Annotated in this window: 105 protein-coding genes, 3 tRNA genes and 3 pseudogenes (1 of these 111 running past the window's edge); 64 read left to right on the plus strand and 47 right to left on the minus strand. The window is 68.9% G+C overall.

All coding sequences use genetic code 11. The annotated features are described in order from the left end of the window. From dnaA to AB5G72_RS00085, 17 genes are all read left to right on the plus strand, one after another. On the plus strand, positions 1-1506 hold the full coding sequence (gene dnaA, locus AB5G72_RS00005) for a chromosomal replication initiator protein DnaA (RefSeq protein ID WP_067720197.1): 1506 nt from the start codon (positions 1-3) through the stop codon (positions 1504-1506). Between the two features lie 874 nt (positions 1507-2380). Continuing rightward, positions 2381-3556, plus strand: coding sequence for a DNA polymerase III subunit beta (dnaN, locus tag AB5G72_RS00010; RefSeq protein ID WP_256820631.1), 1176 nt, complete (start codon positions 2381-2383; stop codon positions 3554-3556). Between the two features lie 25 nt (positions 3557-3581). Then, positions 3582-4871 (plus strand): DNA replication/repair protein RecF, encoded by a 1290-nt coding sequence (gene recF / locus AB5G72_RS00015; RefSeq protein WP_440220627.1) that lies wholly within the window; start codon positions 3582-3584, stop codon positions 4869-4871. After that, a complete protein-coding gene (locus AB5G72_RS00020; protein WP_067720203.1) occupies positions 4868-5422 on the plus strand; it encodes a DciA family protein in 555 nt (184 codons plus the stop codon). The genes recF and AB5G72_RS00020 overlap by 4 nt, the downstream gene beginning before the upstream one ends. Before the next feature lie 86 nt (positions 5423-5508). Then, the gene (gyrB, locus tag AB5G72_RS00025; protein ID WP_206473895.1) at positions 5509-7638 is read left to right on the plus strand and encodes a DNA topoisomerase (ATP-hydrolyzing) subunit B; all 2130 of its coding nucleotides are present in this window, start codon (positions 5509-5511) and stop codon (positions 7636-7638) included. A 433-nt stretch (positions 7639-8071) separates the two neighbouring features. Beyond that, on the plus strand, positions 8072-10600 hold the full coding sequence (gyrA, locus tag AB5G72_RS00030) for a DNA gyrase subunit A (protein WP_182635550.1): 2529 nt from the start codon (positions 8072-8074) through the stop codon (positions 10598-10600). A 3-nt stretch (positions 10601-10603) separates the two neighbouring features. After that, complete coding sequence (locus AB5G72_RS00035) at positions 10604-11233, plus strand: DUF3566 domain-containing protein (protein WP_206473894.1); 630 nt, start codon at positions 10604-10606, stop codon at positions 11231-11233. Between the two features lie 78 nt (positions 11234-11311). Further along, positions 11312-11385: transfer RNA gene (locus AB5G72_RS00040), tRNA-Ile, on the plus strand. Between the two features lie 59 nt (positions 11386-11444). After that, positions 11445-11517 (plus strand) — tRNA-Ala (locus AB5G72_RS00045). Positions 11518-11670: 153 nt separating this feature from the next. After that, positions 11671-12846, plus strand: coding sequence for a tyrosine-type recombinase/integrase (locus AB5G72_RS00050; RefSeq protein WP_440220628.1), 1176 nt, complete (start codon positions 11671-11673; stop codon positions 12844-12846). A gap of 174 nt (positions 12847-13020) precedes the next feature. Beyond that, positions 13021-13206 (plus strand): helix-turn-helix domain-containing protein, encoded by a 186-nt coding sequence (locus tag AB5G72_RS00055; protein ID WP_440220629.1) that lies wholly within the window; start codon positions 13021-13023, stop codon positions 13204-13206. Between the two features lie 722 nt (positions 13207-13928). Next, a complete protein-coding gene (locus AB5G72_RS00060) occupies positions 13929-14093 on the plus strand; it encodes a helix-turn-helix domain-containing protein (RefSeq protein WP_440220630.1) in 165 nt (54 codons plus the stop codon). A gap of 1307 nt (positions 14094-15400) precedes the next feature. Next, positions 15401-15643: an FDXHR family putative zinc-binding protein gene (locus AB5G72_RS00065; RefSeq protein ID WP_440220631.1), complete on the plus strand. Its 243-nt coding sequence runs from the start codon at positions 15401-15403 to the stop codon at positions 15641-15643. 498 nt (positions 15644-16141) lie between these two features. Then, on the plus strand, positions 16142-16390 hold the full coding sequence (locus AB5G72_RS00070) for a hypothetical protein (RefSeq protein WP_440220632.1): 249 nt from the start codon (positions 16142-16144) through the stop codon (positions 16388-16390). After that, complete coding sequence (locus tag AB5G72_RS00075; RefSeq protein WP_440220633.1) at positions 16387-16737, plus strand: hypothetical protein; 351 nt, start codon at positions 16387-16389, stop codon at positions 16735-16737. The genes AB5G72_RS00070 and AB5G72_RS00075 overlap by 4 nt, the downstream gene beginning before the upstream one ends. A gap of 747 nt (positions 16738-17484) precedes the next feature. Next, positions 17485-18303, plus strand: coding sequence for a hypothetical protein (locus AB5G72_RS00080; RefSeq protein ID WP_440220634.1), 819 nt, complete (start codon positions 17485-17487; stop codon positions 18301-18303). A gap of 860 nt (positions 18304-19163) precedes the next feature. Further along, entirely contained in the window at positions 19164-19493 is a 330-nt protein-coding gene (locus AB5G72_RS00085; protein WP_440220635.1) for a histone-like nucleoid-structuring protein Lsr2, read from the plus strand. Between the two features lie 1526 nt (positions 19494-21019). Here AB5G72_RS00085 and AB5G72_RS00090 read toward each other — a convergent pair. Continuing rightward, on the minus strand, positions 21020-21202 hold the full coding sequence (locus tag AB5G72_RS00090) for a hypothetical protein (RefSeq protein ID WP_440220636.1): 183 nt from the start codon (positions 21200-21202) through the stop codon (positions 21020-21022). A 357-nt stretch (positions 21203-21559) separates the two neighbouring features. Here AB5G72_RS00090 and AB5G72_RS00095 point away from each other — a divergent pair, with 357 nt between their 5' ends. Further along, the gene (locus tag AB5G72_RS00095) at positions 21560-22792 is read left to right on the plus strand and encodes an MFS transporter (RefSeq protein WP_440220637.1); all 1233 of its coding nucleotides are present in this window, start codon (positions 21560-21562) and stop codon (positions 22790-22792) included. Here AB5G72_RS00095 and AB5G72_RS00100 read toward each other — a convergent pair. Together AB5G72_RS00100 and AB5G72_RS00105 are read right to left on the minus strand one after the other, a co-directional pair. Continuing rightward, positions 22789-23277, minus strand: a complete 489-nt coding sequence (locus tag AB5G72_RS00100) for a hypothetical protein (RefSeq protein WP_440220638.1) — start codon at positions 23275-23277, stop codon at positions 22789-22791. The two genes, AB5G72_RS00095 and AB5G72_RS00100, sit on opposite strands and share 4 nt — an antisense overlap. A gap of 10 nt (positions 23278-23287) precedes the next feature. Then, complete coding sequence (locus tag AB5G72_RS00105; RefSeq protein WP_120285670.1) at positions 23288-23842, minus strand: nuclear transport factor 2 family protein; 555 nt, start codon at positions 23840-23842, stop codon at positions 23288-23290. Positions 23843-23894: 52 nt separating this feature from the next. Here AB5G72_RS00105 and AB5G72_RS00110 point away from each other — a divergent pair, with 52 nt between their 5' ends. The 3 genes from AB5G72_RS00110 to AB5G72_RS00120 are packed head-to-tail and all read left to right on the plus strand — an operon-like array spanning position 23895 to position 26874. Beyond that, positions 23895-25385, plus strand: coding sequence for an FAD-dependent oxidoreductase (locus AB5G72_RS00110; protein WP_440220639.1), 1491 nt, complete (start codon positions 23895-23897; stop codon positions 25383-25385). Then, on the plus strand, positions 25382-26131 hold the full coding sequence (locus AB5G72_RS00115) for a PaaI family thioesterase (protein WP_440220640.1): 750 nt from the start codon (positions 25382-25384) through the stop codon (positions 26129-26131). Before AB5G72_RS00110 ends, AB5G72_RS00115 begins: the two co-directional genes overlap by 4 nt. A gap of 29 nt (positions 26132-26160) precedes the next feature. Next, entirely contained in the window at positions 26161-26874 is a 714-nt protein-coding gene (locus tag AB5G72_RS00120; RefSeq protein ID WP_154830877.1) for a PaaI family thioesterase, read from the plus strand. A 37-nt stretch (positions 26875-26911) separates the two neighbouring features. Here AB5G72_RS00120 and AB5G72_RS00125 read toward each other — a convergent pair whose 3' ends face one another. Then, positions 26912-27730 carry an SDR family NAD(P)-dependent oxidoreductase gene (locus AB5G72_RS00125; RefSeq protein ID WP_067719997.1) on the minus strand — a complete coding sequence of 273 codons (819 nt, stop codon included), beginning with the start codon at positions 27728-27730 and terminating at the stop codon, positions 26912-26914. Positions 27731-27741: 11 nt separating this feature from the next. Between AB5G72_RS00125 and AB5G72_RS00130 the strand changes: the two genes are divergently transcribed. Then, on the plus strand, positions 27742-28497 hold the full coding sequence (locus tag AB5G72_RS00130; RefSeq protein WP_440220641.1) for a PaaI family thioesterase: 756 nt from the start codon (positions 27742-27744) through the stop codon (positions 28495-28497). 28 nt (positions 28498-28525) lie between these two features. Here the strand turns inward: AB5G72_RS00130 and AB5G72_RS00135 are convergent, their stop codons facing one another. Next, complete coding sequence (locus AB5G72_RS00135) at positions 28526-29161, minus strand: TetR/AcrR family transcriptional regulator (RefSeq protein ID WP_244294399.1); 636 nt, start codon at positions 29159-29161, stop codon at positions 28526-28528. A 67-nt stretch (positions 29162-29228) separates the two neighbouring features. After that, the gene (locus tag AB5G72_RS00140) at positions 29229-30713 is read right to left on the minus strand and encodes a fatty acid desaturase (RefSeq protein WP_276534142.1); all 1485 of its coding nucleotides are present in this window, start codon (positions 30711-30713) and stop codon (positions 29229-29231) included. A 240-nt stretch (positions 30714-30953) separates the two neighbouring features. Here AB5G72_RS00140 and AB5G72_RS00145 point away from each other — a divergent pair, with 240 nt between their 5' ends. Then, the gene (locus tag AB5G72_RS00145; protein ID WP_067716547.1) at positions 30954-32819 is read left to right on the plus strand and encodes an ABC transporter ATP-binding protein; all 1866 of its coding nucleotides are present in this window, start codon (positions 30954-30956) and stop codon (positions 32817-32819) included. Positions 32820-32938: 119 nt separating this feature from the next. On the opposite strand, the gene AB5G72_RS00150 is transcribed toward AB5G72_RS00145, so the two are convergent. Genes AB5G72_RS00150 through AB5G72_RS00165 form a run of 4 tightly spaced genes read right to left on the minus strand, consistent with a single transcriptional unit; the run spans position 32939 to position 36554 of the window. After that, entirely contained in the window at positions 32939-33868 is a 930-nt protein-coding gene (locus tag AB5G72_RS00150) for an SDR family oxidoreductase (protein ID WP_154830880.1), read from the minus strand. A gap of 53 nt (positions 33869-33921) precedes the next feature. Next, positions 33922-35244 carry a TrpB-like pyridoxal phosphate-dependent enzyme gene (locus tag AB5G72_RS00155; RefSeq protein WP_440220642.1) on the minus strand — a complete coding sequence of 441 codons (1323 nt, stop codon included), beginning with the start codon at positions 35242-35244 and terminating at the stop codon, positions 33922-33924. Between the two features lie 39 nt (positions 35245-35283). Further along, positions 35284-35811: a GNAT family N-acetyltransferase gene (locus AB5G72_RS00160; protein WP_440220643.1), complete on the minus strand. Its 528-nt coding sequence runs from the start codon at positions 35809-35811 to the stop codon at positions 35284-35286. Further along, a complete protein-coding gene (locus AB5G72_RS00165; protein WP_440220644.1) occupies positions 35808-36554 on the minus strand; it encodes a hypothetical protein in 747 nt (248 codons plus the stop codon). The genes AB5G72_RS00160 and AB5G72_RS00165 overlap by 4 nt, the downstream gene beginning before the upstream one ends. 71 nt (positions 36555-36625) lie before the next feature. Between AB5G72_RS00165 and AB5G72_RS00170 the strand changes: the two genes are divergently transcribed. Beyond that, on the plus strand, positions 36626-37156 hold the full coding sequence (locus AB5G72_RS00170; RefSeq protein WP_167457879.1) for a peptidylprolyl isomerase: 531 nt from the start codon (positions 36626-36628) through the stop codon (positions 37154-37156). 152 nt (positions 37157-37308) lie between these two features. Next, entirely contained in the window at positions 37309-38043 is a 735-nt protein-coding gene (locus AB5G72_RS00175; protein WP_154830883.1) for a rhomboid family intramembrane serine protease, read from the plus strand. A gap of 81 nt (positions 38044-38124) precedes the next feature. Here the strand turns inward: AB5G72_RS00175 and AB5G72_RS00180 are convergent, their stop codons facing one another. Together AB5G72_RS00180 and crgA are read right to left on the minus strand one after the other, a co-directional pair. After that, entirely contained in the window at positions 38125-38592 is a 468-nt protein-coding gene (locus AB5G72_RS00180; protein WP_440220645.1) for a PH domain-containing protein, read from the minus strand. Between the two features lie 345 nt (positions 38593-38937). Continuing rightward, a complete protein-coding gene (gene crgA, locus AB5G72_RS00185) occupies positions 38938-39204 on the minus strand; it encodes a cell division protein CrgA (protein ID WP_067716511.1) in 267 nt (88 codons plus the stop codon). An 88-nt stretch (positions 39205-39292) separates the two neighbouring features. Between crgA and AB5G72_RS00190 the strand changes: the two genes are divergently transcribed. Further along, positions 39293-39973 (plus strand): aminodeoxychorismate/anthranilate synthase component II, encoded by a 681-nt coding sequence (locus AB5G72_RS00190; RefSeq protein WP_185952167.1) that lies wholly within the window; start codon positions 39293-39295, stop codon positions 39971-39973. Between the two features lie 21 nt (positions 39974-39994). Here the strand turns inward: AB5G72_RS00190 and pknB are convergent, their stop codons facing one another. From pknB to AB5G72_RS00225, 7 genes are all read right to left on the minus strand, one after another. After that, on the minus strand, positions 39995-42070 hold the full coding sequence (pknB, locus tag AB5G72_RS00195) for a Stk1 family PASTA domain-containing Ser/Thr kinase (protein WP_440220646.1): 2076 nt from the start codon (positions 42068-42070) through the stop codon (positions 39995-39997). Next, positions 42067-43710 (minus strand): protein kinase domain-containing protein, encoded by a 1644-nt coding sequence (locus AB5G72_RS00200; protein WP_440220647.1) that lies wholly within the window; start codon positions 43708-43710, stop codon positions 42067-42069. The genes pknB and AB5G72_RS00200 overlap by 4 nt, the downstream gene beginning before the upstream one ends. Next, the gene (locus tag AB5G72_RS00205; RefSeq protein WP_440220648.1) at positions 43707-45179 is read right to left on the minus strand and encodes a penicillin-binding transpeptidase domain-containing protein; all 1473 of its coding nucleotides are present in this window, start codon (positions 45177-45179) and stop codon (positions 43707-43709) included. The genes AB5G72_RS00200 and AB5G72_RS00205 overlap by 4 nt, the downstream gene beginning before the upstream one ends. A gap of 7 nt (positions 45180-45186) precedes the next feature. Continuing rightward, a complete protein-coding gene (locus AB5G72_RS00210; RefSeq protein WP_096906451.1) occupies positions 45187-46668 on the minus strand; it encodes an FtsW/RodA/SpoVE family cell cycle protein in 1482 nt (493 codons plus the stop codon). Between the two features lie 3 nt (positions 46669-46671). Further along, positions 46672-48216 (minus strand): PP2C family protein-serine/threonine phosphatase, encoded by a 1545-nt coding sequence (locus tag AB5G72_RS00215; RefSeq protein WP_440220649.1) that lies wholly within the window; start codon positions 48214-48216, stop codon positions 46672-46674. After that, positions 48213-48671 (minus strand): FHA domain-containing protein FhaB/FipA, encoded by a 459-nt coding sequence (locus AB5G72_RS00220; protein WP_067716492.1) that lies wholly within the window; start codon positions 48669-48671, stop codon positions 48213-48215. The genes AB5G72_RS00215 and AB5G72_RS00220 overlap by 4 nt, the downstream gene beginning before the upstream one ends. A gap of 85 nt (positions 48672-48756) precedes the next feature. Next, on the minus strand, positions 48757-49644 hold the full coding sequence (locus tag AB5G72_RS00225) for a DUF3662 and FHA domain-containing protein (protein WP_096906453.1): 888 nt from the start codon (positions 49642-49644) through the stop codon (positions 48757-48759). A gap of 189 nt (positions 49645-49833) precedes the next feature. Here AB5G72_RS00225 and AB5G72_RS00230 point away from each other — a divergent pair. The 4 genes from AB5G72_RS00230 to AB5G72_RS00245 all read left to right on the plus strand — a co-directional run bounded on the left by AB5G72_RS00230 (position 49834) and on the right by AB5G72_RS00245 (position 53794). Then, positions 49834-49916 (plus strand) — tRNA-Leu (locus tag AB5G72_RS00230). 432 nt (positions 49917-50348) lie between these two features. Then, entirely contained in the window at positions 50349-51935 is a 1587-nt protein-coding gene (locus AB5G72_RS00235; protein WP_440221528.1) for a Re/Si-specific NAD(P)(+) transhydrogenase subunit alpha, read from the plus strand. A 4-nt stretch (positions 51936-51939) separates the two neighbouring features. Next, complete coding sequence (gene pntB, locus AB5G72_RS00240; RefSeq protein ID WP_440220650.1) at positions 51940-53361, plus strand: Re/Si-specific NAD(P)(+) transhydrogenase subunit beta; 1422 nt, start codon at positions 51940-51942, stop codon at positions 53359-53361. Positions 53362-53533: 172 nt separating this feature from the next. Then, positions 53534-53794, plus strand: coding sequence for a hypothetical protein (locus AB5G72_RS00245; protein ID WP_440220651.1), 261 nt, complete (start codon positions 53534-53536; stop codon positions 53792-53794). An 8-nt stretch (positions 53795-53802) separates the two neighbouring features. Here the strand turns inward: AB5G72_RS00245 and AB5G72_RS00250 are convergent, their stop codons facing one another. The 6 genes from AB5G72_RS00250 to AB5G72_RS00275 form a co-directional block, all read right to left on the minus strand. Then, on the minus strand, positions 53803-54663 hold the full coding sequence (locus AB5G72_RS00250; RefSeq protein ID WP_440220652.1) for a PhzF family phenazine biosynthesis protein: 861 nt from the start codon (positions 54661-54663) through the stop codon (positions 53803-53805). Positions 54664-54759: 96 nt separating this feature from the next. Beyond that, positions 54760-55722, minus strand: a complete 963-nt coding sequence (locus AB5G72_RS00255; protein WP_440220653.1) for a TIGR03885 family FMN-dependent LLM class oxidoreductase — start codon at positions 55720-55722, stop codon at positions 54760-54762. A 3-nt stretch (positions 55723-55725) separates the two neighbouring features. Then, on the minus strand, positions 55726-57552 hold the full coding sequence (locus AB5G72_RS00260) for a glycoside hydrolase family 15 protein (RefSeq protein WP_440220654.1): 1827 nt from the start codon (positions 57550-57552) through the stop codon (positions 55726-55728). Position 57553: 1 nt separating this feature from the next. After that, positions 57554-58417, minus strand: a complete 864-nt coding sequence (locus AB5G72_RS00265) for an SDR family oxidoreductase (protein ID WP_440221529.1) — start codon at positions 58415-58417, stop codon at positions 57554-57556. A 103-nt stretch (positions 58418-58520) separates the two neighbouring features. Beyond that, a complete protein-coding gene (locus AB5G72_RS00270) occupies positions 58521-58997 on the minus strand; it encodes a hypothetical protein (protein WP_440220655.1) in 477 nt (158 codons plus the stop codon). 55 nt (positions 58998-59052) lie between these two features. Further along, positions 59053-60399 (minus strand): acyl-CoA dehydrogenase family protein, encoded by a 1347-nt coding sequence (locus AB5G72_RS00275; RefSeq protein ID WP_440220656.1) that lies wholly within the window; start codon positions 60397-60399, stop codon positions 59053-59055. A 147-nt stretch (positions 60400-60546) separates the two neighbouring features. On the opposite strand from AB5G72_RS00275, the gene AB5G72_RS00280 reads away from it, so the two are divergent. Further along, positions 60547-61506, plus strand: coding sequence for a TIGR03620 family F420-dependent LLM class oxidoreductase (locus AB5G72_RS00280; protein WP_440220657.1), 960 nt, complete (start codon positions 60547-60549; stop codon positions 61504-61506). Positions 61507-61692: 186 nt separating this feature from the next. Here AB5G72_RS00280 and AB5G72_RS00285 read toward each other — a convergent pair whose 3' ends face one another. Then, entirely contained in the window at positions 61693-62220 is a 528-nt protein-coding gene (locus tag AB5G72_RS00285) for a hypothetical protein (RefSeq protein WP_440220658.1), read from the minus strand. Positions 62221-62392: 172 nt separating this feature from the next. On the opposite strand from AB5G72_RS00285, the gene AB5G72_RS00290 reads away from it, so the two are divergent. After that, positions 62393-63847 carry an MFS transporter gene (locus tag AB5G72_RS00290; protein ID WP_440220659.1) on the plus strand — a complete coding sequence of 485 codons (1455 nt, stop codon included), beginning with the start codon at positions 62393-62395 and terminating at the stop codon, positions 63845-63847. Positions 63848-63856: 9 nt separating this feature from the next. Here the strand turns inward: AB5G72_RS00290 and AB5G72_RS00295 are convergent, their stop codons facing one another. The 5 genes from AB5G72_RS00295 to AB5G72_RS00315 form a co-directional block, all read right to left on the minus strand. Next, a complete protein-coding gene (locus tag AB5G72_RS00295; RefSeq protein ID WP_067715487.1) occupies positions 63857-64096 on the minus strand; it encodes a zinc-ribbon domain-containing protein in 240 nt (79 codons plus the stop codon). A 50-nt stretch (positions 64097-64146) separates the two neighbouring features. Beyond that, positions 64147-65034, minus strand: a complete 888-nt coding sequence (locus AB5G72_RS00300) for an alpha/beta fold hydrolase (protein WP_440220660.1) — start codon at positions 65032-65034, stop codon at positions 64147-64149. Then, a complete protein-coding gene (locus tag AB5G72_RS00305; RefSeq protein ID WP_440220661.1) occupies positions 65021-65581 on the minus strand; it encodes a polyketide cyclase in 561 nt (186 codons plus the stop codon). The genes AB5G72_RS00300 and AB5G72_RS00305 overlap by 14 nt, the downstream gene beginning before the upstream one ends. Before the next feature lie 88 nt (positions 65582-65669). Next, positions 65670-67934, minus strand: a complete 2265-nt coding sequence (locus AB5G72_RS00310) for a catalase (protein ID WP_440220662.1) — start codon at positions 67932-67934, stop codon at positions 65670-65672. A 168-nt stretch (positions 67935-68102) separates the two neighbouring features. Continuing rightward, positions 68103-68741 (minus strand): TetR/AcrR family transcriptional regulator, encoded by a 639-nt coding sequence (locus AB5G72_RS00315; RefSeq protein ID WP_154830905.1) that lies wholly within the window; start codon positions 68739-68741, stop codon positions 68103-68105. Between the two features lie 167 nt (positions 68742-68908). Here AB5G72_RS00315 and AB5G72_RS00320 point away from each other — a divergent pair, with 167 nt between their 5' ends. The 7 genes and pseudogenes from AB5G72_RS00320 (at position 68909) to AB5G72_RS00350 (ending at position 74091) form a co-directional block, all read left to right on the plus strand. Beyond that, complete coding sequence (locus AB5G72_RS00320) at positions 68909-69196, plus strand: hypothetical protein (RefSeq protein ID WP_440220663.1); 288 nt, start codon at positions 68909-68911, stop codon at positions 69194-69196. After that, a pseudogene (locus AB5G72_RS00325) lies at positions 69175-69627 on the plus strand (phosphotransferase); the annotation flags it as partial. The gene AB5G72_RS00320 and the pseudogene AB5G72_RS00325, both read left to right, overlap by 22 nt. 70 nt (positions 69628-69697) lie before the next feature. Beyond that, positions 69698-70036 (plus strand): hypothetical protein, encoded by a 339-nt coding sequence (locus AB5G72_RS00330; RefSeq protein WP_440221538.1) that lies wholly within the window; start codon positions 69698-69700, stop codon positions 70034-70036. A gap of 93 nt (positions 70037-70129) precedes the next feature. Beyond that, the gene (locus AB5G72_RS00335) at positions 70130-71236 is read left to right on the plus strand and encodes a hypothetical protein (protein ID WP_440220664.1); all 1107 of its coding nucleotides are present in this window, start codon (positions 70130-70132) and stop codon (positions 71234-71236) included. Positions 71237-71277: 41 nt separating this feature from the next. Beyond that, positions 71278-72573 (plus strand): AI-2E family transporter, encoded by a 1296-nt coding sequence (locus AB5G72_RS00340; RefSeq protein ID WP_440220665.1) that lies wholly within the window; start codon positions 71278-71280, stop codon positions 72571-72573. Next, on the plus strand, positions 72560-73063 hold the full coding sequence (locus tag AB5G72_RS00345; protein WP_440220666.1) for a hypothetical protein: 504 nt from the start codon (positions 72560-72562) through the stop codon (positions 73061-73063). The genes AB5G72_RS00340 and AB5G72_RS00345 overlap by 14 nt, the downstream gene beginning before the upstream one ends. Positions 73064-73164: 101 nt before the next feature. After that, a complete protein-coding gene (locus tag AB5G72_RS00350) occupies positions 73165-74091 on the plus strand; it encodes an alpha/beta fold hydrolase (RefSeq protein WP_440220667.1) in 927 nt (308 codons plus the stop codon). 110 nt (positions 74092-74201) lie between these two features. On the opposite strand, the gene AB5G72_RS00355 is transcribed toward AB5G72_RS00350, so the two are convergent. Next, positions 74202-74687, minus strand: coding sequence for a hypothetical protein (locus AB5G72_RS00355; protein ID WP_440220668.1), 486 nt, complete (start codon positions 74685-74687; stop codon positions 74202-74204). A 230-nt stretch (positions 74688-74917) separates the two neighbouring features. Here AB5G72_RS00355 and AB5G72_RS00360 point away from each other — a divergent pair, with 230 nt between their 5' ends. After that, positions 74918-75514: a maltokinase N-terminal cap-like domain-containing protein gene (locus AB5G72_RS00360; RefSeq protein WP_440220669.1), complete on the plus strand. Its 597-nt coding sequence runs from the start codon at positions 74918-74920 to the stop codon at positions 75512-75514. Between the two features lie 133 nt (positions 75515-75647). On the opposite strand, the gene AB5G72_RS00365 is transcribed toward AB5G72_RS00360, so the two are convergent. From AB5G72_RS00365 to AB5G72_RS00380, 4 genes are all read right to left on the minus strand, one after another. After that, positions 75648-76199 carry a YceI family protein gene (locus AB5G72_RS00365; RefSeq protein ID WP_440220670.1) on the minus strand — a complete coding sequence of 184 codons (552 nt, stop codon included), beginning with the start codon at positions 76197-76199 and terminating at the stop codon, positions 75648-75650. A 156-nt stretch (positions 76200-76355) separates the two neighbouring features. Then, positions 76356-77297 (minus strand): alpha/beta hydrolase, encoded by a 942-nt coding sequence (locus AB5G72_RS00370; RefSeq protein WP_440220671.1) that lies wholly within the window; start codon positions 77295-77297, stop codon positions 76356-76358. Further along, a complete protein-coding gene (locus AB5G72_RS00375) occupies positions 77294-77947 on the minus strand; it encodes a TetR/AcrR family transcriptional regulator (RefSeq protein ID WP_154830912.1) in 654 nt (217 codons plus the stop codon). Before AB5G72_RS00375 ends, AB5G72_RS00370 begins: the two co-directional genes overlap by 4 nt. After that, a complete protein-coding gene (locus tag AB5G72_RS00380; RefSeq protein WP_440220672.1) occupies positions 77944-79332 on the minus strand; it encodes a flavin-containing monooxygenase in 1389 nt (462 codons plus the stop codon). Before AB5G72_RS00380 ends, AB5G72_RS00375 begins: the two co-directional genes overlap by 4 nt. Positions 79333-79552: 220 nt before the next feature. Here AB5G72_RS00380 and AB5G72_RS00385 point away from each other — a divergent pair, with 220 nt between their 5' ends. The 5 genes from AB5G72_RS00385 to AB5G72_RS00405 all read left to right on the plus strand — a co-directional run bounded on the left by AB5G72_RS00385 (position 79553) and on the right by AB5G72_RS00405 (position 83284). After that, complete coding sequence (locus AB5G72_RS00385; protein WP_440221530.1) at positions 79553-80308, plus strand: SDR family NAD(P)-dependent oxidoreductase; 756 nt, start codon at positions 79553-79555, stop codon at positions 80306-80308. After that, the gene (locus AB5G72_RS00390) at positions 80305-81201 is read left to right on the plus strand and encodes an SDR family NAD(P)-dependent oxidoreductase (RefSeq protein ID WP_440220673.1); all 897 of its coding nucleotides are present in this window, start codon (positions 80305-80307) and stop codon (positions 81199-81201) included. The genes AB5G72_RS00385 and AB5G72_RS00390 overlap by 4 nt, the downstream gene beginning before the upstream one ends. A 25-nt stretch (positions 81202-81226) precedes the next feature. Further along, positions 81227-82432, plus strand: a complete 1206-nt coding sequence (locus tag AB5G72_RS00395) for an LLM class flavin-dependent oxidoreductase (protein ID WP_440220674.1) — start codon at positions 81227-81229, stop codon at positions 82430-82432. Between the two features lie 88 nt (positions 82433-82520). Further along, positions 82521-82859, plus strand: a complete 339-nt coding sequence (locus AB5G72_RS00400; RefSeq protein ID WP_440220675.1) for an MTH1187 family thiamine-binding protein — start codon at positions 82521-82523, stop codon at positions 82857-82859. After that, positions 82856-83284 (plus strand): hypothetical protein, encoded by a 429-nt coding sequence (locus tag AB5G72_RS00405; protein WP_440220676.1) that lies wholly within the window; start codon positions 82856-82858, stop codon positions 83282-83284. Before AB5G72_RS00400 ends, AB5G72_RS00405 begins: the two co-directional genes overlap by 4 nt. 58 nt (positions 83285-83342) lie before the next feature. Here the strand turns inward: AB5G72_RS00405 and AB5G72_RS00410 are convergent, their stop codons facing one another. Next, positions 83343-84389, minus strand: a complete 1047-nt coding sequence (locus AB5G72_RS00410; protein WP_440220677.1) for an esterase/lipase family protein — start codon at positions 84387-84389, stop codon at positions 83343-83345. 189 nt (positions 84390-84578) lie between these two features. On the opposite strand from AB5G72_RS00410, the gene AB5G72_RS00415 reads away from it, so the two are divergent. Genes AB5G72_RS00415 through AB5G72_RS00430 form a run of 4 tightly spaced genes read left to right on the plus strand, consistent with a single transcriptional unit; the run spans position 84579 to position 87800 of the window. After that, positions 84579-85190: an RNA polymerase sigma factor gene (locus AB5G72_RS00415; protein WP_440220678.1), complete on the plus strand. Its 612-nt coding sequence runs from the start codon at positions 84579-84581 to the stop codon at positions 85188-85190. After that, a complete protein-coding gene (locus AB5G72_RS00420; RefSeq protein WP_440220679.1) occupies positions 85187-85867 on the plus strand; it encodes a methylated-DNA--[protein]-cysteine S-methyltransferase in 681 nt (226 codons plus the stop codon). Before AB5G72_RS00415 ends, AB5G72_RS00420 begins: the two co-directional genes overlap by 4 nt. Beyond that, positions 85864-86592 carry a LysE family translocator gene (locus tag AB5G72_RS00425; protein WP_440220680.1) on the plus strand — a complete coding sequence of 243 codons (729 nt, stop codon included), beginning with the start codon at positions 85864-85866 and terminating at the stop codon, positions 86590-86592. Before AB5G72_RS00420 ends, AB5G72_RS00425 begins: the two co-directional genes overlap by 4 nt. Before the next feature lie 26 nt (positions 86593-86618). Continuing rightward, a complete protein-coding gene (locus AB5G72_RS00430; protein ID WP_096906315.1) occupies positions 86619-87800 on the plus strand; it encodes an MFS transporter in 1182 nt (393 codons plus the stop codon). Between the two features lie 15 nt (positions 87801-87815). On the opposite strand, the gene ppc is transcribed toward AB5G72_RS00430, so the two are convergent. Further along, positions 87816-90701 (minus strand): phosphoenolpyruvate carboxylase, encoded by a 2886-nt coding sequence (gene ppc / locus AB5G72_RS00435; protein WP_440220681.1) that lies wholly within the window; start codon positions 90699-90701, stop codon positions 87816-87818. Between the two features lie 132 nt (positions 90702-90833). On the opposite strand from ppc, the gene AB5G72_RS00440 reads away from it, so the two are divergent. Beyond that, positions 90834-91265: a DUF4870 domain-containing protein gene (locus AB5G72_RS00440; protein ID WP_154830923.1), complete on the plus strand. Its 432-nt coding sequence runs from the start codon at positions 90834-90836 to the stop codon at positions 91263-91265. Between the two features lie 51 nt (positions 91266-91316). Here the strand turns inward: AB5G72_RS00440 and AB5G72_RS00445 are convergent, their stop codons facing one another. The 3 genes from AB5G72_RS00445 to cmtR all read right to left on the minus strand — a co-directional run bounded on the left by AB5G72_RS00445 (position 91317) and on the right by cmtR (position 92984). Continuing rightward, on the minus strand, positions 91317-91688 hold the full coding sequence (locus tag AB5G72_RS00445; protein ID WP_440220682.1) for an iron chaperone: 372 nt from the start codon (positions 91686-91688) through the stop codon (positions 91317-91319). A 337-nt stretch (positions 91689-92025) separates the two neighbouring features. Beyond that, positions 92026-92628, minus strand: coding sequence for a cadmium resistance transporter (locus AB5G72_RS00450; protein WP_106385994.1), 603 nt, complete (start codon positions 92626-92628; stop codon positions 92026-92028). Next, entirely contained in the window at positions 92625-92984 is a 360-nt protein-coding gene (gene cmtR / locus AB5G72_RS00455) for a Cd(II)/Pb(II)-sensing metalloregulatory transcriptional regulator CmtR (RefSeq protein WP_440220683.1), read from the minus strand. Before cmtR ends, AB5G72_RS00450 begins: the two co-directional genes overlap by 4 nt. A gap of 209 nt (positions 92985-93193) precedes the next feature. Here cmtR and AB5G72_RS00460 point away from each other — a divergent pair, with 209 nt between their 5' ends. The 3 genes from AB5G72_RS00460 (at position 93194) to AB5G72_RS00470 (ending at position 95451) form a co-directional block, all read left to right on the plus strand. Beyond that, positions 93194-93790, plus strand: a complete 597-nt coding sequence (locus tag AB5G72_RS00460; protein WP_440220685.1) for a recombinase family protein — start codon at positions 93194-93196, stop codon at positions 93788-93790. Between the two features lie 193 nt (positions 93791-93983). Next, on the plus strand, positions 93984-94772 hold the full coding sequence (locus AB5G72_RS00465; protein WP_107749164.1) for a recombinase family protein: 789 nt from the start codon (positions 93984-93986) through the stop codon (positions 94770-94772). Between the two features lie 235 nt (positions 94773-95007). After that, a complete protein-coding gene (locus AB5G72_RS00470; protein WP_119192334.1) occupies positions 95008-95451 on the plus strand; it encodes a hypothetical protein in 444 nt (147 codons plus the stop codon). 254 nt (positions 95452-95705) lie between these two features. Here the strand turns inward: AB5G72_RS00470 and cydB are convergent, their stop codons facing one another. Beyond that, on the minus strand, positions 95706-96761 hold the full coding sequence (cydB, locus tag AB5G72_RS00475) for a cytochrome d ubiquinol oxidase subunit II (RefSeq protein WP_440220686.1): 1056 nt from the start codon (positions 96759-96761) through the stop codon (positions 95706-95708). 20 nt (positions 96762-96781) lie between these two features. Next, positions 96782-98362 carry a cytochrome ubiquinol oxidase subunit I gene (locus AB5G72_RS00480; protein WP_096907664.1) on the minus strand — a complete coding sequence of 527 codons (1581 nt, stop codon included), beginning with the start codon at positions 98360-98362 and terminating at the stop codon, positions 96782-96784. A gap of 143 nt (positions 98363-98505) precedes the next feature. On the opposite strand from AB5G72_RS00480, the gene AB5G72_RS00485 reads away from it, so the two are divergent. Further along, positions 98506-98865, plus strand: a complete 360-nt coding sequence (locus AB5G72_RS00485) for a BlaI/MecI/CopY family transcriptional regulator (protein ID WP_070719688.1) — start codon at positions 98506-98508, stop codon at positions 98863-98865. A gap of 14 nt (positions 98866-98879) precedes the next feature. Further along, positions 98880-99713: a M56 family metallopeptidase gene (locus tag AB5G72_RS00490; RefSeq protein WP_440220687.1), complete on the plus strand. Its 834-nt coding sequence runs from the start codon at positions 98880-98882 to the stop codon at positions 99711-99713. Positions 99714-99746: 33 nt separating this feature from the next. On the opposite strand, the gene cydC is transcribed toward AB5G72_RS00490, so the two are convergent. Next, positions 99747-103100 (minus strand): thiol reductant ABC exporter subunit CydC, encoded by a 3354-nt coding sequence (cydC, locus tag AB5G72_RS00495; RefSeq protein ID WP_440220688.1) that lies wholly within the window; start codon positions 103098-103100, stop codon positions 99747-99749. 351 nt (positions 103101-103451) lie between these two features. On the opposite strand from cydC, the gene AB5G72_RS00500 reads away from it, so the two are divergent. The 3 genes from AB5G72_RS00500 (at position 103452) to AB5G72_RS00510 (ending at position 105574) form a co-directional block, all read left to right on the plus strand. Continuing rightward, positions 103452-103688, plus strand: a complete 237-nt coding sequence (locus AB5G72_RS00500) for a hypothetical protein (RefSeq protein ID WP_243699787.1) — start codon at positions 103452-103454, stop codon at positions 103686-103688. Between the two features lie 120 nt (positions 103689-103808). Next, the gene (locus AB5G72_RS00505) at positions 103809-104075 is read left to right on the plus strand and encodes an SHOCT domain-containing protein (protein ID WP_440220689.1); all 267 of its coding nucleotides are present in this window, start codon (positions 103809-103811) and stop codon (positions 104073-104075) included. After that, positions 104072-105574: a multicopper oxidase family protein gene (locus AB5G72_RS00510; RefSeq protein ID WP_440220690.1), complete on the plus strand. Its 1503-nt coding sequence runs from the start codon at positions 104072-104074 to the stop codon at positions 105572-105574. Before AB5G72_RS00505 ends, AB5G72_RS00510 begins: the two co-directional genes overlap by 4 nt. 330 nt (positions 105575-105904) lie before the next feature. Here AB5G72_RS00510 and AB5G72_RS00515 read toward each other — a convergent pair. Together AB5G72_RS00515 and AB5G72_RS00520 are read right to left on the minus strand one after the other, a co-directional pair. Beyond that, a pseudogene (locus tag AB5G72_RS00515) lies at positions 105905-106345 on the minus strand (Mu transposase domain-containing protein); the annotation flags it as partial. Then, positions 106245-107480, minus strand: a complete 1236-nt coding sequence (locus AB5G72_RS00520) for an ISL3 family transposase (RefSeq protein WP_182611187.1) — start codon at positions 107478-107480, stop codon at positions 106245-106247. The pseudogene AB5G72_RS00515 and the gene AB5G72_RS00520, both read right to left, overlap by 101 nt. Positions 107481-107571: 91 nt before the next feature. Between AB5G72_RS00520 and AB5G72_RS00525 the strand changes: the two genes are divergently transcribed. After that, positions 107572-108558, plus strand: a complete 987-nt coding sequence (locus AB5G72_RS00525; RefSeq protein ID WP_440221531.1) for a F510_1955 family glycosylhydrolase — start codon at positions 107572-107574, stop codon at positions 108556-108558. Between the two features lie 545 nt (positions 108559-109103). Here AB5G72_RS00525 and AB5G72_RS00530 read toward each other — a convergent pair. Next, complete coding sequence (locus AB5G72_RS00530; RefSeq protein WP_271799983.1) at positions 109104-109454, minus strand: ArsR/SmtB family transcription factor; 351 nt, start codon at positions 109452-109454, stop codon at positions 109104-109106. Positions 109455-109554: 100 nt separating this feature from the next. Here AB5G72_RS00530 and arsB point away from each other — a divergent pair, with 100 nt between their 5' ends. The 5 genes and pseudogenes from arsB to AB5G72_RS00555 all read left to right on the plus strand — a co-directional run. Continuing rightward, entirely contained in the window at positions 109555-110682 is a 1128-nt protein-coding gene (gene arsB / locus AB5G72_RS00535; RefSeq protein ID WP_096907157.1) for an ACR3 family arsenite efflux transporter, read from the plus strand. After that, a pseudogene (locus AB5G72_RS00540) lies at positions 110679-111062 on the plus strand (arsenate-mycothiol transferase ArsC); the annotation flags it as partial. The gene arsB and the pseudogene AB5G72_RS00540, both read left to right, overlap by 4 nt. Positions 111063-111104: 42 nt before the next feature. Then, positions 111105-111503 (plus strand): arsenate reductase ArsC, encoded by a 399-nt coding sequence (locus AB5G72_RS00545; protein WP_371607113.1) that lies wholly within the window; start codon positions 111105-111107, stop codon positions 111501-111503. Continuing rightward, complete coding sequence (locus AB5G72_RS00550; RefSeq protein ID WP_440220691.1) at positions 111500-112834, plus strand: FAD-dependent oxidoreductase; 1335 nt, start codon at positions 111500-111502, stop codon at positions 112832-112834. The genes AB5G72_RS00545 and AB5G72_RS00550 overlap by 4 nt, the downstream gene beginning before the upstream one ends. Before the next feature lie 12 nt (positions 112835-112846). Continuing rightward, a protein-coding gene (locus AB5G72_RS00555) for an arsenate reductase ArsC (protein ID WP_096907160.1) crosses the window boundary here: on the plus strand, positions 112847-112973 show its 5' portion. 503 nt of this gene lie beyond the right edge of the window; the window shows 127 of its 630 coding nt (coding positions 1-127); it begins with the start codon at positions 112847-112849; its stop codon lies off the right edge, out of view.

Genomic DNA, 112973 nt, shown 5'->3' on the forward strand with positions numbered 1-112973 from the left:
GTGTCTCCTGAACTCGAACACGTGTGGAGTGCCGTCCTCGACAAGCTGACTGATCCGGAACTGGCCAGTGACGACAATCCGGCCCTGTCGCGCCAGCAGCAGGCGTGGCTCCGGCTCGTCCAGCCGATCGCCGTGGTCAACGGTTTCGCGATGCTCGCCGCCCCGTCGGCCTTCGCCCGCGACAACATCGAGTCCATCCTCCGCGGTCCCATCACGCGCGCACTGAGCTCGCAGCTCGGGGAGCCGATCGATCTGGCCGTCAAGGTGGACACGTCACTCGCCGGGGCTCAACTACCGACTGACGACGCCGACCACCCGGCCATCGACGCTGAGGACATCCACGGCCCCGGCGCGGAGGACGAGCATCCGCCCGCCACGACCCGCCCCCGGCGGATGACCGAGGAGCAGATCGCCGCCGAGCGCCTCCTCCACGGCAGCGACCGCGACGAGGCGTTGTCCGCCGCGTCCGCGCCCGGGTTGAACGAGCGCTACACGTTCAGCGCCTTCGTCCAGGGCAACTCGAACCGCTTCGCCCGGGCCGCCGCACTGGCTGTCGCCGAGGCACCGGCCCGTGCGTACAACCCGCTGTTCATCTGGGGCGAATCCGGTCTGGGCAAGACCCACCTGCTCCACGCGATCGGGCACTACTCCCTGCGGATGTACTCCGAACAGAAGGTCAAGTACGTCTCGACCGAGGAGTTCACCAACGACTTCATCAACTCCGTCCGCGACGGCCGCCAGAACATGTTCAAGAAGCGGTACCGCGAGGCGGACATCCTCCTGGTGGACGACATCCAGTTCCTCATCGGCAAGGAACAGGTCCAGGAGGAGTTCTTCCACACCTTCAACACGATCCACAACGCGCAGAAGCAGATCGTGATCTCGTCCGACCGGCCACCCAAGCAACTGCAGCCGCTGGAGGACCGACTGCGCACCCGCTTCGAGTGGGGTCTGATCACCGACATCCAGCCGCCCGAGCTGGAGACGCGTATCGCGATCATCGACAAGAAGGCCAAGTCCGAGAACTACGTGGTCCCGAGGGACGTCCTCGAGCTCATCGCGACGCGGGTCCAGCGCAACATCCGTGAGCTCGAGGGAGCTCTCATCCGGGTGGTGGCGTTCGCCTCCCTCAACGGCCACGAGATCGATGTGCCGCTCGCGGAGGTCGTGCTCCGTGATGTCGTCTCGGACGACGACTCCCTGCAGATCTCGGCCGCGACCATCATGGCGGTGACCGCGGAGTTCTTCTCCACGAGCATCGACGAACTGTGCGGCACCTCCAAGACCCGGTCGTTGTCGCGGGCCCGCCAGATCGCCATGTACCTGTGTCGCGAGCTGACCGATCTGTCGCTTCCCAAGATCGGCGTCACCTTCGGTGGCAAGGACCACACGACGGTCATGTACGCCCAGCGCAAGATCCTCAAGGAGATCAAGGACGACCGGCGCACGTATGACCAGATCCAGGAGCTGACGGCCCGGATCAAGGAGCGTTCGCGGTCCCTCTGAGCTCCACGCCGGAACTCACCTACGCTGCGCGCTCGCGCCGCCGCTTGTGCCCGGCCCCGCTTGTTCTCGCCCCCGCGGACGTCCACCGACGCCCCGCGTCTCCGGCCGGCCCTCTGCCGACCCCGCACGCGCCGAAGATGACGGTCCGCGACGGCGACAGCAACATATCGACACCCGATGGCGTCCGCACGCCCTGGTGCGCGGACCCAGGACCGCTGCGAGAGGTCGTAACGGGCCCTGTGCGGCCCCCTGCCGAGTGCGGCGTTCCGCCCCGAACGGATACCCGCCCCGATTCGGAGGAAAGACCCCGCACGGCGGTAGAAAAGCCGCACGACGCTGTCGAGTCGCGCACACTTTGCCCGATTCGAGGGCCTCATCACGGGACATTCCACACGCATCAGGACGCGCCGTGCGACACATCCGGGACTCCCACACACCCTTTGTCACACCCTTCACAGCTGTGGACAACCCTGTGGAGTCTTGTGGACCGACGGTGGACAGACGGTGGACGGACTCTTGTGACTCCACCGGGGTCGGGAGGCAAATCACAAGATCGCACGCCTGCGTCCACACGACGAAATCGGCACAGACCTGTGATTACAGGCCTCGGCTCACAATTTCACAGGACCTACTACTACTTCTTATCTCTCTAGATAGTTCTTGTTAGAAGTAGGGATGTGGAGCGGCGAGCCTGCTTGACCGGGTTACGCCGAGTCCGTGTGTCCGCTGTCGGTCCGAGCGGTTACTCTCATGGAGACGCTCCGCCCCCGGCGGCGGAAACGTGCAATACGAGCTTGAACCAATACGAGCTTGAACCGACCAATCGTCCAGATACCGGATCCCGGTATCCACACCCGCCTGAAAGAGGTCATCGATGGAGATCACGGATCCGACGTTCCGCGTCACCCGCGAGGACTTCGCGGATTCCGTGGCCTGGGTGGCACGCACGCTGCCCTCGCGTCCCTCGGTCCCGATCCTCGGCGGGGTGCTGCTCGAGGCCGATTCGGGACTGACGATCTCCGGGTTCGACTACGAGACCTCGGCGCAGGTATCCGTGCCGGCCGAGGTGTCCGAGCCCGGCAGCACGCTGGTGTCCGGCCGACTCCTGGCGGACATCGCCCGTGCCCTGCCGGACCGTCCGGTCGAGGTCGTCGTCACCGCCCAGAAGATGTACATCTCCTGCGGTACCGCGAAGTTCACGCTCCCGACCATGCCGGTCGAGGATTACCCGCAGCTGCCGGCGATGCCGGAGGTCACCGGTTCCGCCGAGGTCGACGCGTTCTCCGAGGCCGTGTCCCAGGTCGTCGTCGCAGCGGGCAAGGACGACACCCTGCCGATGCTCACCGGCATCCGGATGGAGATCGAGGGCACCCGCGTCACGCTCATCGCGACCGACCGGTTCCGTCTCGCCATCCGGGAGTTCGACTGGGAGCCGGCCCGCGAGGATGTCGCGGTCGAGGTGCTCATCCCGGCCAAGGCACTGTCCGAGGTCACCCGTTCCGCCGGCCACGGCGGTCGCGTGGATCTGAGCCTGGGAGCCGGCTCCGATGTGGGCGCCGAGGGCATTCTGGGTGTGCTGGTGTCCGGTCAGCGGACCACCACCCGCCTTCTCGACGCGGAATTCCCCAAGGTCCGCCAGCTGCTCCCGCCGCAGCACACCTCACTCGCGATCGTCGAGGTGGACTCGCTCGTCCAGGCGATCAAGCGGGTCGCGCTCGTCGCCGACCGCGGCGTGCAGGTGCGCATGGCGTTCTCGGATGGTGAGCTCGCACTGTCGGCCGGAGGCGATGACGCAGCCCAGGCCAATGAAACCCTCCCGGTGGACTTCGTCGGCGAGCCGCTGACCATCGCGTTCAACCCCGGTTACCTGCTCGACGGTCTCGGCAGTGTCCACGCAGGCCGCGTCGCCTTCGGTTTCACCCAGCCCAGCCGCCCGGCCGTGCTGCGTCCGGCACCCGAGACCCTCCCGGAGCCCGGCGCGGACGGCGCGATCCAGCCGGTGGATTCCGACCACACCTACCTGCTCATGCCCGTGCGCCTGCCGGGCTGAGGCCCCGCCCCGGAACCGATCCGGTATGCACCTGCGTCACCTCAGGCTCCTCGATTTCCGCTCCTGGCCCCTGCTCGAACTCGAGCTCGAGCCCGGGGTCACCACCCTGGTCGGACGCAACGGGCACGGCAAGACCAACGTTCTCGAGGCAGTCGGGGTCCTCGCCAGCCTGCGGTCCCACCGCGTGGCGACCGACGCGCCGATGATCAGGACCGGTGCCCGAACCGCACTGGTGGGCGCACTCGCACACAACGCGGGACGTGAATTGACCGTCGAACTCGCGCTCAACTCCGGCAAGGCCAACCGGGCGCGACTCAACACCTCCCCCTGCCGACGACTGTCCGACGTCCTCGGGGTGGTCCAGTCCGTACTGTTCGCGCCGGAGGACCTGGCGCTCGTCCGTGGCGAGCCGGCCGAACGTCGCCGGCTTCTCGATGAACTCATGATCCAGCGTCGCCCCGCACTGGGTGGTGACCTCAGCGAGTACCCCTCGGTGCTGCGCCAGCGGACCGCCCTGCTCAAGTCGGCCTCCGGTGCACTGCGGCGTGGGGGCCCCGAGGACTCCGCGACCGTGCTGGACACCCTCGACGTGTGGGACGGACGGTTGGCCGAACTCGGAGCACGATTGGTCGCCGGTCGGATCGACCTCCTCCGGCAGTTGCGGCCCCTCGTCGTCGACGCCTATCGGGGCCTGGCCCCCGAGTCCCGTCCCGCCGATCTCACCTATCGCTTCCGCGTGGCGGACGCGCCCGACGAGTCGGAGCTGACCGATCCGGAATTCGTCGAGGCGGTGTTGCTCGCCGAGCTCGGGCGGCGTCGTCGCGACGAGATCGACCGCGGGATGTCACTCGTCGGACCGCACCGCGACGACCTGATCCTGAGACTCGGCGACGAGCCGGCGAAGGGGTTCGCGAGTCACGGTGAGACGTGGTCGTTCGCCCTGGCGCTGCGACTGGGATCGCTCGAGCTGTTCCGTGCCGACGGGGCGGAACCGGTCCTTCTCCTGGACGACGTCTTCGCCGAACTCGACCGGCACCGCCGGGCCGCGCTGGCCGACGTCGCGGCCGGTGTCGAACAGGTCCTCATCACGGCCGCAGTGGGCGAGGACGTGCCGGGCTCGCTGCGCGGGGTCCGTCATGACGTCGTGATGACGGGCGAGGGAGCGGATCGTCACTCGGCGATGACGGTGTCACGACGCCAGCATGACGGTGCGGACGCTCGCGAGCACGCCGGCGGGGAGGATGGGGTCAGCGACGCGGACAGTGGCGGGGACGACGACGACAACACCGATACCGGAAGCAGGGCAACACCGTGACGGACCGAACCGGCAAGGACTCCGTAACACCGTCTGACCCGCCACAACGCGGTTATGACGTCGCCAAGCAGGCCCTCGAGGAGGCCCGCGCCCGGGCCCGGGCGGAGGGCAAGCAGGTCGGCCGGGGTCGGACCGGCCCGGTGGGGGCGGGCAAGCGGCTGCGCAAGCGCGGGTGGACCGGATCCGGTGCCGACCCGTGGGACCCACAGCCCCTCGGCAAACTCGTGGGCCAGGTCGCCAAGAAACGGGGTTGGGACGACAAGGTCACCACCGGGCGTCTGTTCGCGGAGTGGGACCGGATCGTCGGGGAGGACGTCTCGGCGCACGCCACCCCGGAGCGCCTCGAGGAGGGAATCCTGTACGTCCGTGCGGCGAGTACCGCATGGGCCACGCAGCTGCGGCTCATGTCCGCCGACATCCTCCGCAAGATCGCGGCCGCCATGGGGCCGGGTCATGTCCGTCGTCTCAAGGTGGAGGGGCCGGAGAAACCGAGCTGGCGCAAGGGGCCCCTGCACGTGTCCGGTCGCGGCCCCCGTGACACATACGGGTGAGGGCCGGGCGTGCCCGTGGCCCGCGTGACGGTTGTCGCAGGTAGACTGGGCCGGTCCCAGACCCCCGAAACGCGAGGAGTTCGCACGTGGCGGACGCCAAGAGCAAGGCCAACAACAGCGGGCCCAAGGAATACGGTGCATCATCGATCACCGTTCTCGAAGGGCTCGAGGCCGTCCGGATGCGGCCGGGTATGTACATCGGCTCCACCGGACCGCGGGGACTGCACCACCTGATCTGGGAGGTCGTCGACAACTCCATCGACGAGGCGATGGCGGGTCACGCGACCGGCGTCAAGGTCACGTTGCTGGAGGACGGCGGCGTCGAGGTCATCGACGACGGCCGGGGCATCCCCGTGGAGATGCACGAGCAGGGCATGCCCACCGTCCAGGTCGTCATGACCCAGCTGCACGCGGGCGGCAAGTTCGACTCGGACTCCTACGCGGTGTCCGGTGGTCTGCACGGGGTCGGCATCTCCGTGGTCAACGCGCTGTCCACCCGGGTCGAGGTCCAGATCAAGCGCGACGGGCGCCTGTGGAAGCAGGACTTCGACATGGCGGTCCCGGCAGAGCTGGTCGACGCCGGCCCCGCCGAAGGAACCGGGACCAGGGTCCGGTTCTGGGCGGATCCGACGATCTTCGAGAGCACCGAGTACGACTTCGACGTGGTGGCACGCCGCCTCCAGGAGATGGCATTCCTCAACAAGGGACTCACCATCACGCTCACGGACCGGCGACCGCGTGCCGAGAAGGCCGCCGAGCTGGACGCGATCGCGGACAGCGAGGGCAGCGGCGCGGAGGCGGCGCCCGGTTCCGACGAGGGGTCGGATCTCGCCCACGCGGTGGATGCGGAGCAGGCGTTCGCCGAGGGCGCGCAGGCAGCCGACGCCGTCGAGGTGACGCCCGCCGAGCCGGTCAAGGTCCGCGAGCGTAAGCGCACCTTCCACTACCCGGACGGTCTGAAGGACTACGTCACCGCGATCAACAAGTCCAAGACCTCGATCCACCCGACGATCCTCTACTTCGAGGGCAAGGGGCCCGGCCACGAGGTCGAGGTCGCGATGCAGTGGAACTCCGGTTACTCCGAGTCCGTCCACACCTTCGCCAACACCATCAACACCCATGAGGGCGGCACCCACGAGGAGGGCTTCCGCGCCGCGCTGACCTCCCTGGTCAACAAGTACGCGCGCGAGAAGAAGCTCATCAAGGAGAAGGACCCCAACCTCACGGGAGATGACATCCGCGAGGGCCTGGCGGCCGTGCTCTCCGCGAAGATCTCGGATCCGCAGTTCGAGGGTCAGACCAAGACCAAGCTCGGCAACACCGAGGTCAAGGGCTTCGTCCAGCGACAGGTGTCGGAGCACGTCGGACACTGGTTCGAGGCCAATCCCGCCGAGGCCAAGGTCATCATCAACAAGGCCATCGCGTCGAGCCAGGCTCGCGTCGCAGCCCGCAAGGCCCGCGAGATGGTGCGTCGCAAGTCGGCCACCGACATCGGCGGTCTGCCCGGCAAGCTCGCCGACTGCCGCTCCAAGGATCCGGCGAAGTCCGAGCTGTACATCGTGGAGGGCGACTCCGCCGGTGGCTCGGCCAAGTCGGGTCGGGACTCGATGTTCCAGGCGATCCTGCCGCTGCGCGGGAAGATCATCAACGTCGAGAAGTCACGGATCGACAAGGTCCTCAAGAACGCCGAGGTCCAGGCCATCATCACGGCGCTGGGAACCGGCATTCACGAAGAGTTCGACATCGACAAGCTGCGCTATCACAAGATCGTGCTGATGGCGGATGCCGACGTCGATGGTCAGCACATCTCGACGCTGCTGCTGACGCTCATCTTCCGGTTCATGAAGCCGCTGGTCGAGAACGGGTACGTCTACCTGGCGCAGCCGCCGCTCTACAAGCTCAAGTGGGGCAAGGGCGAGCCGGACTTCGCGTACACGGACCGCGAGCGGGACGAACTGCTGAAGATCGGCCTCGAGAACAAGCGCAAGATCAACGTCGACGACGGCATCCAGCGCTACAAGGGCCTCGGCGAGATGAACCCCAAGGAGCTGTGGGAGACCACGATGGACCCCGCGGTCCGTACGCTCCGCCAGGTCACCCTCGACGATGCCGCCGCGGCGGACGAATTGTTCTCCATCCTCATGGGTGAGGACGTGGACGCGCGCCGCAACTTCATCACCCGCAACGCACGAGATGTGCGGTTCCTCGACGTCTGACACCGTCGCCGGACAGACACGGGAAAGGGGGGCGTCCGCCGAACTCGGCGGACGCCCCCCTTCGTGTCCCGGGTGGCCCGAACGACGTGGTCTCGTAGCGGAGATGCATGTCCGCACGGAGAATATGGCTGATTTTCAGGCGGTGTCTACCCCCGGCGACGGAAGTCGACGTGGTGATTCGCGATTACTCAGCGCAGCTTGCGCGGGAGAGCGCTGGTCGCGTGACCATTGAGACCACGTCGCTAGCGGCATACGGGCCGGGGGCGAACGCGCCGGGCCCGGCGTCCCCCGATCGGGTCACTCGTCCCCCGGGAGGCCTCCGAGTCGCCGAACCCCCGCGCGCCCGTGCCGGTGTTTTCGCTGGACCTATAGACTGGCCGGGTCGGAGCGTGCCCTCGTGGTGCCGCTTCGAGCGCGAGACGAAGAGGAGCCCATGACGGACACGACGTTGCCGCCCGAAGCCGGGGGTCACGACCGGATCGAGCCGGTCGACATCCAGGCGGAGATGCAGAGAAGCTACATCGACTATTCGATGAGCGTCATCGTCGGTCGAGCGCTACCTGACGTCCGGGACGGGCTCAAGCCCGTCCACCGCCGGATCCTCTACGCGATGTGGGACAACGGCTACCGGCCCGAGCGCAGCTACGTGAAGTCGGCCAAGCCCGTCGCCGACACCATGGGCAATTACCACCCGCACGGTGACTCGGCGATCTACGACACCCTGGTGCGCCTCGCCCAGCCGTGGGCGATGCGCTACCCGATGGTCGACGGCCAGGGAAACTTCGGTTCGCGCGGCAACGACGGTGCCGCCGCCATGCGCTACACCGAGTGCAAGATGACCCCGCTGGCCATGGAGATGGTCCGGGACATCGACAAGAACACGGTCGATTTCCAGCCCAACTACGACGGCAAGACGTCCGAACCGGTCGTCCTCCCGTCGCGCATCCCCAATCTGTTGGTCAACGGTTCCAGCGGCATCGCGGTCGGTATGGCCACCAAGATGCCGCCGCACAACCTGCGCGAGGTCGCCGAGGCGATCTACTGGTGTCTGGACAACCCCGACGCCGACGAGGAGGAGACCCTCGCGGCGTGCATGGATCGGATCAAGGGCCCCGACTTCCCCACCCACGGCTTCATCGTGGGCGAGCAGGGGATCAGGGACGCCTACACGACCGGCCGCGGTTCGATCCGCATGCGGGGCAAGACCTCCATCGAGGAGGAGGGCAACCGGACGGTCATCGTCATCACGGAGCTGCCCTACGAGGTCAACCCGGACAACATGATCCTGTCGATCGCCGAGCAGTTGCGGGACGGCAAGATCGCCGGCATCTCGAAGATCGACGACGAGTCCTCGGACCGGGTCGGCCTGCGCATCGTCGTCACTCTCAAGCGTGACGCCGTGGCCAAGGTCGTGCTCAACAACCTCTACAAGCACTCGCAGCTGCAGACGTCCTTCGGCGCGAACATGCTGTCGATCGTGGACGGTGTGCCCCGGACCCTGGCCATCAACCACCTCGTGCGGCTGTACGTCACGCACCAGATCGAGGTCGTCGTCCGACGCACCCAGTACCTGCTGGACGAGGCGGAGAAGCGCGCCCACATTCTGCGCGGCCTGGTCAAGGCGCTCGACGCCCTCGACGAGGTCATCGCCCTCATCCGCCGTTCGGAGACCGTCGAGGTCGCGCGCGAGGGTCTCAAGGACCTGCTCGACATCGACGACGACCAGGCGCAGGCCATCCTGGACATGCAGCTGCGCCGCCTCGCGGCCCTCGAGCGGCAGAAGATCGTCGACCAGCTCGCTTCGATCGAACTCGAGATCGCCGACTACAAGGACATCCTCGCCAAGCCCGAGCGGCAGCGCGCGATCGTCGCCGACGAGCTCCGCGAGATCGTCGAGAAGTACGGGGACGACCGCCGGACCAGGATCATCCCGGCGGACGGGGACGTCACGGACGAGGACCTGATCGCCCGCGAGGACGTCGTCGTCACCATCACCGAGACCGGTTACGCCAAGCGGACCCGCACCGACCTGTACCGCGCCCAGAAGCGCGGGGGCAAGGGTGTGCGCGGCGCGGAGCTCAAGCAGGACGACATCGTCCGGCACTTCTTCGTCTCCTCCACCCACGACTGGCTGCTGTTCTTCACCACCAAGGGCCGCGTCTACCGGATCAAGGCCTATGAGCTGCCCGAGGCGAACCGCACCGCCCGCGGTCAGCACGTGGCCAACCTCCTGGCGTTCCAGCCGGAGGAGCGCATCGCCGGCGTCATCCGGATCAAGGGCTACCAGGACGCGCCGTACTTGGTGCTGGCCACCCGCAACGGGCTGGTCAAGAAGTCCCGGCTCGAGGACTACGACTCGCCGCGCTCCGGCGGTCTGATCGCCGTGAACCTGCGCGACGGCGACGAGCTGGTCGGGGCGGCGCTGGCCGGACCCGACGACGACCTGCTGCTGGTCTCGGAGAAGGGCCAGTCGATCCGGTTCCACGCCAACGACGACACGCTCCGCCCGATGGGCCGCGCGACCTCCGGCGTGATGGGCATGCGGTTCAACGACGGCGACGCCCTGCTGAGCATGTCGGTCGTGCGAGCCGAGTCGTCCGACCAGGAGAAGTACTTCCTCCTGGTGGCCACCGAACGCGGGTACTCCAAGCGCACCGCCCTGAGCGAATACACCGCCCAGGGCCGGGGCGGCAAGGGCGTGCTCACGCTCATGTTCGACCCCAAGCGCGGGAAGCTCGTCGGTGCGACGATCGTGGAGTTGCAGGACGAGCTCTACGCCATCACCTCCAGCGGCGGTGTCATCCGCACGTTCGCCAAGCAGGTCCGCAAGGCGGGCCGGCAGACCAAGGGCGTGCGGTTGATGAACCTCGCCGAGGGTGACTCGCTACTGGCCATCGCCCGCAACGCCGACGAGCCCGACGACGAGGACCGGTCCGCGGCCGAGTCCGCCAAGGAGGAGTAGGCGATGACCGAGCCGACCGATCCAGCCGACCGGACCGACCCGACCGAGACGTCCGACGCGGTGTCTGACGGCCCAGCGCACGGGGGGTCGTCCCCGGCGCCCGGTTACGGCGGGTCGGGGGCCGGCACCGGCGACGCCGGCACGTCGGCCACCACCGCCTTCCCGGCGGCCACCCAGCATCGCGCCGAGGGCGCGAACGGGGGCGTCTCCAAGGCGCACTCGGGGGGCGCGGCCGGGCGAGCCGCACCGATCGTCCCGCCCACCGAGCGCCGGGGCCCCATGGAGTCGGTCCTGGTGCTGCGCCGGATCGACCCGTGGTCGGCCTTCACCACCGTGCTGGGGCTGATGTTCGCCCTCTACCTGGTGTGGATGGTGGCCATCGGGGTCACGTACCTGCTGCTGTCCGGGATGGGCGTGTGGGACCGGCTCGGGGGCCTGTTGTCCGGCGTGGCGGGCGACGAGTCGGCAGCCGTGATCGGGCCGTCGACGATCTTCCTCTACAGCGGCGGAGTGGGACTGCTGAACGTGCTCCTGCTGTCGATCCTGGCCACGCTCGCGGTGTTCATCTACAACCTCGCGGCCGGCCTGACCAGCGGCGGCGTGCAGGTCACGCTCGCCGATCCCCGGTACTGACGGTGCCCCCGGCGCCCGGCCGAGGGTGCCGATTTGGGCGGTGGCGCGGACGTCGGGTAGATTGACCTCTCGGTACGAGGGCCTATAGCTCAGGTGGTTAGAGCGCCAAACTGATAATTTGGAGGTCGGAGGTTCAAGTCCTCCTAGGCCCACTCCGCCAGGCAGACGCCGGATCCGCTCGATGCGGTCCGGCCTTTATGCTTGGAGGTACGGGGCCTTAGCTCAGTTGGTAGAGCGCTGCCTTTGCAAGGCAGATGTCAGGGGTTCGAATCCCCTAGGCTCCACGGAAGCGAAATCCTCTGGTCATCCTGACTGGGGGATTTCCTCGTTTGTGCTGGTAGAGACGACGATAACCCGGCGACACTCTAGGACGCAAGGGGACACTCGGATACTCTCGTATCGGAACAGAGCCGGAAGGTTCCGAGAACGGGGGCGGCATGGCTGGCAGGAGACGGCGACCCTGGGGAAGCGTCACCCCGAAACACACCGCGAAAAAGAAGCGGTTCTACGCCGAGTACACCGGCCCAGACGGGGCACGCCACACCGCAGGCCGATCATTCGAGACCGCCCAAGACGCCGACTCATGGCTAGTTGCCGAGCGGCGACTCATCGAACGCGACGACTGGACCCCACCAGCGGAACGCAGACGCCGGGAACGCCACGCCGGGATGACCGTGGGGGAGTGGCTGGACACCTACCACGACCGGCTACAAGACACAGACCGTATCCGCGCGTCCACCGCCCAGGCGTACCGCAGAGTCGTCAAGAGCCGCATCACGGGGACCAAGCTTGCGGAGATGCCCCTCACGCGGGTCCAGATGGGCGACGTACAAGCGTGGTGGGCGCAGACGGCACGGGACTACCCCAAGACCCCCACAACGAACCGCAACGCCTACAAGCGGCTACGGGCAGCGTTTCAGGCACTCGTGGACGACGAGAGTTCCCCCCTCACCGACAACCCGGTAAGGGTCGTGGAAGCGTCCAAGCGCCCCCGCCCCAAGTACAAGGAACTACCGGAGCGAGAAGAGCTAGAAGCAATCATCGACAAGTTGCCCGAGCGGTACAAGCTCGCCGGGGTGCTCTGTCTCCTGCATGGGCTAAGGGTGGGGGAAGTGCTTGCACTACGCCGGAAGCACATCGTTGTCAGGGACCGTGATGGTTGGCCCGAGGTCGATATTCGGGTACGTGGGAATGTCCAGAGGATCGCAGACGCCGAGGGCCATATGCGGATGGTGTGGCAGGACGCTAAGACGGCGGCGGGCGTGCGTGACGTTCCCGTGTTCCCAGAGCTTGCGCCGGTCGTGGTCGATCACTTGGAGCGGTTCGCCGGTAAGGGTGCGGAAGGTCTGGTGACGCCGACAGAGAGCGGCGAAGTGGTGTTCGATACGTCGTTCCGGTCGATCTTTAATCGTGCGAGGTCTGCGGCTGGTGTGCGTGATGATTTGACTCCCCACTATGGGCGCAACTATCTGATTACGTTGCTTGCGGAGCGTGGCGCTACCCCGGCTGAGATTGGGTCGATCCTGGGGCAGGAGGATTTGAAGACGATTGTGGAGACCTATATGCGGGTGCGTCCTAGCCGGCCCAGGGATTTGATGGGGCGTTTGGGGTAGTTTCCGCTGGTCAGGGGCGGTGCCGTTCGAGCACGGACACCCTTCACGATATGGTGCGTCTGTAGTTGATCCTTTCAGGTGTGGGTGGTTGCCCTGCCTGGGGAGTTTGTGCCGGGGTTTCCGGTGTCTGCCCTGTTTTGGGGTGCCCATATTACGTGTTGTGAGGTTTCGTTTATGTCTGTGTCGTCGTCTCGTCTGGTGTCGCTTGCTGATGCCGCAGAGCACTACAGCGTTTCAGTCAAGACTATTCGGCGTTGGATCGCTGATGGTCGGATCGAGGGTTACCGGGTTGGTCCCCGGCTTCTGCGTGTGCGTATGGATTCGCTGGATTCGGCTACCCGCCGTCTCGCTACCGCCTGAGTCCTCTGCAAAGCCCCGTATTGGGGCCTCATTCGCTTTCTGAGCGACTTTCAGCCCTTTCCCATACCCGAGTATGGGTGAGGCTATTTCAACCCCTTAAATCGTGAAGGTGGAGACGTTAATGCAGACGTTCGGAACGGGAATGCGCTATCGGAGTGAAATCGGTACGCGGTGGCCGGAGCAGCGGGACCGGGACGAACGGGAGAAGGTTCCCGAAGTGCTCCCACCTATCCAAACGTGTGAGGTTCCCGAATCCATGTACGCCAAGCGGGAGAAGCTGGCATCGAAATGGGTTGGACTAACGCATGGGGCATACCTAGTACCAGTCGCTAAAGCCCCGGCGAAGAGGTCACGCAAGACCGCATGAGTTACGTGACAATCGCATAGTTTCCCGAGGTCGTCCCTGTTTCGGTATGCCGTAGAATCGAAAGCACGAGTGGTTTAGGGCATTCGAGCGGCAGAGTTCGTTAACCCCATGCCGTAGAGTTGTTTACGAGTAGACGACAAAGGTTTGTCCACCTATCCCGTAAGCTAGAGGCAGCGGCGATGTGAGAGGCAACTAGACGCCGTTTAGTAGACTCGAAGCATAGGCAGCACAAGAAGCCGACTAGATCGGCATGATAGAGTTTTTGTATCTGATAAGGGCAGCCAAGCCCACCCAATAACGAAACCCCCGCGAGCACACCGCCCGTGGGGGTTTCGCCGTTCCTGGAAGGTTCCATATGTACACGATTTCAGAGGTCGCTGACCTCCTCCGAGTTTCAACCGTAACTGTCCGCGAGTTGATCGCCAACGGAACTATCAAGGCGATTCGGCTTTCCCCGAAGGTCACCCGAATTTCCCAGGCCGAGATTGATCGGATCACAGGCACCGACACCACCAGCTAGACCGGCTACATTCCCCCGGCCATTCATAGGGGGAACCATTCATGAAGCCTCCGGCTGTCATGGTCCCCCCTCGCGCTCCGCGCTCACCCCCTCCCGACATTCGAGAAGAGAAATCTTTTCCATCGGCGCGCCAGCGACGATCCCTGCCCTTCCGAGCAGATCAAACCCGAGGGCAACCGGACCAGCAACAAACCCCTCCCTTCCCCGTCTATGCCGCGCCGCGAGGCGCTATGAAACACACCGCACCGGCACAGGCACCACCCCCAATGATGATCTTTTCAATCGCGCCTGGGGAGGGGGTGAGCGTTAGCGAGGGGGAACGCCCCGAAGGCCGCAGGCCGTGAGGGGGTGCCCCCTATTGGGGATCACAAGCCGGACAACATCAACACCTACCGCACAGAAAGGGAGATCAGTGGCAATCGAAATCAAGACCCATTGGAGTCGCAAACTCCAGAAGCGAGTTCACAGGATCGGCGTTGAAGGGACAGCGCATAGTTTCCTGGCGAATGACGACGACCTTGCAGACCTTATCCGACTCGCACAGGGAGTGCTAAATGATGACAGTGGACGACGGGAATCCTGACCCGAGCAGCAACAACCGTGGACGGCGCAAAAACAATGTGCCGGGAGATTGGTACAGGACCGGACGATTGTACGGATTGAGACAGTCCAAGAATCAACACCTCCCGTTGTGGCTACGCCTTTCGTACTACTGCTACGCCGGGATGGGAAGCGATAACCATATGCGGGTTGAGCGCGGAGAGTTGGAGCGCGTGTTCAACACTGACACTAGGCGAATCCGTGAGGCTAGGAAGACGGCGATTGAGAAGGAGCACCTTGACGTTGCTTCGAATCACTTGTGTCTTGTGGCCCCGTTCGACTTGGGTTTCATGAATGCACCTGTTGGTGGGAGCAAATGTAAGTGCCATTAGTTAGATCATTAGAGGGCGTTTTCGTTTTCGCTGGTCAGACTATGTTTCGGAGGCGAATATTTCGCCTCTAGGCGGCGATTTTTTCGCCTCCCCCTTAAACTTGCAGGTCAAAGCCTGTTTTCATACTCCGGTTTAGTGCCGGACTCATAGACCGGGGTGGTTCCGTTCCTCTTACCCCTTGGGACGGGGCCACCCCTTATCACATGGCCGGTGCGTTTCTAAGCCCCTAAAGGGCTGGACCCATACGAACCCCTACCGGAGTCCTGTAAAGCCGCCAGAACACGCACCCGACACCACTACGGCCCCCTAGAGGTCGATCACCCGAACCCCCGCCCCGAAAAGGTGGGGGTATCGCCATATCTGAGAGGTTCCATCATGGACGACTTCAACCCTGCCAATCCCCACAGTTGCCGGTGTGGCCGGAGATGGACCGGTTTCGATACGGCTCACTGCGTCTCGTGTCACGCGACGTTCACAGGCATCACCGGATTCGACAAGCACCGCAAAGACGGGGAATGCGTCAACCCTCCCGAGGTTGGCCTAGTGGATGCGGGCCGCACTTATTCGTGCTGGAAGCAGAAGGGGCCACAGGGCGGATTTAAGGCCCTTAACCTCTAGCCCCTACCCGACACCCCTGAAAGCTCTGAAAGTGGCTCAAATCCTGTACGCATTCGCAGTTTGACCCCTTCCCGCGAGAGGAACACCCCATGAGCCGAATCCGAACCCCCGAAATCGACCCGGCAACCGTCTACACAGACGCCGCCGAAATCACCGAAATCGCCTCCGAGTTCCGCGAGTTCATCCGACGAATGCACCGAGACGGCAGGACCACCCGAACCGAGCACCGAGAAGCGTTAACCATTCTCGCAGACTTAGAAACTGTTGTGGACGGTTTGACTGGTCATGCTGGGGCAATTCTGGACCATCAAGCATAACCGCCTCATTCGCTTTCTAAGCGTTTCGAGCGCCAAACCCTAACCCTCGCATACCCCACACCCTCAAAGGCCGTTAGAAACGATTCTAGCGGCCTTTATTCATGCCTTGGAGACTAATGCATCCCTCGTGGCTGAAAACAGACGATACCCAAGCCCATTCTTGGGGCAGGAAGGACACCTCATGTCAACCGACCCATTCCGATACCTCGCCCAAGACGGCAGGCGAAACGACCTGGACGAACCCGAACACGCCGAATCAAAGCGCCCCACCATCAAAGAATGCACACACTTCAAAGCGAGCGTGAGTAATGGGCGAATGCGCCTGATCGGTTTCGGCAAATATCAGTCGCTGGAAATGCGGCTCACTCACGAGCAAGCCACCGCGCTGAACATATTCCTAAATCGTCGCCTTTTGGAGGACTGGGAATGAACCGGATCACCGCAACCGGAGTAGCCACCACAAACGGCAACGTAGAAATCGCCACACGCGACCGCAACGGACAACACGCAGCAATCATCCTCACACCAGGAGAAGCCGCAACCCTCGCAAACGCCATAGCCATATCCGCAGTAGACGCGGGCATAGACGAACCCCTAATCGCGCTACGCAACATCTACCGCACCACCGAGGTTGAAGGGGCAATCACTAAGAGCGGAAATGCTCGCTTGGACTGGTCTAGATTCGGGCATAATCACCGGCTTGTCATCTGCAATGAGCGCGTGAGGGAAATGGCGGATTTGCTGCATGATCTGGCTGACCAATTGGAGGACAAATGAAGATCACCACGACTACCGCGCGATGGTTCGTAAGCCCATCACGGGGCGGCATCTGCCTAACCATCAACGGATGCGAATACCTAATGAGCCTTGACGAGACAGACAAACTCGCTGAGTGCCTAGACGAAGCCGCAATGTTCGCTAAAGCGCAGAAGCGCCAGCCGGTGTGAGCCTACTTAATGGCGCTTCTCATATAGCGCCTACCCGGCAATACAGGGACGGCCACACCGCACTATCGGTAAAGGATTCTGTGACACCATATCGCGCATACCCACATCGCATAGATGACGCTATCCGTCATGTGTATTCCGAACTCAACCTTTGGATTGAGAACATGCCCCGGCCCGGTGACCTACCGGAATGGAAAGCATTCCTGCCTAGGGCTAGGGCCGAATGGGAACCCCACCTACAGGCTCGCCTAGATCGGCTACAGACCGCCGACGACCACGAGATAGCACGAATCGCAGACCCGATAACCGGGGCGGCACACGTCCACGGACTCTTACGAGTTTCAGGACTAAGCGTGGCAGCGGCACAAGTCGCTTCATTCTGTGACCCAGGAGAAGCAGCCCCCGAAACCATCCGACAGTTAATCGCCAATAACCGACACTCCCCAACCGGGACAATCGTACGGTTAGCACGCGGCGAATATGAAGGGGCAAAATCAAGCCCCGCAAACCTTGACTTTGACAATAGACGAATGACGATTCTTTCCGCATTCGTTACAACCCCGGAAAGGGACACCCTATGAACACTCATACCACCAACATTGAGAAGTCTTACCACGCCGCAAGTATGGCGCTCGGAATCGAACCCACCTGGGACAAAACCATCACGGCCACAATGAAGCGCCGAGACGCCGCCGTGGCCCTGTTCGAGATGAAGCCCCGAGACGCCGCCGCAGAGCTTGCAGCCGCACCCAATCCCCGAACGTGGGACAGCATCATCACGGACATCGCCAACCACAACGCAAAGGTGGACGTGGCAACCACCGCCATTCGCGGACGACTTCTCACCACCACACAGGCACAGCTCGACGCCCAGCTAACACAGGCCCTCCCCACCTACACAGACCAGGCACACGAGACCGTAAGCGGCATCCTCGCAGCCCTCACAGACGCAGCCGGACACGTCGCCAGCCTCAACGCTGAGACCGCCGTGCGTGGCGGATACGGCGATGCCCTCACCCAACTGCACCAGCTGTCCATGAAGGTCCGCGCTCACACCGCCATTGGCGCAACCGTGGCGACAGGCGGCAAGGTAGCCCAGGCCGCACGAGCCTTGAGCCTCATTGTCGATCCCGGTCGCATTGACCCGATCAAAAAGACCCCCGCAAGCCGCTGGAACCAGGGCGGCGAAACCCGCTCAAACGCGGCAGACCTCGCACGCCGAGACGAAGCACGACGACTCATGACCGACTGGCATCGAGACGAGACCGACACTCTCCGGAAGCTCGCCCGAGGGGAGTACGCAGGGTTCGAGTTGTCCGCAGCCACGAGCGATGACTACGCCCACCGGGTCACTCAGATCGAGAACGCGGACCGCATCGAGGTCGTAGCCGACTGACAGTAAGGGCGACCTAACTTAGGGTGCCTATTCGCATGGGTGTTCGGGGTGGGGGGGTTGGCCCCTCCCCGCCCTGCCCCCGCCCTCGGGTGACATAGGGGCAGAGCAACGCTGCGGAACTCAGGACTGAGATGTCCATTAGGGGAGTATCGCCTGATTTGGCGGAAATGGTGCTTGACGTGCAACGATACGCTTCGATGCGGGTGTGTGCAAGGGCGTTCGGGAGCGTTATAGGTGGCGCGTATCGGTATGCGAGTGCTTATTAGTGTAGTGAATCAGTATGGTTTTAGAAGGGGTTCGTCATGGGACGGAAACGTAAGACGCCTGGTGATCGGGCTGTAGAAGAGTTGGAACAGGCCCTAGCGGAACGTCTAGGCGTCGGGAGTGTGGCTAATCTTTCGCTTGACCCGGATGAGCGTCGGCGCATCGAGCTTTACCGGGCCACGGTCGATGAGATTGACGTTCTAGAAAAGGCGTGGGAAGCCGAGAAGGCCGACGGGCGTTTGATGGTTCGTGGGTCACGGAATCAGGATGTGATGAATCCGCTTGTGGGTGAGATTCGTGCGCAGCGTGCGTTTCTTGATCGCCTTTTGGGTGGGTTCCGTTGGCAGGGTTCGTCGGGTATGTCGGCGTCGGAGCGTGGCCAGCACGCAGCTAATGCAAGGCATAATCCGAGTCCGGCTGAATCAATGGCTAAGGCTCAGCAGAGGTGGGCACAAAACTAGTCCCAGAGGGCTGTTTACCGCCTCAGGGGACGGGCTGTGAGACGTTTTCAGCCGCTCGGAGGGGTAGAGGTAGGGTCGGAGATTCCAAGCCCTTAGAATCGCTTCCCCAGAGGCGCTTTCTGTTACCGTGAGCGCATGGCAGAACAACGAATCGAAATCGTCCGATACACAGACGACCTGACTGGGGACGAACTCGCAGAAGACGACCACGAACGCATCCGGTTCACTGTTGACGGTAAAGCCCGTGTGATCGACCTTAGTGCCGAGAATGCGCAGGCTTTCCGTGATGACCTCGCCCGCTGGATGGATGCGAGCCGCCCCGATGGTCGGAAGCGTGCCACTACGTCTAGGCCCAAGAGGGACACCGCCACTATCCGCGCATGGGCACAGGCTAATGGTTACGACGTTTCGGATCGTGGCCGGATTCCTGCCCATGTGGAGGAAGCGTTCGACTCTGCCCAGTGATCTACAGATGCCGCCCCGGCTCTCCCATGTGGAGGACCGGGGCGGCTTTCGTCATTTGTGCGAGTTCAGTAGCGGAACGCAGCGACAATGATAGACGCAGCCAATCGCAGAGCATCCCACCTTTTATCGGTAGCTATCGCTTCCCGCGTGTGTATGACGATGGATCGCCCGCCGTGTTCGTAGCTTTCAACGCTGACACGAACCGGAGTAGTCCCGTGTTCTTCTCTGATGTGAAGTGTTCTCATGCCGGTTACTTTACGGGCCGGTAATCGGCTTGGGAAGTCTTTTCAGAATGCTTGCATAACATGCAACGGATTGGGTGCGAGTTAGGTTTCAAAGCCCCTATTTGTTGCGTGCCATGCAAAGGGGTTGGTGGGTTTATTCGTCATGGCTACTGGGGGAGCACTCAGAAGGCCGCAAACCAACCCACCCATACTTGACCCTAGGAACCGTCTCCCAGGCCCTCACAGGCCGCACCGCCAAGCGGGAAACACTATCCAGTGACCTCACCACCCCCGTTTCGTTGGTATCGGTTACCGCCTCTTGTCTGTCCGAATATTCCGAACCTCATCCCGCCAATCCAGCTTGCTAACCTTCCTGCCCTTTTTGTCCGTCGCAGCGCCCCGCAAATTCCTAGGGACAAACTCAGACCTAGGCTTCCGCTTCCAACCCCCCGGAGCAGGCTTATCGAACTCAGAAATGAAAGCGTTAGAAGCGTCGAGCAAACTACCGCCGACTTGCTTATGGAACCGGTGCAACGTCGAATGGCAGAACTCACACAGCGCAGCTAGATCGCCGTCACGTTCACTACCCATACGGGCGTACGTCTTGTGATGAAGGTGAATATCCTCTTTAGCCCCACAAGTGATGCACTTCCTTGGATGAGTGGAGAAGTAAAGCTCGCGGCGCTTCTCCCACGCAGTCGAGTTGATGTAAGTGGTATAGGAGCGACCGTTTCGGATCGTCATGGAAAGCCCTTCTCTGGCTGGTGGCTGATATAGGTGGGGCGGCTCCCCTTAGAGACAACCATAAGGAATCCCAGAGGGATATAGCCTTTGCTGACCCCTCCCCACGGTTTCCCACGAACCATGCCCCGTTATCGCGTCACGGCACGACAAGTAGCCCTTCCACATTTCGTGAAACGGCTGGTCGTGATCCCTCCCACGTCTGCGCAGAACCGAGGGAGGAACGCCCACGCCGGTTCGTGGGATTGAGAACACCGGGAGTGACTGAGTTAGTCGGGTCACCCTGAAACGACTGAGACGAAACGCGGATACCGGAACGGCCCGGATCGTCAGCAAAACCCCCGAAACAAGCCGGGGGAGATGCTCACAACCCGGTACTTGACTTAGAGGACTCGCCTACTGTATGGGCGGGGGCGACAGTGATCGAAACACCGAGGGCTTCCGCGAGGTCACGAGACGCCATAGCGAGGGCTAGACCTAGCGCAGGATCACGGGGCATGACTCCGAGGGCGGTACGGGCCAGGAACGCGGACACGACACGCGCACGACCCTCTAGGGCGCTCACAGTGCGTCCACGGTGACGGGGTGGCCTTCTGCCCTCAATGACGCCCGCAGGCGCTCAGCGGCACGCCGCAAGTTGTCAGCCATGACGGGATCGACCCCCGCGAGTGCGTCAGCGCAGCGGTTCAGGTCGCAGGCAGTGAGGTCGGCTTCATCCGCGAGCTTGAACACGTGGCCGTTCATGCTCCCACCACCCACAGGATGACTGGACTCCACACGGGGACGGCGATGACGAGCACGGCGAATAGTTCAACCGTGATGGGATGGACCCGCCGACGACGGGCGGATAGAGTAGGCGCAACGGCCATGACAGGTGCCTCTGTTCTGGTCTAGACCCTCGTAAGCGTTCCAGCGCCTACGGGGGTCGCTCTTTGGTTGTCAGTATCGGAAACCAATCGGAACCCCGCCCAAAGCGACGGTTCAGAAATGGTGTCCTACCAGACAAAACAAGTGCTTTGGGGGTGCATCCCCCTAGGCTCCACTCACCCGCCGCCCGGCGCGCCCGCCCGGCAGGCGCCCTCCCCGGCGGATAGGGAGACCGTGCACCCCACCCCTCGCGCGTCGTGGCCCCCGTTCGTGCTCATGGCCCTCGTAGTGACCGTGGCCCTCGCGTCCAGCGCCACCCCGTCACCGCTGTACGTCGACTACCAGCAGGACTGGGGCGTCGGTGGCACCGCCATCACCGTGGTCTACGCCGTGTACGCCCTCGCGGTCCTCGTCCCCCTGCTGTTCCTCGGGAGGGTCTCCGACGCGATCGGGCGTCGCCCGGTCATCCTGGCGGGCCTGACGCTGCTCGCGGTGAGCATGGGCATGCTCGCCGCCGCCGGATCCGTGGCCTGGCTGATCGCGGCCCGCGTCATCCAGGGTCTGGCGGTGGGTCTCATCACCGGGTCGGCGACCGCCGCACTGATCGAGCTCCATCCGACCCGGGATTCGCGGGTGGGCGCCCTGACCAGCAGCTCCACCACCAACTTCGGCATCGCGGCCGGAGTGCTCCTCGCCGGGGTGGTGGCCACCTCGTCGTCGTCACCCCTCGTCCACCCCTACCTCGTGATCGGGGCCGCCACGGTCGCGTTGCTCATCGGTGTCGCCACGATCGTTCCCGAGACCGCCGGTGGATCGGGGACCCTGCGCGACGCGCTGCGGGTGCGTCCGCCGTCGGTGCCGCCCCAGGTCCGGTCCGTCTTCGCGCTGGCCGCGGTGTGCGTGATCGTCTCGTGGTCCGTCGGCGGGGTGTTCCTCGGTCTCGGCGGCGCGATCGCCCGCGACCTCATGGGTGCGTCCGATTACCTCGTGACCGGCCTGGTGGTGGCGGCCCTGCAGGCGGCGGCCGGGGTCGCGCAGTTGGGGTGGAACCTGCGGTCCGGGCCGTCGCGGTGGCGGCGAGGGGTGGTCCTCGGCGTGCTCGCGCTCGTCGTGGGGCTCGTCGTCGCCTCGGTCTCCCTGGAGGCCCGCACGGTCGTCGGCTTCATCGCCGCCGCGGGGCTCACCGGCCTCGGGATGGGCCTGCTGTTCCTCATGGGCAACACCCTGGTCGCGCAGAGCGCGCCGCAGGCGGTGCGGGGACAGGTGTTCTCGGCCCTGTTCGTGGTGGCCTACATCTCGCTCGGCGTGCCGGCGGTGATCGCGGCGGTCATCGCCGAGGGCATCGGACTGATCCCGGCGTACCACGTGCTGGCGCTCGCGGTCGGCGTGATCGCGGTGGGTGCCCTGGTCGCGGTGGCGCGGCCGGGCGCGGGCGGACGGGCCCGGCGGTCGGGCCCCCGCGGCTAGTCGCGACTGCTCAGCGCCTGCGCGGCCGCCGCCAGCCCCAGTGCCGCCAGTCCCGTGCGGAGCCGGTCCGTGGCCATCAGCGCCCTGATGCGCGGCCCGGTGACCTGCTCCCGGGCGATCCCCACGTGTAGCGGGACCACTCCGGCGGTGATGGCCGGGACGGCGACGCCCGTGGCGCACGCGAGGAGGGTGGCCCCCAGACCGCTGCGCTCGGCCGAGCGGACCGACCCGTAGGCCGCCCAGGCCGCCGCCCCGAGGCCCGTCGCGTACAGCGTGATGGCGACGGGGGCGATGCGGCGGGCGTGATCGGCTTGGCGCTCGGCGATGCCGTGGGTGGAACCGTCGAACAGCTGGGGATAGACCACCGAGGTGACCATCGACTGGAACCCCAGGTGGACCGCGGACGTGGTCAGCAGCGCGAGGCGGCCCGCGCGCAGGATCGGGTCCGGTGTGGGGCTCGCGGCCGCGGGGCGTCGGCGGTACATGGCTGCCACGCTACCTCTCGCGGGACCGTCCCAGGAGGGCCCGACCCTCGCCGTCGTCGGTCACGGCGCGCGCGGTGCGCAGCACGACCCGCCACCCGCGGTCCGGCGCGTCCACCCGGCCGCGCCGCTCCAGCTCCCACCGACTCGCCGTCACCCGCATCACCGTGTAGCGCCCGGGGCGCGACGAGCGCACCACGAGCTGCGTGTAGCCGGTCGCCACCGCGCGGTCCCCGTCCAGCAGCACGACCGGCAGACCGGGGACGTGCCCGCACCCGTGCGCGATGAGTCCCTGGTGCGCGTCCCCGTGCACCATCTCCCGCAGCCCCTCGTGCCCCTCGAGTACGCCGGTGTCCACGTCGTAGACGCCGTCCTCGGTCCACAGTTCGGCCACGCCCTCGGCGTCGCCGGAGTCGACGCGGGGGGAGTACGAGGCGAGCAACCGCAGTACGGCCAGCTCATCGGCCGCGCGGGCCAGCTCGGCCCGCGCGGTGGCGAGACCGGTCTCGGTCGAGGTGAGCCTCGCCTCGAGGGCGTCCAGACGGGCGGTGTCGGAACCATCAATCATGAACCCGACATTAATGCACTAACTGAAACACGTTACAAGTAGTGTGCAGACCATGACGGACAAGAGTGCAGACAACCGTCCCGCCGTGATGACGGCGGACGTCATCGTGGTGGGGATGGGAATCGCCGGCGCCTGCGCGGCGATCGAGGCCGCCGAGGCCGGGTCGACGGTCATCGCGCTGGAGGGCGCCTCCGGACCGGGCGGCTCCTCGGCGCAGTCGGGCGGAGAGGTCTACCTGGGGGGCGGCACGGCCACCCAGCAGGCCCTGGGCATCGCCGACACCGAGGAGGACATGCGCGCGTTCCTCCTGGCCGCGCTCGGGCCCAACGCCGACGAGGCGAAGATCGCCGACTACTGCGCGGGGGCCGTCGAGCACCACGACTGGCTGGTCTCGCACGGAGCGGTGTTCAACCGGAAGTTGTGGGACACCCCCACCTGGATGCCGGGCGACGACTCGGGCCTGATGTGGATGGGGGAGCGGGCGGAGCCCTACGCGTCCCTGGCCACCCCGGCAGCGCGCGGTCACCGGCCGCCCGCCCCGAACTTCGCCGGGAACGTGCTCATGGACTCCCTCGTGGCCACGGCGCAGAAGGCCGGCGTCGACCTGCAGTGCGACGTCAAGGCGCGTTCGCTCATCGTCGAGGACGGACGCGTGGCGGGCGTCCGGGCCACGCAGTTCTCCGAGGAACGCGAGTACCGCGCCACCGGCGGCGTCGTGCTGGCGACGGGCGGGTTCGTGGACAACGACCGGATGCTCGAACAGTGGGCGCCGCAGCAGCTGGGCAAGGACAAGGTCTCCGACGGCCGCGACGACGGCTCCGGCATCGAGATGGGCATCGAGGCCGGCGCGGCCGTGCGCCGCATGCACCAGACCGAGACCGCGATGCTCGTCATCCCCCGCCTGGTGGTGGGCGCGATGCTCGTCGACGGCGACGGGCAGCGCTTCATCAACGAGGAGGTCTACCCGGGCCTGTACTGCCACGCGGCCGTGTATCACCGCCGCCCGCCGGTGTGGGTGATCATCGACGAGAAGGGCATCGAGGACGTCCCGGAGTCCGAGCTGTGGGGTATGCAGCCCATGCACGCCGCCGAGACCATCGAGGAGCTCGCGGCCGACTGTGGGTTGCCCGCCGATGCGCTGGCCGACCAGCTGCGCCGATACAACGCCGGCGCCGAGCGTGGCGAGGACCCGCAGTTCGGCAAGAACGCCCGGTGGGTGCGCCCGCTCGAGCCGCCGTTCGGTGCCTATCCGACGGGTGCCGGGGGGCCGGACACCTTCAACGGCCTGCCGCTCAAGGCGCAGGGGTTCACGCTCGGCGGACTCCACACGGACCTGCAGTCGCGGGTGCTCGACCGCGCGGGTGAGGCGATCCCGGGCCTGTTCGCCGCCGGGCGGTGCACGCACGGTCTGCACGGCGACGGGTACATCTCCGGCACGTCCCTGGGCGACGGCTCGTTCTTCGGCCGGCGCGCGGGCCGCGGTGCGGCCGGGGTCACCGACACGGTGGCGGCCGGCGATGTGACCGGGTCGGCGCCGGCATGAATGAGCCGGTGACCGTCGAGCCGGGGACTGTCGAGCCGGTGACCGTCGTGCGGCGCGACCGGCCGACGGTGGATCTGGGGCCGTTGGACCCGGCGCGCGGTGCTGGCCGTCCGGTCGACAGGGACGACGACGACGAGGCCGGCCTCTACGCCCTGGTGGAGCAGGTTCGCCGGATCCGCGCGCTCACCACCGGCGGCATGTTCGACACCGACCTGGGCCCGCTGGCCGATCGGATCCGCAGGGTGGCCGATGAGCTGGAGGCCGCGTCGGCGAGCCCCGAGCAGCGGCAGGAGGTCAACTGGCGGGAGCGTCGGTACGCCTCCAACTGCCCGATCATCGGCCGGTCCAACGTCCTCGCCCCGCCGGCCGAGTTCGAGTTGCTGGACGACGGGACGCTCAGGGCCGAGATGACGCTCGGGCTGGAGTACCAGGGCCCCCCGGGGTGTGTTCACGGCGGTGTCGTGGCCCTGCTGTTCGACGCGGCGCTGGGCCGGGTCAACCACCACGCGGGGACCACCGGGATGACGATGTACCTGGACCTGGACTACCGCAGCCCCACGCCCATCCTCGAGCCGATCGTGGTGACCGCCCGTCAGGTCCGGGTGGACGGCCGGAAGGTGTGGTCGCAGGGCGCGGTCCACGCGGGAGATCGCCTCTGCGCCACCGCCGAGGGGCTGTTCGTCATGCCCGCGGAGTGGGTGGCGGCGTACCGGCAGCACCGGGATGAGGGCGCGGGCGAGGCCTGACCCCGGGGCGCAGAGTAGATTCTGTTGCCGTGACGACCGACTCCGGCCCTTCCGACCCCACCGCCCCGGGCGACCGCCCCCTCGGCACCGCGGACCCCGCCGGTGCGAGCGATGAGGGCACTCCCTTCCTGCGCCAGGACCCCGATGCGTCCGGCGCGACCGAGCTGGCCCGCGAGCTGCGCCGACTCCGCGGCCTGGTCGCCGGGTCCGTCTACGAGGACGTCCACGACGCCGTGGCCACCGTGCGCGGGTTGGTCGAGCACCTCGAGACCGTGGGCACCGTGGTGCGGCCGTCGGAGTACGCCACCTGGGGTGTGCCGGAGCACCTGGCGGCCAACCCGGCGATCGGCAGCCGGAACCCGGTGTCCCCGCCGCTGGAGCCGGTGGTGTTCCCCGATGCGACCGTGCGGGCCGACCTCACCCTGGGTATCGAGTACCAGGGGCCTCCCGGCTGCGTCCACGGCGGGATCGTCGCGCTGATCTTCGACGAGATGCTGGGGCTGGCGAACGCCGCGTCGGAGAGTGTCGGCATGACCGCGGACCTGCGGATCTCGTACAAATCGCCGACGCCGCTGTTCGCCCCGCTGCGGTTCGAGGCGCGGCAGGAGCGGGTGGAGGGCCGCAAGATCTGGGCGACCGCGACCCTCCACACCGGCGAGACCCTCTGCGCGACTGCGGAGGCGTTGTTCATCGAGCCGAGGGGTATCCGGGACGCCGACCGCGGCCGGCCCATCGAGGGCTGACCGCGGCCGGGCACCGACGCGTGCGTCGCGTCGGACTTCAGTTCCCGCGCAGCGCCGTCATCCGCTTGTGGGATCCGGCCACGATCCGGCCCCGGTCGACGCCGGAGGAGAACTCGACGCCCTTGCGGTTGTTCTCGCCGCCGCAGACGTGGATCGGGCCGTTGCCGATGGACGCCAGGACCTCCTCGGCGACCTCGGTGGGCTCGCTGACGGTGAAGCCGGGCAGGTCCATGTCCAGGCCGGCGCGAATCATCGCGGGGGTGCGGACGACGCCGAGGATGACCTCGACGACGTCGACGCCGTGCTCGCGCATCTCGAGCCACAGGCCCTCGACGAAGACCCGGCTGAACGCCTTGGCCGCGGAGTACACGCTCATGTCGGCGTGGCCGAGGTAGCCGGCCATCGAGCCCATCACCACGATGCCGCCGCGGCCGCGGGCCTTGAGGGCGGGGCCGAACTGCCGGATGATCTGCATCGGCGAGGTGATGTTGAGGTCGATGACCTTCTGAACCTGGGTCATGTCGGACTCGACGAACTCGGAGCCGTACGTGTTGGCGCCGGCGTTGAGGACGAGCAGCCCCAGGTCGAGGCCCTCGCAGGCCGCGGCGATGCCCTCGGTGGCGCCGGGCTCGGTGAGGTCGACGGACACGACCCGGCACTCGACGCCCTTGGCGCGGACGGCCTCGGCGGTCTCCTCGAGGGGCCCGGCCTTGCGGGCGACGAGCACGGAGGACACGCCCTGATCGGCGAGGCGGAACGCGATCTCGGCGCCCACGCCCTCACTCCCGCCCACGACGAGGGCCCACGGGCCATAGGTAACGGGATCGAACGGCTTCGGATTGACAGGTGTCGACATACTCTAAGAGTATGACCAAACAGAGCGATCGTCCCGGATTCGGTGGAGTACCCCTCCCGGGGTTGGATCCGGACCAGTTCTCCCTCGACGCCGCGCGGAGCCGGTTCGGGGACTCCTTCGACCCGATCCCCGTCCCCGAGCTGCCGCCGGCGGACCCGGAGTTGGACCGCGCGGTGGCCGAACTGCGCAGGTTGCGGGAGGCGACGGCGGCGTTGGCGCACTCCGAGGTCGAGCTCGGGGACATCGCCGACCGCCTGGCCGAAGTCGCTGATCTGCTGGAGCCGCGAGTCCCATCGCCCTCACATCGGCTGGAGAACATGTGGACGGGTGCCGGGACTCGTCGCTCGAACCCGGTCGGCGGGCAGGAGAACCCGATCGCCCCGCCGGTGCAGTTCCACGGCTGTGACGACGGGTCGGTGATGGCGGAGGTGACCCTCGGTCCCGTCTACCAGGGCCCGCCGGCGTGTGTCCACGGGGGGATCAGCGCGCTCGTCATCGACCACATGATGGGCTTCGCCAACCACTGGGGTGGCCGCTTCGGGATGACGGCGCACTACGAGATCGACTATCGCTCGCCCACGCCGCTGCTCCAGCCGCTGACGTTCCGGGCCTGGGTGCACGAGGTCGACGGCCGCAAGACGTGGACGCAGGCCACCATCCACGCCGGCGACCGGCTGTGCGTGGAGGCGCGGGGACTGTTCCTCGAGGCGAGCGTCCCGGTGCCGGGACAGCCGGGTGCGCGGTCGACCATCGCGGACGGCGCGTAGAGCGCCCCGGCCCCGCGGGGCCGGGGGCTCAGCCCTGCACGTCGACCTGGATGACCTTCTGGAGGTATGGGGCGATGACCTCGGTGAGGCCTGACGCCAGCTGGTCGGGGTCGTTGGGCGGCAGTGAGATGAAGCTGATGCCGATCCGGGCGATGATCGACGCCGCGAGCCGTGCCTGGGCTTCCTCGATGCGCATCCAGCTGTCGGACAGGGCGGGGGTGAGCACCTCGGTGGCCCGTTCGATGAGCGGCCCGGCCTCGGTCGTGATGAGGCGCAGGAGGTCCGGCTTGATGTCGCCGGTGAGCAGGGCGCGGACCAGCGGGTCGTTCTGGCTCGACAGGAGGAACCCGTTGATCCCCTCGTTCAGCGCGGTCTCGATCTGCCCCGGGTGGCGGATGATCGAGTCGCGGATCTCCCCGGCGAAGGTCTCCGACAGCTGGAGTGCGTACGCCTGGGCCAGTCCCTGACGGTTGCCGAAGGTGCTGTACAGGGTCTGCCGGCTGAGACCGGCGGCCTTGGCCACGTCGGACATGGTCACCGAGGACCAGTCGTGCGAGCCCAGCAGCTCGTGCATGGCCTCGAACACGGTGGAGCGCAGTGACCGACGCTCCCCGCGGGGGTCGCCGGGGGAGCGTCGGTCACTTGTGGGGCGGTGACGGGGCATGGTGTCCATTGTTCCTGATCCCGTGGGCCGGGCGGCGGAGGGCCGATCGGAGCCCCGCACGCGGGGGTCACTTCACGGGCAGGAAGTCCACCTTGTCGCGGACGCCGCAGTCCGAGCACCGCCAGCTGTCGGGGATGGCCGACCACGGGGTCCCGGCGGGGAAACCCTCGCGCGGCAGCCCGGCGGCCTCCGAGTAGTGGTTCCCGCAGTTGGGGCACACGTACTCACCGGTCGGTGAGGTCTGATCGGTCGCGATGTCGGTGTCCGCGACGATCTGCTCGGCGACCGCCGTCGACCCGGCGCCGTGCCGGGCGAGGATCTTCTCGCGCTTGGACGGCTGGATGTTGGCGCGGGTGATGTCGCCGTCGTAGTGGGCCAGGACGCGCTTGTCCATGACCTTGCGCCACAGCGGCGGGACGTAGGCCAGGACCATCATCGTGGCGTAGCCCGAGGGCAGCTGCGGGGCCTGCTCGAAGCTGCGCAGGACCTGGTAGCGACGCATGGGGTTGGCGTGGTGGTCCGAGTGGCGCTGCAGGTGGTACAGGAAGATGTTGGTCACCAGGTGGTCGGAGTTCCAGGAGTGCTCCGGGCGGCAGCGCTGGTAGCGGCCGGCGGAGGTCTTCTGGCGCTTGAGGCCGTAGTGCTCGAGGTAGTTGACGACCTCGAGCAGCGAGAAGCCGAAGATCGCCTGGACGATGAGCCACGGCGCGATCTCCCAGCCGAACACGGCGATGAGTCCGCCGAAGAGCACGACCGTCATGAGCCAGGCGTTGAGGTTGTCGTTGCGCAGGGTCCACGGGCTCTTGCCCAGACGCTCGAGACGCTCGGACTCCAGGTGCCAGGCCGACGTCAGCGACCCGAACACACTGCGCGGGAGGAAGGCCCAGAACGACTCGCCGAAGCGCGAGCTGGCCGGATCCTCGGGGGTGGCGACACGGGCGTGGTGTCCGCGGTTGTGCTCGATGAAGAAGTGTCCGTAGCCGGTGGTGGCCAGGGCGACCTTGGACAGCCACTTCTCGCTGCCGGCGATCTTGTGCCCGAGCTCGTGGGCGGTGTTGATCCCGATACCGCCGGTGATCGCGACGGTCCAGGCGACGCCGATCGAGGCGGCGATCCCGAGTCCCCCGTCGTAGCCCAGCCACGACAGGTCGTCGGCGGACCAGAGGTAGGCGGCCGCGATGAGGGACGCGTACTGGAAGGGGATGTACAGGTACGTGCACCACCGGTAGAACGGGTCGGCCTCGAGCTTGTCCATGACCTCGTCGGGCGGGTTCTCACCGTCGGCGCCGACGGCGAGGTCCCCGAGGGGGATCGCGACGTAGACGAGGAAGGGGAGGAGGAACCAGGCGACGGTGGCCGCCACGCCCCAGCCGAGGGCGTTGAACCCGGCGACGATCGGCATCGACACGAACAGACCCATCGCGGGGATGAGTCCGAGCAGCCACAGGTACCGCTTGGCGTCGGTCCACGCGTAGGGCTCGACGGCGGCGTCCGCCTCGTGGTGGGTGTGCGGTGCCCCGTCGGTGGGGCTGATGTACTCGGTGCTGGACATCGCAGACGACCTCCGGGTCAACAGGATGTGGCGTATGCCACTGTGTTGCCCCTGACATTAGACAAATTCCCCCGCCGTGTCTAGACATCACCCCAGATTTTGTCCAAAGACCGGATCGGGACGACGACGACGAGGAACGCCACCGCGGTCGCGGGCCGGAATACGTGGGCCCCGTGCCGGGTTGTACCGAACGGTCGTCGGGGCCCCTCTCCGGCGCGGGAGGAGTACCGCTACGTGACGATGCAGCAGGCCGCCATGCGCACGCTGATGCGGGCCGAGAACAACAACATCGCGTTGGACCGCAGTGTGTTCACCCGCGAGAACTTCCGCAGGATCGGACAGTTCGCCCGCCCGCACACCCGGCGCATCGTCTTCTTCCTGGTGCTCTCCGTCTTCGGGGCCACCCTCGCCGTGGCGACACCGCTGCTCGCCGGCCGCGTGGTCACCGCGATCGTCGAGGCCTCGCCGGTCCGGGTCGTGATCGGCCTCGCGCTCGCCATCGCCGCGATCGGGATCATCGAGGCGATCGTCGCGGTCGTCACCCGGTTGTGGTCCGCACGGATCGGGGAGGGGCTCATCCTCGACCTGCGCCGCGCGGTGTTCGACCACGTCCAGACGATGCCGGTCGCCTTTTTTATGCGCACCCGCACCGGCGCGCTGGTCAGTCGCCTCAACAACGACGTGATGGGTGCCCAGCGGGCGTTCTCGGACACGCTGTCCGGGGTCGTGTCGAACCTGGTGCAGCTCGTACTCACGTTGGCCGTGATGGCCGGTATCAACTGGCAGCTCACCGTCCTGTCCGTCCTGCTGCTGCCGATCTTCCTGTTCCCGGCCCGCTACGTGGGCAAGCGGCTCGCGCGGCTCCGCCGCGAGGCCTCGGATCTCAACGCGTCGATGAACGACCAGATGACCGAGCGGTTCAACGCCGGCGGCGCGACCCTGGTCAAGCTCTTCGGACGCCCCGAGACGGAGTCGGCGGAGTTCTCCGCCCGCGCGGGCCGGGTCCGCGGCATCGGCGTGCGGACCGCGCTGCTCATGAGTGTGTTCATGAACTCGCTGACCCTGGTGTCCACGCTGGCGCTGGCGCTCGTCTACGGGCTCGGCGGGTGGTTCGCACTCAACGGCGCCCTCGACGCGGGGTCCGTCGTGGCCCTCGCGCTGCTTCTCACCCGCCTGTACGGCCCGTTGACCTCCCTGGCCAACGCGCCGATGGACATCGTCACGGCCATCGTCAGCTTCGAGCGGGTCTTCGAGGTCCTCGACCTGGAACCGCTCATCTCCGACGCCCCCGACGCCGTCGCCATCCCGGAGGGCCCGGCGACCATCGAGTTCGACGACGTCACGTTCTCCTATCCCTCGGCGGACAAGGTCTCCCTCGCCTCGCTCGAGGAGGTCGCGGTCCTCGACACCCGCGGCGGCCAGGAGGTCCTGCACGGGATCTCCTTCCGCGCCGAACCGGGACAGATGATCGCCTTGGTCGGGTCGTCCGGCGCGGGCAAGTCCACGATCGCCTCCCTGCTGCCGCGGCTGTACGACGTCGACTCGGGTGCGGTGCGGGTGTCGGGACTCGACGTGCGTCGGGTCACCTCGTCGTCGCTGCGGCGCACGGTGGGTATGGTCACGCAGGACGGCCACCTCTTCCACGACACGATCCGCTCCAACCTCACCTTCGCGCGGCCGGAGGTCTCCGATGACCTCGTCTGGGACGCGCTGCGCCGGGCCCGGCTCGAGGATCTCGTGCGGTCGCTGCCGGACGGTCTCGACACCGTCATCGGTGATCGCGGCTACCGGCTGTCGGGAGGTGAGCGTCAGCGACTGACGATCGCGCGGCTGCTCATCGCCGCCCCGTCGGTGGTGGTGCTGGACGAGGCCACCAGTGCGTTGGACTCCACCAACGAGTCCGCCGTCCAGGAGGCGCTGAGCGAGGCGATGGCCGACCGCACCTCGTTGGTGATCGCCCACCGGTTGTCGACGGTGCGCGCCGCCGACACGATCCTGGTCCTCGAGGCCGGCCGGGTGGTCGAGTCGGGCACGCACGCCGAGCTCCTGGCCACCGGTGGTCGCTACGCGGAGCTCTACGAAACCCAGTTCGCCGACCAGGAGTGACCCCGGCGCCGCCCGCCACGCCCGCGCCGCCCCGCCCGGCGCCGCCACGCCCGCGCCGCCCAGCGCTCTTCTCGACGGCGGGTGCCGGGGTGGCGGGGTGTCGCGGCGGCGGCCCTTCCTCAGCTCTCCAGGTGCAGGCCCAGCTCGCGGGCGGCGAGCGCGGCGTACTTGGAGGTCTGCTCGAAAGCCGACTCCAGGGGGTTGGCGTCGGTGACGTCCGCGATCTCGTTCCAACGCTCGGCGACGACCTCGGGGGTGCGCGCGTCGTCGGGGAGGTAGACGCCCCGCGACTCGACCATCTGGGACACGGCGAACACGCCGGCGCCGGCACCGAGGATGGTCTTGGTGGGGGCGTCTTCGCTGACCATGAACAGGGCGCCGGGGGCGATGGTCTCCGGGCCCATGATGTCGAGCACCCGCTGCGGCAGCAGATCCTCGGTCATCCGCGTGGCCGCGGTGGGGGCGATCGCGTTGACCTTGATGTTCTTCTTGGCGCCCTCGATCGCCAGGACGTTCATCAGACCGACGAGCCCGGACTTGGCGGCCCCGTAGTTGGCCTGGCCGAAGTTGCCGTAGATCCCGGAGGTGGAGGCGGTCATGAGGATGCGCCCGTAGCCCGCCTCGGCCATATGCGGCCACACGGCCTTGGTGCAGTTGACCGATCCCATGAGGTGCACCTCGAGGACCTTGCGGAAGTCGTCCATCTCCATCTTGGCGAACGACTTGTCACGCAGGATGCCGGCGTTGTTGATGAGCACGTCGATGCGGCCCCACTTGTCGATCACCGTCGACACGAGGGACGCGACGGCGGCCTCGTCGGTGATGTCGTTGCCGTCGACGATGGCCTCGCCACCGGCGGCCGTGATCTCGTCGACGACCTGCTGCGCCAGGGAGGGGGTGCCACCTTCGCCGTGGACGTCGCCGCCCAGGTCATTGACGACGACCTTGGCGCCACGCTCGGCCAGCGCGAGCGCGTAGGCGCGGCCGAGGCCGCCGCCGGCGCCGGTGATGATCGCGACGCGGTCGGTGAAGTCGATGGTCTTGGTCATAGGGGGGCTCCTGTGATCGAGGGTGTGGAACGGTCGGGGGGTCTTCGGAGGCGTCAGCCCATCTCACCGCGGATGAAGGACTCGTACGCGGGGAGGTCGAGGAAGCCGTGACCGGAGAGGCCGATCACGATCGACGGTCCGGTGCCTGCCTCACCGGTGTGCTCGCGGGCCTTGGCCATCGCACCTGCGAGGGCGTGCGTCGACTCGGGTGCGGGGACGATGCCCTCCGCCTTGGCGAACTCCACGCCCGCGGCGAACGCGGCGTTCTGCTCCACCGCCATGGAATCGAGCAGGCCCAGGTGCTTGACGTGGCTGACCAGTGGCGCCATGCCGTGGTAGCGCAGGCCACCGGAATGGATGGGGTCCGGGACGAAGTCCTGACCGAGGGTGTACATCTTCATCAGAGGGGTCAGGCCGGCGACGTCACCGTGGTCGTACCGGAACTCGCCCTCGGTCAGCGACGGGCACGCCGTGGGCTCGACGGCGATGATCTGCGTCCGGGCACCGGCGAGGTTCTCGCGGATGAACGGGAAAGCCAACCCGGCGAGGTTGGAGCCGCCACCGGCGCAGCCGTACACGTAGTCGGGGGCGTCCTCGCCGAACATGCCCAGCTGCTTGAGGGCCTCCTCGCCGATGACGGTCTGGTGCAGACACACGTGGTTGAGCACCGACCCCAGTGAGTAGCGGGCCTCGGGGTCGCCGGCGGCCACCTCGACGGCCTCGGAGACCGCCATGCCGAGCGAACCGGGGGTGTCCGGGTCCTTGGCCAGGAACGAGCGTCCCGCCTCGGTCAGGTCCGACGGGCTCGGGTGGACCGAGGCGCCGAAGGTCTCCATGAGCATCCGGCGGTACGGCTTGGACTCGAACGAGGCCTTGACCTGCCACACCTCCACCTCGATGCCGAAGGCCTGACCGGCGAACGCCAGAGAGGCGCCCCACTGGCCGGCGCCGGTCTCGGTGGTGAGCTTGGTGATGCCCTCGGCGGCGTTGTAGTAGGCCTGTGCGACCGCGGTGTTGGGCTTGTGTGAGCCGACCGGGCTGGTGCCCTCGTATTTGTAGTAGATCCGCGCCGACGTGCCGAGCGCCTTCTCCAGGCGGCGGGCACGGATCAGGGGCGACGGCCGCCACAGCCGGTAGATCTCCTGCACCGCCTCGGGGATCTCGATGTAGCGCTCCGGCGTGACCTCCTGCTCGATGAGGGACATCGGGAACAGCGGGGCGAGGTCCTCGGGACCGAGCGGCTCCCTGGTTCCCGGGTGCAGGTGCGGTGCCATGGGCTCGGGGAGATCGGCCTGGATGTTGTACCAGTGCGTCGGCATCTCGCTCTCCGGGAGGAGAGCCTTTACCAGCGAGCCGGAGGGAGCGTCAGACGTCATGTGTGTCCTCGGGAGGGATCGAAGGGGGTGAGCCGGGTCTCATCCTAGGAGGTCGCGCCGCATGGGGAGATGGGGGATCCGCCCGTCGAGATAGTCCGGCCCGCACCGCGCGAATCCGAACTGCTCGTACCACCTCTCCAGGTAGGCCTGGGCCCCGATCTCGACGGGCCGGTCCCGGCACAGCACGAGCCCCCGGCGGATCAGCCGCGCCGCGATGCCCCGGCCCCGCCAGGCGGGCGTCGTGCAGACACGACCGATGTGCATCACCCCGTCGCCCGCGTCCGATCCGAACACCCGCAGTGTCGCGACGATCGCACCGTCCGTCGTACGGGCCAGCAGGTGCGTCGTGCCGGGGTCGGCGTCGACGTCGTCGATCTCGGCGTACGGGCAGTCCTGTTCCGCGACGAAGACGTCCACGCGCAGCTTGTACAGCGCGTGGACGTCAAGGGGGCCCAGTTCGGGCAGGCTCGACGCGATGACCTCGAGTGCCGTGTCGTCGAGCGCGGTGTCGTCGGTTGCGGTGTCGTCGACTGCAGAGCCGTCGGGGATCGGGTCCCGGTCGATCACTTGTCGGTCGCGGTCCCGTCCGTGGAGGCGTCGCCGACCGGCTGATCGTCCGAGGGCTGCGGTGCGGACCCGGCCGCCGGGCCGGGTACGGCGCTGCCCGCGGCGGGGGAGGTGTCGGCGGACTGGTCCGAGGGCCCCTCGGGATCGGCGGACTCGATCGTCAGGTCCTCACCGGTCTCTGAACCCACGGGGTCACCCGTCACGCCGGGGCCGGTCGTGGCCGCGGGCGCCGAGCCGGTCGTCTGGTCGCGCCCCTCGGCGGCCGCCTCTGCCGGGGTGGGTGTCCGCGGCGGGGCGGGGGTCGGGGTGGGCGCCGACGGCGAGGTGGGCGAGCCCTGGCCACGAAGGAAATAGGCCGTGGCACCCGCGACGGCGGCGCCGCCGGCGAGGCCCACGATCCACAGCGGCGCGAAGCGGCGCAGCGGGTTGCGCTTCTGGGGCGGCGTGGCCAGAGCCGACGTCTGCTCTCGCAGCGCGGAGGCGTGCTGCCTCGCGTCCGCGGCGAGATCGCCCAGGAGCTCGGCCTGCTCGGCGCGACGATCCCGGATCACCTGGATACCGCGGCTGGCACCGAAGAGGGCCAGGCCGACCGGTCCACGGGTGGCGGCGACTGCTGCCTCGCCCAGGAAGCGGGGGTCCTTGAGGTCGAACGCCTTCCGGGCGGCGGTGCCGGCCTTGTCCAGGTCCTTTTGCGCCTGCTTGACGGCCCTACGCTCGTCGGCGCGATCGCTTCGTTTGCTCATGGGTAGATGGTGGCACAGCGGCCCGACACCGACCACCACCTCGCCGACATCGGTCCCTGCGGCGTGGCAGGATGGGTGGCGTGAGCATCGCAACGCAGAAGGCAACCATCCACACCAACCGTGGTGACATCGTCATCGAGCTGTACGGCAACCACGCCCCGGAGACGGTCTCGAACTTCGTCGGTCTCGCCGACGGCTCCAAGGACTACTCCCAGGCCAACGCCAAGGGTGAGAAGAGCGGACCGTTCTACGACGGCTCGATCTTCCACCGCGTCATCTCCGGGTTCATGATCCAGGGCGGGGACCCCACCGGCACCGGCCGGGGCGGACCGGGCTACCAGTTCAAGGACGAGTTCCACCCGGAGCTGCAGTTCTCCGAGCCCTACCTGCTGGCCATGGCCAACGCCGGCCCGGGCACCAACGGTTCGCAGTTCTTCATCACCGTCGGCGCCACGCCGCACCTGAACAACCGCCACACGATCTTCGGCAAGGTCGCCGACGAGGAGTCGCGCAAGGTCGTCGACGCCATCGCGACCACCAAGACCGGTGCGATGGACCGGCCGACCGACGACGTCGTCATCGAGTCGATCGAGATCTCCTGACCGAGCGGTCCCGGTCGACCGGCGGCGCGGGTTCCGGATTCCCGGACCCGCGCCGCCGGTCTGTCCGCAGCGCGGCAGGGCCGGCACGCGGCAGGGACAAGGCGGGGACGGGACACCGCACGAACGAGACGCAGCACGGATAACCGGGAGACATGAGCACCCAGACCCGACGCGGTGGCGCGGTCGCGAGATTCTTCCGCCTCCAGCCGGTCACGGCGTGGATCATCACCGCCAACCTGGCCGTCTACGCCGCCACCGTCGTGCAGGCGCGCAGCTTCCTGACCAACAACGCGTCGCCGTTGTTCGAGGCCACGGCGCTCTTCCCGCCGCTGGTGGCGGCCCGGGACGAGTGGTGGCGTCTGCTCACCTCGGCGTTCCAGCACTTCGGCCCGATGCACCTGCTGCTCAACATGTACATGTTGTGGATCCTCGGACTGGGGATCGAGCGCAGCATCGGGCACGTCCGCTTCCTCGCCCTCTACCTGGGCTCGGCGCTGGGCGGGTCGGTGGCCGTGATGTTCTACGGCCAGGGCGCCCTCACGGCCGGCGCTTCCGGGGCGATCTTCGGCCTGATGGGCGCGTACGCGATCGTGGCGATGTCGATGCGCCTCGACGTCAGGGGAATCGGGGTGTTGCTCGTCCTCAACGTCGGCGTGAGCTTCCTCGTGCCCGGCATCTCGCTCGCGGCCCATCTGGGCGGGCTCGCGGCCGGCGCCGTCGCCGCGTTCGCTCTGGTGGTGGTGCCACGCCGGATGCCGCGGCGTGTGGGCCGCACGGGCCGCGAGGTCGTCTCGTGGGCCGGCTTCCTCGTCGTGGTCGGGTCGGTCGGTGCCGCCGGGTGGTTCGCGGCCGACACCATGACGTTCGGGTTCCTCGTCACCCGCTGATTCCCACCGGCGTCTGACCCCGCGTCGGTCGACCCCCACATCGTCCGACCCCCGCGTCGTCCGCCGGGAGCGGTCTGACCCTCACCGGCCGTGGCCGACCGCCCCGAATCCCAGACGGTGCAGCGCGTCGACCACGTCCCGTGGATCCGCCCCCAGATCGAGCCGGGTGAACACGTCCAGTCGTTCGCGACCCCGCTCGTCCGTGTACTCGAGTCGCAGCAGGTGCTGCCGCGCCCCCCATCGGGAGACCCCCAGCAGGCGAACCTCCACCACCTCGGACCGCGGGACGAAGTCCACGCGGCGGAGCCTCTTGATCGCCAACTGCCCGTCCACCACCTCGAGTCGGGGCCGCCGGACCAGGTGGGACACACCCGACAGGGTGAGGAACAGCGCCGCCGGGCCGGTGAGCAGCAGTGCGAGCGGATCCTGCCGCTGCAGGCCGATCACCACCAGGACCACCCCGAGCAGGATCTGCACGCCCGGCCACAGGGCCCCGGGTGACCACGACGCCGCCCGCGGACCGGCTCCCGACACGGCGTCACCACTCATGCCGGACATCCTCCCCTATCCACAGGCGCTATCCACACTGTGGATGAATAACACGGGTGGAGTTCGACTGCCGTTCGAGTCGACGCGGTCCCGACCTGCGGCGTCGTCGTCATCGTCAACACACAGGCGTTATCCCCAGTGTGGAGGGAGTTGTCCACAGCGTGTGAGGGGTGTGGAAGGGGAAGGCCGAGACGCTCGTTGTCCCACTACCGTCCCCGTGACCTGCATAGATGCAGCATTCTCAGAGAAAATGCAGGTCACCCCCCGCGCCGGGCGGGGGGTGACCTGTGGATAAACCTGTGGAACGGGAGAAATGCTCCCGGGGAGTGCGGCCGGGCGGGCCGGCTAGCGCCAGTTCATGGTCATGAGGAGCCCCACGACCGCGAGACCGAAACCGATCGCGAAGTTCTGCCACGTCTCGAGAGAGGCCATGAACGGGATCCGCTCACCGGCGATGTAGTACGTCACCAGCCAGAGCAGGCCCAGGATCATCAGCGCGAGCATGAGCACCAGGTACCACCGCGCGGTCGGGGTCCCCTTGACCTTGACGGGGGTGCGGCTGACGGCCGCGTCGGTGTACTCGGTCTTGGACCGGACCTTTGACTTGGGCATGGAGTCCTCGAACTGGTGGGGGATGTCGGGGCCACTCTACCAAGCCCGCCCCCGACGCTCACCCGTGCGACGGCAGTACGCTGCGTCTATGCGCATCCTCGTCGTCGACAACTACGACAGCTTCGTCTACAACCTCGTCCAGTACCTGGGCCAGTTGGGCGCGGAGTGCGACGTGTGGCGGAACGACGACCCCAGGCTCGCCGGCCCGGACGGCCGCTATGACGTGGCCGGGCTGGAGAGCGTGGTCAGCGGGTACGACGGAGTCCTGCTCAGCCCGGGTCCCGGAACGCCGGACAGGGCGGGGGCCACGATCCCGCTGATCGGGGTCTGTGGACACGCGGGCGTCCCGGTGCTGGGAGTGTGCCTGGGCCACCAGGCGATCGGGGAGGCCTTCGGCGCGACGGTCGACCGGGCCGCCGAGCTCATGCACGGCAAGACCAGTCAGGTCACGCACGACGACTCGGGAGTCCTCGCCGGTATCCCCAGCCCGTTCACGGCCACGCGCTACCACTCGTTGACGGTCCTGCCGGAGACGATCCCGCACGAACTGGTTCCCACCGCGTGGACCGGTTCGGGCCTGGTCATGGCGATGCGTCACCGCGAGATGCCCGTCCACGGGGTGCAGTTCCACCCCGAATCGGTGATGAGCGACGGGGGACACCGGATGCTCGCCAACTGGCTGGGGATGTGCGGCGAGCGGCCCTCGGAGACGCTGGTCGTGCGGTTGGAATCCGAGCTCGACCGGACCCGCGGCGCCGCCCTGGCCTGACCGGCTGGTCAGCTCGCCCGGTCAGCCCGGGCCGGGCACCAGCCCGAACCGGATCACCCGGACGACGACCTGGTCGTTGACGCCGGCCTCGCCCACGGGCGGCTGCTGCGACCAGATCTGGCCCACCCGGCTGAGGTCGGGGTCGTTCTGCGGGAGCTCCACCAGCTGCCCGCGGTCGCCCCGCCAGCCGGCCCGTTCGAGCTTGCCGAGGGCCTCCTCCACGGTGTCGCCGACGAGGTTGGGCATGACGAACCGGTTCCCGGCGGAGACCTGGAGCGTGATGGTCGCGCCCTTGAGCTGGGTCTGACCCGCGGCCGTGGACTGGCCCACGACCTGGCCCTCGGGCGCGGTGCCGTCGACCCGCTGGGTGTCCACGCGGAAGCCCGCCGCCTCGAGGGTCGCGCGGGCGGGCTCTGCGGACTGCCCCACGACATCGGGCACGGCGAGCTGTTCGGGGCCGGAGCCCACCGTCAGCCGGACCGGCCGGTCGGAGGGCACCTGTGCACCCGGTCCGGGCTCGGTGTCGACGACCTTGTCCTGGTCCTCGGGTGTCGACGGCCGGGCCTCGTTCTCCGGGACCACCTGGAACCCGGCCTCCTCGAGGGCCAGTCGGGCATCGGCGGGGGACATCCCCATCACGTTGGGCACCGAGAGGATGGGCTTGCCGGTCGAGACCACGAGGCTGATCTCGGAGCCCACCGCGAGACGCTTGCCGGCGATGGGGTCGGACGAGATGACGTGCCCCTCGGGGATCTGGGGGTGCGGCGCCGGGGTCTGCACGGGTTCGAGCCCGATCGAGGTGAGTTCCTCGACCACCTCGGCGACCGGCCGCTGGGCGACCTCGGGGACGGTGACCTCCTGCTGCTGCGCGACACCGCCGCGGTCGCCCGAGGTCGCCAGGATCGACACCGTCGCGATCCCTCCCAGCACCAGCAGGGCGGCGAGCGCGATGGCCACCCCGCGTGGCCCGCGACGAGCGTCGTCGGGTCGGGCGTCGCGGCGTCGGGCGTCGCCGCGATGGGAGGCGGGACGCGCGGCACCGGCACCGGCACCGGCACCGGCTGCGCCAGCAGGAGCACCGGCGCCGGCGGCACGAACGGCCAGTTCGGGCAGGGCGTGTGCCTCGGTGGGCGCATCGCCGGGTGACCAGCGGGACGCGCCGGTTCCGTATCCCGCGCCGGTGAACCCGTGGGGGGCGTCGGGGCGCTGGTCGTCGTCGAGCTCGTCGTCGGTCAGCACCAGGGGCGCCGCGGGGCGGCCACCGGTGAGCACCGTGAGCAGGTCGGTGCGCATCTCCCCGGCGGAGGTGTATCTGTTCTCGGGGTTCTTGGCCATCGCCTGCATGACCACCGCGTCGACGTAGCGGCTCACCTCCGGGTTGACCGCCGACGGTGGCGCGGGGGATTCGCGCACGTGCTGATAGGCCACCGCCACGGGGGACTCGCCGGTGAACGGAGGTGCACCGGCGACCATCTCGTAGAGCACGCAGCCCGCGGAGTACAGATCGGAGCGGGCGTCCACGGTCTCGCCGCGCGCCTGCTCGGGGCTGAGGTACTGGGCGGTGCCGAGGACCGACGAGGTGTTGGTGAGGGTCGAGCTGGAGTCACTGAGGGCGCGCGCGATGCCGAAGTCCATGACCTTGACCGCGCCGTCGCGCGAGATCATGATGTTCGCCGGCTTGACGTCGCGGTGGACGATGCCCTTCTTGTGGGAGAAGTCCAGCGCACCGCAGACATCGGCCATCACGCCGAGGGCACGCTCGACCTCCATGGGGCCGTCCATTCTGACGATGTCGCGGAGGGTGTCGCCCTCGACCACCTCCATCACGATGTAGGGCAGCGAACCGTCGGCGGTGTGCTCCTCCCCCTGGTCGTAGATCGCCACGATCGACGGATGGTTCAGCGACGCCGAGTTCTGGGCCTCCCGACGGAAGCGCTGGTAGAAGGTCTCGTCGCGGGCCAGTTCCGGGCGCATGATCTTGACGGCCACGTCCCGGCCGAGGACCGTGTCGCGCCCGCGACGGACCTCGGACATGCCGCCGTATCCGAGGGGCTCACCGATCTCGTAGCGCCCGGCCAGGACGGATGGTGTGGTCATCCGTCGACACCTGCCCACCGGGCGGGAACGGGCACGGCGTCACCGGCCGCGCCCCGGGCCTGGCCCTGCGCCTGGCCCTGCGCCTGGTCCTGGCCTCGGCCCTGTCCCTGCCCCTCGTCCTGGCCCTGCGCCTCGTCCTGACCTTGCCCCTGGCCCCCACCGGGCTGCCCCTCGGGCGGGATCAGCGAGCTGAACTCCGAGGTGAGGGAGTCCAGCATGTCCTGCAGGTCGGGGGCCGGCGGAACCGCGGTCGGTGACGGCGCGGGTTCGGGGGTCGGCGTCGGGGTCGGCGGCGGCTCGGGTGCCGGGGCTGGTGCCTGCGTGGTGGTGGTCGTCACCGGGGCGGTGGACGGCGGCGTCGTGGGGGTGGTCCGGCCGAAGATCCCGCCCGGGCCGAAGACCCCGACGTTGGACAGGGCGATGACGGCCGCGACCGCCAGCGCCGCCACCAGGACGAACACCACGAGGAACCAGCCCACGCAGCCGGAGCCGCCGCGGCCGCGGCGGGGGGGCCGTGAGGTGACCGGTGGGGCGGGCTGACGCCGGGTCGCGGCGGGCGCCGGCTGGGGCCGGGACGGGTGCGCCGGTCGTGCCGGCCGCGGCCCGTCGGTGCGCGGCTGTCCGGCGGTGCCCGGGTGGGTGCGGGTGTACGCGCGCGTCGGGTCGGGCGAACCCCCGGCCCGGTACACGCCGCCCGGGTCCTCATCGGGCAGGACCGTGGTCGCGGCGGTGGCGCCGGCGGCCGCTGCGGCAGCCCCCGCCGCGGCGCCGGCGGCGAGGAACGCGCCCGGGAGACGGGGATCGCGACCGGCCCGGAGGTCGGCGATCGCCTCGGCGAAGGCCTCGCCGTCCGGGTAGCGCCGGCCGGGGTCCTTGGCCATGGCCTCGGCGAGGACGCGTCGGACCGGTCCGGGCACCGAGTCCGGGAGCGGCGGCGGGGTGTCGCGGACGTGCATCATCGCCACGGAGACCGGCGAGTCGGCGACGAACGGCCGTCGACCGGCCAGGCACTCGTAACCCACCACGCCGAGCGAGTACACGTCCCCGGCCGGGGACGTGTCGTTCCCCATGGCCTGCTCGGGCGCGATGTACTGGGCGGTGCCCACGACCATCCCGGTCTGTGTGACGGCGGACGCGCCCATGGACTTGGCGATCCCGAAGTCGGTGAGCTTCACCTGCCCGGCGGGCGTGATGAGGATGTTGCCCGGCTTGACGTCGCGGTGGACCAGGCCGATGGCGTGGGCGGCGTTGAGGGCGCGGCCGGTCTGCTCGAGCATGTCGAGGGTGTGCCGCATCGGCAGCGTGCCCTCGCGGGCCAGGACGTCCGATAGCGGCTCGCCCACCACGAGTTCCATGACCAGGTAGGACAGCGGGTTCCCGGAGGCGGGGTCGTCGATCTGCCCGTAGTCGTAGACGGTGGCGATCCCGGGGTGGGAGATCCTCGCGGTGACCTTGGCCTCGGACCGGAAGCGCTCGACGAACTCGGGGTCGGAGGAGTACTCGGCCTTGAGCACCTTCACGGCGACGTGGCGGTCGAGGACGCCGTCGTCGGCCTCCCACACCTGCCCCATACCGCCGGTGGCGATGAGGCGCAGGAGGCGATAGCGGCCGGACAGGACCGCGCCGGAGTTCAGACTCACGGCGTCCCTCCCAGCAGCGCGCCCAGGACCTCGCGACCGATGGGTGCGGCGTAGGTGGACCCGACGGTGCTGCGATCGACCCCGGGCCCGGACTCGATCGCCACGGCCACCGCCACGTCACGGCCGGGGACGAACGCGATGTACCAGGTGTAGGGGATGGAGTCGGAGGAGTCCACGCCGTGCTCGGCGGTGCCGGTCTTGGAGGCCACGGTGACCCCGGGCAAGCCGCCCCCGGCGCCCTGTTCGGCGGCGACCATCATCTCGGTGAGTGTGCCGGCCTGCTCGTCGGTGAGGGCGCGGGCGGCGTCGCGGGGCGTGAAGCCCTGGACGACGGAGAGATCGGGCGCCGTCAGGGTCTTGATGAGTTGCGGTTCCATGCGGACCCCGCCGTTGGAGACGGTCGCGGCCACCATGGCGTTCTGCAGGGTCGTCATCCGGACGTCGCTCTGCCCGATGGAACTCATCGCCAGCTGGGCGTCGTCCTCCATCTGCCCCAGGCCCGACGGTGCGACCGGGATGCCGAAGTCATCCGGGGCGGTGCCGTCGACGCCGAACTTCTCCGCCATCTCGGTGAAGGCCTCCGCGCCGATCTCCTGGCTCAGCTCGACGAAGGGCACGTTGCAGGACCTCTCGAGGGCCGTGCGCAGGGTGACGGTGCTGCCGCCACAGGTCTGGCCGGCGTAGTTCTCCAGGTAGGTGGACGTGCCCGGCAGCAGGGTGCGGTCGGCGCCGGAGACGGGGGTCTCGGGCCCCATGCCCTGCTCGAGCGCGGCGGCGGTGGTGATGACCTTCATCGTGGAGCCGGGCGGGAGGGACTGCTGGGTGGCGTGGTTGAGCAGCGGCCGGTCCGGGCTCTGCTCGATGCGCGCCATCTCCTGCGCGCGGACCTCCGGGTCCAGGCTGGACAGGGCGCCCGGGTCGAAGGACGGGCTGGAGGCCAGTGCGAGCACCTCACCGGTGGAGGGGCGGACGGCGGCGACGGAGCCCACGAACGGCCCCTGGCCCGCGCCGCGCCGCAGGGCCTCGTAGGCGACCTCCTGGCCCGTGGGGTCCAGGGTGAGCTCCACCGAGCCGCCCTGCGGGGTGCGGCCCGAGATCAGACCGGTGATCCGTTGGGACAGCAGTCTCGGGTCGGAGCCGTTGAGGAAGGCGTCCTGGGTCTGCTCGACCCCGGCGGTGGCGAACTGCAGCGAGTAGTAGCCGACGGTGGGGCCGAAGACGACAGGGTCGGTGGGGTAGGTGCGCTGGAACTCGAAGCGTCCTTCCGACGGCAGGGACATGGCCAGCACCCGTCCGCCGGCGGTGATCTGGCCGCGCTGGCGGGAGTACTCGTCGAGGAGCATCCGCGTGTTGCGGGGGTCGGCACGGAGCTCGTCGGCGCGGAAGACCTGGACCCAGGTCAGTTGCAACAGCAGCGCCACCACCATGACCATGGCGGCGATCGCGACCCGTCGGATGGCGGTGTTCACGCGGCGCTCACCCGTTCCTCCGGCCCGGCGCGCGCAGCTTGGGCGCCCGCATCATGCCGGTGGCGGCCTCTGCCAGCGCCGGTGCCTGACGTGGGGTGGGCAGCGGCCGGCGCGCGTCGTGGGACAGGCGCAGCAGGATGGCGATCAGTGCGTAGTTGGCCAACAGGCTGGAGCCCCCGTATGCCATGAACGGCAGGGTCAGGCCGGTGAGGGGGATGAGGGTGGAGACGCCGCCGACCACGACGAACATCTGGATGGCCATGGTGGACGCCAGGCCCACGGCGACGAGCTTGCCGAAGCTGTCGCGGATGGTCAGCCCCACCCGGATGCCGCGGAGGATGAGGATCGCGTAGACCATCAGCACCGCGGCGAGGCCGATCAGGCCCAGTTCCTCGCCGATGGTGGAGGTGATGAAGTCGGTGTTCGCGAACGGCACCTGGTCGGGTCGCCCGTTGCCGAGACCGGTGCCGCCCATGCCGCCGGAGGCGAGGCCGAACAGGGCCTGCGAACTCTGGTAGCCGCCGGTGTCGAAGAACGCGAAGGGGTCCTGCCAGATCTGGAACCGCACACGAACGTGCCCGAACAGGGCGTAGGCCAGCACGCCGCCCACGGCGACGAGGACCACGCCGATGAGCAGCCAGCTCACCCGCTCGGTGGCCACGTACAGCAGCGTGAGCACGGTGGCGAACAGCAGGAGCGCCATGCCGAGGTCGGTGTTGAACACCAGCACGCCCAGGGACAGGAACCAGGCCACGATGATCGGCCCGAGGTCGCGGGCGCGCGGCAGGTCCACGCCCAGCACGCGCTTGCCGGCGGTGGTGAACAGCTCGCGCTTCTCCACCAGGATCGAGGCGAAGAAGATGATGAGCAGGATCTTGGCGAACTCGCCGGGCTGGATGGTGAACCCGGGCAGGATGATCCAGTTCTTGGCGCCGTTGATCTCGGAGAACCGGGAGGGGAGCACCGCCGGGATCGCCAGCAGTGCGAGGCCGGCGAACCCCATCGTGTAGCCGTACCGGGCCAGGACGCGGTGGTCGCGCAGGAAGTACAGCACGACCGCCATCACGGCCAGGCCGAGGAACGTCCACAGCAGCTGCCGGGTGACGTCCATCCCCGGCGGGTCGTTGCCGCTCGCGGCGGCGTTGGCCGCGTACGACAGGTCGAGCCGGTAGATGAGCACCAGCCCCAGCCCGTTGAGCAGCGCGACGCCCGGTAGCAACACCGGATCGGCGTAGGGCGCGAGCCAGCGGATGAGCAGGTGGGCGCCGCCGGCGAGGCCGAGGAACGCCAGGGTGATCCACAGCAGCGCCAGGGACAGTTCCTGCTCCTGGGCGAGTTGGACCAGCAGCAGCGAGAACCCGACGATCACCGCGGCGGCGACGAGCAGGACCAGTTCCTTGCCCCGGCGCGGGCTGTCGGGCACCGCCCGGCCGCGGGGATCGGATGCGGGTGAGGCCGACGATGGTGAGGCAGATGCGGGAGAGGACATGGGTCAGCTCACCGCCCGGCAGGTCTCCCCGGGCACAGGTGCGGGGGTCGTGGGGGAGGGGGGAGTCGCCGGTTCGTCCGTGGGGGCGGGCTCGCCGGGCGACGGCGACCCGGTGGGTGCGGGGGAACCCGTGGGAGAGGGCGACTCGGTGGGAGAGGACGACGACGAGGTCTGCTCGCGCGGGCGCTCCTGCTGCTCACGGGGGTCGCACGGCGGCAGGAGGTTGTCCTCCGTGAGCCGGGAGACCTGGGCGCCCGCCTCGGCGAGGCTCCCCGACGGCAGTCCGGCGCGAACGGTCTCCCGGGCGGGTTCGCGGAGGTCCCCCAGGGTGAACACGTCGCATCCGGCGGGGATGGCATCGGGGGAGTGCATCGTCAGGTCGCCCTCGCGGGTCAGGCATCCCACCTGGATGACCGAGGCCAACGAGATGCCGAAGACCTCCCCGGAGATGCCCCTCTTCACCACGACCTGGCTGTCCGACTCGGTGACGAAGTAGTTGCTGCGGACGAGCAGCGCGGACACGCCCACGATCCCGGCCAGCAGTACGAGCACCCCGACGACGCTCAGGGCGAAACGCCATCTGCTGCCGCGCGGTGGGGCGGCGTCGACCTCGTTGTCGTCGTCGTCGTATCCGTTCCCACGCCCGGCACCCGACTCCCCGGCGGCACCGGACGTTCCGGCGGCTCCCCCGCGTGAGGCGACCTGGGCGCGTGAGAACGCGGCGGCCTTACCGGCCGCGGTGTCGGAGTAGGGGTCGGCGGCGGGGTCGATCTGGCCCGGCTCGTCGCCCGACGCCGCGCCCACCACCACGGGGATGACCGGCGCGTCGCGCGGGGAGTCCAGGACGTCGGCCAGGACGACCGTGATGTTGTCCGGCCCGCCCGAGCGCAACGCCAGCTGGACCAGCCGGTCCGCGGCCTCCTCGACGGTGCCGGTGGCCAGCGTCTCGGCGATCGTCTCGGTGCTCACCGGGTCGGACAGGCCGTCGGAGCAGAGCAGGTAGCGGTCGCCGACCCGCGCCTCGCGGATGACGGCGGTCGGCTCCACCGGCTCCCCGGTCAGCGCCTTGAGGATGAGCGAGCGCCGCGGATGGGTGTGGGCCTCGTCGGCGGAGAGTTCCCCGCGGTCGACGAGGGACTGGACGAAGGTGTCGTCCTTGGTGATCTGGGTCAGTGTCCCGTCACGCAGCAGGTAGGCCCGGGAATCACCCACGTGGAGCAGGCCCATGCGGCGGCCGTCGAACAGCAGCGCGGTGGCCGTGCACCCCATGCCGTCGGTCTCCGGGTACGTCTCGACGTGGGAGGCGATCGCCTCGTTGCCGACCGTCAGCGCGCGGGTCAGGGCCCCGGTGAGATCCTGGCCCGGCTCGTCCTCGTCGAGCCTGGCCAGCGCCGCCACCACGAACTGGCTGGCGATCTCCCCCGCGGCGTGCCCGCCCATGCCGTCGGCCAGGGCCAGCAGGCGGGGGCCGGCGTAGGCCGAGTCCTCGTTGTTCTCCCGCACCATGCCCAGATGCGAGCGCGCGGTGTAGACGAGCGCCGGGGTCACGTGCGCAGCTCGATCACGGTCTTGCCGATCCGGATCGGCGTGCCGGCGTCCACCTTGACCGGGGTCGTCACCCGCGATCTGTCCAGATAGGTGCCGTTGGTCGAGCCGAGGTCCTCGAGGAACCAGTCGGGGCCGTGCGGGGACAGCCGCGCGTGCTGGTTGGACGCGTAGTCGTCGTCGATCACCAGGGTGCACGAGTCGGCCCGGCCCACCAGGACCGGCTGCTCGGACAGGGTGATCCGGGTACCTGCGAGGGCGCCCTGGGTGACCACGAGATGCCGGATCGCCCGGGAGCCGCGGCCGAACACGCCGCCCCGGCGCTCGCCGCGGCCGGACGACCTCATCCCCACGTTGCCGAAGACGTCGGTCTTCAGCGCCCGCAGGGTGAGGTAGATGAACAGCCACAACAGCGCCAGCAACAGGCCGCGCGAGAGCTGCAGAACGAGTCCCTGCACTGGTGCCGTCCTCCCCTCGCCCGCCGATTCACCTCGGACAACGTGTGGCCGCCCCCGGTGGTTCCGGGGGTCATCCGTGTCGAGGCTAGTCGAACCGGACGGTGATCTCCGAGTGTCCGACCCTGATGACGTCGCCGTCGGCGAGTTGCCAGTCCTGGATCGGCCCGTCGTTCACCGTGGTGCCGTTGGTCGAGCCGAGGTCGGTGAGAACCGCTTCCCGACCATCGAAATGGATGTCCGCGTGCTGGCGTGACACCCCGGTGTCGGGCAGGCGGAACGCGGCGTCCTGCCCGCGTCCCAGCAGGTTGGAGCCCCGCTGGAGGCGGAACGTCCGCCCCGAGCCGTCCTCGAGGTGCAGCGTGACCGTCAGCGAGGCCCGGCCCTGGGTGATCTGGGTCGGGGCGTCCGACGGGCCACCCCAGCCCGCGCTCCGGGCTCCGGGGCCGGTCGAGACCGGGTAGTTGGAAGCGGGTGCCTGCATGTCGCTGTTCTCCTTGCTCGCACTCGGCCCGTCCACGCCCCGTCGGTCCGCACCCGGCGACGACGGCGCCGGATGATCCGGCGCCGGCGCCGGTGCGGCGGCCGAGATGTGGAACGGGACGGCGTCGGGGTCCACGACCCCGTCGATACGCATCTGTCCGGTGTGGAGGTCATCGCGCTCCACGAAGGTCACGGTGACCGGGCCGTAGGTCTCCCAGCCCTGCTCGGAGATGTGATCCGACAGGTGGCGGGAGAAGGTCTTGACGGCCAGGGCCTCATCCTCTGTGAAGGAGGCGTAGTCCGACCGGGCCAGGGTGATGGTGTAGCTGTTGGACACCAACAGGTGCCCGTCGACCACCTTGAGGGAGGCCTCCGCCTGTTTGCGGAGCTGCGACTCCACCTCGGCCGCCACGACTCTCCCGCCGAAGAGGCGGGCGAACGCGTCGCCGACCGCGCCCTGAAGGGTGCGCTCGAACTTCCCGACGATCCCCATACCTCGCCTCCTTCCTCGTGGTGGGCCGCGGCCATCGGCCGGCTCGGCTGTCCTCGCGCCGCCCGCGGCGGCATCCGGTCGATCATAGAGGCGGTGGCGGTGGGAAGCACGCTTCCAGCCGCAGGGAAGCCCTCACCAGCCGATTAGTGCGGTCGGAACGCCGCGTGTTAACGTATTCGGGCGTTACTCGGGCGAGTGGCGGAATGGCAGACGCGCTGGCTTCAGGTGCCAGTGTCCTTCGGGACGTGGGGGTTCAAGTCCCCCTTCGCCCACAGATCGGGAGCACCCCGGATCGTCTCTGACGGTCCGGGGTGCTTTTTGTTTCATGCCACTAAGCACCAAGCCGTATGGTTTACGTCACAAGGCTCTCGAAAACGGTCCCACCGGCTCGTTCGCGGTCCACAGTGTCCCGTAGGCTCTGCCGGAAGTTCTTCCGGTGGACGTGGCGCCACCCTGCCCGCGCCGGAGGACGACGCCGTAACGGTGGACGAAGCAGGGGTAACCATCCCACCCCGAGCCGCTTCGTGAGCTCTGATCTCGGATCGGTGACTGGAGCGCACCCCGGGCACACACGTGCCGGGCCTGTGGAGAATACGTAGAACACGCCAAAACTCGAGACGTCAGAGCCGGCGCACACGCGTCGGCTCGCTCACAACGCAGTAAAAGGATGCCCTATGGCTTCGAGCCTTGAAGAGATCCCTGATATGAAGCCGGACTCCAATGTCCGGGATGCCGGTGTCGCGCCGTCGGTGATCGGTGTGGTCGCCGAGTCCAACCCGGCGGAGAACCGCGTGGCGGCGACGCCCGAGACGGTGGCGAAGCTGATCGGCCTGGGATACCGGGTCGTGGTGGAGCACGGCGCCGGTACCGGCGCGGAGTTCGCGGATGCCGCATACGCCGAGGCCGGTGCCGAGCTGGCCGATGGTGACGCCGCGTGGTCGGCGGACGTGGTGATGAAGGTCGCCGTGCCCACCGAGGCAGAGGTGGCGCGGGTCCGGTCGGGCGCGACGCTGGTGGGCCTGTTGGCCCCGGCGCAGAACGAGCACCTTCTCGGTGTGCTCGCCGAGCGCGGCGTGACCGCGCTGGCGATGGATGCGGTCCCGCGTATCTCGCGGGCGCAGTCAATGGACGTGTTGTCGTCGATGGCGAACATCGCCGGCTACCGCGCCGTGATCGAGGCGGCGCACCACTTCGGGCGGTTCTTCACCGGCCAGGTCACCGCGGCGGGCAAGGTCCCGCCGGCCAAGGTCCTCGTCGCGGGCGCCGGCGTGGCGGGTCTCGCCGCGATCGGGGCCGCCTCGAGCCTGGGCGCGATCGTCCGCGCGACCGATCCGCGCCCCGAGGTGGCCGACCAGGTGGGGTCCATCGGTGGCGAGTATCTGCCCGTGGAGGTGCCCGAGGAGGAGAAGGTCGTCTCCACCGACGGCTATGCCAAGGCGACCAGTGAGGCCTACGACCGGGCCGCGGCGAACCTCTACTCGGAGCAGGCAGCCGACGTGGACATCATCATCACCACCGCGCTGATCCCGGGCCGGCAGGCACCGCGCTTGATCACGGCCGCCGACATCGCGACGATGAAGCGTGGCTCGGTGATCGTGGACATGGCCGCCGCGCAGGGCGGCAACGTCGAGGGCAGCGTCCCCGACCAGGTCGTCGTCACCGAGGGCGGTGTCACGATCATCGGTTACACCGACCTGGCCGGGCGGCTACCCGCCCAGGCCTCGCAGCTGTACGGCACCAACCTGGTCAACCTGACCAAGCTGGTCACCCCGGACAAGGACGGCGCGTGGGCGCTGGACATGGACGATGTGGTCCAGCGCAGCGTGACGGTGACACGGGGCGGCGAGATCATGTGGCCGCCCCCGCCGGTGCAGGTCAGTGCCGCCCCCGCGGCGGCCGCTGCCCCTGAACCGGTCGAGCCCAAGCCTGAGAAGAAGAAGATGTCGGCCGGCGCGAAGCTCGGCCTGATCGCCGCCGGCATGGCGTTGCTGCTGCTGCTCACCGCGGTCGCGCCGGGGGACATCCCGCGCCACATCACGGTGTTCGTGCTGGCGATCGTGATCGGCTACTACGTCATCGGCAACGTGCACCACGCGCTGCACACCCCGTTGATGTCGGTGACCAACGCGATCTCCGGAGTGATCGTCGTGGGTGCGTTGCTGCAGGTCGGGATCGACAACACCCTCGGCCTGGCGCTCGCCGCCGTCGCGATCCTCGTCGCGTCCATCAACGTCTTCGGCGGTTTCGCCGTGACGCGTCGCATGCTCGGCATGTTCTCGAAGGGAGCCTGAGCAGATGTCTGTTGAGACCGCCGCCAATGCGGCCTACCTGGTCGCCGCACTGCTGTTCATCCTGTCGCTCGCCGGGCTGTCCAAGCACGAGACCGCTCGCCGGGGCCTGACGTTCGGCATCGCCGGCATGGCGCTGGCCCTGGTCGCCACCGTCGCGCTGGTCATCGACCACCAGCCCGCCACCATCGGCATCGTGTTGATGGTCGTGGCCGTCGCCATCGGCGCCGTCATCGGCCTGATGCGCGCGCGCAGCGTGCAGATGACCGAGATGCCCGAACTCATCGCCCTGCTGCACTCGTTCGTCGGCCTGGCCGCCGTGCTGGTCGGGTGGAACGGTTACCTCGAGCCCGAGCTGCACGGTGAGCTCACCGGTTCGCTGCTCGGCATCCACCACGCCGAGGTGTTCATCGGCGTGTTCATCGGTGCCGTCACCTTCACCGGTTCGATCGTCGCCTACCTCAAGCTGTCGGGGAAGATGAAGTCCGCACCGCTGGTGCTGCCGGGCAAGAACCTGATCAACCTCGGCATCCTCGTGGTGTTCGTCGCGCTGACCGTGTGGTTCGTCATCTCCCCCGCGCTGTGGATGCTCATCGTGGTCACCGCCCTGGCGCTGGCCCTGGGCTGGCACCTGGTCGCCAGCATCGGTGGCGGCGACATGCCGGTCGTGGTGTCGATGCTCAACTCGTACTCCGGCTGGGCCGCCGCGGCCACGGGCTTCCTGTTGGGCAACGATCTGCTCATCGTGACCGGCGCGCTGGTCGGCTCCTCGGGTGCGTACCTGTCGTACATCATGTGCAAGGCGATGAACCGCTCGTTCTTCTCCGTCATCATGGGCGGCTTCGGTATCGAGGCATCGTCCGGCGAGGGCAAGGACCACGGCGAGCACACCGAGATCGATGTCGCCGGTGCGGCCGAGTTGCTGGCGGACGCCTCGAAGGTGATCATCGCCCCCGGTTACGGCATGGCCGTGGCGCAGGCGCAGTACCCGGTCGCCGACCTCACCCGCACCCTGCGTGAGCGTGGCGTCGACGTGCGCTTCGCCGTCCACCCGGTCGCCGGCCGCCTGCCCGGCCACATGAACGTCCTGCTGGCCGAGGCCAAGGTGCCCTACGACATCGTCCTCGAGCTCGACGAGATCAACGACGACTTCGCGGACACCGACGTGGTGCTGGTCATCGGTGCCAACGACACGGTCAACCCGGATGCCGCCGAGGACCCGGGTAGCCCGATCGCGGGTATGCCCGTGCTCCACGTCTGGGAGGCCGAGAACGTCATCGTGTTCAAGCGGTCGATGGCCGCCGGTTACGCCGGCGTCCAGAACCCGCTGTTCTTCCGCGACAACACCCAGATGCTGTTCGGCGACGCCAAGGACCGCGTCGACGACATCCTGGCCGCGGTCAAGGATCAGCAGGGCGCCAGGGCCTGACGCGCCGAACCGCCCGTTCGACCGTTCGACCACATCCGCTACTCGCCCTACGGATCCGCTATTCCGATTGGAGTGGCGGATCCCGAGGGGGAGTAGCGGATGTGGTTGTCTGTCGTCTGTCGTCTGTCGTCTGTCGTCTGTCGTCCGCGTGGCGGGCGGCGGGGTCGCGGTGGTGGAGCGCGGACCTCTCACCCGCAGGGTCGATCCGGGCCGCGGCCCGTCGCCGATCGAGGGGCTGCTCCTCGCGGTGGGGTTCTCCGGCCACGGGTTCAAGATGGCGCACGCGGTCGGTCGGCTGGTCGCCGAGTTGCTCACGGAGGGGACGACGACAGTGTCGGGCGTCGACCCGGCCGACTGTCGGTACTCCCGGTTCGCGGAAGGGCGTCCCACGACGAGCCCCCACCCGTACGTGGGCGCCGGCGAGATGCGCTGATGCGGCGGTCAGTCGACGTGGATCTCGCCCTCCACGAGGTGGCCGACGTGCCCGGTGATCCAGATGCCTGTTCCGGGGGCGTCGTCGCACGCGGCGGTGATCCGTACACGCCCCTGGCGGCCGAGCGCGGTGCCCTGCCGAGCCGTGTAGCGGGCGGGCAAGGTCCCGTTACCGGTGAGCCAGACGGCCAGCCCGGCGTGGAAACTTCCGGTGACGGGGTCTTCCGGGATGCCCGCGGACACGGGGAAGAACCGGACCTCGAGCTCCCGAGAGGCCCCGTTCTCGGCCGTCGCGGGGTGGAGGCCGGCGACCCCGACCCGGTCCCCCGCCAGGGCCACCGGGTCGGGGCGTGCGGCGAGGACGGTTTCCGCGTCGTGCAGGAGCAGGGCGCAGGACCCGGGTCCGTTGTCCACCCAGGCGTGGTCCACCACGTCGTCGCGGCTGAGTCCCAGCCCCGCGGCGAGCCGTCGCACCTCGGATTCCTCGAGCGGCCCCGCCCGGATCAGGTCCGGCGCGACGAACGACCAGTCGCCGGACCCCTCGCTGCGGACGGTCACCAGACCGATCCCGCACTCCTGCACCGCCCGGCCCGGCACCCGGGTCCGTCCACCTGCCGCGTGCCATGCGGCGCACGCGCCCAGCGTGGGGTGGCCGGCGAACGGCAACTCGGAGGAGGGGGTGAAGATGCGGACCCGGTAGTCGGCCCCGGCTGAGGTGGGCTCGAGGAGGAAAGCCGTCTCGGACAGGTTCGTCCACCGGGCGATGGCCGCCATTTCGTCGTCGGGTAGACCGTCGGCGTCGTGGACCACGGCCAGGGGATTGCCCCGGAACCGGACGTGCGAGAAGACGTCGACCTGCGAGAACCTCATGCCCGGACGCTACGTCATACCGTTCTCGACCCCCGCGCGGTTTCACGTGGAACCCGGCCAGCGACCACGGGCGCGGAGCGGTCAGACGTCGGACCGTCAGGCGCCGTGCAGCGCGGGAAGCAGTTCGTGCTCGGCCAGCTCGAGGAACTGCGACTGGTCCCGCGCGACGTGGTGCAGGTAGATCCGGTCGAACCCGAGCTGCTCGAACTCGCGCAGGCGCCCGACGAGGTCGTCGACGGAATCGGTGACTATCACCGTGTCGGCGAGCTTCTCGTCGGGTATGTATCGTCCGGCGGTGTCGAGTTCCTCCGGCGTGGCCAGGTCCGCGTCAAGCGGCGCCCCGACGGCGTTGTTCTGCCACTGGTCGCGGGTGAGATCCCGGGCTTGGCCGAGGGTGTCGGCTATCGCGATGTGCACCTGGAGTGCGAGCGGACCCCGCCCGCCGGCGCCGCGGTAGGCGCCGACGATCTCCGTCATCGACCCGAGGTCGGCGTTGACGGTGATGAGCCCGTCCGCCCAGGCGGCGGCTCGTTCGGCGGTCGCCGGGGTCAGGGCCGGGCCGACCAGGGGCGGCGGCGCGTCGGGTAGCGAATAGATCCGCGCCCGGTCGACCTCGACGAGGCCGCGGTGGGTGACCTCCTCGCCGGCGTGCAGGCTGCGGATCACGTCGACGCACTCCTCGAGCCGGGCCTGCCGGAGGTCCTTGGCCACCCATTTGTCGCCGGTGATGTGCTCGTTCATGTTCTGCCCGGTGCCCAGCGCGACCCAGAACCGTCCCGGGAACATCTGCGCGAGGGTCGCCGCCGACTGCGCCACCATCGCCGGGTGGTAGCGCTGACCGGGCGCGCACACGGTGCCGAACTCCAGGTCGGTGGTGGCCAGTGCGGCACCCAGCCAGGACCAGGCGAAACCGGAGTGGCCCTGACGGACCGACCACGGCGCGAAGTGGTCCGAGCACATCGCCATCCGGAAGCCGGCCCGCTCGGCCCGCTGCACGTCGTCCAGGAGCCGGCCGGGCGAGATCTGTTCGTGGGAGGCGTGGAATCCGTAGTCGGCCATGGCTCAGACCCTCCTCGTGGCGCCTCGTGCGGCGTCGATGGCGTCGGCTGCGCGGATCAACCCCATGTGGCTGAATGCCTGGGGAAAGTTGCCCGCCAGGCGATCGGTCTCGGGGTCGTACTCCTCAGCGAACAGGCCCAGGTCTCCGGCGCAGGCCAGCATGGTCTCCATCAGCTCCTCGGCGTCGTCGATCCGGCCACTACAGGCGTACTGCTCGATCAGCCAGAAGGTGCACATGACGAACGGATACTCGGTGCCCCCCACCCCATCCATGCCACTGGAGGTCCGGTAACGGTTGACCAGACCCGATTCGGTGACCAGGTCACGTTCGATCCTGGCGACGGTCCCCAGCATCCGTGGGTCGTCGAAGGACAGGTAGCCGGTGTGGGGCAACTGCAGCAGAGACGCGTCGACCTCGTCATTGTCGTAGGTCTGCGTGTAACTGTTCAGGTCGGAATCGAACCCGTGCTCCTCGATCTCCGCGGCCAACCGGTCCCGCAGCCCTCGCCACCGTTCGACCGGGCCGTCGAGGCCGCACTCCTCGACCGCCCGGATCCCGCGATCGAAGGCGGCCCACATCATGACGCGCCCGTGGGTGAAGTGGTGGGTGTCCCCGCGCATCTCCCAGATGCCGTGGTCCTCGCGCTCGACGTTCGACTCGGCGTAGTCCAGCAGGCTCTTCTGTAGTCCCCACGTGTACTCGTTCTCGTCCACGCCGGCCGTGCGCAGCTCGTGCAGGGCGATCATCACCTCGCCCACGACGTCGGCCTGGTACTGGTCAGCGGCCCCGTTGCCGATTCGGACGGGGCGCGAGTCCTCGTAGCCCGACAGATGGTCGAGCTCCTCCTCGCGCAGTTGCCGCTCGCCCGAGAGGCCGTACATGATCCGGACGTCCCGGGCGTCACCGGCGACGGCGCGCAGGAGCCAGTCCCGCCACAGCGTGGCGCCCCTGGTGAGTCCGTGTGCCACCACCACCTCGATGGTGAACGCGGCATCGCGCAACCACGTGTAGCGGTAGTCCCAGTTGCGGGTCCCGCCGAACTCCTCCGGCAGCGACGTGGTGGGGGCGGCCACGATCCCGCCCGTGTCCAGATTGGTGAGGGCCCGCAACACCAGCAGCGACTGGACGATGTGCTCCCGGTACGGGCCGCCCACATCGAGCTGGTCGGCCCACTCCCTCCACATCGCCACCGTGGCCCGGAGGGCCTCGTCGCTGTCCGGCGGGTCCGGGGGATCCTCATGGGACGGGAACCAGGTGAGGTCCCATGCCAGGGTGTCGCCGCTGGCCAGGGCGAATCTGCCCTCGAGTCGGGCGGCGCGATGTCCGCCGGAGCCCCCGAGGTCCGTGTCGGGGCACTGCAGGGTCGGACCGGTCACCAGGATGGCGTCGGGGCCGGCCAGTGAGAGCAGTGCCCGCTCGTCGCCGTCGTGGGCGATCTCGCGGGTCCAGGGGGTGGCGCGGGCGTAGTCGAAGCGCAGCCGCAGGTCGTGCTCGACCTCGACCTCGCCCTCGATGCATTCCACCGTGCGGATGAGATCACCCTGTGCGGTGCTGCGCGGGAGGAAGTCGGTCACCCGCGCGACCCCGCGGGGCGTGCACCAGGTGGTCTCCAGCACGAAGGTCAGCGGCAGGTAGCGGCGCTCCACCACCTCGCCGTCGACCACCGACAGCAGCCATCGGCCGTCCTCCGGCTCGCCGAGCAGCCCGGAGAACACGGCGGGGGAGTCGAAACGGGGCAGGCACAGCCAGTCGATGCTGCCGTCGCGGGACACCAGCGCACCCGTCCGGAGGTCGGACAGCAGGGCGTAGTCCTCCAGGGGAACCGACATGTCAGAAGATGGGCTTGCCGCCCGTCACCCCCAGCACGGTGCCGGAGACGAAGCTCGCGTCCGACGGGGAGGCGAGGAAAACGAACGCCCCTGCGCACTCGCCGGGCTGGCCGGCGCGACCGAGCGGGGTGTCGCCGCCGAACTCGGGGAGCTTGTCGCCCTCCTGGGTCGCGGGCTGCAACGGCGTCCAGATGGGCCCGGGCGCCACCGCGTTGACGCGGATCCCGCGCCCGCCCAGCTCGTTCGCGAGGTTCACGGTGAGATTGTTCAGCGCGGCCTTGGTCGCGGCGTAGTCCACCAGGGGCGGGGCCGGCTGGTAGGCCTGGATGGAGGTGGTGTTGATGATCGACGATCCACGGCCGAGGAACTGCAGCGCCTCCTGGGTGGCCCAGATCGTGGCGTAGAGGTTGGTCTTCATCACCCGGTCGAGGTTCTCGGTGTCGATGGTCTCGAGGCCCTCGCCGCGGGCGTGCTGGTAGGCGGCGTTATTGACCAGCACGTCCAGCCCGCCGAGCTGCTCGGCGGCGTCGCGGACCACCGCGCGGCACTGCTGCTCGTCCCGGAGGTCCGCCGGCAGCAGGACCGCCCGCCGCCCGGCCTTCTCGATCCACCCGGCCGTCTCCTCGGCATCCGGCTGCTCGACCGGCAGGTAGGAGAGCGCGACGTCGGCGCCCTCGCGGGCGAAGGCGATCGCGGCGGCGCGGCCGATGCCGGAATCGCCACCGGTGATGAGCGCCTTCAGACCCTCCAGCCGACCCGATCCGCGATAGCTGTGCTCACCGTGGTCGGGCAGCGGGGCCATCTCGGAGGTGAGACCTGGTGGCTCCTGCTCCTGGGCCGGGAAACCGCCGGACTCATTGACCATCTGCTCCGCGCTGTCCGCGATGTCGCTCGTGGTACCCATGGTCCCGAACGTAGCGAAGAGTTCGCGGGGTGCACACCGGTCGTCGCGAGAGATCGCGGCCTGGTCACTCCTCCCGGAGCGCGGCCGTGCACCCCACGCGGAGTTCCTCCAGGTCGCGGGCATGTTGCTCCGCCCGCTCGAAGAGGTTCTCCAGCGTCGGCGTCGGCAGACGCGGGTCTCCGAGCTCCAACAGCGCCCGGAACCCCATCTTCTTCCCGGTCACCGCCAGGGTCAGCGCCTCGAGCTCGACCAGATCGCTCAGCGGGGATCGTTCGGCGAACCGCCTGTTGGGCTTGAGTTGGCCGAGCTTCTCGGACGCTTTGGCGGGGAGGTCCTTGAGTAGCGACGGGGAGGCCCCCGCCAGCGTCATGAGTTCCTCGAGGGCCTTGACGTCGTCGACCGTCTCGTCACCGATCCGGCTGACGACCTCGCGGACGTGTGGGTCGCTGTGATGCTCGGCCACGCGGCGGAACAGGTCGATCCCGGCGGCGGCACCGGCGTGGTGGTCCTGCATGTACGTGTGCAACATCTCGGTGGCCATGTACTGACGGTACGAGAGCGGGCGCGGGAGGCAACCGATCGGACGGATCGGAGCCTCACCGGGCGAGGAGCCCCTTCGCGATGTGGGTCACCTGGATCTCGTTGCTGCCCGCGTAGATCATGAGCGACTTGGCGTCGCGGGCGAGCTGTTCGACCCGGTACTCGGCCATGTACCCGTTGCCGCCGAACAACTGCACGGCCTCCAGCGCCACCTCGGTGGCCGCCTCGGACGAGTACAGCTTCATCGCCGACGCCTCCGCGAGCGAGAGCGGCTTGCCGGCACGGGCGCGCTCGATGGAGTTGAAGACCATGTTGCGCACGTTCATCCGCGCCACCTCCATCTTCGCCAGCTTGAGCTGGATCAGCTGGAAGCGCCCGATCTCCTGGCCCCACAGGGTGCGCTCGCGGGAGTAATCGACGCACAGCCGGTGGCACTCTTCGATGATGCCCAGCGCCATGGTGGCCACCCCGATCCGCTCGGCGGTGAAGCTCGACCGCGCCGACTCGCGGCCGTCGCCCCCGCGACCGGACTCGGACTCGCCGAGCAGCCGGTCCCCGCCGAGGCGGACGTTGTCGAAGAACAGCTCCCCGGTCGGGGAACTGTGCAGGCCCATCTTCTTGAAGGGAGCACCCTGCGTGAGGCCCTCCATGCCCTTGTCCAGCACGAACGTCAGGACCTTGCGGTCGCGCTTGTCGGCGTCCGTGGCGGGTCCGGTGCCGCCGGCTCCACCCGACCCCTCGTCGAGCTTGGCGTAGACGATCATCACGTCCGCGTACGGCCCGTTGGTGATGAAGGTCTTCTGGCCGTTGAGGATGTAGTCCTCGCCGTCGCGCCGCACGTAGGTCCGCATGCCGCCGAAGGCGTCGGAACCGGAGTCCGGCTCGGTGATGGCCCACGACGCGACCTTCTCCATGGTCACGATCCCCGGCAGCCAGCGTTCCTTCTGCGCCAGCGTCCCGCGGGACATGATCGTGGTCGCGCCCAGCCCGAGGCTCACGCCGAGCGCGGAGACCAGCCCCATGCATGCGCCGGCCAGTTCACTGGTCACCACGGCCATCATGGAGTCCCGGTTCTCGAGGGCGCTGCCGGAATCGCCGCCGGAGTCGTCGTCCCCCCTCCCGCCGTCACCGCGCGGCCCGTCACCGGACGCCGCTCCGCCGCCCGCGGTCCCGCCCCCGGCGGCCGCGCCGACGGTCTCGCGCGCCCGCTCCCTGGCCAGCATCTTCTCGACCCCGTCGCGGGCCATGGCATCGATGCCGAACTCGGCGAACAGCTTCCGGATGATCGGGTACGGCGGGATCTCACCGCTCTCCAGGGCGTCGAGCTGGGGGCGGATCTCCTTGGCGATGAAGCCGCGCACGGCGTCGCGGATCATCAGGTCGGTCTCGGACCACTCGTACATCGGCGTCTCGTCTCCTCCGTGCCCAGGGGTGTGCCGCGCGTCACTGCAACATGTGTCAGCTCAGTGTGTCGCGGACGGAGCGGTGGGCGCGGCCGTTTGCGGCTAATGGCCGGCCCGGCGACGACGGGGTCGGGCACACTCGGGGACATGAGTGCTCTCCAGGACAGTGCGCCGAACCGAGACCGCCGGCACGGGGCGGGCCGCGAGCAGTTGGGCCGGATCGGCCTGTGGACCGGCTCGCTGGAGGGACTGACGCCGGCGGCGATTCCCGATGTCCTCGGCGAGCTCAACGACCAGGGCTGGGGCTCGCTGTGGTTCGGCGAGGCCGTCGGCCGGGAGGCGTTCACCGCCGCGCAGCTGTACCTGGGCGCCACGCGCCGGATGGCGATCGGCACCGGCATCGCCAACATCTACGGCCGAGACGCCTCGGCAGCGGGTGCGGCCGCCCGCACGATCGAGGCCACGCACCCGGGCCGGTTCGTCCTGGGCCTCGGCGTCTCGCACGCGCCGCTGGTCGAGCGCCACCGCGGCCACCACTACGGCAGGCCGCTGTCGGCGATGCGCGAGTACCTCGACGCGCTCGACGGGACGCAACCCATGGCGGCGGGCGAGGACACGATGCCGCCGGTCGTGCTCGCCGCGCTCGGCCCCAAGATGCTCGAGCTCTCGCGCGACCGCACCGCCGGCGCCCACCCGTACCTGACGTTGCCCGAGCACACCGCGCGGGCGCGGGAGATCCTCGGCGGGACCGCCGACGACGGGCCGGCCCTGGTCGTGGAGCACGCCGCGGTGGTGGCCGAGGGGGTCGACGACGACGACGAGGTGTGGCGGTCGCGGGCCCACGACCACCTCAACGTCTATACAGGCCTGCCGAACTATCGGAACTCATGGACCCGGCAGGGGTTCGACGAGTCGGACTACGTGCGCGGGGGCAGCGATCGGCTCAAGCACGCGATGGTCACCCGCGGGGTCGAGGCGACGCGGGCGCGTGTGCAGGAGCACCTGGACGCCGGGGCCTCGACCGTGCTGGTGCAGGTGCTCGGCGAGAACGTGCTGACGCCGCCGGTGGAGGACTGGCGGATCGCGGCCGAGGGGCTACTCGCCTGACCCCGTGCCTCGCCGGCCTCACCGGCTTACGCTGCCGGTTTGCACGTTCTTGCCCCGGGTATGCAGCGGGATCGGACCATAGCGGGCGCGTAAGTCAGCGGGCCCCGAGGGGCAGGATCCTGACGCGGTCTTGCCTGCGTCCCGTCTCGGCCGCGGCCGTGCCGCCTATGTCCGCCCGGGCCGCTGTCAGCCGTCGTAGGCGACCGTCTCCACGACGATCGGTCCGGCGACGGCCCCGCCGGTGGTGGTGAGTCGGTATTCGACCCGCCCCGGGCCGGTGGAGATCTGCGCTTCGTAGGGGTGGGAGATCGGATCGGGGATGCCCGTCGAGATCCGCGGGAACGGGACCTGCGCGATCTTCTCCCCGGTGGCGCCGGTGTCGAGGTTGCGCCACGAGAGGGTGGCCGTGAGGTTGCACGGGCCCACCCCGACGACGGCGAAGGCCCAGGAGACGGACGCCGTGTCCGGGTACCCGTCGCCGTCGAGCGTGGTGGAGATCGCGCCCGCGCACAGCCCAGTGGGTGAGCCGCCCATGGCGATCACGCGGTCGGGAGCGGGGAACAGGAGCGGGATGGCCTCAGAGGAGTCCTGGGCGTTCGCGGTGGCCGGGGCAGTGACGGCGGCGGTCAGTGCGAGGGCCGCGGCGGCGAGGAACGCCCCCACGGAGACGGTGGGCCGGCGGGTGATCAGCCGGGTCGAGCCGGTGGTGTCCACTCGCTCATCGTCGCACCGCGGGCAGCGGCAGACAAGACTCCGCAAGGATTCCGCCACGTCGGGCCGCCATGTCGAACACCGTGGTCGTGCCCGGAACGAGAACGTGTTCGACACCTGTCTGTAATGTCCGACGAGAGGCTCCGGACGTGTGCCTCGGTCGGAAGGACACGGGATGATGGCACGAACGCGGGGTGGGGACGCCGACACCGTCCGGTCGGACGAGAACGGTCTCATCGCGGTTCTCGCCTTCGGCGGCATCGTCATGTCCCTCAGTCAGACGCTGGTCATCCCGCTGCTGGGCATGCTGCCGGCGATTCTCAACACCTCCGCGGTCAACGCCTCCTGGGTCGTCACCATCACGCTGCTCGCCGGAGCGGTGGCCGGTCCGCTCATGGGACGACTGGGAGACCTCTATCCGAAGAAGTACGTGCTCATCGGTTGTACGGCGGTCATGGTCGTCGGCTCGGTGCTGTGCGCACTGGCCACCTCGCTGTGGCCGATGCTCATCGGGCGCGCCCTGCAGGGCGTGGGAATCGGTGTGATCCCCATCGGCATCGCCACGATGCGCGAGATCCTCCCGGCGCGTCGACTCGCACCGGCGATCAGTCTGATGAGTTCCTCGCTCGGAGTGGGAGGGGCGCTCGGGCTCCCGGCGGCGGCCGCCCTGGCGCAATACGGTTCGTGGCAGTGGATGTTCTGGGGGTCCGGGGCCCTGGGCGTGGCGATCATCGTGATGATGACGGTGCGTCTCCGGACGCTGCCGGCCGCCAAACCGGACGGCACGCTCGACGTCGTCGGCGCGGTGGGGCTCGCGATCGCTCTCATCTCGCTGCTGCTCGCGGTGTCCAAGGGCGCCGACTGGGGCTGGGGCGCCCCGTTGACCCTCGGCCTGCTGGCGCTCACCGCGGTCTCGCTGCCCGGATGGGCGCTGTGGGTCCTCCGGCACCCGTCACCGATCGTGGACCTGCGGGTTGCCGCCCGTCGCCCCGTCCTGATGACCAACATCGCCTCGGTGACCATCGGCATGGGCCTCTATGCGCAGCTGCTGATCATGCCCCAGATTCTCCAGCTCCCTGTCGAGACCGGGCACGGGTTGGGCCAGTCGATGGTGGCCATGGGGTTGTGGAGCGCGCCCGGCGGGCTGGCGATGATGGCGGTCTCCCCACTCAGCGGGAGACTCATCGGCACCCGTGGCCCCAAGACCACGCTCATCCTGGGAGCGCTGGTGGTCGCGGTCGGCTATGCGTCCGGGTTGTTCCTCATGGGATCGACCTGGGGTGTGATGACCGTCGGCATCGTGGTGAGCGGCGGTGTGGGGCTGGCCTACGGTGCGATGCCCGCGCTGATCATGGCCTCGGTCCCCACCTCCGAGATGGGCTCGGCCAACAGCGTCAACACGCTCATGCGCTCCATCGGCACCACGACCTCTGCCGCGGTGCTCGGCGTGCTGCTCACCCAGATGTCCATGGACTTCGAGGGGCTGTTTGTCCCCACCGAGACCGGATTCCGGGTCGGTCTGATGTTCGGCTGCGGCGCGACCCTCCTTGCCGCGGCGGTCGCCGCCACGATCCCGCCACCGTGGGAGGACAAGGCCACGGCCCCAGCGGTGCCGGCGCGGGAGAGCTGAGCGGCCGGATCAGTACGCGCCGGACAGGATCCCGTCGACCCGCGACCGGTCGATCTTGGTGGTGATGCCGCACGCCGTGCACGTGGCCGTGTACGACGACCCCAGCGGGATGATGGGGATGAAGAACAGGGAGAACGCTCGCTTCCGACGGTCGACCCGCTGTGCGGCGACGTTGCCGCAGTTCGGGCACGTGGCCCGGGCCAGCCCGAGGTTCCGGGACGAGTTCTTGAAACCGAAGATGAAGAACATCGGCCCAGCGTGACACCGCACCGGGCCGCGCGCACCCGGTGCGGTGGAGTTCAGGCCCCGGGACCCGAGCCGTCCGCGGTCGACCGGGCGCGGGCCACGATTGCATCGGCCAGCTCTGCCGGCCGCTCGTCGGGGATCCAGTGACTGACCCCGCTCATCTCGACGAACCGGTAGTCGGCGTCCACGTGGTGGCGGGTCCGCTCGGCGCCCCCGCGGCCCAGGGCCGGGTCGCGGTCACTCCACACGAAGGTGGTGGGCACACGGACCGCCGCGGTCGAGCGGGACGGTGAGGCGAAGGGCAGGGCCCGGTACCAGCCGAGTCCCCCGGGGATCGCGCCGGCGGCGACCATCTCACGCCGGTAGCGCTCGATCATCTCGGGCGTCATGCCCATCCCGGCCAGGGCCTTCTCGGGCCGCGGGCCGGCCGAGGTGAGCAGTCGCTCCGGCAGGAACGGCAGCTGGAAGAGCCCGATGTACCAGGATCGCAGTAGCTGGTCGGAGGCGACCATGGCCTTGAGGAAGGCGGCGGGGTGGGGGACCGACACGGCGGTGAGGCTGCGGATGCGGTCGGGGTGCGCCCCGGCGACACCCCACGCGACGGCGGCGCCCCAGTCGTGACCCACCACGTGGGCGTCGGGCAGGCCGGCGGCGTCGAGCAGGGCGAGGACGTCCCCCACCAGTTCCGACAGTCGGTACGCGCGCCGACCACGGGGGCGGGCGGACTCGCAGTACCCGCGCTGGTCCAGCGCCAGGGTGCGGTACCCGGCCGCGTGCAGGAGCGGAGACACGAGGTCCCAGCTGGAGGTGCGCTGCGGGAACCCGTGGAGCAGGACGATCGCCTCGCCGTCGGCGGGCCCGGAGTCCACCGCGCGCAGCTCCATGCCGTCGCGGGAGAACCACAGGTCCGGCCGGTGGGCGTTCGGATCAGCCGCGGACATATCCCCTCCTGACCGCCCGGTCGAGGATTCCGAGCGTCGCCTTGAGCGCTGATGCGTCCAGCACCGGCAGTACTCCCGAGTCGCGCCACTTCGGGTGCGCGTCGGACCAGTCGTAGTAGCTGACGACCTCGGTACGCGCCCCCTCGGTGTCGTCGCCATCGCCGTTATCGCCATTGCCCAGCGGGATCAGGCGGTAGCCGTAGGTGTGGCCGATCGGGGGTCTGATGGCTCCGTCGATGGTCCAGGCGATCTCGGCGTCGGGCTCGAACCGGGTGATGATCACCGTGACGTCGTACTCGCCCATGTCGTAGTCGCCGAGGGACTCGCGGTCCATGTGGACGACGAACCGGTCGCCCTCGGCGGTGACCACCGATCCTTCGGCCTCCTGGAGCATCCCCGAGGAGTCGATCGCCACGTGGCCGTCCGGATCGCACAGTACGGCGAACACGCGGTCCGCCGGAGCCGTGATCACTCGCCGCGCCTCGAGGCGGAGGCCGGCAGGACTCTGGCGGGCGGAGGCCTCATGGGGGTCGGGGTGGGGGCTCATGGCCGAGACGCTACCCGCGCACGCCGTGGGTCGGGGACCTCTCGCGATCCCCGACCCACGGTGTCCGGCTACTGCTCCGTGCCCTGCGTCAGATGCGGGCCGGGTCGGGACGCTCCCACGCCCGGTGGGTGGCCAGCAGCGGCTTGAGTGCGGGCAGCACGCCGGCCGCCGCGTCGACCGCGACCACGCCCGGGGTGTCCGACGTCAGCCCGAAGTCGACGTACCGGTCGATGGGCGCCAGGGTGGCGATGGCCTTCTTGTGCCGGTACATCTCGCTGATGAGCACGTCGGTCCGCGGGTGGGCGGGGAGGTCGACGACGACGAGGGCATCGAACTCGATGGACCGCTGCGTCTGATAGGTCCGCGAGATCGCGACCGTCGCGTCGGGTTCGCCCTCGCCGAGCCTGCCGCCGACCGGGCCGATCACGAGCGGGACCATGTCGTCGTCGAACACGGCCTGCTCGAGTTCCTTGACCGCGGCGACGTCGGAGTTCTCCGTGACGAGGATGCCGATCTGGCGCCCGTCGGAAGGCCACTCCTTGCCGATCTGGGACAGGGCCGGGCTGGTGACGACCTCGGCCACGGGCGCCTTCGCGGGCGCGGGCAGCCCCAGCCCCGACGCGACGGTGACGGCCAGATCGTGGTCGATGTGCGCGAGCTGCTCGACCTGCCGGGTCTTGATGGCCTCCTCGTAGCACTTGCCCAGCTCGAAGGTGTACGCCTCGGCGACGTGCGCCTTCTCGACCTCGGTGAGGCTGGTGTAGAACAGCGTCGCCTGCGAGTAGTGATCGTCGAACGTCGCCGGGGCGTCGCGGACGACCTGCGCGTCGGCGATCTCCTGCGCCACCTCCACCAGCGCACCGTCGGTGGTGCCCGCCATGAACGGGCACCCGCCGTCGAGGCTGTTGGGCTGGTACGGGGCTACTCCCACGTGGTCGGCCGACTGGTGGAAGCCGTCGCGGAGCATGTCGTTGACCGGGGCGTGGGGGCGGTTGATGGGGATCTGGCCGAAGTTCGGACCGCCCAGACGCGTGAGCTGGGTGTCGAGGTAGGAGAACAGTCGGCCCTGCAGGAGCGGGTCGTTGGTGACGTCGATGCCCGGCACGAGGTGGCCCGGGTGGAACGCGACCTGCTCGGTCTCCGCGAAGAAGTTCTTGACGTTGGCGTTGAGCGTCATCGTGCCGATCACCTGCACCGGTGCGAGCTCCTCGGGGACGATCTTGGTCGGGTCGAGCAGGTCGATGCCGTGGAACATCTCGCTGACGCCGTTCTCGTCGACCGTGTCCGGGAAGACCTGGATTGCCAGGTCCCACTTCGGGAACGCGCCGGACTCGATCGCGTCGGCCAGGTCGCGGCGGTGGAAGTCCGGGTCCATGCCGGCGGTGATCTGGGCTTCCTCCCACACCTGCGAGTGGACGCCGAGGTGGGGCTTCCAGTGGAACTTCACCAGGCTGGTCTCGCCGGCGTCGTTGATCATCCGGAACGTGTGGACACCGAAGCCCTCCATCATCCGGTACGAGCGCGGGATGCCGCGGTCGGACATGTTCCACAGGGTGTGGTGCTGCGCCTCGGTGTGCAGAGAGACGAAGTCCCAGAACGTGTCGTGCGCGCTCTGGGCCTGCGGGATCTCGCGGTCCGGGTGCGGTTTGGCGGCGTGGACGACGTCGGGGAACTTGATGGCGTCCTGGATGAAGAACACCGGGATGTTGTTGCCGACCAGGTCCCAGGTGCCCTCGTCGGTGTAGAACTTGGTCGCGAATCCGCGGGTGTCGCGGACGGTGTCGGCGGACCCGCGGTTGCCGAGCACGGTGGAGAAGCGGACGAAGACCTCGGTCTCCTTGCCCTCGGCGAAGACGCCGGCCTTGCAGACGCTCGCTGCGGCGCCGTTGGCCACGAACGTCCCGTGCGCACCGGCCCCGCGGGCGTGGACCGCGCGCTCCGGGATGCGCTCGTGGTCGAAGTGCATGATCTTCTCGCGTAGGTGGTGGTCCTGAAGCAGGACCGGGCCGCGACGACCGGCCTTGAGCGAGTGATCGGTGTCGGACAGGCGCGCGCCCTGGGCGGTGGTGAGGAACTGGCCCTGCTGACGCATGACCTCCTCGCGGGCGGTGACCGAGCCGGGCGGCTCCGCGCCGGTCGGGCCGTACGGGGTCGCGCCCTTCTGGTCGGCCTTCGGCGGCAGCGGGCTGGTGGGCTCGGTGGGCTCGGCGACGGTCGGCGGTCGCGATCCCGGCGTACCGGGGACGACGTCGGCGCTGCCGGCCAGGTCGTCGGCGAACTGTTCGGCCTTGTCGACGAGCTTCTCGGCCGCGGATCGGGCGGCAGACTTGGAGTCGGACTTCTTGTCGGGCATCGGCACTCCTTCGGGATGAGAATCGTTCTGGGTGCACTGGCTTTTCCGGCCGTGCGGGCGATTCTGCTCCTCTGGCGGAGGTCCGCAACCTGTCGCGCGACCACGCGGACCGACGTAAACTTCGCGCCTCCGGGGCCGGCGGCCGTCGTGGTTCCGGCGACCGTCGGGTCAGCCCGTCCCTGGTGCGAGGGCGCCGGTCAGGAAGTGCGACGCCCGGGCACTGTTGAGCGTGATGTCGTAGTCCGGCGACTCACGCCAGTAGCGGATCACCGAGATGTAGGTGGAGCCGACCATCTGGGCGAGGAAGCGCAGCGGCAGGTCCTCGCGCACCTCCCCGGCGGCCACTCCCGGGGTCAGAAGTCGCACCAGGGTGGAGGTCAGCTGCTCGGTGCGGGCGGCGCTGACGGCGGGGACGGCGAGTTCACGCTCGAGCTCGCCGGTCAGCGAGGCGAAGTAGACCGGCGCGGCGGCGGCGGTGGCGGCGACGTCCGCGAACAAGCGATCGAGCCGACCCGCGGTGGTCAGCGGCTCGGACAGTAGGTCGTCGACAAGGAGTCCGAGTGTGGCCACGTGGGCGTCGTGGAGAGCGATGACGATGCCGTGCTTGTTCCGGAAGTAGTTGAAGAACGTCGCGCGGGAGACGCCGGCCGCCTCGGCGATCTCCTCCGCCGTGGTCTCGGCGACCCCGCGTTCGGCGAAGAGCTGACGGGCGGCCTGCAGCAGGCTCGTGCGGACCGCGTGTTTGTTGTGCGCGCGCCGGGAGGAGTCGGGCGGCGGTTCGGTGTCGATAAGCGGCCACGTCTGCATCTGTCGTCTCGTCCCCTCATCAGCGGCTCGGCGGCCCGGCGGCTCGCAGTGCGCCGGGACCCACGATATCCGTCGGCTGAAAACCTAGACACGAGTCTATCTTTATGGTGTGATCTACCTCACCGCCCCGGATGAAGGGAGTGTCACCGGAAGAAGGAACGACGGGCATGAGCCAGGACGTGACGGCGGACGACGTCAAGAGCGACATCATCACCTCGACCACCGACCTCGTCGAGGTCCGGGCCCGACTGGAGACGTGGCTGGCCGAGCGGGTGGGCAGCACGGGACCGGTCCGCGTGACGTCGATCCGGCGCCCCGAGAGCTCGGGCATGTCGAGCATCTCCGTCCTGTTCGACGCCGAGTGGACCACGGACGGGCGGGCGAGCGCGCGGAGTTGGTGGCCCGACTCGCGCCGGAGGCCTCCTCGTTCCCGGTGTTCCCCGACTACGACCTGACCGGGCAGGCCGCCGTGATGCGCGCCGTCCGGGAGCGGACCGACCTGCCGGTGCCCGGCGTCCGCTGGGTCGAGGACTCCCCCGAGGTCCTGGGCGTGCCCTTCCTGGTGATGGACCGTGTCTCCGACCGGGTGCCCGTCGACAACCCGCCGTACGTGTTCGGCGGCTGGGTGGTGGAGGAGCTGGACGAGACCGGCCGGGCGCGGTTGCGCGACGTGAGCGTGGAGGTCCTGGCCCGGGTTCACGGCACACCGGAGCCACGGACCGCGCTCGGTGACGCCGCGCCGGCTGCCGGCCTCGACAGTCTCCGGGCCCACGTGGAGAACGAGCGCGCCTGCTACGAGTGGACCCGACGAGAAGACGGTCTCCGGATCCCGGTCCCGGAGAAGGCGTTCGACTGGATCGAGGCCAACTGGCCCGCCGAGCTGTCGCCCGACGTGTTGTGCTGGGGTGACGCGCGGATCGGCAACATCATGTTCGACGGGGGTCGAACCCGCCACCGTGCTCGACTGGGAGTCGGCCACGCTCGCTCCGCCGGAGCTCGACCTGGGCTGGTTCCTGTTCTTCCACGACATGTTCCAGGAGATCGCCGAGCAGTGGGACTTCCCCGGCCTGCCCGACCTGTTCCCCCACGACGCGGTGGTCGCCCGGTACGAGGAGCTCACCGGGTCACCGGTTCGCGAGCTGGAGTTCTTCCGCACCTACGCCGCCTTGCGCCACGGCATCGTGATGTCGCAGATCGAGCGCCGCCGCGTCCACTTCGGCGAGGTCGAGGCGCACGAGAACCCGGACGAGTACGTCCTGCACCACGCCATGCTCGCGAGGATGATCGCCGACTGACACCCGGTACGAACCACCCCACTCGACCGCCACACAGCACCGACCCCCTGCACCGACCCGCACCACCGCCCCAGAGAGCTCCCAGGAGAGTCCATGACGATCAAGCCCGCGCCACTCGACGAGTACCCGGTCCACCAGTCCCCGCTGTCGATGGCGCAGGTCGCCACGAGTGACCGCAACTTCTACGACCGCTACTACTTCAACGCCCATGACCGGACCGGGGACGTCTACCTCGTCACCGGCCTCGGTGTGTACCCGAATCTCGGCGTGATCGACGCCTTCGCCACCGTCCGGCAGGGCGACCGGCAGCGCTCGGTCCGCTTCTCCGACGCCAGCGACGAGCGGTCCCTCGACTCGGTCGTGGGTGGGTACCGCGTCGAGGTGATCGAGCCGCTGCGAACCGTCCGCCTGGTCTGCGAGCACGAGGACCTCTCGTTCGACCTCACCTGGCACGGATCGTTCGAGGCGGTCCTCGAGGAGCGGCACATGCTGCTCGACGGGCCCCGGCCGATCCTCGATGCGACGCGCTTCGCCCAGGTGGGCAGCTGGTCCGGCACGCTCACCGCCGAGGGCACCGACTTCACCGTGGATCCCGACGTGTGGATGGGCAGCCGCGACCGCTCCTGGGGCATTCGTCCCAGCGGCGACCCGGAGCCCAAGGGTCGCTCGGCCGACGAGCCGCGTGAGGGCCACTGGTGGACGTACGTCCCGCTGCGGTTCGACGACTACGCGCTGATGATCATCATGCAGGAGAGCCCGGACGGTCACCGCACCCTGAGCCACGCCACCCGCACGTGGAAGGACGGCCGGGTCGAGCAGCTGGGCTGGCCGCGCGTGGAGATCGACTACCGCAGCGGTACCCGGCACCCCGAGACCGCGCGGATCCACCTCACCACGCCCACCGGCGAGCCGGTGGTGGTGGGGGTGGAGACCCTCGGCTACATCCCACTGAGCATGGGATCCGGATACGTGGGCGACCCGGACTGGCAGCACGGCCAGTGGAAGGGGCGCGGCTGGAGCCTGTCCACGGCCTACGACCTCGCGGATCCCGACGTGCAGGCGTTCATGCCGTACCAGACCATCGATCACATCGCCCGGGCCACGTGTGACGGCGCGGAGGGCTGGGGCATGTTCGAACACGGCGTGCTGGGCCGCCACGATCCGAGTGGCTTCGTGGGCTGGACCGACCTCGCCCCGTGATGTGACCTGAGAAGTCTTGAAAAGGCTTTAACATCGAGGTCATGACCCAGGGCTCGCCGACCGCCGCTCCCTTCGACCGGGCGCACCTGCCGTACCCGGTCGTGCTGGCGGCGGGCTGGTCGGCGTGCCTGCTGCTCATCGCGGGCGGCGGGTGGCTCGTCGGGCAGGCGGTCGGTCGGCTGTCGGTGATCATCGCGCCCCTGGCGATCGCGGTGCTGCTCGCGGCCATGCTCCGCCCGATGGTGGACCGCATCCCGGAGCGGGTCCCGCGGGCGGCCGCGGCCCTCGTCGTCGTCGTCGGGGTCCTCGCGGTCATCCTCGCCGCGCTCGCGGCGGTCACCACCCAGCTCGCGACCGGCGTGCCCCGCATGCGGGACCAGATCTCCTCCGGCACCGACGCCGCCCTGCGGTGGCTCGAGGACGGCCCGCTGCACCTCACCGCGGACCGACTGCAGGAGGCCGTCGCCCAGGCCCGCACGTGGATCGAGTCGAACTCCGAGGCGGTCGCGGCCGGCGCGGTCCAGTTCGGACACACGGCCGTGGACGCCGTGGCGGGCGTGCTCATCTGCCTTGTGTCGCTGTTCTTCTTCCTCTACCACGGCGAGAAACTCTGGGAGTTCTTCGTCCGGTGGCTGCCGCGGGCGAGCCGCGAGCACGTCGACACCGCGTTCCGCCGTGGCTGGGGCAGCCTCGGCGCCTACACCCGCACGCAGCTCACCGTGGCCGCGATCAACGCCGCCGGGGTCGGTCTGGGCGCGCTGCTGCTGCGCGTGCCGTTCGTGATCCCCATCGTCGTGGTGGTGTTCCTCGCGTCGTTCGTGCCCATCGTCGGCACCCTCGTCGCCGGGGTGATCCCCACGGTCCTGGCGCTGGTCGAGCGGGGGCCGGCGATCGCGGTCGCGATGCTGGCGATCGTCGTGGTCGTCCACCAGCTCGAGTCGCACGTGCTCCAGCCGCTGCTGATGGGCCACGCCGTGGCGCTGCACCCGCTGGCGGTGATCCTCGTGGTCACGGCCGGTACGTACCTGTTCGGTGTCGTGGGCGCGCTGTTCGCGGTGCCGGTCACGGCGATGGCCAACACCGTCGTGCGCCACCTCGCGGCCCGGGGCGGCGCGGACGGCGGCAGCGCGGCCCGGGGCGGCCCGGACGGCGGTGGTTCGGCTGGTGGCGGCGAGGACCTCGGGCCGGGCCTGGTGCCCGGGCGCGACGAGGTGTCCGGACCCGACAGCGCTGCTCACCCCGCCGGGGACGACGACGAGGTGCGCCTCCACGACCACGACGGCGAGACCGTTCCCGCCGAACCGGCCGCGAGGACCGGCGGCCATGCGCCGCGGTGACGGGCGGGCCGCTGCTCGGACCCCCGGCGTGGTGGTCGTGCGCTCGAGTGTCGTGCCCGCGCCCCGGGACCAGGTGTGGGCGCGGGTCGTCACCGCCGACGGCGTCGCGGACGAGTTCGGCCCGCTGCTGACGATGCGGTTCCCCAGGTCGCTGCGGGGGGCGACGATCGCGGACCTCCCGCTCGGTCGCCCGGCGGGGCGGGCGTGGATCCTGCTGGTGGGGATCGTCCCGGTCGAGTTCGACGACCTGGTGATCACCGGGATGGAGGCGCCGCGCTACTTCCAGGAACGCTCGAGCCTGGGGTCGTGCCGCGTGTGGGAGCACCGCCGGGAGCTCGATGACCTGCCCGACGGCTCGACCCGGGTGACCGACACCCTGCGGGCCGAACCCCGGACGGTGCTGCCGGGACCGGTGGTTCGGATGGTGGTCGGTGCGCTGTTCAGGCATCGTCACCGGCGGCTGATCCGGAAGTTTTCGGCCCAGATGTGACACGGGGAACTGCGTGAACGTCCCCGCGGGGCGCACAATGACGGTAGGTGCTCCCTGCGACGAGATACGGCGCGGGAGGCCGTCCCCGAGGGGGAATCACTATGCAGACCGCGACACTTCACGGACGAGAGCTGGCCTACCGCGAGGCGGGTGCCGGCGAGGGCAAGCCGACGATCCTGCTCATCCACGGCATGGCCGGCAGCTCGACCACCTGGCGCGAACTCATCCCGCGCCTGGACGCCCACTTCCACGTCATCGCCCCGGACCTGCCCGGTCACGGGGAGAGTTCACTCGACTTCGACGACTACTCGCTCGGCGCGATGGCCTCGGCCCTGCGCGACCTGTTGGTGGTCAAGGGCATCAAGCGATGCACGGTCATCGGGCAATCGCTCGGCGGCGGCGTCGCCATGCAGTTCGTCTACCAGTACCCCGAGTACTGCGAGCGGATTGTCCTGATCGGCAGCGGCGGCTTGGGCAAGGAGGTCAACTGGATCCTCCGGGCGCTGGCCGTCCCCGGCGCCGAACTCCTGCTGACGATCGGCGCGGCCCCGGTCTTCGTGAACGCCGGGAACTCGGTGGGGCGCTTCTTCTCCGGCCTGGGGATCCGGGCCGACGCGATCACCGAGTCCTGGATGGTGTACGACTCGCTCAGTAGGCCCGGTCACCGCAGGACGTTCTTCAAGACGCTGCGCGCGGTCGTGGACAACAAGGGGCAGGCGGTGTCGGCGGCCAACCGGCTGCACCTGGCCGGGCGATTGCCGTTCCAGTTGATCTGGGGCGACCGCGACCCGATCATCCCCATGTCCCACGGGCACGCCACCCACGAGGCGATCCCCGGTAGTCGCCTGGCGATCGTCGAGCGGACCGGCCACTACCCGCACGTCGAGGACCCGGCGGCCGTCGAGCGGATCATCGTGGGGTTCATGACCGAGACGCAGCCGGGGCACATCGACCCCGAGACGCTGGGAGACCTCGTGGCGGCGGGGGCCCATCCGCCGGAGCCCCAGCAGCCGGAGCACCACAGCTGACGGCCCGGGCGGGCAGAAAGGACTCGGCCCCGGCTCCCTCGAGGGGGGCCGGGGCCGAGTCGGATGGCGATGCGGTCAGCGGCTGGTCGCAGCCGCCGCGCGAGTCGCTATCAGGAGCCGAACGCGGGCAGCTCGGTGTCGTCGGCGGTCTCGCCGCCCTCGGCGTCACCGCCGGCCAGCGAGCCGAGGAGCTCGGCCGAGCCGGCATCCGCGGTCTCGTCGTCATCGCCCGGGATCTCGGCGTCGATGCCGCGGAGGATGTCGATGGCGCCGGAGATGTCACCGGAGAACGCGGCCGCGACGGCGGCGGTGGCGTTGGCCTCGCACGCCTCGCCGCTCAGGCCGGGCACCACGCCCTCGGCGGAGCCGAGGAAGTCGTAGGCGGAGATGGTGCCGCACAGCTGCTCGGCGATGGCGGAGACCTCGGCGGGGGTCTCGACCTCGTCGAGCGCGTCGTCAAGCGCGTCGTCGGTGGTCTCGGTCTGGGTGGTGTCGGCGCCCTGCGTCGGGTCGGTCGGCTCCTGGGCGGCGGCGAGGCCGGCACCGGCAAAGGACAGGGCGGCAGCGGAACCGATCACGGCGATGGTCTTCTTCATGGGGATCACACCTTTCCATCGGGTTCCGGGGGATCTCCCCGGCGATACGGCGGTAACCGTAACGGCCACCCGCGCGGACTTGCTGTGGCCCGCATCACAGTCGGGTCGGCGCAGTCTGGTGGTCTGCCCACTTACGCAGCGGGAACAGCGCTCCCGCGAATTCTTCTTCATACACCCACCAGCCCCGGTTCGCGTTTGCCGGACCGGGCGAATTCGGGGAGTCTTAGCGCATGAGTGGAACCGCCGAGATCTATGACGCCGTCCTCGACCCGGGCAAGTTGGACCTGCTCCGGGCCTGGGTCCGCCACCAGGAGTGGTTCGACGGCGACCCGGAGGGCCTCGAGCAGGTGACCGCCTACCGGTTCGTCGATCCCGCCGGCGAGGTCGGGATGGAGTCGTTCCTCCTCACCGACGGTGCCCGCACCTTCCACGTGCCCGTGACCTACCGCGGGTCCGAGCTCGACGACTCCGGTGACGCACTGGTCGGCGAGATGGAGCACTCTGTACTCGGCCGCCGCTGGGTCTACGACGCCTCCGCGGATCCGGTCTACGTCGCCGAGGTCCGCCGGGTGATCAGCCACCGCGACGCCGCGGCCGACCATCTGCAGGTGGAGGACGGCACGATCACGCCGTCGCCGGTCAACATCCGCGGCGGTGGCGACGGGATCACCCAGGGCTCCAACGCGGTTCTGCACGTCATCCGGGTCGTGTCCGAGGAGAACGACGCGGAGGCCGACCGCCCGCTCATCGGATCGCCGGGCACGCTCAGCGCGACCTGGCAGGACGCGGACGGTTCGCACACCGCGGTCCTCGCCGTCGTCTCCTAGGGTCTCCGGCCCCGCCCGGCCCGGCCCCGCCCCCGAAACGGAACGCTCGCCCCGGCAATTGCCGGGGCGAGCGTGCACTATGTGGGGCGGGGCCGATCGGTGACGGGGCCCTGGTGCCGTGGCGGGCGAGTGGTCAGGCGCTCTTGATCGCCGAGACCTCGATCTCCAGGGTGACCTTCTCGGAGACCAGCACGCCGCCGGTCTCGAGCGCGGCGTTCCAGGTGAGGTCGAAGTCGCTGCGGTTGATGACCGTGGTGCCCTCGAAGCCCGCGCGCTGGTTGCCGAACGGGTCGGTGGCGGTGCCCTCGTACTTGAACGGGATGGTCACGGACTTGGTGGTGCCCTTGATGGTGAGGTCGCCGGTCACGTCCACGCCGCCCGAGCCGTTGGCGGCGATCTTCGTGGAGGTGAACGTGATCTCCGGGTACGTCTCCATGTCGAAGAAGTCGTTGGACTTGAGGTGGCCGTCGCGATCGGCGTTGCGGGTGTCGATCGAGGAGGCGTTGATGGTGACCTGGGCGGTGGCGCCCTCGATGCCTTCGGCGGGCACGGTGACGGTGCCCGTGAAGTCGTTGAACGAGCCGCGGACCTTGGTGATCATCGCGTGGCGGGTGACGAAGCCCAGGCGAGTGTGGGTGTCGTCGAGGGTCCAGGTGCCGGTGAGGTCGGTGAGTTTGGCGGTCATGGTGACTCCTTCGGGTGGGGTTGCCCGGCCGGCGGGGCCGAGCACTTAACTGTTGTGTCACCCAATATAGGCCGACCTCTATGACATGTCAACAACCATGGGGAAGTCGCCCGCGGAACCGTGCGCCGACACCGCCGACGCACGTGACGCCGCGGGTCAGCCCACGTGCCTCTCGAGGAAGTGCAGCGCGTGCTCGACGGCCCGGTCGTGGCACGGCCGGCCGGCGAAGAGGTCGAAGTGGTCGCCCGGGTAGTGCCGGACCTCGGCGCGCGCGGCGAAGGCGGCCGTCGCGGCGGCGTGCGGTGGGGCGCTGCGGTCGAGGTCGGCGATCTGGACCAGCACGGGGACGACGACGAGGTCTTCCGTGTGCCGGCCGGGCCGGAACGAGCCCAGCTCGGTGCCGATGGAGGCGCCCACCTCGTTGCGCCAGGTCGGCCCGGCGACGGAGGTGTAGGCCTCCTCGTACCCGTCAAGGGACAGTAGCGCGCTCGAGCCGGGCGGGCCGACGAGGGGGAGCAGCGGTTCGGGGCGTCCCGTCGCCGCCACGGCCTTGGCGGCGATCGCGGTCCCCGTCGCCCGCAGGAGCGAGGCGGGCGTGTGCTGGCGGGCCGCGGCCAGTGCGGCGGCCCGCCCGTCGACCAGGGGGATCATGGAGATGACGGCCGCGATGTCGTCGCGGCCCCGGGCCACCTCCAGGACGTGACCGCCCGCGAGGGAGCAGCCCCACAGCACGATGCGCGTCGGGTCGACGCCGGGTTGGGCGGCCGCGGCGGCGATGGCGGCCCGGTAGTCGTCCTGCTGGCGGGCGGGGGAGACGACCTGGCGGGGCTGGCCGTCGGAGCGCCCGAAGCCTCGGTAATCGAAGACGAGCGCGGCGTACCCGGCGGCCGCGAACGCCTCGGCGAACGGCATGAGGCCGGAGTCCGCGGTACCGCCCAGCCCGTGGGCCAGCACCACGCAGGGGCTGCCCGCCTCACTGGCACGGGCGGCATCACCGGCGCTCTCCGCCCCGCCGGCGGCGGGCAGGAACCAGCCGCGACACTCGGCGGCGTCCGGCCCCGATCCGGACCGGAAGACGATGTCGACGGGGCTGGTCATGCGGTTCTCCCTGGGTCTGCCGCGGCGTCCACCGCGGGGTCGGGTCGGCCGTACACCGAGCGGACCCACATGTCGGTGGCGACGGTGAGCAGCGGCTCGCGGGGGCCGTCGGTGTCGTAGGCCAACTGCTCGAGCACGGTCTCGTTGATGTGGATCAGCCCCAGGGCGAGTGCCTCGGGATCCACGCCGTCCGGCGCCCGACCGGCCGTGCGCTCGGTGCGCAGGAACTCGGCGATCGGGGCGGCCAGCGTCCGGCGGCCCTCGTTCCACAGCGCCCGGGTCTGTTCGTGCTTGCTGCGGGCGGTGAGCAGGGCCCGGTAGATGTGGGCGTTCTCCAACACGCGGTCGGTCAGCTTCTCGAGGGCCCCGGCCACGCGCGTGCGGAAGTCTCCCTCGCCGCCCACGATCGTCTCGACCGCCGCGCGGGCCTCGTCCTGTACCGCGGCCAGCAGGACGCCCACGGCGGCGGCCTTGGAGTCGAAGTAGAAGTAGAACGCGGACCTGGTGATCCCCGCGGACACGGTGAGGTCGGCCACCGAGATGTCGTCCAGGGCCGTGGTGCGCAGTCGGTCGTCGAGCGCGGCGAGCAGGGCCTCGCGGCGCCGGTCGCCGCGCGGGGAGGTGGTCGCCGAGGGGGCGGCCGGCGTCATGCCGTCACCCGGGCACGCAGGGCGGCGCCGCGCTCGCGGGCGCGCTCGAGACCGTGGGGGATCTCCCGGGTGCGCAGGTCGCGTTCGTAGAGGAAGTAGTCGACCTGCTGCTGGTGGCGGGGTGTGTCGAGCATGTGGCCGATGTACTTCTTCTCGTCCTCCACGATCACCCGCTCCATCTCCGCCACCGGCGGGGTGCGGTACAGGCCGGCCGCCCACGCCGCCACCAGCCGGGCCTGGGCCTCGACGAACGGGAACAGGGTCGGGGTGGACTGGGCGAAGCCGACAAAGGCGAGGTCCTCGATGCCCGGGGTGAACATCCGCTTGTAGAGCGGGACGTGGTTGTGGGCGTCGGCGCTGAGGAAGTCCCGGTCGAAGAACGGGAACGTGGTGTTGTACCCGGTGGCCTGGATGATCACGTCGAACTCGCCGCTGGTGCCGTCGGTGAAGTGCACCGTCCGGCCGTCGAGCCGGGCGATGTCCCCCTTGGCGACGACGTCCCCGGACCCCAGCCGCAGCGGCAGTTCGACCGACTGCGTGGGGTGGGCCTCGAAGAACTTGTGGTTGGGGGTCGGCAGGCCGTACTCCTCCGGCCGGCCGGCCGACATCGGCTGCATCGCCTGGATGGCCTTGCGCTGCCACGAGTACGGGATGTACGGGAAGGTCGCGAAGTACTTGTCGGCCGGCTTGCCGGCGATGTACTTGGGCACGATCCACGCACCCGACCGGGTGGACAGCGTCACCTCGTTGCGCATGACCTTGGACGACAGTTCCACCACGATGTCCGCGGCGCTGTTGCCGAGGCCCACCACGAGGATCTTCTTGTCCATGAGGTGCAGCGGATCCCACGGGTCGACGTAGGCGTGGGAGTGGATCATCTCCCCGGTGAACTCGCCGGGGAAATCGGCGAAGCGCGGGTCCCAGTGGTGTCCGTTGCCCACGACGAGCCCGTCGAAGTGGAGGGTCTCGGTCTCGCCGGCCCCGGCCTGTGCGGCCGACCCGGTGCGCGACGTGGTCAGTTCCCACCCGCCGTCCGGCAGGCGCTCGGCATGCTCGACCCGTGTCTCGAACTCGATGGACGGCAGCAGGCCGAACGCCTTGGCGTAGTCGTCCAGGTACTGCTTGATCTGGCTGTGGTGGGGGAAGTCCGGGAACTCCTCCGGCATCGGGAAGTCCCGGAAGCTCAGCTGGTGCTTGGAGGTGTCGATGTGCAGCGAGCGGTAGGCACTCGAGCTGCCGTTGGGGTTGTCGAACGCCCAGTTCCCGCCGATCCGGTCCGACGCCTCGAAGCACACCGCGTCAATCCCGTAGTCGCGGAGCATCTTCAGCGTCGTCAGGCCGCTGATGCCCGCGCCGATCACGGCGATTGTGCAGGTCGATGTCATGCGAACCCCTTCGGCGGATCCCTCGGCGAGGCAGACTCGCCGACAAGAAAGCTATGGCGCGGATCACACTATGGCCCGTGTTGACGGTCGTCAACAGCTTCCTCCGGCCTGGCGAACCACCCCGCCGAGGCCGGCCGTCAACCCTACTGGAGGCCCCGTGGACCCGGATCGCACACACGTCCCCACCCCTGACCGCGAAAGCACCTCGGACGGTTCCGATGTGGCCGCCCGCGGCCGGTCCGCCGTCGTGGTGGGCGGGGCGTCGGGGATCGGATGGGCCACCGCCCGCGCGCTCGCCGCCGGGAGGTGGCAGGTCACGATCGGCGACCTCGACGCCGAGCTGGCCGCCGCCCGCGCCGCCGAGCTCGGCCCCGCGCACCGGGCCGGCGCCGTCGACGTGACCGACGAGGCGTCGGTCGAGGCGCTGTTCGCCGGGACCGCCCCGGACCTGGTGGTCACCACCGCCGGCGTCAGCACGCTGGGTCTGGTCACGGACCACGACGCCGCCGAGTTCCGCCGGGTCGTCGACGTGTGTCTGACCGGCGCGTTCCTGGTGTTCAAGCACGGCGGCCGAGCGGTCCGGGACGGCGGCTCGATGGTCGCGATCGCCTCGCTCAACGCGCGGCAGCCCGGCCGGGGGATGGCGGCCTACTGTGCCGCCAAGGCGGGCCTGGTGATGCTCGCCCAGGTCGCGGCCCTCGAGCTGGGCGAGCGGGGGGTGCGGGTCAACACCGTCTCGCCGGGCTTCCTCGTCACCCCGCTCACCGAGCCCGTCCTGCAGATCCCCGGCCTGGCCGAGGAGTACGCCGAGAACTCCGCGATCGCCCACCGGGGGACCGCCGAGGACGTCGCCCGCGCCGTGCTCCACCTCGCCGCGGCGGACTGGATGACGGCGGAGGACCTGGCGATCGACGGTGGCGCCCAGCTGCGCCGCTACCCGGACGTGCTCGGGCTGGCGACCAGGGCGTTCGCGTGACCGCGCCCAGGTCGGCGAGCGCCCTCCATGGCCCGCGGCTGGCCGGGGCGTCGGCCGTCGTCACCGGCGGCGGGTCCGGGATCGGCGCGGCCCTCTGCCGTGCCCTCGTGGCGGCCGGCGCGCACGTGGTGGTGGCGGACATCGACCTCGCCGCCGCGCGTCGGGTCGCCGAGGAGGTGACGACGACGAGGTCCGGCCCCGGCGCCGGGTCGGCAGGGGCGGGGAGTGCCGAACCGGCGCACCTCGACGTCACCGATGCCGCAGCGGTGGCCGCCCTCGTCGAGGAGGTGGTCTCCACCCGGGGCGGGCTGGACCTGATGTTCGCCAACGCCGGCATCACCTGGGGTGGCGACACCGACAAGCTGACCCTGGAGCAGTGGAACGCGATCATCGACGTCAACGTCCGTGGGGTGGTCCACTGCGTGCACGCCGCGTACCCGCACATGATCGACCGCGGGGCCGGCGCGATCGTGCTCACCGCGTCGATGGGCGGGTTGTGCCCGGCGGGGCTCATCACCAGCTACGCGATGACCAAGCACGCGGTCGTCGGGCTCGGGCTGTCGCTGCGCGCCGAGGCCGCCGGTCACGGGGTCGGCGTGACCGTGGTGTGCCCGGCGGCGGTCGACACCGCGATCCTCGACAAGGGTGAACTCGACGGCTTCGACGGTCGGCATTTCTACCTCGACGGCCAGGGGGTGCGTCGGCCGCTGGACCCCGACCGGTTGGCGGCGAGCGTGCTCGACGGCGTCGCCCGCAACCGTGCTCTCGTGATCGAGCCCGCCCGCGCCCGGGCCACGTGGCGGCTGCAGCGACTCGCGCCCGGGGTGATGGACCGGATGATCGCCCGGTACGTCCGCGCCTCCCGCGCCCGGGCGGCACACCCCGCCATGTAGATGACGGATCAACTATGCTGACCGCATGAACTCGTCAGCCTCCGCACACGACCCCGCGACGCCCACCTCGTCGTCGTCGCCCTCCACCCACGACGCCACCCACGGTGACCCCTCCACTCAGGATGTCGCCTTCGGCCTCGACACCTTCGGCGACGTCACCGTCGACCGCGGCGGTCGGCCCGTCCACCACGCGCAGGTCCTGCGCGACGTCGTGGAGCAGGCCGTCCTCGCCGATCAGGTGGGCGTCGACGCGTTCGGCATCGGCGAGCACCACCGCCCCGATTTCGCCGTCTCCGCCCCGGACGTCCTGCTGGCCGGCATCGCCACCCGCACCGAGCGCATCACGCTGGGCTCGGCGGTCACGGTCCTCTCGAGCGACGACCCCATCCGCGTCTTCCAGCGCTTCGCCACCATCGACGCCCTGTCGAACGGGCGGGCCGAGGTCGTGCTGGGGCGCGGGTCCTTCACCGAGTCGTTCCCGCTGTTCGGCCTCGATCTCGCCCGGTACGAGCAGCTGTTCAGCGAGAAGCTCGACTTGTTCGCCGCGCTGCTGCCCGAGGGGCCGGTGACGTGGTCCGGTGAGTTGCGTCCGCCGCTGGTCGACCAGCACGTCTACCCCAAGACCGAGCACGGGCTGAACGCGTGGATCGCCGTCGGCGGCAGCCCGGAATCCGTGGTGCGCGCGGCCCGCTACCGGATGCCGCTCATGCTCGCGATCATCGGCGGCCCCGCCGGCCGGTTCGCCCCCTTCGCCGACCTGTACCGCGAGGCCAATGCCCAGTTCGCGGGCGCCGGGGCGGCTGGTGGGGGGACGGCTGGTGGGGGAACGGCCGCCCCGCGCCTGCCGATCGCCGTCCACTCGCCCGGCTTCGTCGCCGAGACCGACGCCCGGGCCGCCGAGCTGTCCGCGCGGCACTGGCTGGTCAACCGCAACCAGATCGGCCGCGAGCGCGGCTGGGGCGACGCGACCGAGGCCGACTTCCACCGCGAGGTCCGCTCGGGCGCCATGTACGTCGGGTCCCCCGAGACCGTCGCGCAGAAGATCGCCACCACCGTCCGCACGCTGGGCCTGGACCGCTTCGACCTCAAGTACGCCAGCGGCCCGACCCCGCACGACGACCTCATGACCTCCATCGACCTCTACGGCCGCAAGGTCATCCCGCGCGTGCGGGAGTTGCTCGCCGAGGCCGGGTACACCGCGGGTGTGCCGCAGACGGTCTCGAGGGTGTGACGGTGGCGTGTGACGTGGGTCTGTGACCCAGGTATCGCCGGGGCTCACCGATCTGCACGACGGGGCCCGGCGGGATTACGGTGATGCCATGCTGTTCGCGTTCTCCGTCGCCCCCACGTCCACCGCGGACGACTCGGCATCCGTGAGTCGCGCGGTCGCGGAAGCCGTCCGCGTGGTCCGCGACTCCGGCCTGCCGTACGAGACCACCTCGATGTTCACCACCATCGAGGGCGAGTGGGACGAGGTCATGCCCGTTATCCGCGCCGCCACGGACGCCGTGCTGGCCGTGGCGCCGCGCGTGAGCCTGGTGCTCAAGGCGGACCTGCGGCCCGGCCGATCGGGGGAGCTGCGCGGCAAGGTGGAGCGGGTCGAGCGCCACCTCGCGGGTGGCCGGGAGTCCGACGACGACGAGGGGGGCCGCGCGTGACCTCTCCCCACCCGTTCAACGGGATCGCGGACCGGGCGGAGTCGGCCATCGATCACGTGGCGCGGTCACGGGGTCGGACGGCGGTGGCGTACGTCGCGGCCACCGTGCTCGGCGGGCTCGGTGCGCTCGTGGTGGTGGTTGTGCAGGTGCTCTCCGGCCGGGCCGCGATGTTGGACGTGCTGTTGTGGCTCGCGATGGCGGTCATGCTGTTCGGCGCTGCGGCGCACCGCTGGTGGCTCGGCGGGCGCAACGAGGAACGCTCCCGCCGGATCGCGGCGTCGATCCGCCCCGAGCAGATCGCCGCGGCGATGCGCGGTTCCTCCGGGGAGATCGACGCGGTGCGCCGCCTGCGGGTCGCCCACCCCGGCCTCGGGCTGCGTGACGCCTACGAGCTCTACCAGCACCACTCCCGCGAGCTGCGCTGACGTCGCTGGGCCCGGCCGCGGTGCCCGGACGGAGGGTCCGGCCGCGGGGCCCGGACGCTCAGCACCCCCCGGCGCCGCCGAGGGCCCCGGCGACGATCGCGTGCGTCCGCGCGTCGACTGCCATCCCCCCGTGCGAATTCGGTCGGCCCCCGCACGCGTCCTCGGGAACGACCCACCGCGCGCCCGGGCCGGGGACGAAGCTGCGCTCGGGCGGGAGCAGGTGGTCGCCGCGCGTGGCGATGAGCGTGTAGCCGACGCCGGGCAGGAACGGGGTGCGGTCGAGCCCGTACCAGGCGGCGATCATCGGGCTGCCCGGGGACAGTTCGGCCAGTCCCCGCAGGTTCGCGGCCCACAGGCCCAGAGCCGCGACCTCGCGCGGCAGCTGGTTCGGGATGAGGCCGCTGTTGTCGGCGCCCCAGTACCCGCCCACGGAGACCACGCGGTTCACCGCGCCCGGCCGCAGCACCTTGGTGGTGTACCCGGCGATCGCGGCGCCCTGCGAGTAACCGACCAGGTCCACCTGCTCGGCCCCGGTCACCGCGCGTACGTGGTCGATCACCCCGGCCAGTTGCGGTCCCGATGCGGCGACGATCGAGTCGAGCCCGCCGCGCGCCGGGTTGCCCGCGTAGGCGCCGAGGGTCGGGGCGATCACGCAGAAGCCCTGACGGCGTAGCGGATCGCCGAGGCGCGGCATCGTGTCGGCCCCGTTGTCGAAGGTCCCGTGGACGAGGATCACCGGCCGCGGATGCGCCACGGTGGGTCGGCAGGTCACGGGCGCGGCCGCGGCGGCGGGCGGACCGGGATCGCCGATCGGCCCGTTGATCCCGTTCAGGGCCTCGGTGACGTACGGCCCAAGCTCGCCGGTGGGGTCGAGGTCGCGCAGGTAGTCGCCGAGCGAGCCGAGCTGGACCTGCGCCCGGGCCGCCGGCGTGACCCGGTCCGCGACCCGGTCCGGCACCGGGCCCGCCCCGGTGGCGACGGGGATCGCCAGCACGAGCGCGGCGAGCGCGCCGGCCAGTCCGGTGCGGCGCGCTCGGCTTCTGCGGCTCGTGCGGTGCGCCGGGCGACGTCCGGCCGGGCGTGAGGGTGTGCGGGAACCGAGCATTTCAGACCCCCCGGGGCGTGACGGTCAGACCAGTATGCGTCCCGGACTCAGCGAGGGGAACCGCAGCGCCTCACGAAACCGCTGCGCCTCACGAAACCGGCGCGCCGCGCGACTACCCGGTGACCATCGCACGCCCCGTCTGCGGGGCGCCCGCACCCGGCAGCGACCACGAGGGCAGGATCGATACACATGAGGGCAGCGTTCGACGCCGCGGTGGACCGCCATGGTCCCACCGTGCTGCGGGTGTGCCGCGCGGTGCTCGGCCCGGGCCCTGACGCCGACGACGCCTGGTCCGAGACGTTCCTCTCGGCACTGAGGGCGTGGCCCGGGCTGCCCGAGGACACCGACGTCGAGGCCTGGCTCGTCCGGGTCGCGCACCGCCGGGCGGTGGACGTGGTGCGGCGTTCGGTCCGGGAGGCCGCACCGAGCGGGGCCGCCGACGACGTCGCCGTTCTCGACGCCCGCACACCACGTCCCGGGGGCGCGCGGGGAACGACGGGGGTCGACGACGACGAGGTCGGCGATCCGCGGATCTGGGATGCCGTCGCCGCCCTGCCCACCCGGCAGCGCATCTGTGTGGCCTACCGGTATCTGGGCGGGCTCCGCTATGCCGAGATCGCCGAGCTCACCGGCGGCACCGAGGCGGCGGCTCGCCGCGCGGCCGCGGACGGGATCGCCCGCCTGCGCACGACGCTCGAACCGCACGGTCACCTCGACCCGCACAGTCCCCTCGAACCGCGCCGTCCCCTCGAACCGCGCCGTGCTCTCGAACCGCACCGTCCCACGGAGGAGATGTCATGACCGACCCGATCCACGATCCGGCCGCGCACGACCCGGCGGCGCCCGATCCGGCAGCGGACGACCCTGCGATCTCCGAGGCCGGCGTGGCGTCGCTCCTGCGGTCCGCCCCCGCGGACACGACCCGACTGCGGGATCGCCTGGCCCGCGACGCCGAGCGCGAGGGCCTGGTCGACGTGGCCTACCGCAGCGTCGACACCCCGATCGGTGGGCTGCTGTTGGCCGCGTCCCCGGCCGGGTTGGTGTACGTGGCGTTCGAGGTGGAGGATTCCGGGGTGGTCCTCGAGATGTTGGCCGACCGGGTCGGACCCCGGATCCTCGGCGCGCCGACGGAGTCGCCGGTGCTCGACGCGGCCGCGGCCCAGATCGACCAGTACCTCGACGGCCGCCGCCGCGAGTTCGACCTGCCCCTCGACACCCGCCTCGCCCGCGGATTCCGTGGTGAGGTCCAACAGCATCTGGCCCGGGTCGGGTACGGGCGGACCGCGACCTACCGCGAGATCGCCGTCGAACTCGACCGGCCCGGCGCCGTCCGCGCGGTGGGGTCGGCCTGCGCGACCAATCCGCTGCCGCTGGTGTGGCCGTGTCACCGGATCCTGCGCTCGGACGGCGGACTGGGCGGCTACCGGGGCGGGCTCGCGGCCAAGCAGCGGCTCCTCGAGATGGAATCGGCGGCGTGACCGCGGCGCAGCTCCTCGGTCTGTTCGGCGTCTGGGCGATCGCGGTGGTCTCGCCGGGGCCCGACGTCGTCGTCGTCCTCCAACGTGCCCTCGCCGGACGGCGTCAGGGTCTCGCCACCGCGCTGGGGATCGTCACCGGCCTGACGGTGTGGCTCGCGGCCGCGTTCGCCGGAGTCGCGACCCTCGTGCGTGTGTACCCGCAGGTCATGACGGGTCTCCAGGTCGCCGGCGGGCTCCTGCTCGCGACCCTCGGCGTGCTCGGCCTGCGCGGCTGGTGGCGCTCGCGCCGTGCGACCCCACCGCCGGCCACCGCCGCACCCGCCACCACCGCCGCACCCACCACTCCACCACCGGATCCGCTACTCGAAATCGGGATCCGCTACCCGGATTCGGATAGCGGATCCCGAATCGGCGTAGCGGATTTGGTGCCGCGGGGGGATTTCACCCGCGGCCTGCTCACCAACCTCGCCAACCCCAAGGCCCTGGTGTTCTTCGGCGCGGTGCTCACCCCGTTCCTCCGCGAGGAGGTCTCGCCCGCGTGGTCGGTGGCCCTGGTCGCCGGGATGATCGCGGTCGCGCTCGCCTGGTTCGCCGGTCTCGCGACGGTCGCCTCGCACCGGGTGGTCAACGAGCGGGTCGGGCGGCTGCTGCCGTGGGTCGACGTCGTGGCCAGCACACTGTTCGTGGTGGTGGGGGTGGCGTTCGTGGCCACCGCGCTCGCGTAGGGCACACGCGGGCTAGGTTCTGCTCCATGGATTCTCAGGTCGACCGTCGCAGCTGGGTGCGCGTGGCCCTCGCGGTGTTCGCCGTGGGCTGGGGTGCCAACCAGTTCGCCCCGCTGCTGCATCTGTACCGCGCCGAGCTGGGCCTGTCGCAGTCCAGCGTCACCGCGATCTTCAGCGTCTACATCGTCGGCCTGCTGCCCACCCTGCTGGTGGCCGGCCGGTGGTCCGACCGCAACGGCCGCCGTGTGCTCATGCGGCCCGTCCTGGTCCTCTCGTTGCTGGCGACGCTGTTCATGCTGCTGGGGCCGCAGGATTCGCTGTGGCTGTACCTGGGTCGGTTCCTCGCCGGGCTGGCGTCCGGGGCCGCGTTCGGGGCCGGCAGCGCCTGGGTCCGCGAACTCTCCGCCGGCGGGCCGCCCGGCACCGGTGCGCGGCGCGCGGCCATCGCGCTGACCGGCGGGTTCGGGCTCAGCGGCCTGGCGGCGGGCATGGTCGGGGAGTTCGCCCCCGCCCCGCTCTTCTCGGCGTACCTTCCGCATCTGATCCTCGGCACGATCGCGCTGGTCGCGGCGTGGGGCGCCGCGGACCCGTACCAGCCGCACGACGGGCCGGAGGCCGCCCCGCTCATCCCCGCCACGGCCGGCACCCGCCGGTTCCTCCTCGGGGTCGCGCCGTGGGCCCCGCTGGTGTTCGGCTGCGCCAGCATGTCGTTCGCGGTGCTCGCCGACCTGCTGGGCGGGGACGCCTTCGGCCGGCCCACCCTGTACGCGGGCGTCATGGTGGGCGTCACGCTGGGCGCCGGGGTGCTGGTCCAACCCGCCGTCCGCAGGATCGCGGCCGCGTCACCGCCGTCCCGGCCGCCGGTCATGGGACTCGCCGCCGCCTCGCTCGGGATGGCCGCCGGAGCGTTGCTGGCCGCCTCGCCCGCACTCCCCGGCCGGGCCCTCTGGCTGCTGCCCGTCGCGGTCCTGCTCGGCGTGGGGTACGCCACGCTGCTGGTGGCGGGGCTGGTCGAGGTCGAGCTGCAGTCCGGACCGCGGGACCACGCCGGGCTCGTGGCCGTGTTCTACGTCCTGGCCTACCTCGGGATGGCCACGCCGTACGTGCTCGCCGAGCTCTCGCGCGCCGGCGGTCCGGTCCCGTGGATCGCCGGGCTGGCGGTGGTGTGCGCGCTGCTCATCCCGCTCACCCAGCGACAGCTACGCTAGCCGGCACGTCGAGGATCACCCCGAGTTGCGCAGGGCCGTGGCCAGACCGTTCATGGTCAGCTGGATGCCGGTTCGCACCGCCGGGTCGGAGTCCCCGGCGCGATAGCGGCGCAGCAACTCGACCTGCAGCACGTTGAGCGGTTCGAGGTAGGGGAAGCGATTGCGCACCGAGCGGGCCAGCGCCGGGTTGTCGTCCAACAGCGTCTCCTGCCCCATGATCTCCAGCAGCATCTCGCGGGTCAGCTCAAACTCGTCGGTGAGCACCCCGTGGATCCGCCTACCCACCTCGGCGTCCGGGACGAGTTCGGCGTAGCGACCGGCCAGCCCCATGTCCGCCTTGGCCATCACCTGCGCCATGTTGGACAGGGTCGTGCGCAGGAACGGCCAGTCGTCGTTCAGCCGCCGGAGCGTGGCCAGTCTCTCCCCGGCCGCCGCCTCGCCCTCGGCGTCGACCCACTGCCGCAGTGCGGTGCCCACGCCGAACCAGCCGGGCAGCATCACCCGCGACTGCGACCACGACAGCACCCACGGGATCGCCCGCAGATCCTCGACGCTCGACGTCTGCTTGCGGGAGGACGGCCTGGACCCGATGTTGAGTTCCCCGATCTCGGCGACCGGGGTGGAGGTGGTGAAGTACTCGATGAACCCTGGGTCGTCGTGCACCAGGGACGCGTACGCCGCCCGCCCGAGCCGCGCGAGCTCGGCCATCACCCCGTACGCCTCGCCGGCCCGTTCGCCCAGCCCCTCGACGTCGAGCAGCGAGGCCTCGAGCGTCGCCGCCACGAGCGCCTCGAGGTTGCGGCGCGCCCGGCGCGGCTCGGAGTACTTGGCTGAGATGACCTCGCCCTGTTCGGTGATCCGCAGCGCGCCCTGCACCGCGCCCGGTGGCTGCGCGAGGATTGCCTCGTAGGAGTTGCCGCCGCCCCGTCCGACGGCGCCGCCGCGGCCGTGGAAGTAGCGCAGGTGCACACCCGCCCGGGTCGCGGCCTCGGCGAGGTCGCGTTCGGCCTGGTAGAGGGCCCAGTTGGCGGCCAGGTACCCGCCGTCCTTGTTGGAGTCCGAGTAGCCGAGCATCACCTCCAGCACATCGCCCTGCGCCCGGATGAGCGCCCGGAACTGCGGGATCGCGAGCGCCGCGTCGAGGATGTCCGGCCCCGCCGCGAGGTCGTCGATCGTCTCCAGCAGCGGGATGAGTCGCACGCTCGAGCGCGGCTCGGCCGGGTCACCGGAGAACAATCCGACCTCGCGCAGCAGCACCGCGGGCTCGAGCAGGTCGGAGACCGTCCCGCACATGGACACGATGTAGTGCGGCACCACCTCCGGGCCGAGCAGGTCCACGGCCGCGGCGGCCGCCCGCATCACCCCGAGTTCCTTGGCCGCCAGCTCTGACAGCTCCGCGCGCGGGCCGAGCAGCGGCCGGTCGTGCGAGAGCTCGCGCAGCAGCAGTTCCACGCGGGCCTCCTCGTCCAGCGCCGAGTAGTCCTCGCTCACCCCGGCCAGGGCGAACAGCTCGGTGAGCACCTCCTCGTGCGACTCCGAGTTCTGCCGCATGTCGAGTGCTTGCAGGTGGAACCCGAACGTCCGTACTGCCCACCGCAGGTCCCGCAGACGCGGCGACCGCGCCAGGTCGCCACCGCAGGACCCGAGCGCGGCGTCGATGACATCCAGATCGGCCAGCATCTCCGCCGGGGAGGTGTAGGCCTCGTCGTCGTCGTGACCGATCGCGGGGGACGACGATCCGGGTGACGACGACGAGGACCTCACCCGCGCGGCGAGCCGACGGCGGACCACCCGCACGGCGCGGCGGAACGGCACGTCCTCGCGCGCGGCGGCGAGCTCCTCGTCGGCCTCCACCAGCGAGTCCGCGAGGTCGCTGAGCTCGGGGGGCACGTCAACGACCCGCCGCGAGAGGGGCAGCTCCCGCTCGAGCAGGCGTAGTTCGGCGGTGTAGTGGCGGTGCAGCAGTTCGGCGGCCTGCTCGGTGGCGAACCGCACGACGTCCCCGGTGACGTACGGGTTGCCGTCGCGGTCACCGCCGATCCACGAGCCGGGGCGCACGACGGGGCGGTCGCCGGAGCCGAGACGGTCGGCGATCTCCGCGTTGAGCGGCGGGATCACGTCGATGAGCGTGGCCTCGTGGTACTGCAGCCCGCCCAGGACCTCGTCCTCGATTCGAGGGCGCTGGCTGCGGATGATCGCCGTCTGCCACAGGGTGAGCACCTGCCGGCGGATGTCCTGCTCCACCTGCTCGAGCTCGGCATCGGTGACGCGGTCCCGGTGCCCCGCCCCGTCCGACCCCGTGCGCAGGGCGTCGCGGCGGCGCATGAGGTCCAGCACCCGTCGGGTGATCTCGAAGACCGAGCGCCGACGGGTCTCGGTGGGGTGCGCCGTGAGCACGGGGACGACCCGGGCGGTGGAGCGGACCGTCTCGAGCTTGTCGGCGCCCGGTTCGGTCTCGGCCAGGCGTGCCCAGGTGGCCTCGAGGTCCCCGTCGGGCGGCGGCGAGCCCGCGGCCGTGTGGATCCGGCGTCGCCGCTCCTGGTGGAGGTCCTCGGCCACGTTGGCCAGCAGGGCGAACAGCGAGAACGCGCGGATGACGGGGATGACCTCGGCGGCGGGCACATCGGTGAACAGGGCGGCGACCTCGTCACGGTCGGCTTCCGAGCGGCGGACGGCGAACGCGGTGCGCCGCGCGGTCTCCACCAGGTCGAAGATCCGCTGGCCCGCCTGCTCCCGCACGGTGTCGCCGAGCAGGGCGCCGAGGAACCGGACGTCGTCGCGCAGCGGCCGGACCGCGTCCTCGAGCGGATCGACGCCGTCGGGCGCGAGCTGATCGACGCCGGGTTGGTCGGCGTTCGGCTGCTCGGTCGGACGCTGGTCGGACTGGGTGATGTCGGCCATGTCCGCCACAGTAGGCGCGGGATATGACAAGTGCGTGAAACCTGGCCCGCGCCCCATCCGCCGGCGCACGCGGGCGCGAGAACCGGGGAGAACCCGGATGCGCCGCCGCAGCTCTACGGGGAGACTGGGATCATGTCCCAGCAGCCCGGATTCTCCCAGTACGGCGACCCCCGGTACGGCGACCCCCGGTACGGTCAGCCGCCGGTGGCCGACCCCGATGACCGCACGCCCGCGGCCCTGGCCCACGCGTCGAGCCTCATCGCGATGGCGCTGTCGGCCGGCTGGCTGTCGTTCGTCGGCCCGCTCGTGATGTGGCTGATCTACAAGGACCGCAGCCCGTTCGTCCGCCAGGCCGCCGCCGGATCGTTCAACTTCAACCTCGGCCTGTGGATCATGAGCATCGTGGGCTGGATCTGCATCATCACGGTGATCGGCATCCCGCTCGGCCTCATCCTGCTGGCGGTGTCGTTCCTCGCGCAGGTCATCGGCCACGTGATCGGCACTCTCCGCGCACTCAAAGGGCGGACGATCAACTACCCGTTCCAGCTCAAGGTGCTGCGATAGCATTCTGACCTGCTTTCACCGCCGCATCAGATAGCGCCACGGTCGCCGTGGTCACATCCAGTTGACGCCGTCGTGTTCGTGTTCGCGCACTCGGTAATCGATCATCCTGGTGAGCAGCGGCCGGGGTGGGGTTGTGTCGTACGGCAGCGCGATGGTGCCTTTGCCGGTGCGGTACTGGGTGATTTCGGCCTCGAAAGCAGCTCGGGTGGACGGGGTGAAGGCGACGCTGGCGTGGGCCTTGTGTCCGCTGAACATGAACAAGATGACGCCGTCGGGATGGACGTAGGCCGGGTGGCCCCACTTGATCTGCTCGACCGCATCAGGAGCGGCCTCGCGGCTCAGGGCGCGGAGTTCGGTGAGAAGGGCTCGGCCGAGAGGCGGTGCTGCGTCGAGGTACTCGTCGACAGTCGTTGGCTTCGACATCGTCTCTTACTCCATTCCGTTGCCATGGGCGACGGGGGGCGGCGTGGGCTGTGCCGAAAGAGGGCGCGATAAACGGGACGGGAATGGGGTGGGTTTGTCTCGGTCGATGAACGCCATCTTGCCGGAAACGTAGTGAAGAGCGACCGACCCGCCAAGACTGGCCAGCGTCGCTTCGCTTTAACGCGGATCGGTCATATAGGGCAGTCAAGCGCACCGACCCGATCTGGTTCAATGAGGTACACCCATGCGGGACGGTCGGGGGACCGCCATTCGTGCTGTGGAGCTGACCTCTCAGTGGCGGTCTTCAGAGACCGCTCATTTGCGGCAGAGAAGAGCCTTATTGGAGCCCGAAGGCTCCGCCGCTGATCAGAATGAAGGCGCCTAAGCCGATCAGGACAATCGGGAACAGGATGTGTTCCCAGCGTTCCAGGACTTCGGCGATCGGCCGGCGCGTGGCGACGAACTTGGCCAGGCCCACCAGTCCTGCTACCAGCACTAGGAACACGATGCAATAGGCGATCACGGCTCCCGTGCCCACGTTGAGGAAGACGGGGACGTAGACGCCGATGTTATCTCCGCCGTTGGCGAAGGTGACGCCGGCGACGGTCCACACGGCGACGTTCTTGCCCTCGATTTTTGCGTCGTCGTCATCGTCATCGGTCCCTCGCCAGGACTGCCACGCGGCCCACAGTCCCAAGCTCAATGGGATCAGTCCGAAGTAGGGGATGGCCTCCGGGGGCAGGAAGGCCCCCGCGCCCAGGGAGACGAGTACAGCGGCGCCGAGGATGCCGACGAACCCGAGATACTGGCCGGCCAGGATGCGGGCGGTGGTTCCACGTTGGCCTGCGCCGCGGGCGAAGAACAGTGAGAGGACGATGATGTCGTCGATGTTGGTGGCGATGAACAGGCCGATCGCCTGCAAGGCCGAGGTCAGGATCACGCGCCCGACCCCGTGTCACAACAACCCGGCGCTGAGCAGGCTGGGTCCAGGCAGGAGGCGTTCTCGTTGACGGCGAGGGTGACCTCGACCAGGGAGGCTAGTGACTGCGCCAGATGCGGATCTGCGATCTCATAGCGGGTCTGGCGGCCTTCGGGCACGGCGACCGCGATCCCGCAGTCGCGATAGCACGCCAGATGGTTCGACACGTTCGAACGCGTCAGTCCCAAGTCCCGGGCCAGCTCCGCCGGGTAGGCCGGCCGCTCCAGCAACGTCAGCAGTATCCGGGACCGCGTCGGATCGGCCATCGCCCGCCCCAACCGATTCATCACATCCACACGAGAAGCAACAGTCAGCATATGTTGAACTATACAGTGATCGCTGAACTGTCGCGAAGGCGCCTTAAGAACCTAAAGGTTTTCAAGACACTTGGCCCCGTCCGAGTTGGCGGCCAGTTCTGAGTAGGTTTCCTGGCCCTATGGCCACCCGCCGGTGTCTCATTAAGTCATCTTGGCGGCTTTCGTCTCAGGAGCGGCCTCGGTAGGGGTTTATGGGGCATCATCGAGCCATGAGGCATCTGGGGTACACCCGCGTCAGTACCGCGAGTCAGGACGCGCAGTTGCAGTTGGATGCACTCATAGATTCCGGGGTGCAGAAACGCGACGTCTTCTCTGACGTCACCTCGGGGAGCCGGGCCGCGATCGAGCGCCCGGGGATGAAGCGGCTGTTGGACTACGTCGAGTCCGGCGATACCGTCGTGGTGTGGCGCATTGACCGTCTCGGCCGCTCCCTGATCGATGTCCTCAATACCGTAAACCTGCTTCGCGACAAGGGCGTGAAGATCCGGTCGCTCTCGGACGGCATCGACCCGGAGACCACCTCCGGCCGGTTGATGCTGGGCATGCTCGCCACCCTGGCCGAGTACGAGCGCGAGCTCATCACTGAACGCGTCAACGCCGGCATCGCCGCAGCGAAGCAGAGCGGCACGAGGTTCGGCCGGCTCCCGGTCGACCCCGCAGTGATCGCCGAAAAACTCGACATCGCCCAGGGCGCCCGCAAAAAGGGGCGCACCGCCGCCGAAGCGGCCAGCTTGGTCGGATGGTCACGCGCCACCCTCTACCGCCACCAGCAAGCCGCCCGAGCCCTCGAGCCACTCGACCACTAATGCTGGCGGCGCCGCTAGGCATCACCGCTAGAACGCCGCCACTGGGCAGCGCGATCTGCCAGTACACCCGTGCGGGACGATATGACGTCTACCGTCGCCGCTGTGTCACAGGGTCCACTTCGGCGTTTATGAAACGTCTTCCCGTCGGGTCTAATATCTACTGATACAGATTCCGGGCGAAAGGGTCTCTTCGATGGCCGATCGGATCGGGACGTTGCTCAACCGTTCGGGTGATGGTGGCGAGGAGGTGCTCATCGTTAGCCGCGGGAAAGAGCGGACTCGGTTCCGGCGCCGGGACGAGTTGGGCTGGAGCTTTCGGGTGGAGTCGACGGACTCGGAGAACATCATCGAGCGGAACCCGAAACGAAAGCCAAAGCCGGATCCGAAGCCGGCTCGCCGGGCCTCGCGTCCTCGTGGGCAGCGAGTGGCGTACGTGCGGGTTTCGGCGGCCGATCAGAACGAGGCGCGTCAGCTCGAAGCGGTGGGGGAGTGCGACCGGGTCTACGTCGAGAAACAGTCCGCTCGCTCGCGTGCCGATCGCGTGAAGCTAGAAGAGTGCATCAGGTATCTCCGGGACGGTGACGAGCTGGTTGTTGCGTCGATGGACCGGCTCGCCCGTTCTCTGGTTGATCTCAAGCAGATCGTCGGCGAGATCACCGCCAAGGGCGCCAGTGTGGAGTTCGTCCACGAGCGGGCCACCTACGCCGCCGGCGCCCAGGATCCTAGAGCAGACCTGATGCTCTCGCTGCTCGGTGCGTTCGCCGAGTTCGAGCGGGCCATCATCCGTGAACGCCAGGCCGAGGGCATCGCCATCGCCAAGGCGAAGGGCAAGTACAAGGGACGCAAACGCGTCCTGACTGACGAGCAGATCGACAAGGCCCGCGCCCGCATCGAGGCAGGGGAGGGGCCGTCGGCGATCGCCCGCGATCTGGAAGTCGGACGGTCAACGTTGTACCGCGCCCTCCAACGACATACGACGTAGACGAGGAAGGGGAAGCGACATGGATGGGTGGTCGCCAGTGTGCGGCAAGGGGCGCATCGCAGCGTTGCTCGAGACCGGGACCGTGGGTGCTGTCCGAGATCTCTTTCCCTACGGGGTGCGGATCCTGTGTCCGATCACGCTCCATACGGGCCGCGACGTGGCCGGGTGGAGCTCATGGCATGAGGTCGCTGAGCGTGTAGGTGCGCAGTATCCGCCCCGCCGTGGATTGACATCGATGATCGACAGCGCCAACACCCCGGAGCTGGCGATAGGTGTGGATCGCCTGGTCGGGTGTAGCGCTGGCCCTGCCATCGAGATCGCGCAGCGCTACTGCAGCACCGCGTCTGTCCTGCAGTGGAAAGCCGCGATCTGGACAGTGAACGGCGATCCAATCGGAACATCCGACGCCGCACGCACTATCACAATCGTCGATGACGGCGACTATGGCAGCTCCTACGACTACCAGCTGGTATCAGCTTCCACGGCGGCTCTCATGGACCCGTTCCTCCACCCCGAACCATCCTTCTTGTGGTCCGACGACGAGACACTGTTCCTCGAGATTCAACCCGAGACAGGATGGATTGAGGTCTACTCGACTAGGCCGGATCTGGTCGAGGAGGTGCGAAGCGACACCCAGTGGGAAGTAGTCCCGCTGACCCGCGACCTCCCGCAGTCGTAGCAATAGCGCCTCCCGCGAATCTTGCTCGCGGTAGGCACTGCAGCACGACACCGGACCGCCAGCCAGTACTGGCAGAAACCCGCCACCGAGCGCCGGGAGCTGATGCACGGTTAGGTGACAGGGTTAGTCACGCGGTCTGAAGGGCCTCGTCGGTCATGATGGTCTCGAATTCAATGGGGGCCAGTCTGCCGAGGCGGTCCTGCCGTCTACGACGGACCCGGCCATCAGGTTGGTCGCAGTCGGCTGATGGGTGGTTACACCTGGCGCCCGGCGTCTTCGGCCCGCAGGATCGCCGGCAGAATTACGTGTGGCTCGGGGATCATCCCGGGTGTGACGCGGTGCCGGAATACCCAGTAGCTCCATGCCTGGTAACAGAGGATCACGGGCAGCGCCACGACCGTGATGGCGGTCAACACGCCGAGGGTATACGTACTGTGCGCCGCGGACTGCACCGTGATGTCGAAGGCACTGTCGATTGTGGACGGCAGCAGAACCGGGAACATGGCCAGGAAGATCGCGGCCAGCCCGAACAGGCCGGTGCCGGCATAGCCGGTAAACGCGAGCCCTTCCCGGCCCGCGCGTGCCTGAGCCCATCCGACGCCACCGGAGACCACGGCGAGAAGGGCGACCGTCCACCCCGCCGGTCCGGCACCGTGCTCGAATTGCACCATCGCAATCCAGACGAGCAGCGGCAGCAGGCAGAGGGGAGCCCACCGGACGGCGAAACCGGATGCGCGCCGCCGCACTGGGCCGTCGGCCTTGAGCGCCAGGAACGTGGCGGAGTGGGCCAGGGCAAATCCCACCACGGCGAGGCCACCGACGAGGGCGGGCCACGAGAGCCAGGCAAAGGGACCGCCGACGCGGTCGCCGTTGCCGTCGATAGGCAGTCCGATCGAGGTGAGCGCGAGCAGCGCGCCGATGAAGAACGCGACGGCCGCGGAACCGAGGCCGATCATGTACGTCCAGAACGTCGCCCAGACCCTTGTGCCGACCTTGCCCCGGTACTCGATACCGACGGCCCGCACGATGAGTCCGAGCAACGCGAGGGTCAGCGGCACGTAGAGGGCGGACAGTAGCGCGGCGTACCAGGGCGAGAACGCGGCGAAGAGGGCAGCGACGGCGGTGATGAGCCACACCTCGTTGCCGTCCCAGACGGGGCCGATGGTGTTGAGCATGACGCGGCGGTCGCGTTCGCTGCGGGTCGAGAAGATCATGTGCATGCCCACGCCCAGATCGAATCCCTCGAGCAGGAGGTACCCGGTCCACAGGAGGGCGATGGCGACAAACCAGATGATTGCAAGGGGTTCCATGGTTGTTCCTCGTCTCGTGGTCAGTAGGCAAACGACAGCACGTCGTCGTGCTCGCCGTCCGGGTCGTCGACGTCGTCGTCGTCCTGACCAACGAGTTCGGGCATCGCACTGGCGACTCCACCGCGCGTATACCGCACCAGCAGGTACACCTCGACGACCAGCAGAACCCCGTAGACGGAGCCCAGGGAGATGAGGGAGAACAGCAGCTCCCCGGCGGTCACACCGGGAGATACGGCGGCCTGGGTGTACATGTACACGGAGTCGGCTCCGGTCACGGCGGGGTTCGGGGCCACGACGAACGGCTGTCGGCCCATCTCGGTGAAGATCCATCCGGCGATGTTCGCGGCGAACGGTGCGAGGATTCCGGCGAGCGCGAGTCGCATGAGCCCGCGGGATCCGGGGACGGTGCCGCGCCGGGTGAGCCACAGGGCAACCGCTCCGGCGGCGGCGACTATCCCGCCGAGGCCGATCATGAGGCGAAAGCCCCAGTAGGTCACCCACATGACGGGGACGTACTCGATCTGCGCGCCCGCCCGGTCGCCGTACAGGGCGTCGTCCGGAATCGTCTCGCCGTAACGGTCCACGTACTCGGGTTCGAGGTCGCGAATACCCGGCATGTCGACGCCCCACTCCCCGGTGGCGAGGAAGCCGAGAACGCCGGGGACCTCGATGAGAGTGGTGACGTCGCGGCAGTCCGTGGATCCCGGGTTGCCCAGCGAGAGCACCGAGAAGGAGGAGCCGGAGTGGCAGGCGGCCTCGGCGGCAGCCATCTTCATGGGCTGCTGCTCGTACATGAGTTTGCCCTGGATGTCGCCGGTGACGACTGTGCCGAGGAACCCCACCATGGCGACTATCGCGCCGAATCGCAGGGACCAGATCCAGACGCCGTGGTCGGTGCGGTCGCGTCCTGGTATGTCCTGGGCCTGCCCCACGATCACGTGCCCGCGCTCGTCGACGGTGTCGATCCCGTCATGCCGGCGGCGCCACAGGTGGTACCAGGCGATCCCGAGCAGGAACATCCCTCCCACCACGAGCGCACCAAAGACGGCGTGGGTGAACGCTGCCAGTGCGGTGTTGTTGGTGAGCACGGCCCACACGTCAGTCATGACCGGCCGGCCGTCCTCGCCGAGCTCGACGCCCACGGGGTGCTGCATCCACGAGTTGGCGACGATGATGAAGTACGCCGAGACCCAGGATCCGATCACCGCGCACCACAGGGCCGCGAGGTGCACGCCCTTGCGCAGCCTGCCCCAGCCGAAGATCCAGATACCGAGGAAGGTCGATTCGAGGAAGAAGGCGAGCAGACCCTCGAGCGCGAGCGGGGCACCGAACACGTCCCCGACGAACCGGGAGTACTCGCTCCAGGCCATTCCGAACTGGAACTCCTGGACCAGGCCCGTGGCCACGCCGAGGATGAAGTTGATGAGGTAGAGCTTTCCCCAGAATTTGGTCATCCGGAGAAATTTCTCCTGGCCGCTGCGCACCCAGGCGGTGTGCATCACGGCAACCATCGCCCCGAGTCCGATAGTGAGCGGGACCATGAGGAAGTGGTAGACGGTCGTGATGCCGAACTGCCAGCGTGCGATCTCGACAACGTCCATAGGACGCCAACCCCTTTCACCGGATCGGGTGTCGTGTTCACCCGCCATCGGCATTCTACATAGCGTAGAAATATTTCTACCGAGAGTCGAATTTCTTTCGCCACTGATAGAATCCGGCTACAAAGCAGGAGGAGAGGATCACCGTGGCGACCCTGGGCGAGTTGGAGCGTGCCGTTATGGACGTAATCTGGGACCACAGTGGGCCGGTGACGGCGTACGACGTCAAGGGCGTGCTCGACAGCTCCCGGGAGCGCCCACCCGCCGTGACCACCCTGCTCACGGTCTTGAGCCGCCTTGCACGCAAAGGTCTGGTCGTCTCGGATCGCACCGCGCGCCCCCACCGCTACCGCGCTGTGGCCTCGCGGGAGGAGTACACCGCGGAACTCATGCACGAAGTCCTTGGAGACTCCCGGGACCGGCACGCGGTACTTGCACGGTTCGTCGGCGGGGTCTCCAACGATGAGGCGGCGGCGTTACGCACGCTACTGAAGGGAAACGGCTGATCCCCCAGTCGGCGATGTCCACCGGTGACGTGGGGCTCCTGTTGGCCGGGGTCGCCCTGGCCCTGGCCTGGCCGGTGCCGGTCCTGTTGGCTCGCGCACGCTGGCCGATGCACGCCCCGGCCCGCGCGCTCCTTCTCTGGCAGGCCATCGGCCTGGCCGGCGGGGTCTCGATGATCGGGGCACTCGCGCTGATCGGCCGCGCGGTCGCGCCGGAGCATCCCCTGGCCGCGGTGATCCCTGCGATCCTGCTGGGCTGCTACCTTCTCGCTCACCTCGGTGCGACCGTCGTCCAGGTCACGCGGCAACGGCGCCGACATCTGACGCTGCTCCAACTACTCACAGCGCCCCACCCGACCCGCGCGCGAACGCGCGTGATCGACGAGGCCGCACCGGTGGCATATTGCATCCCCCGTGGCGCCGGTTCCGTCACGGTGCTCTCCCAGGGACTTCTCGACAACCTGGATCCCGACGAGCTCGCGGCCGTGATCGCCCACGAACGCGCGCACGTGGAGCAGCGGCACGACATCCTGCAATTGGCGTTCCGGGCCTGGCGGTCCGCACTACCGGGACTTCCCACCGCGGTCCTCGCGGAGACGGAGGTCGCCGCGATGGTGGAGATGTTGGCCGACGACCGAGCCCGCCGAGAGGTACGGGACGAAGTGGTGGCCCGCGCGATCCTGCGGGTCGGTGCCGCCGACGGTAGCGGTGAGACCGACAGCGTCGGCGACGACGACCGCAGCGGGAGCAGCAGGAACGAGCGCGGCTGCGGCCACCAGGCCTCCTGCCGCGGCGGCCGCATGAGCGATCGACTCCGCCGTCTCGGTGCCCCGGCCCCCGGCCATGAGTGAACGATGCGGATCTGACGGCTCGCTCCGGCTCGTTCAGCTGAGTCGGACCACCTGGTCCTCGGGCCGCCGGTCGTTGTGGCGGTGTGAAACCAGGATCACCACCTTGTCGTGGGCGGCGGAACGGAGATCTTCCATCATGGCGTCGGCTGTCGGCGCGTCTAGGTGCGCAGTCGGCTCGTCGAGCAGGAGAACGTCGGCGCGCGTGAGCAGTGCCCGTGCCACCGCCAATCGTTGACGCTCCCCTCCTGATAGGGCCCGACCGCCGGCCCCGACCCGGGTGTCCAGACCGTCGGGGAGCGCGTCGAGCAGAACGGTCAAACCGACCCGCTCGAGAACCCGCCGCAGTGCGGCGTCATCGGGGGCCTGGGCGGCCGGCCTGGATAGGAGGAGATTGCCGCGCAGGGTGGAGTCAAAGACGTAGGCGTCCTGCGGGCACCAGGCCACGCGGGATCGCCATTCCTTTTCGGCGAACGTCGTGATCGGAGAGGTCTCGGCCCAGATCGTGCCGCCACTGAGGGGCAGTGCCCCCATCACGGCGGATAGCAGCGTGGACTTACCCGATCCGGACGGCCCGTCGAGGAACAACCAGCACCCCGTGCGCGCGACAGCATCCACCTCCGCCACGGCCGGTCGCGCAGTGTGCGGATACCGAGCAGTAACCTTCTCCAGCGTCACCGAATTCACGGGGCCGTTCGGCGCGCCAACGCCCCATGCGGTCTGCGGGAAGGGGCCCAGTACGGAGCCGAGGCTCTGCAGCAGTGATCGCACGGACGGCACTCGGTGCACTGCCGAGACCCACGCGGCGAGAGACTCACCCAGCGCCAGGCACAGGAGGGCAATCACACTGGCTCGTTCTGCACCCACCGACGGATCGGACACTGCCACGAGCACCGCTAGGAGGCCCGTGCCTGCTGTCACCGCCGCCGTTCCGAGCCCTGTGCCGCGGGTGGCGCGCCGTTCGGCGGCGGCCTGTTTCCGGTTCAGCTCGTCGAGTTGGTCGACCGCCGCCGCTGCCACTCCATTACCGCGTAGGTCCGCCGCTGCCGCGTTCAATGAGGCCGACCCCCGTATCAGGTGGGACCGACCAGCAACCCTGGCCACATCGCCCCCACGTTCGACCGTTGCCACTAGGACCGCGCCGAGGGCCATGGTCGCGCTCAGGCTCACCCCCACCTGCACAGTGAACTCGGGGGTGACCAACCAGGTGGTGAGTGTGGCTCCCAGCAGTACGGCGACTCCGGAGATCACGGGCGTAACGACTCTGGGGAGTTGGTCCCGCAGTTCATCGGCCTGGGTCACGAGGTAGTCCAGGGGCGCCCCACCCTCGAGCAGCCGCCGGGATCCGGTTCCTCGTGCTGCGATCGCTCGCCAGAGCCGCAGCCGAAGGTCATCGATGGTTCGAAAGGCGGCGTGATGGGTGAGTAATTGTTCGGCGTATGTGGCCACCGAGCGTCCGATCCCAAACGCTCGAACTCCGACGATCGCCACCAGGAGATACATGATGTACTCCTCGACGCTCGATCGGACGATCAACCATCCCGACAGCGCGGTGAGCGCCAAGCCCAGCGAGGTGGCGAGCACCGAGATGCCTACCGCCCCCGCCCAGAGCCTGCCGTGGGCACCAATCAGCGCACCGAGTGACAGACGCTGGGCGCCGCCTGTCTCGTCCGACACCTGCTCGTCCGCCCCCGCGCAGACTCCCTGTTCTGGTCCCCGCCCGTAACGACCCTGATCGGCATTCCCGTCCACAGCGGGGACCGGGGAGGCGCCGAGATCACCGTCCCGAGCGGCCTCGGTGAGCGCGGATGCGTCATCGTCTGCGCGGCCGGCCTGCCCAGAGATCCGAATAGTGCTCGTGGCGAGATCAAGTGTCATCGGTTCGTGGCTCGCCAGCACGATCGTGGCACGCTCGGCCCGGCGCACGATCGCGTCCCTGACCAGCTCAGCGGCATGGTGGTCAAGGTGGGCAGTCGGCTCGTCGAGCACCAGCAGGCGGGCGCCGGCGTCCACGCGGGCCAGTGCGCGCGCCACAGACAGGCGTCGGAGTTCCCCCGGGCTGAGTTCGGCGGCAGCCGACTCGGCGACCCGGGATAGTCCGACCTCGGCCAGAGCGGCCGCGGGATCCGCGCCATACAACGCGAGTTCCGCCCGTGGGGTGGCACCGAATACTCGCGGCGACTGGGGTGACCACCCCACGAGGTCAGCCTCGATTCCAGTGACTCGACCATGCACTATCGCATCGACCGGCAGCGCCCCGACCAGCGCCGAGAGGAACGTGGACTTACCGGCTCCACTGGCCCCGGTCACGGCGACAATGCCGCTCAGCTCTGCGTCGAGACCAGTCAATGCCGCGGCCCCGCGACCGGAATAGCGAACCTCGAGCCCTGCGACGCGGACCGTGGCCCCGTGGGCTTCTCGCAGGTCAGTCCCGGGTGCTACCTCGAGATGTTCGCGCACTCGGTGCAGAGCCGCGAGGCCATCCTGTGACGCATGGAATGCCACCCCGACCCGGCGAAACACGGTAAAGCACTCTGGCGCGAGCAGCAGCGCGAGCAGTGCGGGCTGTAGGTCCATCGACCCGCCAAGCAAGCGGAGACCCAAGAAGACCGCTACTACCGCCACAGAGATCGTCGCGATGAGCTCAAGTGCCAGGGCGGACAGGAACGCCCACCTCAGCGTCTCCTGCGTGCGGCGCCCGTAAATCCGCTGGATGGTGTCCAGCGAGTCCGTCTGCTCCTCGACGCGGCCGAGCCCGACCAGCACTGGCAGTCCGCGGGCCAGTTCGGCCAGATGGTCAGACAGCCTGGCCAGAGCACGCAACGCCGCATCTGTGCGTTGACCGGTGTGGCGGCCGATCAGGACCATGAACAGTGGCACCAGCGGGATCGTCACTACAATCGCCAGTGCACTGACCCAGTCGGCGGCGAGGATGCGTACCAGCAGTAGCGGGGGCACCACGATCGCCGCGACTATGGCCGGCACGGATTGCAGGTAGTACTCGTCCAGATCGTCTAAGCCATCCGTGGCGAGCACCGCGGTCCCGCCCCGGGGATCGTGCGCTTGCACCATGTGGCGCCACAGCCGACCCCGCAGGTTCTGCTTGACGGCGATGGCGACCCTGCGTGCACTCGTCTCGGTCGCCCATTCGGCAGCGGCCCGCAGCAGCACACCACTCATACCGAGTACCAGGATCGCCCGCACCGACCCGGTCGAGAGGGTGCCGACCGCCAGTCCCGCGATCCCTCGCGCGACAGCCTCCGCCACCAGCACCAGGCCCAGTGCCCGCAGGGCTGCCAACAGCCCCAGCGCCACGAGGGAGGATCTCGGTGCGGGCCCGAGGTCCGGGCGCGTGGAAATCCGCTGCACAGTCCGCTCGGCCTCGAGCATCCAGGGATCGATCCCCTGGGCGGGCCGCGTGGTCGACCTGCGCATCACCATCCACACACGTCCTCACAGGGGGTTCACCGCAATTGATCATCGACTCCGCCGTGTAATTCTACATTCCGTAGAAGTACGCGCTGGGACCAGGTCGGCGAACACCGGGTCATCGATGGCATCGACGCCAAGGCCGAGCAGTGGATCCTAAAGGGAGACCCTCCATCCGCTGTACTTATATACCCTGGGGGGTACATTGCGGGGTGGCAGAACTGCCACAGCTGCTACGAAAGGCTTCCAACATGAGCACTCACCATGCAACCGTCAGCAGGGAAGTACGTGTCCGCCTACAGGGAGATTGGCATGGCCGCTAGCACAGTAGACATCCGTGAGATCGACGGCCGGCCGGTGGTGGACACCCGGCCTGGCGACGATCGTGTGCTCCGATTGATGCGGCGCGCCTCCGAGTTGGGGGCGACCGAGGTCGGCGGACCCGTCGACCTCAACGGACCGCGCAACGGCTTTTTCTCCGACGACGTCCACCACGATCACATCCATCTCGGTATCACCCCCGGCGACCCGCTGGCGCACCTGCGGTAGAACGCACGTGCCTGCAGGCGTGGCACGAAATCACAGGTGACGTGATCCGGTGAAGTCCATAGCGGTGCAACCGTTATGGTAGGGCTGCTCGGTGATGCCTGCGAGACAAGGAGCACGCTCATGATGAACGGTGACGGTATGGGCGGTATGGGACTGATGTGCGTCTTCGGGTTGCTGGTGCTCGTGGGGGTGATCGTAGGTGTGGTCGTGTTGGTGAAGATCTTCTCCGGCAGGTCCCCGAACACGGGCGGGTCCGGCACCAATCCTGGGATTGGCGCGGGAGCTAGCCGGGGGCGGGAGATCCTGGATGAGCGCTACGCCCGCGGTGAAATGAGCACCGAGGAGTACCGCGAACGGCTGTGGGCTCTGGAAAAGGACGGCCGGTGAGCCAACTGACCCGCCGCCAACTGCTGGTACTGGGCGCGGCCGCAGCCGGTGCCACCATCGTGGGCGGGACGGGGCTGTGGTGGACCACCACCGGCGGCCCCGGATACATCGAAGGCGAGGATCTGATCGAACCGCAGGTGCTGGCCAGCCGTGACCGCGTGCTGGAACTGGAGTTGACCGCCGCCCCGACACGGGTCCGGGTCGGCGGCCGAGAAGCCTCCGTGCAAACCTTCAACGGATCTCTGCCTGGACCGACCCTGCGGGTGGCCCCGGGCGACACGATCCGGGTGGCATTGACCAACGAGCTTCAGGTCCCGACGAACCTGCACGTGCACGGACTGCACGTCTCCCCGGAAGGCAACGGCGACAACCCGTTCCTGAGCATCGCCCCCGGTGAGTCGTTCGACTACGAGATCTCCCTGTCTGCCGACCACCCCCCGGGCACCTACTGGTACCACCCGCACCGCCACGGCTATGTGGCCGACCAGGTCGCCGCCGGACTCTACGGAGCCATCATTGTGGAAGACCGCGAACCGGTCTCGGTCACCCGGGAGCGGGTCATGGTGGTCTCGGACCTGACCCTGGACGCCTCCGGCAACCTCGCTGAGGTCAACCAGATGCAGCAGATGATGGGCCGGGAAGGCGAGGTGGTCCTCGTCAACGGGCAGGTCCGCCCGCAGATCACCGCCGCGCCAGGGGAACGAGAGCGGTGGCGGATCGTCAATGCCTGCTCCTCCCGGTACCTCCGGCTGCAGCTAGATGGCCAACAGGTCCGGATGTTCAGCCGCGACCTCGGCCGCCTACCAGTGCCCAAGGAGATCACCGAAGTGGTGCTCGCCCCCGGCAACCGCGTCGAACTTCTTGTGGAGACCACCGAGGGCTCCTCAGCACTGGTGACTGCACCGGTGAGCCGCGGCGGCATGGACGCCATGATGGGCGAGGGCATGATGAGGGGCGACAACGAGCCCAGCAACGACGAGCCGATCGAGCTGCTCGACCTGACCGTATCCGGGGACCTCGCCCAACGGCTGGCACCTGTGCGAGAAGGGTCGGCTCTGCGAGATTTGCAGGGGGAGCCGATCAGCGCTCGACGTACCCTGGAATTCGCCATGGGCATGGCCGGTGGCATGGGAGGTGACGGTGCCATGATGGGCGGTGAGGAGGATGCCACCATGATGTCCTTCGCCATCAACGGGCAGGAGTTCAACCCCGACCGGGTCGACACCCCGGTGACGGCCGGGACGGTGGAGGAATGGACCCTGGTCAACTCTAGTCCCATGGACCACCCCGTCCACTTGCACGTGTGGCCGATGCAGGTCATCAAGGACGGGGACCGCGACCTCTCCGAACCGAGATGGCAGGACGTCGTGAACGTCCCGCCTTTCAGGGAGGTGAAGGTACTCATCGCTTTCGAGGACTTCCCCGGGAAGACCGTCTACCACTGCCACATCCTCGACCACGAGGACCAGGGCATGATGGGCACCGTCGAAGCCCGCTAACCGCGGCGTCCCAGTGATCAGCGACGCCCGGCGTGAGATCTCGGAGACCAGCTGTCCGCAGGCGCGCTCGAGGAGTTGCTTGTTGTCGCCCCGTGCCAGGGCGAGGATGTTCTGGCACGAGCGGTAGCCCTGGGCTTCGATGCGCTGACGATCGAGGAGGTCGCTGATCGCGGCGACGGTGTTCGGGCCGATCTTGTGGGCTTGGCGCACGAAGTAGGCCGGCGACCACAGGTCCGCGGACTGCAGGTGCTGGGCGGGTACATGCTCGGGATCGGTGATGTAGCCGTGCCGGCGCCCGGAGACGGTGTGCGAGGCGATGACCTCGCCGTCGCACATGACCGTCAGCGTGTGGCCGGTGATCTTCACACCGACGTGCTGGCTGGCGAAGATGTGGGGCACCGAGTACTTCACCGTGGCGATCTCCACGTGGTAGTCCCGTTTGGCCTTGGACTTCTTCCAGATCACCGGCTGCCAGCGGGCCTCGGGCAAGGCGATCAGTTCCGGTTTCTCGTGCTCGGCGAACAGCTCCCGGCGGCTGGTCTTCTGGCCGCGGAACGGGATCCGGTAGTTGATCGACAATGGTGGATGGCCCTCGCGACGCGGTGCGAGGCGGAAAGGATCCATGAAATCCCCCACCCGCATAACCGGCTCTTCGCATCTGAGCGTGGGGTCAGGTCCGTAGCCCGCCGGCGATGAGGAGCATCCGCAGGCGATAGTTGTCGCGGTTGCGGTAGCCGCGGGCCAGGCGCCGGTGGAGTTCGATGAGGCCATTGATCGCTTCGGTTCCTCCGTTGTTGGAGCGGCCGGTGGTCCAGTACGCGAGGAAGGCGGCCTTCCACTTGCGGAGCGTTCGTCCTAGTCGGGCGATTTCCGGGATCGGGCAGGATGGCAAGGTCGCGAGTACCTTCTCCGCAGCGCTGCGCCCGGCAGGCAGGTCTTTGTGGTGGTAGGCCTGTCGGAGTTCGTGGGCGACTTGCCAGGCGATGAACAGTTCCTCGTGTCGGGGGTCGGCGGCCAGGGCCTCGTCGAACCGCCGCCACTGGCGCTCGGTGAGCCTGTCGGGGTCGCAGCGGATGATGGTGCGGATCCCGTAAAGCGGGTCGCCTTTACGTCCGCGGTGACCGCAGATCTGCTGCTGCAACCTCCGGCGGACCTCGTCCACGGCGCCAAGGGCGAGCTTGACCACGTGGAAAGCGTCGAGAACAGCGGTGGCATCCTCGAGTTCGTCATCGATCGCTCGCTTGTAGCCGTGGAACGGATCCAACGCGGCGATCTCGACGCCGCTGGTGAAACCCTTGCCCCGCGCGGTGAGCCAGTCTGCGAACACCACCCCGGAGCGGCCTGGCACGAGGTCGAGCAGCCTGGCCTGTACTTTGCCGTCCCCGTCGCGGGTGAGGTCGACCATCCCGGTCAGTTCCTTGGGGCCGCGCTTACGCCGGGAGACATGGTGCCAGATGTGTTCATCGACGCCGAGGGTGCGGACGCCGTCGAAGCGGGCCGGATCATCGGCCAACGCCTCCAATGCAGCCTTGACCGGCGTCCACACCGTGTGCCACGCGGTACCGAGCTGACGAGCCAGTCCGCTGACGGTGGCGTGCTCCCGGCGCAGCTGTCCCACTGCCCACTCCACGACGCGGGCCGTGGTGGCATGCCGCGGCGAGGCAAGCCCAGGCAGGTTCTCCACGAACGTCACACGTTCGCACGCCCCGCCTGGGCAGACGAAGCGGCGTTTGCGCCAGATGATCGTGACGGGGCGGCCGAACGCGGGGATGTCGACCAGACGCACCACCTGCCGTCCATGCCCCACCCCGGCGGCGCCGCAGTCCGGGCATCCGACCGGTCCCGGCTCGGATTCGACGGTCACCTCCAGGTGCTCGCCACGCAGACGCGCATCAAGGACGTACACGTCGTCGAGCCCGACGAGAAGATCGCAGCGGACACAACGGGGCGCAGGTGCGGTTCCGGTGGCAGACCGGCAGCACCCGATAGGCTCAGACATGGGTCGAGGCCCTTTCAGGATCGGATGTAGTGGTACTTCCAATCCTTCAGGGCCTCGACCCTCTCGTCTCCCTACCGCCTCACCGGCGTGTCGTCCTCACCCACGCTCAGATGCGAAGAGCCGCATAACCCTGCTCGTCGGCGGCCTCGGCCTGCTCGGCACCGGCGCCCTGGCAGCCTGTACGTCCCCGGCACAGACCCCGGCGCCACCGGTTTCGGCCGGACCCAGCAGCACCGGCACGGCGATCAGCCATGTGCACGCCATCACCCGCGACGCCGGGACAGGGGAGGGGTCAGGGGTGATCTTGCTGGCCACCCATAAAGGGCTGTTTCGCCTCCAGGACCGCGAACTGACCCAGGTGGGCCCGGTCGTGGATCTCATGGGTTTCACCGTTACGCCTGAAGGACGCTATCTGGCCTCGGGTCACCCCGGCGTCGACACCGACCTGTCCGAGCCGGTCGGACTGATCGAATCCACCGACCAGGGCAAGACCTGGTCGGTGCTCTCCCGGGGCGGGGAATCGGACTTCCACGCCCTGGCCGCCGGCCCCGATCGTGTGCTCGGCTTCGACGGCCAACTGCGCGCCAGCTCCAACGGGCGCACCTGGGACACCCTCGAGATCCCCTCCGCCCCGGCAGCCCTGGCGATCGCTCCGAGCACAGGCATCTTCCTGGCCACCACCGAGGACGGGGTCCTGCGATCCGCCGACGAAGGCGCCACCTGGGAGATCCTGGACACCCCGCAGCTGATGTCCCTGATCGCCTGGGCCGATGAAAAGACCATCGTCGGGGCGGGGATCGACGGTCACCTGCTGACCAGCCGCGATGCCGGGAAGACGTGGACGGCCAGCGACCAGTCGGTCGGAGAGATCACCGCCCTGGGCGCAAGCACCACCGCGGACGGTGAGATCGAGGCTTTGATGGTGGCCGACACCACCGTTCTACGCACCACCGACGGCGGGAACACCACCGAACAGCTGCTCTGACCTCTAGTGGGAGGTCTGCGTATCTGCCTCGTGCGTATTCGCGGCCACCGGCGGGGGATCGGCAAAGAACTCATCGATCATCGCCGGTAGTGGACCCACCCAGAGCTATCCGGCAGCAGCGGAAGACCTGAAGGGCCGTTTCATCTGCTGAATCGGTGATGCATCTAATGAGACTGCCTGGAAACCTGTGCAGGTCATCGACGTTTCGGAGACCGCCATTCGACCGTCTCCAGATGCGGTGTCCGAGCCATGAGCCGGCGTTGACGCTATCCGTGAGCGGGCGACATCGCAGGTCGGGGCTGGCATTGGAGCTGTGCACGAGAGGGAGGCTGAAGGGCCGAGGATGATTCGTCCGATGCAATACGCAGACTTCGACTTTACATAACGTCTGGTTACCGGCCGTGGTGTACGTGCCATAGATGGGTAGGCATCCAGCCACCTGAATTCTGGCAGCGACTCACTTTCGCGGGCTGCAGCTGCGTGGTCCGCGTAGCGACTCCGGCCGGATTGCCTACTGGTGAAACGGCTACCGCTCCAGGTGAGCTTCAGGCCAGGTCTAGGAAGCGGCGCAGGTCTTTGAACGTCTCGTGGACGACTGAGTAGTGCGCCCACTTGCCACGCTGCTGCCGGGTCAGGAGGCCTGCGTCGACGAGTTTCTTGAGGTGGTGGCTGATCGTGGGCTGGCTGATGTCGACCACGTCGAGTAAGTCGCACGCGCACACCGACTCGCAGCCTTGCGCGGCGATGTGGGACAGCAGTCGCAGGCGTGTCGGGTCCGCCAGTGCTTTGAGCGTGCGCGCCATCTGATCTGCGGTCTCGGCGGTGATCGGAGCTGATGACAGGGGGCAGCACTCGTTCTGCGTCCGAGTCGGAAGGACGTCGTTTCCTGCAGTCATTTCTTCGCTCACCCCGCCTCAAACAATACATTGACACATGCCGATATGTGGGCATAGCCTCCAGCATAGACGTTCATCGATATGAGGGAGTTTCGTGCCAATGAGCACCACCACCGCCCGGGCTGTTGCGCCGGTCGCCAAGGAGATGTCGTTCCTCGACCGCTACCTGGCCGCCTGGATCCTCGTGGCCATGGCCGCCGGCCTGCTGCTGGGACGCTTCGTCCCGGGCTTGGACACCGCCCTGGACTCGGTGAAGATCGGCGGGATATCCGTGCCGATCGCGATCGGCCTGCTGGTGATGATGTATCCCGTCCTGGCCAAGGTGCGCTACGACGAGACCCACAGGGTGACCGGCGACCGGAAGCTCCTCACGCTATCGTTGATCCTGAACTGGATCCTCGGGCCGGCATTCATGTTCGCGTTGGCGTGGATCTTCCTGCCGGATCTGCCGGAGTTCCGTACCGGGTTGATCATCGTGGGACTCGCCCGGTGCATCGCGATGGTGTTCATCTGGAACGACCTGGCGTGCGGGGACCGGGAGGCCGCCGCGGTGCTGGTGGCGATCAACTCGGTGTTCCAGGTCGTGGCGTTCGGCGCCCTGGGCTGGTTCTACCTGCAGCTGCTCCCCTCCTGGCTCGGACTGGAGACCACCTCAGCGCAGTTCTCCGTGTGGTCCATCGTGATCTCCGTGCTGGTCTTCCTCGGCATCCCCCTGCTGGCCGGTTTCCTCACCCGAGTGCTGGGGGAGAGGGCGAAAGGACGGCACTGGTACGAGGAGACCTTCCTCCCCCGGATCGGCCCGTGGGCCCTGTACGGGTTGCTGTTCACCATCGTGTTGCTGTTCGCGATGCAGGGCGAGGCGATCACCTCGCAGCCGCTGGACGTGGCCCGGATGGCCGCGCCGCTACTGCTGTACTTCGTCCTGATGTTCTTCTTCAGCTGGTTCGTCTCCAAGGCGGTGGGGCTGAACTACGCCAAGTCGACCAGCGTCGCCTTCACCGCCTCGGGCAACAACTTCGAACTCGCGATCGCAGTGTCGATCGGCACCTTCGGTATCGCCTCGGGCCAGGCCCTGGCGGGTGTGGTCGGCCCGCTGATCGAGGTTCCTGTTCTGATCGGGCTCGTCTACGTCGCGCTCTGGGCCGGACCGAAACTGTTCCCGGGAGACCCAACCCTCCCGCCATCTCGCACGGACCCGGCCCGCAACACCGAAGGAGCCCGGCCATGACCAACACTCCCAGCGTCTTGTTCGTGTGCGTCAAGAACGGCGGCAAGTCCCAGATGGCAGCAGCGCTCATGCGCCTGCACACCGGGGAGGCGATCGAGGTCCACTCCGCGGGCACCCGGCCCGGTTCCGCGGTCAACGCCCTAGCCGCGGGATCGGTCGCCGAGCTCAGCGCCGACATGTCCGGCCAGACCCCCACGGCCATCGATCCCGACCTGCTCCGGCGGGTGGACCGGGTGATCGTTCTGGGCGATGAAGCCCAGGTCGAGCCGGTCGACGGGATGGCGGGCACGATCGAGGTGTGGAACACCGACGAGCCCTCCGCCCGTGGGATCGAGGGGATGGAGCGAATGCGTCTGGTGCGCGATGACATCGACCGCAGAGTTCGCGACCTGCACACCGAGATCGCAGGCGGTAAGCCGCGCGTGCTGTTTGTCTGCGTGCACAACGCCGGGCGCTCCCAGATGGCTGCCGGTTACCTCTCGCATTTGGCGGGGGACCGGATCGAGGTCCTCTCGGCTGGTTCGCAGCCGGCCGATCAGCTCAATCCCGTCGCGGTGGAGGTGATGGCAGAGGAGGGCATCGACATCACCACCGCCACACCGAAGGTGCTGACCACCGACGCGGTCAAGGCCGCCGACGTGGTCATCACGATGGGCTGCGGAGACACCTGCCCGGTCTTCCCGGGAAAGCGGTACGAGGACTGGGAACTGGCCGATCCAGCCGGTCAGGGCAAGGATGCTGTCCGCCCGATCCGCGACGACATCAAACGGCGCATCACCCACCTGATCGCCGAACTGGCACCGAAGGAGAACGCCCAGTGAGCACGACACTCAACGAACTTCCGGTAGTAGTCATCGGCGCCGGGCCGGTGGGGCTGGCCACGGCCGCGCACCTGCGGGAACGGGGTCTGACGCCGTTAGTGCTCGAGGCCGGCGCCACCATCGGCGCCGCTATCGAGCAGTGGGGGCACACCCGCCTGTTCTCGCCCTGGCAGTACGACATCGACGCCGCCGCCCGACGCCTACTCGAGCCCACCGGCTGGACCGAGCCCGACCCGGACGCTCTGCCCACGGGGCACGAGCTGATCGAGAAATACCTGGCCCCGCTCGCCAAGCTCCTGGGTAGCGATGTCATCCGTACCGGCGCCCGCGTGGTGGCGGTTTCCAGGGAAGGAATCGACAAGACCCGCTCGGCGGGCCGCGAGCAGACCCCGTTCCTGGTCCGAGTCCAGGCCGCTGATGGCGCCGTGACCGAGGTGCGGGCCCGCGGCGTCATCGACGCCTCCGGAACCTGGGGCCAGCCCAATCCGCTCGGCCGCTCCGGTCTGCCCGCCCCCGGTGAGAACGCGGCGATCGACAAGGGCCTGATCACCGCGCCGCTTCCGGCCGTGACCGGGTCAGAGCGCGACCGGTTCGCCGGACGTCATGTCCTGGTCGTGGGGGCAGGACACTCGGCCGCCAACACCCTGCTCGACCTCGTTGACCTCGCGAAGCAGGATCCTGCAACGCGGATCAGCTGGGCGGTGCGCACCCCCGAGGTGTCGAGCGTCTACGGAGGCGAGGACCGCGATGAACTGGCGGCCCGAGGAGCGCTCGGCACCCGCCTGCGCGAAGCCGTCGAGTCTGGAGTGATCGAGGTGCACACCTCCTTCACCATCACCGAGTTCACCCCGACGACCGACAATCTGACCGTGCACGCCAGCACCCCACAGGGTCCCTCCCGACTGGAGGTGGACCTGCTCGTTCCGGCCACGGGATTCCGTCCCGGCCTGTCCATCCTGTCCGAGCTTCGGCTCGCTCTGGATCCGGCCGTGGACGCTCCGTATCAGCTCGGGCCGCTGATCGATCCGGAGTTCCACTCCTGCGGAAGCGTGGAACCGCACGGCGAGAGCCTGCTGGCGCATCCCGAGACCGGCTTCTACATCGTGGGAATGAAAAGCTACGGCCGGGCGCCGACATTCCTCATGGCCACCGGTTACGAGCAGGTTCGTTCGATCGCCGCCGCACTCGCCGGTGACCGGGCCGCCGCCGATGATGTGCACCTCGACCTGCCCGAGACCGGAGTCTGCTCAACCGACCTCGGTGGCTCGTGCGACGCACCGGCCTCCCCGCAGCTGATCTCGCTCGGCGCCACCACCTCTTCCTGCTGCTGAAAGGGATCTGCCATGACCATCGATGCACCCGAACTGGACGTCCACGTTCTCCAGCGCACGGCCGATGACCTCGCTCGGACATACGAGGGCATCTTCTCGGCCGAGACGATAGAACGCTACGTTTTCGAGTCCTACACCG

This window comes from Dietzia sp. MNB45 (genome assembly GCF_051994785.1).
In the GTDB taxonomy this organism is placed as follows: Bacteria; Actinomycetota; Actinomycetes; order Mycobacteriales; family Mycobacteriaceae; genus Dietzia; species Dietzia kunjamensis.

What these genes read in the sequence shown, in the direction of transcription:
- pknB (WP_440220646.1), bottom strand. Translation starts at nt 42,070, where the DNA reads ATGACCACACCATCCGTCCTGGCCGGGCGCTACGAGATCGGTGAGCCC.
- AB5G72_RS00500 (WP_243699787.1), top strand. Translation starts at nt 103,452, where the DNA reads ATGGCCGCTAGCACAGTAGACATCCGTGAGATCGACGGCCGGCCGGTG.
- AB5G72_RS00370 (WP_440220671.1), bottom strand. Translation starts at nt 77,297, where the DNA reads ATGACCAGCCCCGTCGACATCGTCTTCCGGTCCGGATCGGGGCCGGAC.
- AB5G72_RS00395 (WP_440220674.1), top strand. Translation starts at nt 81,227, where the DNA reads ATGAACTCGTCAGCCTCCGCACACGACCCCGCGACGCCCACCTCGTCG.
- AB5G72_RS00310 (WP_440220662.1), bottom strand. Translation starts at nt 67,934, where the DNA reads ATGCCCGACAAGAAGTCCGACTCCAAGTCTGCCGCCCGATCCGCGGCC.
- AB5G72_RS00365 (WP_440220670.1), bottom strand. Translation starts at nt 76,199, where the DNA reads ATGACCGCCAAACTCACCGACCTCACCGGCACCTGGACCCTCGACGAC.
- AB5G72_RS00140 (WP_276534142.1), bottom strand. Translation starts at nt 30,713, where the DNA reads ATGTCCAGCACCGAGTACATCAGCCCCACCGACGGGGCACCGCACACC.
- recF (WP_440220627.1), top strand. Translation starts at nt 3,582, where the DNA reads ATGCACCTGCGTCACCTCAGGCTCCTCGATTTCCGCTCCTGGCCCCTG.
- AB5G72_RS00530 (WP_271799983.1), bottom strand. Translation starts at nt 109,454, where the DNA reads ATGACTGCAGGAAACGACGTCCTTCCGACTCGGACGCAGAACGAGTGC.
- AB5G72_RS00445 (WP_440220682.1), bottom strand. Translation starts at nt 91,688, where the DNA reads ATGTCGAAGCCAACGACTGTCGACGAGTACCTCGACGCAGCACCGCCT.
- AB5G72_RS00265 (WP_440221529.1), bottom strand. Translation starts at nt 58,417, where the DNA reads ATGGTCAATGAGTCCGGCGGTTTCCCGGCCCAGGAGCAGGAGCCACCA.
- AB5G72_RS00270 (WP_440220655.1), bottom strand. Translation starts at nt 58,997, where the DNA reads ATGGCCACCGAGATGTTGCACACGTACATGCAGGACCACCACGCCGGT.
- AB5G72_RS00415 (WP_440220678.1), top strand. Translation starts at nt 84,579, where the DNA reads ATGAGGGCAGCGTTCGACGCCGCGGTGGACCGCCATGGTCCCACCGTG.
- AB5G72_RS00350 (WP_440220667.1), top strand. Translation starts at nt 73,165, where the DNA reads ATGCAGACCGCGACACTTCACGGACGAGAGCTGGCCTACCGCGAGGCG.
- ppc (WP_440220681.1), bottom strand. Translation starts at nt 90,701, where the DNA reads ATGGCCGACATCACCCAGTCCGACCAGCGTCCGACCGAGCAGCCGAAC.
- AB5G72_RS00490 (WP_440220687.1), top strand. Translation starts at nt 98,880, where the DNA reads ATGTCCACCGGTGACGTGGGGCTCCTGTTGGCCGGGGTCGCCCTGGCC.
- AB5G72_RS00420 (WP_440220679.1), top strand. Translation starts at nt 85,187, where the DNA reads ATGACCGACCCGATCCACGATCCGGCCGCGCACGACCCGGCGGCGCCC.
- AB5G72_RS00315 (WP_154830905.1), bottom strand. Translation starts at nt 68,741, where the DNA reads ATGCAGACGTGGCCGCTTATCGACACCGAACCGCCGCCCGACTCCTCC.
- AB5G72_RS00100 (WP_440220638.1), bottom strand. Translation starts at nt 23,277, where the DNA reads ATGTACCGCCGACGCCCCGCGGCCGCGAGCCCCACACCGGACCCGATC.
- AB5G72_RS00305 (WP_440220661.1), bottom strand. Translation starts at nt 65,581, where the DNA reads ATGAGCCCCCACCCCGACCCCCATGAGGCCTCCGCCCGCCAGAGTCCT.
- AB5G72_RS00470 (WP_119192334.1), top strand. Translation starts at nt 95,008, where the DNA reads ATGATCGACAGCGCCAACACCCCGGAGCTGGCGATAGGTGTGGATCGC.
- AB5G72_RS00440 (WP_154830923.1), top strand. Translation starts at nt 90,834, where the DNA reads ATGTCCCAGCAGCCCGGATTCTCCCAGTACGGCGACCCCCGGTACGGC.
- AB5G72_RS00235 (WP_440221528.1), top strand. Translation starts at nt 50,349, where the DNA reads ATGAAGCCGGACTCCAATGTCCGGGATGCCGGTGTCGCGCCGTCGGTG.
- AB5G72_RS00060 (WP_440220630.1), top strand. Translation starts at nt 13,929, where the DNA reads ATGTACACGATTTCAGAGGTCGCTGACCTCCTCCGAGTTTCAACCGTA.
- AB5G72_RS00155 (WP_440220642.1), bottom strand. Translation starts at nt 35,244, where the DNA reads ATGACGTCTGACGCTCCCTCCGGCTCGCTGGTAAAGGCTCTCCTCCCG.
- AB5G72_RS00430 (WP_096906315.1), top strand. Translation starts at nt 86,619, where the DNA reads ATGGATTCTCAGGTCGACCGTCGCAGCTGGGTGCGCGTGGCCCTCGCG.
- AB5G72_RS00255 (WP_440220653.1), bottom strand. Translation starts at nt 55,722, where the DNA reads ATGGCCGACTACGGATTCCACGCCTCCCACGAACAGATCTCGCCCGGC.
- pntB (WP_440220650.1), top strand. Translation starts at nt 51,940, where the DNA reads ATGTCTGTTGAGACCGCCGCCAATGCGGCCTACCTGGTCGCCGCACTG.
- AB5G72_RS00105 (WP_120285670.1), bottom strand. Translation starts at nt 23,842, where the DNA reads ATGATTGATGGTTCCGACACCGCCCGTCTGGACGCCCTCGAGGCGAGG.
- AB5G72_RS00210 (WP_096906451.1), bottom strand. Translation starts at nt 46,668, where the DNA reads ATGTCCTCTCCCGCATCTGCCTCACCATCGTCGGCCTCACCCGCATCC.
- AB5G72_RS00250 (WP_440220652.1), bottom strand. Translation starts at nt 54,663, where the DNA reads ATGAGGTTCTCGCAGGTCGACGTCTTCTCGCACGTCCGGTTCCGGGGC.
- AB5G72_RS00355 (WP_440220668.1), bottom strand. Translation starts at nt 74,687, where the DNA reads ATGAAGAAGACCATCGCCGTGATCGGTTCCGCTGCCGCCCTGTCCTTT.
- AB5G72_RS00115 (WP_440220640.1), top strand. Translation starts at nt 25,382, where the DNA reads ATGAATGAGCCGGTGACCGTCGAGCCGGGGACTGTCGAGCCGGTGACC.
- AB5G72_RS00300 (WP_440220660.1), bottom strand. Translation starts at nt 65,034, where the DNA reads ATGTCCGCGGCTGATCCGAACGCCCACCGGCCGGACCTGTGGTTCTCC.
- AB5G72_RS00280 (WP_440220657.1), top strand. Translation starts at nt 60,547, where the DNA reads ATGAGTGCTCTCCAGGACAGTGCGCCGAACCGAGACCGCCGGCACGGG.
- AB5G72_RS00225 (WP_096906453.1), bottom strand. Translation starts at nt 49,644, where the DNA reads ATGGGGATCGTCGGGAAGTTCGAGCGCACCCTTCAGGGCGCGGTCGGC.
- arsB (WP_096907157.1), top strand. Translation starts at nt 109,555, where the DNA reads ATGAGCACCACCACCGCCCGGGCTGTTGCGCCGGTCGCCAAGGAGATG.
- AB5G72_RS00070 (WP_440220632.1), top strand. Translation starts at nt 16,142, where the DNA reads ATGTCAACCGACCCATTCCGATACCTCGCCCAAGACGGCAGGCGAAAC.
- AB5G72_RS00345 (WP_440220666.1), top strand. Translation starts at nt 72,560, where the DNA reads ATGCGCCGCGGTGACGGGCGGGCCGCTGCTCGGACCCCCGGCGTGGTG.
- AB5G72_RS00165 (WP_440220644.1), bottom strand. Translation starts at nt 36,554, where the DNA reads ATGAGCAAACGAAGCGATCGCGCCGACGAGCGTAGGGCCGTCAAGCAG.
- AB5G72_RS00145 (WP_067716547.1), top strand. Translation starts at nt 30,954, where the DNA reads ATGCAGCAGGCCGCCATGCGCACGCTGATGCGGGCCGAGAACAACAAC.
- AB5G72_RS00055 (WP_440220629.1), top strand. Translation starts at nt 13,021, where the DNA reads ATGTCTGTGTCGTCGTCTCGTCTGGTGTCGCTTGCTGATGCCGCAGAG.
- AB5G72_RS00180 (WP_440220645.1), bottom strand. Translation starts at nt 38,592, where the DNA reads ATGAGTGGTGACGCCGTGTCGGGAGCCGGTCCGCGGGCGGCGTCGTGG.
- crgA (WP_067716511.1), bottom strand. Translation starts at nt 39,204, where the DNA reads ATGCCCAAGTCAAAGGTCCGGTCCAAGACCGAGTACACCGACGCGGCC.
- AB5G72_RS00135 (WP_244294399.1), bottom strand. Translation starts at nt 29,161, where the DNA reads ATGCCCCGTCACCGCCCCACAAGTGACCGACGCTCCCCCGGCGACCCC.
- AB5G72_RS00360 (WP_440220669.1), top strand. Translation starts at nt 74,918, where the DNA reads ATGAGTGGAACCGCCGAGATCTATGACGCCGTCCTCGACCCGGGCAAG.
- AB5G72_RS00460 (WP_440220685.1), top strand. Translation starts at nt 93,194, where the DNA reads ATGAGGCATCTGGGGTACACCCGCGTCAGTACCGCGAGTCAGGACGCG.
- dnaN (WP_256820631.1), top strand. Translation starts at nt 2,381, where the DNA reads ATGGAGATCACGGATCCGACGTTCCGCGTCACCCGCGAGGACTTCGCG.
- AB5G72_RS00150 (WP_154830880.1), bottom strand. Translation starts at nt 33,868, where the DNA reads ATGACCAAGACCATCGACTTCACCGACCGCGTCGCGATCATCACCGGC.
- AB5G72_RS00090 (WP_440220636.1), bottom strand. Translation starts at nt 21,202, where the DNA reads ATGAACGGCCACGTGTTCAAGCTCGCGGATGAAGCCGACCTCACTGCC.
- AB5G72_RS00190 (WP_185952167.1), top strand. Translation starts at nt 39,293, where the DNA reads ATGCGCATCCTCGTCGTCGACAACTACGACAGCTTCGTCTACAACCTC.
- AB5G72_RS00065 (WP_440220631.1), top strand. Translation starts at nt 15,401, where the DNA reads ATGGACGACTTCAACCCTGCCAATCCCCACAGTTGCCGGTGTGGCCGG.
- AB5G72_RS00400 (WP_440220675.1), top strand. Translation starts at nt 82,521, where the DNA reads ATGCTGTTCGCGTTCTCCGTCGCCCCCACGTCCACCGCGGACGACTCG.
- AB5G72_RS00335 (WP_440220664.1), top strand. Translation starts at nt 70,130, where the DNA reads ATGACGATCAAGCCCGCGCCACTCGACGAGTACCCGGTCCACCAGTCC.
- AB5G72_RS00410 (WP_440220677.1), bottom strand. Translation starts at nt 84,389, where the DNA reads ATGCTCGGTTCCCGCACACCCTCACGCCCGGCCGGACGTCGCCCGGCG.
- AB5G72_RS00275 (WP_440220656.1), bottom strand. Translation starts at nt 60,399, where the DNA reads ATGTACGAGTGGTCCGAGACCGACCTGATGATCCGCGACGCCGTGCGC.
- AB5G72_RS00525 (WP_440221531.1), top strand. Translation starts at nt 107,572, where the DNA reads ATGGGTCGAGGCCCTTTCAGGATCGGATGTAGTGGTACTTCCAATCCT.
- AB5G72_RS00035 (WP_206473894.1), top strand. Translation starts at nt 10,604, where the DNA reads ATGACCGAGCCGACCGATCCAGCCGACCGGACCGACCCGACCGAGACG.
- gyrA (WP_182635550.1), top strand. Translation starts at nt 8,072, where the DNA reads ATGACGGACACGACGTTGCCGCCCGAAGCCGGGGGTCACGACCGGATC.
- AB5G72_RS00295 (WP_067715487.1), bottom strand. Translation starts at nt 64,096, where the DNA reads ATGTTCTTCATCTTCGGTTTCAAGAACTCGTCCCGGAACCTCGGGCTG.
- AB5G72_RS00075 (WP_440220633.1), top strand. Translation starts at nt 16,387, where the DNA reads ATGAACCGGATCACCGCAACCGGAGTAGCCACCACAAACGGCAACGTA.
- AB5G72_RS00110 (WP_440220639.1), top strand. Translation starts at nt 23,895, where the DNA reads ATGACGGACAAGAGTGCAGACAACCGTCCCGCCGTGATGACGGCGGAC.
- cydB (WP_440220686.1), bottom strand. Translation starts at nt 96,761, where the DNA reads ATGGAACCCCTTGCAATCATCTGGTTTGTCGCCATCGCCCTCCTGTGG.
- AB5G72_RS00260 (WP_440220654.1), bottom strand. Translation starts at nt 57,552, where the DNA reads ATGTCGGTTCCCCTGGAGGACTACGCCCTGCTGTCCGACCTCCGGACG.
- AB5G72_RS00480 (WP_096907664.1), bottom strand. Translation starts at nt 98,362, where the DNA reads ATGGACGTTGTCGAGATCGCACGCTGGCAGTTCGGCATCACGACCGTC.
- AB5G72_RS00085 (WP_440220635.1), top strand. Translation starts at nt 19,164, where the DNA reads ATGGCAGAACAACGAATCGAAATCGTCCGATACACAGACGACCTGACT.
- AB5G72_RS00130 (WP_440220641.1), top strand. Translation starts at nt 27,742, where the DNA reads ATGACCAAACAGAGCGATCGTCCCGGATTCGGTGGAGTACCCCTCCCG.
- AB5G72_RS00380 (WP_440220672.1), bottom strand. Translation starts at nt 79,332, where the DNA reads ATGACATCGACCTGCACAATCGCCGTGATCGGCGCGGGCATCAGCGGC.
- cydC (WP_440220688.1), bottom strand. Translation starts at nt 103,100, where the DNA reads ATGCTCGAGGCCGAGCGGACTGTGCAGCGGATTTCCACGCGCCCGGAC.
- AB5G72_RS00125 (WP_067719997.1), bottom strand. Translation starts at nt 27,730, where the DNA reads ATGTCGACACCTGTCAATCCGAAGCCGTTCGATCCCGTTACCTATGGC.
- AB5G72_RS00320 (WP_440220663.1), top strand. Translation starts at nt 68,909, where the DNA reads ATGAGCCAGGACGTGACGGCGGACGACGTCAAGAGCGACATCATCACC.
- AB5G72_RS00505 (WP_440220689.1), top strand. Translation starts at nt 103,809, where the DNA reads ATGATGAACGGTGACGGTATGGGCGGTATGGGACTGATGTGCGTCTTC.
- AB5G72_RS00290 (WP_440220659.1), top strand. Translation starts at nt 62,393, where the DNA reads ATGATGGCACGAACGCGGGGTGGGGACGCCGACACCGTCCGGTCGGAC.
- AB5G72_RS00170 (WP_167457879.1), top strand. Translation starts at nt 36,626, where the DNA reads ATGGGTGGCGTGAGCATCGCAACGCAGAAGGCAACCATCCACACCAAC.
- AB5G72_RS00175 (WP_154830883.1), top strand. Translation starts at nt 37,309, where the DNA reads ATGAGCACCCAGACCCGACGCGGTGGCGCGGTCGCGAGATTCTTCCGC.
- AB5G72_RS00340 (WP_440220665.1), top strand. Translation starts at nt 71,278, where the DNA reads ATGACCCAGGGCTCGCCGACCGCCGCTCCCTTCGACCGGGCGCACCTG.
- AB5G72_RS00050 (WP_440220628.1), top strand. Translation starts at nt 11,671, where the DNA reads ATGGCTGGCAGGAGACGGCGACCCTGGGGAAGCGTCACCCCGAAACAC.
- cmtR (WP_440220683.1), bottom strand. Translation starts at nt 92,984, where the DNA reads ATGCTGACTGTTGCTTCTCGTGTGGATGTGATGAATCGGTTGGGGCGG.
- AB5G72_RS00465 (WP_107749164.1), top strand. Translation starts at nt 93,984, where the DNA reads ATGGCCGATCGGATCGGGACGTTGCTCAACCGTTCGGGTGATGGTGGC.
- AB5G72_RS00375 (WP_154830912.1), bottom strand. Translation starts at nt 77,947, where the DNA reads ATGACGCCGGCCGCCCCCTCGGCGACCACCTCCCCGCGCGGCGACCGG.
- AB5G72_RS00080 (WP_440220634.1), top strand. Translation starts at nt 17,485, where the DNA reads ATGAACACTCATACCACCAACATTGAGAAGTCTTACCACGCCGCAAGT.